This window comes from Ferrovibrio sp., assembly GCF_046297595.1.
Lineage (GTDB): Bacteria > Pseudomonadota > Alphaproteobacteria > Ferrovibrionales > Ferrovibrionaceae > Ferrovibrio.
The window spans coordinates 1-100,609 of sequence record NZ_JBKBHT010000010.1; the positions used below are offsets into that span (position 1 = coordinate 1).

The window sequence follows — 100,609 nt, forward strand, 5'->3', positions numbered from 1 at the left end:
CGTACCGTCGGCGCCGGCGTCGTCGCCAAGATCATCGCGTAAGCGACGCCGTCTAGCTGGGACATAGGACCATGGACAGTCAGAACATCCGCATCCGTCTGAAGGCGTTTGACCATCGCGTGCTCGACCAGAGCACCAGCGAGATCGTCAGCACCGCCAAGCGCACGGGTGCCCGCGTGCGGGGCCCGATCCCGCTGCCGACCCATATCGAGCGGTTCACGGTGAACCGTTCGCCGCACGTCGACAAGAAGTCGCGCGAGCAGTTCGAGATCCGCACTCACAAGCGGTTGCTCGACATCGTCGACCCGACCCCGCAGACGGTGGACGCGCTGATGAAGCTCGACCTCGCCGCCGGCGTGGATGTCGAGATCAAGCTGTAAGGGAAGCGAACCCATGCGGACCGGATTGGTTGCACGCAAGCTGGGGATGACCCGGCTGTTCACGGAGGACGGTACGCATGTGCCCGTCACCGTGCTGAAGGTGGACAACTGCCAGGTGGTGGCGCAGCGCACCGAGGAAAAGGACGGCTACACGGCCCTCCAGCTCGGCGTCGATGCGGCTAAGCCGAAGAATGTCACGAAGGCGCTGCGCGGGCATTTTGCCAAGGCCAACGTCGAGCCGAAGCGCAAGCTCGTTGAGTTTCGCGTTCCGGCCGAGGCCCTGGTCGATGTTGGTGCCGAGCTGTCGGTCGAGCATTTCGTCGTCGGCCAGTTTGTCGATGTGTCGGGTTCGACCATCGGTAAGGGTTTCGCCGGCGTCATGAAGCGCCACAACTTCCGCGGCCTCGAAGCCTCGCACGGCGTTTCGATCAGCCACCGCAGCCACGGTTCGACTGGCCAGCGCCAGGATCCGGGCAAGGTGTTCAAGGGCAAGAAGATGGCCGGCCATATGGGCGACCGTAACCGCACCCAGCAGAACCTGCAGGTGGTGCGCACGGATGCTGCCCGCGGCCTGATCATGCTCAAGGGCAGCGTTCCGGGCTCCGAGGGCCAGTATGTGGTTGTTCGCGATGCGGTGAAGAAGCCGCGCGCGAAGGACCTGCCGATGCCGGCCGCCCTCAAGGCCGCCGAGAAGTAAGGGTATAGGATCATGGCCGATACCATTGAAATCGCGGTGACCACGCTGGAGAACAAGGACTCGGGCAAGCTTGCGCTGTCCAAGGACGTGTTCGGCCTGCCGCCGCGTGCCGACCTGCTGCAGCGTTATGTGATCTGGCAGCTTGCCAAGCGCCAGCAGGGCACCCACAAGACCAAGACCTATGGCGAGGTTGCCGGTTCGACCCGCAAGATCGTCAATCAGAAGGGCAGCGGCGGCGCCCGCCACGGCGGCATCCGCGCTCCGCAGTTCCGCGGCGGCGGCAAGGCGTTCGGCCCCGTGCCGCACAGCCATGCCATCGACCTGCCCAAGAAGGTTCGCAAGCTGGCGCTGAAGACCGCGCTGTCGACCAAGCTGGCCGAAGGCAAGCTGAAGATTGTCGACAATGCCGTTCTGCAGGTCGGCAAGACCAAGGAACTGGCCGGCAAGCTGAAGGGCATGGGTCTGGAGAGCGCCCTGGTCATCGACGGCAAGACGCTGGACGAGAATTTCGCCCGCGCCGTGCGTTCGCTCCGTTACATCGACGTGCTGCCGGAGCAGGGCGCCAATGTGTACGACATCCTGCGCCGCGACACCCTGGTTCTGACCAAGGCCGCGGTCGAGGCTCTGGAGGCTCGCCTGAAATGAGCAATATCAATCACTACGACGTGATCCTCGCGCCGGTGATCACCGAGAAGGCGACCCGTACTTCCGAGTACAACCAGGTCACTTTCAAGGTGCCGCTGACCGCCACCAAGCCGCAGATCAAGGCCGCCGTCGAGGCGCTGTTCAAGGTCAAGGTGAAGGCGGTCAATACCCTGCGCGCGAAGGGCAAGACCAAGATGTTTCGTGGCGAGCCGGGCCAGCGCTCGGACTGGAAGAAGGCGATGGTCACCCTCGCCGACGGCCACAAGATCGACGTGACGACGGGGATCTAAAGCCATGGCGTTGAAGACATACAAGCCGGTTACGCCGTCGACCCGCGGCCTCGTGCTGATCGACCGTTCGCAGCTCCACAAGGGCCGTCCGGTCAAGGAACTGACCGAGGGCCTGAAGAAGACTGGTGGCCGCAACCATTTCGGTCGTATCACCACCCGCCACATCGGCGGCGGCCACAAGCGCCGCTACCGCATGGTCGACTTCAAGCGCCGCAAGTTCGATATCGGCGCCACGGTCGAGCGGATCGAGTATGATCCGAACCGCACTGCGTTCATCGCGCTGATCAAGTACGATGACGGCGAGCTGTCCTACATCCTGGCTCCGCAGCGCCTGAAGGCCGGCGACCGCGTGGTGGCCGGTGAGAAGGCCGACATCAAGCCGGGCAACGCGATGCCAATGAAGTCGATCCCGGTCGGCACCATCATCCACAATGTCGAGCTGAAGCCCGGCAAGGGTGGCCAGATGGCCCGTTCGGCCGGCAGCTTCGTGCAGCTGGTCGGCAAGGATCAGGGCATGGCTCTGGTGCGTCTGGCCTCGGGCGAGCAGCGTCTGGTGCAGGCCGAATGCATGGCCACCATCGGTGCGGTGTCGAACCCGGACAACCAGAACACCAAGCTGGGCAAGGCCGGTCGCAAGCGCTGGATGGGCATCCGTCCGACCGTTCGCGGTGTTGCCATGAACCCGATCGACCACCCGCATGGTGGTGGTGAAGGTCGTACCTCGGGCGGTCGCCATCCGGTGACCCCGTGGGGCAAGAACACCAAGGGCAAGCGCACCCGTAACAACAAGCGGACGCAGAAGATGATCCTGCGCCGCCGCCCGTCGGGCAAGCATAGCTGATCGGGCTAGGAGGTAGATCGTGACACGTTCTGTCTGGAAAGGCCCGTTCGTAGACGGGTATCTGCTGAAGAAGGCCGACAAGGTTGCGTCGTCGGGCCGCAAGGAGGTCATCAAGACCTGGTCGCGGCGTTCGACGATCATGCCGCAGTTTGTCGGCCAGACCTTCGGCGTCCATAACGGCAATAAGTTCATCCCGGTTCTGGTGACCGAGGAAATGGTCGGGCACAAGTTCGGCGAGTTCTCGCCGACCCGCACCTTCCACGGCCACACCGCTGACAAGAAGGCGAAGAAGTAACCATGGGCAAGCAGGCGCGCGAATCCCGCCTCGGCGAGAACGAGGCCATGGCCGTGGGGCGCAACATCCGTGTTAGCCCCCGCAAGCTGGGTGTGGTTGCCGGTCTGATCCGCGGCAAGCGGGTTGAATCGGCTCTCTCCGAGCTGACCTTCTCCAAGCGGCGCATCGCGCAGGACGTCAAGAAGGTCCTGCAGTCGGCGATCGCCAATGCCGAAAACAACCACCAGCTCGATGTCGACCGTCTGGTCGTTGCCGAAGCCAGCGTGGGCAAGGGCCTTGTGATGCGGCGTTTCCACGCCCGCGCGCGTGGCCGCGGCGCCAAGATCCTGAAGCCGTTCAGCCACCTCACCATCGTGGTGCGCGAGCGCGAGGAAGAGAAGAAGGCTCCGGCCAAAGCCAAGTCGACGGAGGCCAAGTCGGCTCCGAAGTCGAAGAAGGCTGAAGCGCAGAGCGGGGAGCAGGCGTAATGGGTCAGAAAGTCAATCCGGTCGGGCTTCGCCTCGGCATCAACCGCACCTGGGATTCCCGCTGGTATGCCAGCGACAAGGAATATGCCGGCCTGCTGCATGAGGATCTGAAGATCCGCAAGTATCTCGAGCAGCGTCTGGCCCAGGCCGGCGTTGCCCGCATCGTGATCGAGCGCCCGGCCAAGAAGGCCCGCATCACCATCCACTCGGCCCGTCCGGGCGTGGTGATCGGCAAGAAGGGTGCCGACATCGAGAAGCTGCGTTCCGATCTGGCCAAGATGACCAAGTCGGAAGTGCACCTGAACATCGTCGAGATCCGCAAGCCGGAACTGGACGCCAAGCTGGTGGCCGAGAATATCGCCCAGCAGCTGGAGCGTCGCGTGGCGTTCCGTCGCGCCATGAAGCGCGCCGTGCAGTCGGCGATGCGTCTGGGCGCCGGCGGCATCCGCATCAACTGCGGCGGCCGTCTGGGCGGCGCGGAAATCGCCCGCGTTGAGTGGTATCGCGAAGGCCGTGTGCCGCTGCATACGCTGCGCGCCGATGTGGATTTCGCCCGTGCCACGGCGAAGACCGCTTACGGTTCGTGCGGTGTGAAGGTTTGGGTGTTCAAGGGCGAAATCATGGCCCATGACCCGATGGCGCAGGACAAGCGCATGGCTGAGCAGGTCCAGGGTCACCAGGGCGGCCACCAGGGCCGTCAGGGCTGAGCCGGGAGTAACGAGAGATGTTGCAACCGAAGCGTACCAAGTTCCGCAAGGCCTTTAAGGGCCGCATCAAGGGCGTCGCCAAGGGCGGTACCGATCTCAATTTCGGTGCTTTCGGCCTGAAGGCGATGGAGCCGGCGCGCGTGACCGCCCGCCAGATCGAAGCCTGCCGCCGTGCGATCACCCGCCACATCAAGCGCCAGGGCCGCATGTGGATCCGCGTGTTCCCGGATGTGCCGGTGTCGAAGAAGCCGGCCGAAGTCCGCATGGGTTCGGGTAAGGGTTCGCCTGAATTGTGGGTCTGCCGGATCAAGCCGGGCCGCGTGATGTTCGAACTCGACGGCATTCCGGCCAATCTGGCCAAGGAAGCCTTCGCGCTGGGCGCCGCCAAGCTGCCGATCCGCACGAAAGTCATCACCCGCCTGGGTGAGGGAGCGTAAGTCATGAAGGCCAACGAACTGGTCGGCAAGACCAAGGACGAGCTGACCACCAAGCTCGCCGATCTGAAGAAAGAGCAGTTCAACCTGCGCTTCCAGAAGGCGACCGGTCAGTTGGAGAACACCGCGCGCGTCACCCAGGTGCGTCGCGACATCGCCCGTGTGCGTACCGCCCTGCACAAGCAGGTCGGCGGCAAGCAGGCGTAAGGAGAGAAAGATGCCGAAGCGCGTATTGCAGGGCGTCGTGGTGAGCAACAAGGGCAACAAGACCATCGTCGTGAAGGTCGAGCGCCGCATCATGGACCCGGTGTACAAGAAGTTCATCCGTCGTTCGAAGAATTACCACGCCCACGACGAGAATAACTCCCGTAAGGAGGGCGAGGTTGTGTGGATTCAGGAGTCGAAACCCATCTCGAAGCTTAAGCGGTGGGTTGTCGTCGAGAACGCCTCCTAAAGCCCACCAAAGATATTTAGCGAGGTACAGGTCCAATGATCCAGGTGGAAACCAATCTCGACGTCGCCGATAATTCGGGCGCACGCCGGGTCCAGTGCATCAAGGTGCTGGGTGGAGCCAAGCGCCGTACGGCACAGGTCGGCGACATCATCGTCGTGTCCGTCAAGGACGCGATTCCGCGCGGTCGCGTGAAGAAGGGTGACGTGCATCGCGCCGTCATCGTCCGCACCGCCAAGGAAATCCGCCGCCCCGATGGCAGCGCGATCCGCTTTGACCGCAACGCCGCGGTCCTCATCAACAAGCAGCAGGAACCGATCGGCACCCGTATTTTCGGCCCGGTGACCCGCGAGCTGCGTGGCAAGGGCCACATGAAGATCATTTCGCTGGCGCCGGAGGTGCTCTGAGCCATGGCCGAGAAGCTGAAGATCAAGAAGGGCGACAAGGTCGTCGTCATCACCGGACGCTCGAAGGGCGTGTCCGGCGAGGTGATGAGCGTGAACCGCGTGACCGACCGCGTCGTCGTTGCCGGCGCCAACAAGGTGACCAAGCATGTCAAGCCGAGCCGCACCGCGGCCGGTGGCATCGAGGAGCGCGAGGCCGGCCTGCATATTTCCAACGTGATGCATGCCGATCCGAAGGACGGCAAGCCGACCCGCGTTGGCGTGAAAACCCTCGATGACGGCCGCCGCGTGCGCTTTGCCAAGCGCTCGGGCGAAGTCATCGATCGCTGATGGAGGCTGAGATGGCCAATCCGCGCATGAAAGACATGTACGAGAACCAGGTTCGCAAGCAGCTGATCGAGAAGTTCGGCTACAAGAACCCGATGGAAGTGCCGAAGATCGACAAGATCGTCGTCAACATGGGTGTCGGCGAAGCCGCCCAGGATTCCAAGAAAGTGCAGGCCGCCGCGACCGAACTGGCCGCGATCACCGGCCAGAAGCCGGTGCTGACCAAGGCCCGCAAGGCGATCGCGAACTTCAAGCTGCGTGAAGGTCAGGCCGTCGGCTGCAAGGTCACGCTGCGCCGCGAGCACATGTACGAGTTCCTGGACCGGCTGATCAACATCGCGCTGCCGCGCGTCCGCGATTTCCGCGGCGTGAACGGCAAGAGCTTCGACGGTCGCGGCAACTATGCGCTCGGCCTGAAAGAACAGCTGATCTTCCCGGAGATCAACTACGACAAGGTCGATGCCACGCGCGGCATGGACATCATCATCTGCACCACGGCGAAGACGGACGAGGAAGCCAAGGCCCTGCTGGCCGGTTTCCGCATGCCGTTCATGAACTGAGCCGAGAAGGGACCGCTGATATGGCAAAGACGAGTTCCGTCGAGAAAAACGAGCGCCGCCGCAGGATGTCGGCGCAGTACGCGGCCAAGCGCGCCAAGCTCAAGGCCACGATCAAGAACAAGAACGTCACCCCGGAAGAGCGCTTCGAGGCCGCCCTCAAGCTGGCCGAACTGCCGCGCAACTCCGCGAAGATCCGCGTGCGTAACCGCTGCGAACTGACAGGCCGCCCGCGCGGCACCTATCGCAAGCTGAAACTGTCGCGCAACATGCTGCGTGAACTGGCCTCGAGCGGCCAGATCCCCGGCATGGTCAAGTCGAGCTGGTAAGGAGAGCAGACACATGGCTCTGACCGATCCCCTGGGCGATCTGCTGGCCCGTATCCGTAACGGCCAGCAGGCGGGCAAGGCGACCATCGCCTCCCCGGCCTCGAAGCTGCGTATGAACGTGCTCGAGGTCCTGAAGAAGGAAGGCTATATCCGCGGCTACGAGCTGCAGGAAGATGGCAACAAGCGCAATCTGCGCATCGAACTGAAGTATTACGAGGGCGAGCCGGTGATCAAGACGATCGACCGCGTCTCGAAGCCTGGCCGCCGCGTCTACTCGGCGATCAAGGACCTCGGCAAGGTTCGTGGCGGTCTCGGGATCTCGATCCTGTCGACCCCGCGCGGTGTGATGTCCGATGTCGAGGCCCGCGCTGCCAATGTTGGCGGCGAAGTCCTCTGCCGCGTGTTCTAAGGAGTCTGAACCATGTCGCGTATCGGCAAGCATCCGGTTCCGGTGCCGCAGGGCGTGCAGGTCCAGTTGGCCGGCCAGACCCTGACCGCCAAGGGCCCGAAGGGTGAGCTTAAGCTCACCATCGTGGAAGATCTCGATGTCGCCCTGGCTGACAACAAGATCACCGTCAAGCCGCGTCAGGCCACCCGTCGCGCCCGCTCCATGTGGGGCATGCAGCGCACGCTGGTGAACAACCTGGTGAAGGGCGTCAAGGACGGTTACAGCCGCGAGCTGGACATCAATGGCGTCGGCCTCCGTGCGGCGATGCAGGGCAAGAACCTGCAGCTGAACATGGGCTTCAGCCACGAAGTGATCTACCCGATCCCGGCGGGCATCGAGATCAAGGTGGAAAAGCCCACCTCGATCAAGATCTCGGGCGCGGACAAGCATCTCGTCGGCCAGGTCGCTGCGGAAATCCGTGCGATCAAGCCGCCTGAGCCATACAAGGGCAAGGGCATCAAGTATTCCGACGAGACCATCCTGCGCAAGGAAGGCAAGAAGAAGTAAGGAATGCCGCTATGAGCATGAAGACTCGCCTGAACGCTCTGAACGAGCGCCGCAAGCAGCGGAACCGCACCAAGATCATCGCCGCGGCCCATGGCCGTCCGCGCCTGAGCGTGCACCGTTCCTCGCGTTACATCTATGCCCAGGTCATCGACGATCTGAAGGGCGTGACCGTGGTCGCGGCCTCGTCGCTGGAACCCGGCCTGCGCGGCTCGCTGAAGACCGGCGCCGACAGCAAGGCGGCTTCGGAAGTCGGCAAGCTGATCGCCGAGCGCGCCAAGGCTGCGGGCATCACCGACGTCACTTTCGACCGCGGTGCCTATTTGTATCACGGGCGCGTCAAGGCGCTCGCCGAGGCGGCTCGCGAAGCTGGCCTGAATTTCTAAGAAAGGTTTGGGTACTATGGCTGTTACTCAACGGGCTGAACGGGGCGAGCGGGAACGCGGCGAGCGCGGTGGTGATCGCGAGCGCGGCGACAACGAACTCGTCGACAAGCTGGTCAGCATCAACCGCGTCGCCAAGGTGGTGAAGGGCGGTCGTCGTTTCGGTTTCGCCGCCCTGGTTGTCATCGGCGACCAGAAGGGCCGCGTCGGCTACGGTTCGGGCAAGGCCCGCGAAGTGCCGGAAGCGATCCGCAAGGCGACCGAGCATGCCAAGCGCAACATGATCCGCGTCAACCTGCGCGAAGGCCGCACCCTGCATCACGACATCGAGGGCCGTCATGGCGCCGGCAAGGTCGTGCTGCGTGCCGCCCCTCCGGGCACCGGTATCATCGCCGGCGGTCCGATGCGCGCCGTGTTCGAGACGCTGGGCGTGGCCGATGTGGTGACCAAGTCGCTCGGCACTTCCAACCCGCATAACATGGTGAAGGCGACCTTCGAGGCGCTGAAGCAGCTGAACGCTCCCCGCCATATCGCGGCGAAGCGCGGCAAGAAGGTGGGCGACATTCTCGGTCGCCGCCCCGAGACTGAGGAGTAAGGGTCATGGCGAAGGCGAAAGCTGCGGCCGCCAGCAAGACCGTGAAGGTCACCTGGATCCGGTCGGCCAACAAGCGCACTGTCGACCAGCAGCAGACCCTGGTCGGCCTTGGCCTGCGTAAGCTGAATCAGACCCGTGAGCTGGAGGATACCCCTTCGGTCCGCGGCATGATTGCCAAGGTTCAGCACCTGCTGCAGGTCGAAGGCTAAGGAACAAGCGGCCGGCATTCATCAGCCGGCCCGAGCGGAAGGGTTAGCAACATGCGTCTCAATCAGATCGCCGACAATCCGGGCGCCCGCAAGGAGCGTATGCGCGTTGGCCGCGGCATCGGCTCCGGCAAGGGCAAGACCTCAGGCCGTGGCGTCAAGGGCCAGAAGGCGCGTACCGGCGTCAGCATCAAGGGCTTCGAAGGTGGTCAGACCCCGATCTACCGCCGCCTGCCGAAGCGCGGTTTCAATCCGCTGAATCCGGTTTCCTACGAGACCGTGAATATCGGCCGCCTGCAGGCTGCGATCGACAAGAAGAAGATCGACGCCTCCAAGCCGCTGGACGAAGCCGCCCTGAAGGCTGCGGGCCTGTGCTCGCGCAAGGCCGGCGGCGTGCGGTTGCTGGGCACCGGCGAGCTGAAGTCGAAGGTGACCATCACCGTTAGCGGCGCCTCGGCGACCGCCAAGGCGGCGGTGGAAAAGGCCGGCGGCAGCATCACCGTGCTGGTCGCGCCGAAGGCTGAAGCCGAGCCGAAGGCCGAGAAGAAGGCCAAGGGCAAGAAGAAGTAAGACCTGCTGGGTCGATTGCGACGGGGCATCAGGCCCCGTCGTTCTTATTGTTAGTTCACGCGGTCGGATTTTAGGGCTCGGACATGGCATCGGCAGCGGAACGCATGGCAGGCAGCCTCAATCTCGGGGCATTTGCCAAAGCGACCGAATTGAAGAAGCGCATATGGTTCACGATCGGCGCGCTGATCGTGTACCGTCTTGGTACCTATATCCCGCTGCCGGGCATCGATCCCATGATCATGGCGGATATTTTCCGCCAGCAGGCCGGCGGCATCCTGGGCATGTTCAACGTGTTTGCCGGCGGTGCGCTCGAGCGCATGACCATCTTCGCGCTGAACATCATGCCGTATATCTCGGCCTCGATCATCGTTCAGCTGCTGACTGCGGTTTCGCCGCAGCTCGAAGCGCTGAAGAAAGAAGGCGAGGCCGGCCGCAAAAAGCTGAACCAGTATACCCGCTACGGCACCGTGTTCCTGGCATTGATCCAGTCCTACGGTATCGCGGTCGGCCTGGAAGGCATGACGGGCAGCACCGGTGGCGCCGTCATCGATCCGGGCATGTTCTTCCGCCTCACCACCGTCATCACGCTGACCGGTGGCACGATGTTCCTGATGTGGCTGGGCGAACAGATTACCCAGCGCGGCATCGGCCAGGGCATCTCGCTGATCATCTTCGCCGGCATCATCGCCGAATTGCCGCGCGCTCTGGCGGCCACCCTGGAACTGGGCCGCACCGGCGCGCTGAGCACCTTCTTCATCCTGTTCCTGCTGGTGCTGATCGTTGCCGTGATCACCTTCATCGTGTTCATGGAGCGCGCCCAGCGCCGCATCCTGGTGCAGTATCCCAAGCGTCAGCAGGGTGCCCGCGTGTTCGGCGGCGAAAGCTCGCATCTGCCGCTCAAACTGAATACCTCCGGCGTGATTCCGCCGATCTTCGCCTCGTCGCTGCTTCTGATGCCTGCCACCGTTGCGCAGTTCAGCGCCGGCTCTGGTGCGCCCGGCTGGGTCACCACGATCACTACGCTGCTCGGCCATGGCCAGCCGCTCTACATGGCGACTTATGTCGCGCTGATCATCTTCTTCTGTTTCTTCTATACCTCGGTCGTGTTCAACCCGAACGACACCGCCGATAACCTGAAGAAGTATGGCGGCTTCGTGCCCGGCATCCGTCCCGGCCAGCGCACCGCCGAGTATTTCGACTATGTCCTGACCCGCCTGACCGTGGTCGGTGCCATCTACATCTCGGCGGTCTGCCTGCTGCCCGAATTGCTGATCTCGCAGTATTCCGTGCCGTTCTATTTCGGCGGCACCTCGCTGCTGATCGTGGTCAGTGTCACCATGGATACGGTGGCGCAGATCCAGTCGCATCTGCTGGCGCATCAATACGAAGGCCTCATCAAGAAGGCCAAGCTGAGGGGAGCGAGGAAATGAGGCTGATCCTGCTTGGACCGCCGGGCGCCGGCAAGGGCACCCAGGCCCAGCGGCTGACCGCCAACCACGGCCTGGTTCAGCTATCGACCGGCGACATGCTGCGTGCTGCGGTCAAGGCCGGCACCGCCATCGGCCTGAAGGCCAAGGCGGTGATGGATAGTGGCGCCCTGGTCTCGGACGAGATCGTGGTCGGCATCATCGCCGATCGGATTGACCAGCCCGACTGCCGCAAGGGCTTCATCCTGGACGGCTTCCCGCGCACCACCAAGCAGGCCGAGGCGCTGGACAAGATGCTCGCCGAGCGCAAGCTCAAGCTGGACGCCGTGATCGAGATGAAGGTCAATGATAGCGTTCTGGTTGAGCGCATTACTGGCAGATTCACCTGCAGCAAGTGCGGCGCGGGATATCACGATAAGTTTCAGCCGACCAGCCAGCCTGGCGTATGCGACCGCTGCGGCTCGACCGACTTCACCCGGCGGGCCGACGACAACGCCGAAACCGTGGTTTCGCGGCTCAAGGCCTATCACGAGCAGACTGCTCCGCTCCTTCCGTATTACAAGGGGCGGGGGATCCTCCGCCAGGTCGACGGGATGGCGGAAATCGACGAGGTTACGCGTCAGATCGAGGGCGTTCTGGCCTCGCTCTGATTGCACTTAAGTAGTTGACTGAGTAGAGAGAGTTTCTATAATCGCGCCCCTTGGGCTAAGGGCGCGAGCAGGAAAAGAGGTAAGGGACCCTGACGTAAGTCTTTGACTTCGTTGGGTTTGTCCCATGCCTTTGGGTCGCCCAAGGTAAACGCTCCGGCCGGCCGGAGCGTGTGATTCGAGGAGAAAAACGTGGCGCGTATCGCTGGCGTGAACATTCCGACCAACAAACGGGTCGTGATCGCACTGACCTACATCTACGGCATCGGCCGGGTGAAGGCGAAAGAAATCTGCGAGAAGGTGGGTCTGCCGCCGGAACGTCGGGTCAACGAACTGACCGATGCCGAGGTTCTGCAGATCCGCGAAACCATCGACCGCGACTACAAGGTCGAAGGCGACCTCCGTCGCGAGATCGCCATGGACATCAAGCGCCTGATGGACCTGGGCTGCTATCGCGGCCTGCGTCATCGTAAGGGCCTGCCGGTCCGCGGCCAGCGCACCCACACCAACGCGCGCACCCGCAAGGGCAAGGCGGTTGCCATCGCCGGTAAGAAAAAGGCGACGCGCTAAACCGTTAGCTTCCGTTTTCGAAGGACTGCAGGATACCCATGGTCAAGGACAAGGCCGCGCGCCCCCGGCGCAAGGAAAAGAAGAACATCACCTCTGCCGTTGCGCATGTGAATGCATCGTTCAACAACACGATGATCACCATCACCGACGCGCAGGGCAATACCATTGCCTGGTCGTCGGCCGGCAGTCAGGGCTTCAAGGGCTCGCGCAAGTCGACCCCGTATGCCGCCCAGGTCGCGGCCGATGTGGCCGGCCGCCGCGCCGCCGAGCATGGCGTGCGCACCCTCGAGGTCGAGGTGAAGGGTCCGGGTTCGGGCCGCGAGTCGGCCCTGCGCGCCTTGCAGGCCGTCGGCTTCGTCATCACCAGCATCCGCGACGTCACGCCGATACCGCATAACGGCTGCCGCCCGCCGAAGCGTCGCCGCATCTGATCTGTCGCGCCGGATGTAAACCGGCGCGCAACGAGAACAACGTGGCCGGCCGCCACCCCCGAACGACATTCAGGGGCGGCCGCTGCCACAACCGAGGTGGTCTAGGCGGAGTGCCCGCACCCGCCGCAACCGAACGAGGTTACAGGTGATCCAGAAGAATTGGACCGATCTGATTAAGCCGAACAAGCTGGTGATCGAGCCGGGCGCCGTGCCGGGCCGTACCGCTACCATTGTTGCCGAACCGCTCGAGCGCGGTTTCGGTCTGACCCTGGGCAATGCGCTGCGCCGCGTGCTGCTGTCGTCGCTGCAGGGTGCCGCTGTCACATCGATCAAGATCGACGGCGTGCTGCACGAATTCTCGTCCATTCCGGGCGTGCGCGAAGACGTTACCGACATCGTTCTGAACATCAAGTCGATGGCTCTGAAGATGCACGGCGAAGGCCCGAAGCGCATGCATCTGAATGCTCAGGGTCCGTGCGAAGTCACGGCAAAGATGATCGAGACCGGCCATGACATCGAGGTGATGGATCCGAGCCACGTGCTGTGCACGCTGGATGCCGGCGCCACCATCCGCATGGAACTGACCGTCGAGACCGGCAAGGGCTATGTGCCGGCTTCGGCCAACCGTCCGGAAGACGCGCCGATCGGCCTGATCCCGGTCGATGCGCTGTACAGCCCGGTCCGCAAGGTCTCCTACAAGGTCGAGAACACCCGCGAGGGCCAGATCCTCGACTACGACAAGCTGACCATGCAGCTCGAGACCAACGGCGCGATCAAGCCGGAAGACGCGGTGGCCTATGCCGCCCGCATCCTGCAGGACCAGCTGCAGCTCTTCATCAACTTCGAAGAACCGAAGGCCGAGACCCGCGAGAAGACCTCGGCCGAGCCGGAATTCAATCCGAATCTGCTGCGCCGCGTCGACGAGCTGGAGCTGTCGGTGCGTTCGGCCAACTGCCTCAAGAACGACAACATCGTCTACATCGGTGATCTGATCCAGAAGACCGAGGCGGAGATGCTGCGCACGCCGAATTTCGGCCGCAAGTCGCTCAACGAGATCAAGGAAGTTCTGGCTCAGATGGGTCTGCATCTCGGCATGCATGTTCCCAACTGGCCGCCGGAGAATATCGAGGAACTGGCGAAGAAGCTGCAGGATCAGTACTGATCCTGCCCGCCTAAAGAAGATCGAGGAGAGTAGTCATGCGTCACCGCAATGCCGGCCGCAAACTCAATAAGACCAGCGCCCACCGCCGCGCCATGTTCGGCAACATGGCTGCGTCGCTGATCAAGCACGAGCAGATTACCACGACGCTGCCGAAGGCCAAGGAGCTGAAGCCGCTGATCGACAAGTTGATCACGCTCGGCAAGCGCGGCGATCTGCATGCCCGTCGCCAGGCTCTGTCCTTCTTGCCGGAGAAGGCCGCGGTCGATAAGCTGTTCTCGACCCTGAACCAGCGCTACGCCAGCCGCAACGGCGGCTACAGTCGCGTGCTGAAGGCCGGTTTCCGTTACGGCGATGCTGCCCCGATGGCCGTGGTCGAGCTGGTTGATCGCGATCCGGCCGCCAAGGGCCTGGACTCGGGTCCGGTCCAGACGGCCGGCGAGGAAGCGGCGGCCTGATCGGCTGACGCATACGCATTCAAAGCGGCGGTCCGGTTTTCCGGGCCGCCGTTTTGCTTTTAAGACTAGGTTTGGTCAGTCGGGATATTCTGTCAGTTCGGCCTTGTCTGTGGGCGAGAAGATCACGCCGACCAGGATCATTTCCACCTTGTCCCGCCCCAGTGGCAGGATCAGGGATTGATGATCCATCGGCTGGTCGCCGACCAGGCCGCGTCGGCGGATCAGGGCCGGCTCGCCATTCTCCATCACGCCCCTGTAGACGTCGCGGACACGGGCGGCGAATTCCGGCCAGGGATGCTGGTCGTTGTATTTCCCGGTCATGTCGAAACCTTGCCGGCGGGCGATCTCGCTGCCGAACAGACGATAGCGGAAACGCAGTGGCTCGGGTTCGATATCGATCAGGATAAGGCTGCCAAGGATGAATTTCAGGTCGAGCGGGTCGATATCCTCCCGCACTGGAAAACGCCTTTCCGCGCGCCTGCCATCCCAGTAGGCGTATAGCTGCAGCAGAAGCGGCTGGTTAAGCTCGGAAAGGCCGGTTGGTCTACCCATCATGCTGTCATTAATCCAGCCGGATGGTGAATGGGGTCTTAAAGCGGCCCCGCCCATTGAAAACCTTTCGGAAACATCCTTATTAAAAAGCATGTCCCGACAGCCTTTCCCCCACCGCATATTCCTGGCCATCGCCAGCATGCTGGCCCTGTTGCTGCCTGCCTTGGCCCCGGCCATGGCTTCGGCGCAGGCGCGCCTGCCAGCCAGCCGCAGCGAAATCCAGCTCAGCTTTGCCCCCCTGGTGCAGCGGGCCGCGCCGGCCGTGGTGAACGTCTACACCCGCCGGGTCGAGAAAGTGCAGCGGCCGCCGCTGTTCGACGATCCGTTCTTCCGGCATTTCTTCGGCAACCAGATGCCGTTCGGCGAGCCGCGCGAACGCATCGCCCAGTCGTTGGGGTCCGGCGTGATCGTCGAGGCCGATGGCGTAATCGTCACCAACAACCATGTGATCGAGGGCGCCACCGAAATCGTGGTGGCACTCGCTGACCGACGGGAATTCGAGGCCCGGGTGATCGCTGCCGATCCGCGCGTCGACCTAGCGGTGCTGCGGATCGATACGCGCGGCGAAAACCTGCCTTTCCTTGAGTTCAGGGATTCCGATGAACTGCAGGTCGGCGATCTCGTGGTCGCGATTGGCAACCCCTTCGGCGTCGGACAGACCGTGACCCAGGGCATAGTCTCGGCTCTTGGCCGCACGGGCATCGGCGATGCCGATGCGCAGTCCTTTATCCAGACTGATGCCGCGATCAATCCGGGCAATTCCGGCGGCGCGCTGGTGACTATGGATGGCAAGCTTGCCGGCGTGAACACCGCGATCTATTCGCGCTCCGGCGGTTCGATCGGCATTGGTTTCGCAATCCCCGCCAACCTGGTTGCCTCCACTGTATCGAGCGCGCTGGCTGGGAAGGGGATCAAGCGGCCGTGGCTTGGCGCCAGTGGCGAACCGGTGACATCGGAAATCGCTGCCGGTCTCGGCATGGCGCGGCCGGATGGTGTGCTGATCGGTGAAGTCTATCGCGGCGGCCCGGCCGACCGTGGCGGATTGCGTACCGGCGACGTGGTACTGGCGGTCGACGGCCGACCCGTGAGTGATCCGCAGGCCCTGAAATTCCGCATCTCCACGCGCAAGCTGGGCGAGGTTGCAACGCTTGATGTACTGCGCCGTGGCCAGCGCGTGGCTTTGCAAATGAACATGGTCGAAGCGCCGGAAACACCGCCGCGCGACATTACCCAGCTTTCGGGCAACCAGCCCTTGGCCGGTGCCACGGTTGCCAACCTCTCGCCGGCGCTGGCCGTTGAACTTGGTTTTGATACGCTGGAGCAAGGCGTCATCGTCATGAATGTGGCCCAGGGTTCCACTGCCTATCGCCTGCGGGTGAGGCCCGGCGATGTGGTGGTCAAGATCAACAACCGTGATATTGCGGATGTGCGTAGTCTACAAAGCCAGTTGCGCGGCACAGATCAGTGGACCGTGGTGCTGAAGCGCGGCAAGCAGCTGCTGACGTTCAGCGTGCGGGCATGAGCGCCGGCGGCGACAATCTTTTCGCAGCCGCCGGCCTGGAAACGGTGCCGGCCGGCCCGCTTGCCGATAGGTTGCGGCCGAAAAGCCTGGATGAGATCATCGGTCAGGATCATCTGCTGAAAGGCGAGGGACCATTGGCCCGCATGGTGCAGGCCAAGAAACTGGCCAGCCTGATCCTCTGGGGGCCGCCGGGCACCGGCAAGACCTCGATTGCCCGCCTGCTGGCTGACGCCACCGGCCTGGTCTTCGCGCCGCTTTCGGCGGTGTTCTCCGGTGTGGCCGACCTGCGCAAGGTGTTCGACGAGGCGCGCAAGCGCCGCGCCACGGGGCAGACGACACTGCTGTTCGTGGATGAAATCCACCGCTTCAACCGGGCGCAACAGGACGGCTTCCTGCCTTATGTCGAGGACGGCACCGTGGTGCTGGTTGGCGCGACCACGGAGAACCCGAGCTTCGCACTGAATTCCGCGCTGCTGTCGCGCGCCTCCGTCGTGGTGTTGCACCGCCTGGACGATGCGGCCCTTGAGGCATTGCTGCAGCGGGCGGAAGCGATCGAGAACCGGGCATTGCCGCTTGATCAGGATGCCCGCGCTGCCCTGCGCGCCATGGCCGATGGCGATGGCCGCTATCTGCTCAACATGGCCGAGCAGATTTACACCCTGCCGGCCGGGACTGTTCCGCTGGATCCCGAGCGGCTGGCCGAGACCCTGCAGAAGCGGGCGCCGCTTTACGACAAGACCCAGGACGAGCATTACAACCTGATCTCCGCCCTGCACAAATCCATGCGCGGATCCGATGTCGATGCCGCGCTGTACTGGATGGCGCGCATGCTGGTCGGCGGGGAAGACCCGTTATACATCTGCCGCCGCATCGTGCGTTTCGCGGCAGAGGATGTGGGGATGGCCGACCCGAATGCCCTGCTGCAGGCGCTGGCGGCCAAGGAGATGTATGATTTCCTCGGTTCGCCGGAAGGTGAACTCGGCCTGGTGCAGGCGGTGATCTACCTGGCGACTGCGCCGAAATCCAATGCCGCCTACAAGGCCGAAAGCAGGGCAAAGCGCGCTGCTCGCGAACATGGCTCGCTGATGCCGCCGATGCATATCCTGAACGCGCCGACCAAGATGATGAAGGAACTTGGCTTCAGCAGCGGTTACGCCTATGACCACGACGCCGAGGGAGGCTTCTCGGGCCAGAACTACTTCCCTGAAGGGATGGAGCGCCAGGCTTTCTACCGTCCGGTCGAACGCGGCTTCGAGCGCGAGATTCTGAAGCGGCTCGATTACTGGCAGAAGCTGCGCGCTAAGCGTCAGGCTGATGATAAATAGGCGGAAATCCGCCAATATAAACGTTAACCAAGCCGCCCCTGCTGTGCCGCCGCGCTAATTCCTATATAATGTAAAAATAATGGCATCTCGACGCGAAAGCTTGGTGGAGCGGTTTTCTGTGCTGCAGCGGTTCAGCATCCTTGGTGGACTGGCTCTCGCCCTTCTGATTGTGGCGGGCCTCTACACCTATATGATCGGACCCGGCCGCGAGAAGCCGTTCTATACGCCAGGCAACATCCCAAGCCGCGAGGATTGCTTCTATCGCAAGCTCGCACAGTTCCAGAATGTCACCCGCCAGATCATCTTCCAGGTGGCGCAGGATTGTGAACTTGAGGTGCAGTCGCTGGAAGGCCACGAGCAGATGCGGCAGGAATGGATCGACCGTCAGGCCCAGAAAGCCCGCGAGCGTGCCGCGCAGCCCCTCGAAGCGGCGCCAGAAGAGCCTAAAGAGCTTGACCGCGTGCGCCGCGTGTGGCGGTAAGTATTTCGTTTCCTGATTTTTCCTCTTTTCGAGTAGCACCATGTCCCAGGTTTCCACCCGCACCGTCAGCGACGGCGAGGCAGATCTTCGCCTCGACCGCTGGTTCAAGCGTCATTATCCATGGCTTGGCCATGCCAAGCTGGAAAAGCTACTGCGCACGGGGCAGGTCAGGGTCGATGGCGGCCGCGCCAAGGCATCCACGCGGCTGGAGGCCGGGCAGGCGATCCGGATTCCGCCGCTGGGCGAACCGCCCAAGGATGACGATAAGCCGCGTGAACCCAGGCCGGCCAAGGCCAGCCCGGAACGCATCGCCGAACTGGAAGCCGCCATCCTGCACCGCGATGATTCCGTGCTTGTGATCAACAAGCCGCCTGGCCTTGCCACCCAGGGCGGCACCGGGCAGAGCGAGCATCTGGACGGCCTGCTGGGATATCTGAAATTCGGCGCGGCCGAGCGTCCGCGCCTGGTGCATCGCCTCGACAAGGACACGTCCGGCGTGTTGCTGCTGGCGCGCACGGCATCGGCGGCGGCGAAACTGGCCAATGCACTCAAGACGCGGGAAGCGCATAAGCTCTACTGGGCGCTGGTGATGGGTGTACCCGAGCATCGCCAGGGCAAAATCCAGCTCGCGCTGTCGAAGCTGCCCGGTGCCGCCGGCGAACGCATGGTGGCTGACGAAGATGACGGCAAGAACGCAGTCACGCTCTATCGCACCGTCGATACAGCCGGCCGACGGGCCGCATGGCTGGCGATGGCGCCTCTGACCGGCCGTACACACCAGCTCCGCGTCCATGCCGCAGCCATGGGTACGCCGATCGTCGGCGATGGCAAATACGGTGGCGCCGAGGCCTATCTGACCGGTGGCGTCAGCCGCAAGCTGCATCTGCATGCGCGCGCCATCCGGCTGCCGCATCCCGATGGCGGCTTCCTGCAGGTGCGTGCGCCGCTGCCGCAGCATATGCAGGCGACCTGGGATTTCCTGGGGCTTGAGATCGACAAAGAGGCGGATGAATGGCTGGAATAGGGCCATTGTTGCCCGAGGGCCTGCGCAACCGGGCCCATCCTCTGCGGCCCGCGCTGGCCGGAGAGGTCCATGCACGGCCGCCACTGCCGCTGGCCGCGCCGGCGCGGGTTCTGCATCTCGGCCTTCTGCTCGATGCCGGCGAGGGGACTGCCGAGCACGAGCAACTGGTCGCGTTGTGCCGGCATGCCGGGCAGGACGAGCCGTCGCGCGGCGCGAAGCATGTGGCAATCCCGCTCAGTGCCGATGCCCACCTGATCTGGGAAAAACGCACCGAGTTCTCGACCTACACCCTTTACCTGCGCCGCCAGGCCGGTGCCGCGCTGGATGACAGGGCTGTGGCCCTGCCGCTGCCGCCGGGCTGGCTGGATACGCTGCCCGGCAAGCTCATGGTCAGCGCCGATGTGACTCTGCTGGCATCTCATGAACCCGAACCGGACGAAGCGCTGCTGCAACGCCTGTTCGATGGCCCGACCCTGGTGGCCAGCCACATTGCCAGCAACCACGCTACGGTCTGGACGGACTTCTTCCTCGGTGCCGACGATACCGTGCGCTTCCTGGTGCATGATCGTGGCCTGAGCGATGCCCAGCGCGGTCGCGCAGTGATGCGCCTGCTGGAAATCGAGACCTATCGCATGATGGCCCTGCTGGCCCTGCCGCTGGCCCAGCAGGTGGCGCCGCGCATCACCCAGCTTGAACATGGCCTGGCCGCCTTGGCCGGACGCATGGTCGACGTCGCCCATGAAAGCGAACAGACGCTGCTGCGCGAGATCGCCGGCCTAGCTGCCGAGGTCGAAACGCTGGCGGTGGAGACACCGTATCGCTTCGGTGCCGCACGAGCCTATCATGCCCTGGTCGAGCGCCGCATCGCCGAGTTGCGCGAGGCCCGCATCGAAGGGTTGCCGACCATCGGTGAGTTCATGGAGCGCCGCCTGTCGCCGGCCATGCGGACCTGCATCACCATGGCCGAACGCATCGAGGGCCTGTCGCGCCGTGCCACCCGCATGGCCAATCTGCTGCGCACCCGTGTCGACGTTTCGTTGGAGCGGCAGAATGTCGAGTTGCTCGATGCGATGAACCGGCGCTCGCACATGCAACTGCGTCTGCAGGAAACCGTTGAGGGGCTGTCGGTTGCCGCGATCACCTATTATTTCGTCGGGCTGGTCGGTTATGGCGCCCAGGCGCTGCATGCCATGGGACTGCCAGTGAACAAGGAAATCTCCATCGGCATCGCCATCCCCATCGTGGCGGGTGTGGTCTGGTGGGGACTGCGGCGCTTTCGCCGATCACTACAGAAAGACGGCCTGCACTAGGCCGGCTGGCGAAGCAGCGCGCGGACCGCAGTGCCCAGGAAATCCGCTACGACCCGCACCCGTGGCGTCTTACGCAGGTCGCGATGCAGCACCAGCCATAATTCGCGCGTTACAGGCGGCCGTCCGGGTTCGGCGGCAAGGTCGGTGAATTGCCGGCCGATGAATTCCGGCAGCAGGATGCCGCAGGCGCCGGCCCGGGCGGCGGACAGCAGCGGCAGCATGCTGTTGCTGCGGATCACCGGGTCTAGGGCCTTCTGTTTCGTCAGCCACTTCGTTTCCGGCAAATCGGCCAGGCTTTCATCGAAGGCGGCAACGGCGGTGCTGTTGGCGGCAAGGGGGTTGCGATATAGCCGGTAAGGCACGCTGCCGAGCCGGCTGGCATATAGCTCGCCGCTCTGTGGTCGTGCCCAGCGGATCGCGATATCGGCCTCGCGCCGGGCGAGGCTGAGCGAGCGGTGCTCGACGGCGATTTCGATCTGCAGATCGGGCCAGCGTTGTCGCAGGATGGCCAGTTGCGGCGCGATGCAATGGCTGGCGATGCCCTCGGTGCAGGTGACGCGCACATTGCCCTCGACCCGTTGCCCGCGCCCCGCATCGACCATGCGGCCCAGGCGCAACAGCGGCGCCTCCACCTGTGCGGCGGCCTGCAGAACGGGCAGGGCTTGGGCCGTGGGGCGGTATCCCCGGGCCCGGCGTTCGAACAGCAGGATACCCAGCTTGGCCTCCAATGCGGCAATACGCCGGGCTACCGTGGCGTGGTTCACCTTCAGCACACGGGCGGTGGCCGACAGGCTGCCATGACGCGCCAATGCCAGGGCGTAGCGCAGGTCGTTCCAGTCGATCTCATCTGTGCGTTTTTGAACAGGCATTGCGCAATCTTACGGAATTCGCACAGAGGCGGCCAGCCGCTAAATCAGGGCATGGCCACGCAGCCGATGCGCGGCCGGTAGCATAAGGACCCAGATCATGACCCGTCCCAAGACTTTGCTGGAGATGGCCGGCGTCGCCGGCCAGCCGATCCTGTGGCAGAACGCGACCCTGCTGCTGATCGACCACCAGGTGGAATACACCGCTACGGGCGGCCTGCCGCTGACCGGCATCGATGCTGCTGTGGCTGAAATCGGCCGCCTGCTGGCTGCGGCCCGGGCTGCCGGGGCTCCCGTGGTGCATGTGCGGCATCATGGCCGTCCGGGCGGAGCATTGTTCAACCCGGAAAGCCCGAAGGCAGATTTCATTTCAGCGATCCGGCCGCTGGAAAACGAGGCGGTAGTGACCAAGGGGCTGCCGAATTCCTTTGCCAATACCGATCTGGACAGCGTGCTGCGTGGTCTGGGCCGCAAGGAACTAATCATCGCCGGCTTCCAGAGCCATATGTGCGTCAGTGCCACGGCGCGCAGCGCGCTGGATCACGGCTATCGTGGGGTCGTGGTGGCCGAAGCCTGCGCTACCCGCGATCTGCCGGATCCGACCGGCAGCGGTGTTGTTTCGGCAACGGAATTGCACCGCGTCAGCATGACGGCGCTGAACGACCGTTTTGCCGTGGTGGTGCGCGACGCCTCGGCTATTTCGGCGCGGGCAGCGGCGTAGCGTTCACACCGCGACGCGGGGCGGCATCGGCGGGCGGCACCGGCTGAACCGGTCCGCCGGTTTCTGAAGGCCGCTGCCGCGTGCGCCGGTCGGCCGGTAGGGTTTCCCAGACCGCATTTGCTTCGGCCAGTGTCAGGTTGCGATCGCCTGGCCGGCAGGTGCGGCTGCGATAGAGCAGGCTGCGGGTGGGAAAGAAGCACCAGGAGGCCTCGGCCAGCTGCGCGCGTTGCAAAAGCTCGGCTTCCTCTGAATTGATCCAGCGGCTGCCGGATGGGCAGGCCGGTGCCTCGAACACGTTGCCCGTACTGTCGTTGTAGCACAGGGCATAGACGCCATCGCCAACGCGGGCCTCATTGCTGCCATAGGGCGTACCGGAATAGGCGCTTGGCCCCGATGGCGGGGTATTGCTCTGCGGCACCGATCCGGCCCTGGCCGGAGCGACGTTGCGCGACGGCGCCGGTGCGATTTCCGGTGCGCCACGTCCAGCAACCGGCGCACGCGATGTGGTGAACTGCCGCTCGGCCTGTTCCATGCCAATGGCGGCATAGCCCGGTGCGCAGCGGCCGGTCTGACTGGTATAAAGCAGGCCGGTTTCACTGTTGAAGCATGGCACACCGCTTGCCGTTGCCGTGACCTCTTCCGCCGAAGTGTTGCGGTTCGGGCGATTGTCGCTGCCGGCCCAGCTGCGATAGAGGCTGCGATTCAGATCGCGCACGCTGTTTTCCATGCCGCTGCAGGCCATCAGGCCCGCCATCAGCATGAGGATCAGCGCGACGCGGGTCATGGATTCAGCCGCGGCCGCGATAGGACGCGACGCCCTGGTCTGGTAGCCAAAGCCCGGCTGGCGGTTTGCCGGTCTGGTAGAACACATCGATGGGCATGCCGCCGCGCGGATACCAGTAGCCGCCGATGCGCAGCCAGCGCGGTTTCATCGCCTGCACCAGGCGCTTGGCGATACTCACGGTGCAATCCTCATGAAAGGCGCCGTGGTTGCGGAAGCTGTTGAGGAAGAGCTTCAGCGATTTGGATTCCACGATGCTGCGGTTCGGCACGTAGTCGATCACCAGATGGGCAAAATCCGGCTGGCCGGTCATCGGGCACAGGCTGGTGAACTCCGGCTGCACGAAACGGATCAGATAGAGCGTGCCGGGCTGGGGATTGGGCACGGTTTCCAGTTTCGCTTCATCCGGGCTGCCGGGTTGATCTGCGGCCTGGCCGAGCTGGGTGAGCTGCGGATAATGACGGGTGGACGAGGGGGGGGTCTTGCGCTTTGCCATGGCCCTGTTTTGCCACAACAATACCTTTATTGCATCCCCGTGCCGCCATGATCGGGCTGCCAGCTCTTGGGGTCCGGAATGCCAAGGAGGCCGATATGACGCTTCGCCAGAAACCGTTCATCACCAACTTTGCTGTCGCCGCTTTTGCCGGCGTCCTGTCACTGGGCGTTGGCGCCGCCCAGGCGCAGCAGTCCCAGGCTCCGGCCCAGCCTGCTGTCCCGGCCCAGCCGGGTGCGAGCGCCACCCCGGCAACTCCCGCTACTCAGGGACAGGCCGGTCAGGCTCGCGCTGACGCGAAGAAGGCTGAAAAGAAGGCCGACGAGAAAAAGGCCGATGCCAGGAAGGCCGAGAAGAAAGCTGACCAGCAGAAGGCTGACGAAAATAAGGCCGACCGGAAAGCCAAGGATAGCCGGAAAACCATCAACTGAGCGCTATGACGGCCTGTGAAAGCCCCTGCGACGAGTGGGGCTTTTTTTGTCGGTTTTTCGGGCTACGTGTGCGGTTGAGGGAATTGCCCGGGCATGCGATTTTTTAACGATGGAAAACCCAACCGCTGATTTTGAACCACCCCGACTGGTGATCTTCGACTGCGATGGCACTCTGGTCGACAGCCAGCACCATATCGTCGCGGCCATGCATTCCGCATTTGGCGCCCATGGTTTGGTTCTGCCCGAGGCCGAACGGGTTCGCCGCACTGTAGGCCTGCCTCTGGCCACGGCCATTGAAAGTCTGCTGCCGGTGGGCGGACCGAGCCTAGCGGCGGTCGTCGAATCCTACAAACAGGCGGCGATTGCCCAGCGCTTGGTGCCCGATCACTGCGAACCCTTGTTTCCAGGCTTGGTCGAGACATTGGATCGCCTCGAGACAGCCGGTTTCCTGCTGGGCATTGCTACCGGCAAGGCACGGCGGGGTCTCGATTTCACCCTGGCAACCCATAACCTCGTCGGTCGTTTTGTTACCCTGCAGACCAACGACGTGGTTGCAGCCGGCAAGCCCGCTCCCGATATGGTTTTGCAGGCTATGGCCGAAACCGGAGCGGTGCCGGTTTCCACCGTGGTGGTGGGAGACACCACCTACGATATCGAAATGGCCCGCAATGCGGGGGTTCCGGCCATCGGCGTGGCATGGGGCTATCATGACGAGGATGTGCTTTGGAAAGCCGGGGCATCACATATAATCAATGGCTTCCATGAGCTTCCTGATCTGGTGAACAAAATGATGGGAGGTGCCATATGCGCGCGTTGAAATGGGGGCTGGGCATCCTGGCCGTTCTGATCGCCGCTGTTGTCATTGCGGTGCTGACCGTCGATGTGAACCGCTTCAAGCCCGAAATTGTGGCTGCCGTGGAAAACGCCACCGACCGCAAGCTGGACATCGCCCAGGACATGAAGCTGAGCCTCTGGCCGCTGGGGGTCAGCGTGAAGCAGGTGAGTTTCTCCAACGCCGCCTGGGGCAGCCGGCCGCAGATGGCCACCGTCGGGGAATTTACCGCCCAGGTCGACCTGTTTGCCCTGATCGGCCAGCAGGTCAAGATCGATAGGCTGGTCCTGGCTGATGTCGATCTGCTGCTGGAGAAGAACCGTCAGGGACAGGCCAACTGGGAGTTCCAGTCGGCACAACCCCCTGCGCCTGCCAGCACCCCGGCGCAATCGGCCAGCGACTCTAAAGTAAATGGTATCAGTGGGCTGCCTGTCATATCGGATGTATCACTCAAGAATGTGAAGCTGGCTTACCGCGATGCCCAGAGCGGCGCCAGCAACGACGTGAATCTCAGCGAACTGTCGGTGAAACAGGCGTCGGGCGGCCTGCTGGCCACGCGGCTGGCCGCCGTGGTCGATTGCAATGAAATCAAGGCCGAGGGCACGCTGGGCAGCCTGGACGACCTGATGACCCAGGCACGGCCCTGGCCCATCAAGATTGCGATCACCGTGCCGGGCGCCAAGGCCAATATCGATGGCAGTATCGCACGGCCGATGGAGGCCAGGGGGCTGGCGCTGAAAATCGCAGCCGATATCCCCGACCTCGCCGCCGTGGCGAGCCGGTTCGGAGCGGCGGCACCGGCCGTACCGGTCAGCCTGCAGGCTGACCTGAAGGACCCCGGGCCGCAGCGCTACAGCCTGTCTGGGATCACGGCCAGGCTGGGCGACAGTGACCTGGCTGGCAGCGGCGAGATCAATCTGGCCGGGGCCCGGCCGTCGGTGAAGTTCGACCTCGCCTCGAAAAGCCTCGATGTGACCAAGCTGATCCCGAATGACGGCGGCGGTGGGTCGGCGGGGCCCGGCGCCAGCAGCGCTTCGCCGTCCCCGGCGACGAAATCCGGCGCCAAGTCCGACGGCCGCCTGTTCAGCAGCGATCCCTTGCCGTTGGATGGTCTGAATGCGGTGGATGCGGTGCTCGCCTATAAGGCGGAGCGGTTCATCGCCCCCAGCCTCGACGTGCAGGGCCTCGCGCTGAATCTGGTGCTCAAGGACGGCGTACTGCAGGCCAAGCCAGCCATCCAGCAGTTGGCCGGCGGCAGCCTCGGCGGCGATGTGACGCTGAATGGCGAGGCCAAGACGCTGGTGGCCAAGCTGGACGGCAAAGGCATCGTGCTCAGCGATTATCTGCAGAAAGCCGATATCACCGATGTGGTGCGACGCGGCGGCGCGACCGATCTGGCCGTGGATGTCACCAGCCAGGGCGCCAGCCTGCGTCAGATCATGGCTGGCCTGAATGGCAAGGTTGTCATCAAGGTGGGCGAGGGCGAGTTGAAAGAGGAATATGTGCGCGCCACGCTGCCGCGACTGGCCGATGCCGTGAGCATCCTCAATCGCGCGACGGCCAAGACCAAGCTGCATTGTGTCGTGACCGGGCTGGATATCAAGAATGGTGTGGTGACGCCCAAAGCATTGCTGGCGGAAACCGGAAGTCTGACGATCACTGGCGACGGAACCGTGAATCTCGGCACGGAACAACTCGACCTGCGCCTCATACCGTCTTCGCGCGACACCGGCCTCGCCGCAGCGCTGCCGCCTGTGCGCGTGCGCGGCATGCTGCTCGATCCCAGTTTCGCGCCCGACCCGGCAGCCCTGGCGAAAAGCGTGATCGGCACTGCCGCGGGCATAGCAGCATTAGGGCCGCTGGCGCTGCTGTCGCCGGCCCTAGGGTCGGGCGGCGACGATGCGCAGACCGCCTGCGCCAAGGCCGTGGCCCTGGCGGAGGGACGCCAGGTGCCGCAATCCTCGACGCAGCCGACCCCCCAGCAGCAGCGGCAGGCGCCGAACCCGCTGGAAGACCTGCGCAAGGGACTGGGTGGATTGCTGGGGCGCTGATGGCCGGCTATAAGCCGGCCCCATGAAGCGGTTCTACAAGCAGGTTACGACGGAAAGGCAGCCCGACGGCTCGGTCATCGTGCTGCTCGATGGCCGCCGGCTGAAAACGCCAGCTAAGGCGGACTTTGTCCTGCCGGGGCTGGCATTGGCCGAGGCGGTAGCGGCGGAATGGGCCGCCCAGGGCAGCGAGATCAAGCCGCACGAGATGCCGCTGACTCGTCTGGCGGCGACCGCTATCGATCGCGTGCAGCAGGCTCCAGGGCATGCGGCAGGCGAGATTGTGCGCTATGGCGACACAGACCTGCTGGCCTATCGTGCCGAGGAGCCGCCGGAACTCGCTGCCCGCCAGGCACAGGAATGGCAGCCGCTGCTGGACTGGTTCCGCGAGCGTTACGACGTGCAGATCGCCGTCACCAGTGGCATCGTCGCCATTCCGCAGCCGGCCGATCTGCGGCCTCGGCTCAACCGCATCTGCGAAGCACTGGATGCTTTCCGGCTGACCGCCCTGCATGCAGCCACCTCGGCCACCGGCTCGGTGGTGCTGGGGCTGGCGCTGCTGGAAGGCGCGATTGATGCGGTCACGGCTTATCGACTCGGGCTGCTCGATGAATTGTTTCAGACGGAACGCTGGGGCGAGGACGAGGAAGCGGCTGCGCGCCGGGCGGCATTACGGGCAGATCTGGACTCAGTTCAGCGTTTTCTCGCTTTACTGAACGCTTGAGGTTGTTTCCACCCTTCATGGATGCAGGGATTCTGCAATTCGCCTGCAACCTCTCCTACCGTACTTATCGTTGATTCGATATAATCCAAACTCGCTGAGGCAATGTCGGCCATCGGGGGGGGGCCGGGGCGTGGCAGGTTCCGATTTATCGCAGCGCCAGCGGCCCAAGGTCGGCTATGGCGAGTTGCTGGCGACCATCGCCGACCATGAGAAATACCGCCAGCGCCTGCCTGGCGGTCGACGGGCGATCTTTCAGTTCCGCGATCTTTCACATCTGACCATGGCTGGCGTCGACCTGGCCGGTGCGGATTTCACCGGCTGCAACCTCCAGTCGGTTAACCTTGCCGACACCAATCTGAGCAATGCCGTACTGTATGGCGCCGATCTGCGCGGTGCCGCGATGCAGGGCGCCCGGCTCGACCGTGCCGATCTGCGCGGCGCTTCGCTGCGCGGTGCGGACCTGACCGGCGCGCGGCTCCAGGATGCCGACATGCGTGATGGCGTGATCGCCGAACGTGACCAGAGCGGCCGCGTGCAGCTGCGCAAACCGGATCACGAGGCGGTCGATCTGGGTGGTGCGCGGCTGGTGGCTGCCGATCTCACCGGTGCCAATCTCACCGGCATCACGGCCGGCCGCACCGACTTCACCGATGCCATCATGGTCAACTGCCAGCTTACCCGCGCGAATCTCGCTGCTGCCCGGCTGGAGGGCGCCAACCTTTCAGGGGCCGACTTATCCGGGGCCAATCTGAAAGACGCGCAGTTGCGTGGTGCCGTGCTGGTCGGCGTCAATCTCGACAATGCCGTCATGGCCGGTGCCGATACCAGCAACGTGCTGGACGACAAGCCGCATGGCCGACCGCTGGCCGAACTGGGTGTGCCGATCGAGGAGGCATTTCGTCTCTACAGGCTCTGGGTCGAGACCGGCGGTTCCAAGGGCCGGCTGTTCGACTTCAGCCGGCTCGATCTGCGCCAGATCGGGCCGCGTCCGGGCATCGTGCTGACCGGCGCCGCACTGGATGGCGCTATCCTGCAGGGCCTGAATCTTGAGCGTGCCTTGCTGCAGGGGGCTAAGCTGCAGGATGCCGACCTGCGCGACTGCAATCTCTCGGGCGCCGATCTTCGCGGTGCCAACCTGACCGGCGCCATGCTGGTGCGGGCCGATCTGCGGGATGCCGACCTGCGTCCGCTGGTGCTGGGCGCGGATCGGTCGTTTCCGGCGAACCTGACCCGCAGCCAGTTGCGCAGCGCCGACCTGCGCGGTGCCAGGCTGCGGCTGGCCTGGCTGGACGAGGCGGATATGAGCCGCGCCCTGCTGGACGGTGCAGACCTTTCGGAAGCGCGCCTGCCGCAACGGCAGAACTGATCTCGGCTGATATATCAGACGCGATAAGATACTCTGATCGCTGATTCTTTTGCAGTGCAGCGCCGGCTATTTTGCCCCGGCCTGCGATATGCTATGCAGCCCGTCGCAATTGTCACAGCCATGTCATGTGCTGGCCGGGCGGGTTCCGTCCCGGAGAATATCTCTTGGGAGGCCCGGTCAACGGGGGAGTTGCATGCAGGACATCATCCGTCAGCTTGAGGAAAAACGCGCGCAGGCCCGCGAGGGCGGCGGCAGTAAGCGTATCGAGGCGCAGCATGCCAAGGGCAAGCTGACCGCGCGCGAGCGGCTGGAACTGCTGCTCGATCCCGGCTCCTTCGAGGAGTGGGACATGTTCGTCGAGCATGACTGCACCGATTTCGGCATGGCCGAACAGAAGGTGGCGGGCGATGGCGTGGTAACCGGCTACGGCACCATCAACGGCCGTCCGGTTTTTGTGTTCAGCCAGGATTTTACTGTGTTCGGTGGATCGCTGTCGGCCAGCCATGCCGGCAAGATCTGCAAGGTCATGGACATGGCAATGAAGGCCGGCGCCCCGGTGATCGGCCTGAACGATTCCGGCGGCGCGCGCATCCAGGAAGGCGTCGACAGCCTTGCCGGTTACGCCGAGGTGTTCCAGCGCAACGTGCTGGCCTCGGGTGTGGTGCCGCAGATTTCCGTCATCATGGGCCCCTGCGCCGGCGGTGCGGTCTACAGCCCGGCGATGACCGACTTCATCTTCATGGTGAAGGACAGCAGCTACATGTTCGTCACCGGCCCTGATGTGGTGAAGACGGTGACTCAGGAAGTGGTGACGCAGGAACAACTCGGCGGCGCCGTCACGCATACCACCAAATCCTCGGTGGCTGACAATGCCTATGAGAATGACGTCGAGGCGCTAGCGCAGACCCGCCGGCTGTTCGATTTCCTGCCACTGAACAACCGCGAGAAATCGCCGGTTCGGGAAAGCTGGGATCCGATCAATCGCCAGGAAGCCTCGCTCGATACCCTGGTGCCGCCGAACCCGAACAAGCCCTACGACATGAAGGAACTGATCGAGAAGGTGGTCGACGAGGGCGACTTCTTCGAGATCCAGCCGAACTACGCCAGGAACATCATCACCGGCATGGCCCGCATCGGCGGCCAGACCGTGGGCATCGTCGCTAACCAGCCGATGGTGCTGGCCGGTTGCCTGGACATCGATTCAAGCCGCAAGGGCGCGCGTTTCGTGCGCTTCTGCGACTGCTACGACATCCCGATCGTCACCTTCGTCGATGTGCCCGGCTTCCTGCCCGGCACCGCGCAGGAATATGGCGGCATCATCAAGCACGGCGCCAAGCTGCTGTTCGCCTATGCCGAGGCCACCACGCCGAAGGTGACCGTGATCACCCGCAAGGCCTATGGTGGTGCTTACGACGTGATGTCGTCCAAGCATCTGCGCGGCGACGTGAACTATGCCTGGCCCTCGGCCGAGATCGCGGTGATGGGCCCGAAGGGCGCGGTGGAGATCATCTTCCGCAGCGAGATCGGCGATGCTGACAAGATCGCCGCCCGCACCGAGGAATATCGCCAGAAATTCGCCAATCCCTTCGTCGCCGGCCACCGCGGCTTCATCGACGATGTGATCATGCCGCATAACACGCGCTACCGGATTGCCCGCTCGCTCGCCATGCTGCGAGACAAGAAGCTGGAGAATCCGTGGAAGAAGCACGACAACATTCCGCTGTAAGGGTGGCGCGTATCATGGCAACCAAGCTGTTCACCAAGATCCTGATCGCCAACCGTGGCGAAATCGCCTGCCGTGTCATCAAGACCTGCCGCAGGCTGGGCATCAAGACCGTGGCGGTCTATTCCGATGCCGACGACGGTGCGCTGCATATGCGCATGGCTGACGAGGCGATCCATATCGGCCCCTCGGCGGCGGCCGAGAGCTACCTGGTGATCGACAAGATCGTCGCCGCCTGCAAGAAGACCGGCGCGCAGGCGGTGCATCCGGGCTATGGCTTCCTGTCCGAGAACCGTGCCTTTGCTGCCGCGCTGAAGGACGCCGGGATCGCCTTCATCGGCCCGAACCCGGACGCGATCTATGCCATGGGCGACAAGATCGAGTCCAAGAAGCTGGCCAAGCAGGCCGGCGTCTCCACCGTGCCGGGTTACCTGGGCGCCATCGCCACCACGGCGGAAGCCGTGAAAATCGCCACCGAGATCGGCTTCCCGGTGATGATCAAGGCCTCGGCCGGCGGTGGTGGCAAGGGCATGCGCATCGCGCGCTCCGCCGACGAGGTGGCACAAGGCTTTTCGTCGGCCACCAATGAGGCGAAGAACTCGTTCGGCGATGACCGCGTATTCATCGAGAAATACATCGAGCAGCCGCGCCATATCGAAATCCAGGTGCTGGGCGACAAGCACGGCAACGTGATTTATCTGGGCGAACGCGAGTGTTCGATCCAGCGCCGGCATCAAAAGGTGATCGAGGAGGCCCCGAGTCCCTTCCTTGACGAGAAGACCCGCAAGGCGATGGGCGAACAGGCCGTCGCCCTGGCCAAGACGGTGAACTACGATAGCGCCGGCACGGTCGAATTCATCGTCGGTCCGGATCGCAGCTTCTATTTCCTTGAGATGAACACTCGCCTGCAGGTGGAGCATCCGGTCACCGAACTGATCACCGGCATCGACCTGGTCGAGCAGATGATCCGCGTCGCAGCAAACGAGAAACTGACCATCGCGCAGTCCGATGTGAAGCTGAACGGCTGGGCCGTCGAGGCCCGCATCTACGCGGAAGATCCGCTGCGCGGCTTTCTGCCCAGCACCGGCCGCCTTGTGCGCTGGCGCACCGCGCCGGAATCCGATGTCATCCGCAACGACACCGGCGTCGTGGAGGGCAGCGAGATCAGCATGTTCTACGATCCGATGATCTCTAAGCTCTGCAGCTTCGGCAAGGATCGCGACACGGCCATCTCCACGCTCTCGGCCGCGCTGGACGAGACCTGGATCGCCGGTATCGGCCATAACGTCAATTTCCTCTCTGCCGTGCTGGATCACCCGCGCTTCCGCGAGGGCCGGCTGTCGACCAATTTCATCGCCGAGGAATGGCCGGCGGGGTATGGCGGCACGGTACTGCCGGAAGGCCGGCAAAGCGCGATGCTGGCGGTTGCGGCTCTGCTGCACATCCGCAACGAATTCCGCGCCCGTCATCTGGGCGGCAAGCTGGGCCTGCCGGAATGGGAACCGGGCGCCGAATGGATCGCGGTACTGAACAAGGTTGAATACCCGCTCCATGTCGCCAATGCCGATGGCGGCATTGACGTGAAAGTTGGGAAGGGCAAGACGCTGAAGGTGCGCAGCGACTGGAAGCCGGGCCAGCCCTTCTTCCGCGGCAGCGTGAACGGCCAGACTGTAGTGGCGCGCGTGTCGGCCCGGCCGGATGGCGTCCGCATCGTGCATGGCGGCGCCGAACTGGATGTCGCCGTGCGCACGCCGCGCGCGGCCGATCTGGCGCGGCTGATGCCCGAGAAACTGCCGCCCGACATGTCGAAATTCCTGCTCTGCCCGATGCCGGGCCTGGTGGTTTCGATCAATGTCGCTGAAGGCGAACCGGTGAAGGCCGGTCAGGCTCTGGCCGTAGTGGAAGCCATGAAGATGGAAAACGTGCTGCGCGCCGAACGCGATGGCACGGTGAAGAAAGTCAATGCCAAGAAGGGCGACAGCCTCGCCGTCGATCAGGTGATCCTGGAATTCGCCTGAACGTTGTATGGCGATAGCGACTGAACAAGGCCCGCCAGAAATGGCGGGCCTTTTCTGTGCATATCTCGACAAATTTTGCAGATGTCACTCGGCTGTCACGTTGCGCCGCTAAGGCTGGCGCAAGCAATAATGACTCCCCGGTTTGTTCATGCGTATTTCCATCGGTCAGCGGATCGGCGCCATTATACTTGGCGCCATTCTGGCGATCATCGTGGCAGTGGCAGCGGGCATATATGAACGGCAGGCCATAGCCGGCGTGGAGCGACAGGTGGCGGCCGCGACCGCAATACAGTTTGCGGCACAGAGCCTGGACAAGCGTTTCATCGTGTTGCAGCAGACGGCTGAACGCCTGATAAGTGGTAACGATGCTGCGCTGGCTGTTAGCTTGCCACAGGATTGGGCTGCTATCGAAGCGGAGCTTGCCACATTACGTCGGGCCAGGCGAGATAGCGAGATCGGACCACTGGTCGAACGGCTGGCGCAACAGGCATCACCGCTCGGTCCGCTGAATACGCGCATGATTGAAAACCGTCGTGCCGTCGGCTTCGATAATGCTTCGGGCCAGCGCGGTGCCATGCTGCAGGCAGGCCATGCCTTCCAGAACAAGCTGGAAGAGGTGCGCGGCAAGGCGATAGGCATGACGTTCGATATCGCCAATCAACTGACCATCACGATGCTGCAGATGCGCGGCTTCGAGGTCGAATATGCCCTGAGCGGCGACCGCGCCAAATTTGAAGCCGAGCTTGCCAAGGCATCGGCGGAATTTCTCGGCATCCTAAAGACGGCGCCTTTTTTCGATACGGTGAAGGAAGAAGTCCGTACCCTGCTGGCGGCCTACATGGATGCCGCGCAGGCTTATGCGGCGGCATATGAGGCCCTGAATGCGAGTGCGGCCGAGTCCGGTCGGATACGCGAGGCGATTGCTCCCTTGCTGGCCGAACTAGTGCGCAATGCTGAGACGGCCGAAGCGACGGCGCGGGCACAGGCCGAGCAGACACGGGATCAGATTGTCATGGTGTCCGCTGGCGTAACCCTGGCCATGGTGCTGCTGATCATTCTGGCCAGTATCGTGGTCGCGCGCGGCATCCTGAATCCGATCCATCGCATGACATCGGCCATGAAGGCATTGGCCGAGGGCAATCTGGACATCGTTAGCCCCGATGCATCGCGCGGTGACGAGATCGGGGCCATGGCGCGGGCCTATGAAGTTTTCCGTGGCCACGAGACCGAACGCCGCCAGATGGCCAGGGCCGAGCAGCAGCGCGAACGGGCCCATGCCGCCGAGCAACAGGCCCAGCGCCAGCGCGAGGCTGCGATGGCCGCTGAAATTGCCGATTTGTCGAAGGCGGTATCCGAAGGTGACCTCGGCCGGCGACTCGACCTGGCCGGCAAGGAGGGCGATTTCCGCGAGGTCAGCCACAGCATCAACCGCTTGACCGACACGTTGGCCGGCGTGATCGGCGAATTGTCCGCCGTGCTGCAGGCCTTGGCCAATGGCGAGGTGGGGCGCAACATGCAGGGCGACTATCGTGGCGTGTTTGCCGACCTGAAGCAGGCGGCAAATGCGTTGTCGTCGCGGATGGGCGAATTCGCCGGCCGGCTCGGCGCCTCGACCCGTGCGGTCCGCGATGCCTCGGCAGAGATCACCGGTGGCGCCGAGGACCTGGCGCAGCGCACCGAACACCAGGCGGCCTCGCTTGAGGAGACGGCGGCGGCCATGCACCAGGTGACGGTCACGGTAAAGCAGAATGCCGAGAATGCCCGTGATGCCGACCGGCTGGCCGACGCGGCGCGCCGCAATGCCGAACGCGGCGGCGCAGTGGTGACGCAGGTGGTGGAAGCGATGGATCGCATCGCCGGTGGCGCGCGCCGGATTTCCGACATCATGGGGCTGATCGACGAGATCGCCTTCCAGACCAACCTGCTGGCCCTGAATGCCGCCGTGGAAGCGGCGCGGGCCGGTGAGGCCGGCAAGGGCTTTGCCGTGGTGGCGCAGGAAGTGCGCGCCCTGGCCCAACGTTCGGCGAATGCGGCTAAGGAGACCCGCGCCTTGATTGCAACATCGAATACCGAAGTGAAGGCCGGCACGGGGCTGGCGCATGAGGCTGGCGCCAGCCTGGGCGACATTGTCAATTCGATCCGCGAGGTATCTGTCATCGTGGCCGAGATCGCCAATGCCAGCGGCGAGCAGGCGCGTGGGTTGGAGCAGATCAATACGGCCATCGCCGGTATGGACGACATGACCCAGCGCAATGCCGCGCTGGTGGAGGAAACCCACGCCGCGTCCCGCACCCTCAGCCGTCAGGCGCAGGAACTGGCCGATCTGGTCGGGTTCTTCCGCCTGCGTGTCGAACACGCCGATCTGGCCGCAGCAGCGGAATAGGCTCGGTCAGCCCGATTGCAGATACTGGATGGCGGCGTCGCGCTCAAAGAGGTATAGCAATTCAAGTAACGCGCGACCGCGTGGGCTGGCCAGTTTTGGATCGCGTTCCAGGATCAGCTTGGCATCGTCGCGGGCCGTGGCCAGCAATTCCGCATGGGCTGCCAGGTCGGCCAGCCTGAATTCGGGCAGGCCGCTTTGTCGTGTGCCCAGCACTTCGCCAGCGCCGCGCAGCTTCAGGTCCTCCTCGGCAATCTGGAAACCGTCGTCCGTCTCGCGGATGGTCTTCAGCCTAGCACGGGCCGTTTCGCCCAGCGGGCCGGAATAGACCAACAGGCAGGCGCCGGGTTTGCCGCCACGGCCCACCCGTCCGCGCAACTGGTGCAATTGTGCCAGACCAAATCGTTCGGCATGTTCGATCACGATCAGTGTGGCCTCGGGCACATCCACACCCACCTCGATCACGGTGGTGGCGACCAGCAGTTTCGAACGGCCACTGGCGAAGGCTTCCATGGCGGCATCCTTCTCGGCAGCGCCCATCTGGCCATGCACCAGCCCGACGCTGCCTTCGCCCAGTTCGGGTTCCAGCGCCAGCTTCAGGGCGGAGTGGCGTTCTGCGGCAGCGGCAAGGTCGCTTTGCTCGCTCTCCTCGACCAGCGGGCACACCCAGTAGACCCGTTCGCCGGATTGAATCTTGCGCTTCACCGCACCCACCACGTCGAGGAAGCGATCGGATGCGATGGTACGGGTATCGACCGGCGCGCGGCCGGGCGGCTTCTCGGTCAGCTTGGAGACGTCCATATCGCCATAGGCGGTCAGCGAGAGCGTACGCGGGATCGGCGTCGCCGTCATCACCAGAACGTCGACGCCACCTTTATCGCGCTGGCCCTTGGCAGCCAGACCGAGCCGCTGGCTCACGCCGAAGCGGTGCTGTTCGTCGATCACCGCCAGTGCCAGGTCCTTGAACACCACGTCGTCCTGGAACAGGGCATGGGTGCCCACAAGAATGTCGATCTCGCCGGCTGCTAGGCGCTGCAGCAGGGCGGCGCGGGCCTTGCCCTTGTCGCGACCGGTCAGCAGCGCGAGGGTCACGCCCAGTTGGCTGCAATAACGTTCCAGCGTCTCGGCATGCTGGCGGGCGAGGATTTCCGTCGGCGCCATCAGCGCGGCCTGCGCACCGGCCTCGACGCAGAGCAGCATGGCATTCAGCGCCACCATGGTCTTGCCGCTGCCCACATCGCCCTGCAGCAGCCGCAGCATGCGTTTGTCGGATGCCATATCGCCGGCGATCTCGCCATTGGCCTGCTTCTGGGCATTGGTCAGCGGCCAGGGCAGAAGTTTCTCCAGAGCATCGCGCAACCGCCCGTCGCCCTGCAGCAGCCGTCCGCTCAGCCGCTTCAGGCGCCGGCGCACCAGCAGCAGGGCCAGCTGGTTGGCCAGCAATTCATCATAGGCCAGACGCTGAAGCGGCAGGCTGTCTTTTTCCAGATCGACCTGGCTGTCGGGGCGGTGTGCGGCGAACAAAGCCTCGCGCCAGTCCGGCCAGTCCTGCCGGCGCTTGTATTCCGGATCGAGCCAGTCGGGCAGGGGCGGTGCCTTGGCCAGGGCGTGGTCGATGATCTTGGCCAGCGTGCGCGGCGCCACGCCGGCGGTGAGCGGATAGACCGGTTCAACGGCGGCCAGCTGCTCGATTTCCTCCGGGGTGCCAAAGCGGTCGGGATGGGTCATCTGGACCTGACCGTCGAACAGTTCGACCAGGCCGCTCACCAGCCGGATTTCGCCTTCCGGCAGACTGCGTTTCAGGAAGTCTTCGCGGCCGTTGAAGAAGACCAGCGTGATCCGGCCGCTGCCGTCATGGGCGGTGATCTTATAGGGTATGCGCGGGTTGCGCGGCGGCAGGTGGCGGTCGATGGTGATTTCCAGCGTGGCGATGCGGCCCGGCTCAGCCTCGGCCACGGCCGGCCGGTAGCGCCGGTCGATCAACCCAGAGGGCAAGTGCCACCACAGGTCCAGCACCCGGCCGCCGCCGACCAGCTTTTCCACCAGCGGGGCGAGCTTGGGCCCGCAGCCTTTCAGGCTGGTGATCGGGGCGAAGGCGGGAAACAGCGATTCCGGGCGCATAAAGGGCTGAAAATTCCGGGGAAACCTTGAGAATCCGTGGCTTGGCGTACTATATCCTGCCTTCACCCCGGAGGCACCCCATGGCAGAGGATACCGAAACCCGGCGCAAGCGCCTGCTGCATCGCAGCCGCTATACCGGCATGAAGGAGACCGACATCCTGCTCGGCAGCTTTGCCGCGCGCCATCTGCCGACCTTCACCGACCGCGAACTCGACCAGTATGAAAGCCTGCTGGAGAATTACGACGATCCCCAGATCTATGCCTGGGCCATCGGCCGCGATCCGGTCCCGCAGCATCTGGATACCGGGGTGATGAAGCTGCTCAGAGCCTACAGGCTGCCCCTCTGATCCCATGAGTTTTGTCCTGCCGGATATCCTGACCCGGCCGGGCCGCTGGGCATTGGCCGGCGCGCCGGAAGGGCAGGACGTGCGCCTGCTGATCGCGCTGGTGCAGCGCCAGCAGGGCGGCAGCGTGCTGCATGTCTGTCGCGACGATGCCCGCATGGCGACCGTCGAGGCGGCGCTGAAATTCTTTGCGCCCGACCTGCCCGTGCTGACCCTGCCGGCCTGGGACTGCCAGCCCTATGACCGCGTCTCGCCCAATGCCGAGATCGCCGCCCGGCGCATGGATACGCTGAACCGGCTGGCGACCAGGCAGGACGGCCAGCCCCTGCTGCTGCTCACCACGGTGAATGCGGCCTTGCAACGCCTGCCGCAGCCGGATTATTTCGGCAATACCGGCTTCCGCGCCGCCAAGGGCGAGCGCGTCGCACCGGAAAAGCTGGTCGAATATCTGTCGCGCAACGGTTATACGCGCGTCTCGACCGTGAACGAGTCCGGCGAATTTGCCGTACGCGGCGGCCTGGTAGACCTGTTCCCGCCGGGCAGCGAGGCGCCGTACCGGCTCGACTTCTTCGGCGATGAGGTGGAAAACATCCGCCGCTTCGATCCCGCCTCCCAGCGTACCATCGGCGCCGCTGACGAACTCTCGCTTACCGCGATGAGCGAGGTGCCGCTGGACGAGGAGGCGATCGGACGCTTCCGCAGTGGCTATCGCGAACTCTTCGGCACCGTCACCAAGGAAGACCCGCTTTACGAAGCGGTTTCTGCCGGCCGGCGCCAGATCGGCATGGAACACTGGCTACCGCTGTTTTTCGACCACCTGGCCACAGTGTTCGACTATCTGCCCCAGGCTGTGGTGACATTGGACCACCTGACCGGGGACGCGGCCGATGAGCGGCTGAAGACGATCGCCGACCATTACGACGCCCGGCGCGCTGCGATGAAGCGCGGGTTGGAAGAGGGCGGGGCGCCCTACAAGCCATTGCCGCCGGATCGTCTGTATCTAACGGCTGGCGAATGGACCTCCCGGCTGGAGAAGCGGGCATTGGGTCTGCTCCATCCCTTCGATGCCGTAGGGGGCGCGGATGTCACCGTGGTCGACCTGGGCGGCAGGCCCGGCCGCGACTTTGCACCAGAACGCACTCAAGCGGCGCAGGCGGCCGAGCACAAGGCCGCCAGCCAGGTCAGCGTCTACGATGCGCTGGGCGGTCATCTGGCCAAACAGGCACAGGCCGGCCGGCGCGTGCTGTTCGCCACCTTCTCGGTGGGTGCGCTGGACCGCCTTGGGCATATCCTGAAGGATCATGGTCTGGATGCGCCGCAGCCGGTGGAAAGCGCTGCCGAGCTGGATGGCTTGCCCAAAAGCGTGGCTGCGATTGCCGTGCTGCCCATCGAGCATGGGTTTGAGGCCGCCGATTTGTGTGTGGTGGCCGAGCAGGACATTCTGGGCGACCGTCTGGTGCGGCCGCGCCAGAAAAAGCGCAGGGCCGAGAATTTCATCGCCGAGGCGAGCGCGCTTCAGCCCGGCGATTACGTGGTGCATATCGACCATGGTATCGGGCAGTACAAGGACCTTGTGACGCTGGACATCGCCGGCGCGCCCCATGACTGCCTGCTGCTGCATTACGATGGCGGCGACCGGCTGTATCTGCCGGTCGAGAATATCGAGATGCTGTCGCGCTACGGTTCGCCGGAAGCCGAGATAACGCTCGACAAGCTTGGCGGCGTGGCCTGGCAGAACCGCAAGGCGCGCATGAAGCAGCGCCTGAAGGACATGGCCGGCGAGCTGATGAAGATCGCCGCCCAGCGCGAATTGCGCCAGGGCGAACGGGTGCTGCCTCCGGATGGCCTGTATGAGGAGTTTTGCGCCCGTTTCCCCTACGATGAAACCGAGGATCAGGGCCGCGCCATCGAGGATACCCTGGACGATCTGGCCAGCGGCAAACCGATGGATCGCCTGATCTGCGGCGATGTGGGTTTCGGCAAGACTGAAGTAGCGCTGCGGGCGGCCTTTGCCGCCGCCATGGCCGGCCAGCAGGTGGCGCTGGTCTGCCCGACCACGCTGCTCTGCCGCCAGCATTTCCGCACCTTCGTGCAGCGCTTCCGCGGCCTGCCGGTGCGGATCGAGCAGCTGTCGCGCATGGTCTCGACCAAAACGGCAACCGAGGCCAAGAAAGGCCTGAAGGACGGCACGGTCGATATCGTGATCGGCACCCATGCCGTGCTGTCGAAGAGCATCGAATTCAAGCGGTTGGGCCTGCTAATCATCGACGAGGAACAGCATTTCGGCGTTAAGCACAAGGAGCGCCTGAAGCAGCTTCGCGCCGAGGTGCATGTGCTGACCATGTCGGCCACGCCGATCCCGCGCACCCTGCAGCTCGCGCTGTCCGGCGTGCGCGAACTCAGCCTGATCGCCACGCCGCCGGTCGACCGTCTGGCCGTGCGCACCTATGTAACGCCATTTGATCCGGTGGTGATCCGCGAAGCGCTGATGCGCGAGCATTTCCGTGGCGGGCAAAGTTTCTTCGTGTGCCCGCGTATCGAATACCTCGACACCGCCATGGCCTTCATCCGCGAGCATGTGCCGGAACTGAAAGCCGTGGTGGCGCATGGCCAGATGGCGGCGACCGACCTCGACGACGTCATGAACGCGTTCTACGACCGGCGCTATGATGTGCTGGTTGCCACCAACATCGTGGAAAGCGGCCTGGATATTCCGTCGGCTAATACGCTGGTCGTCTATCGCGCTGATCTTTTCGGTCTGGCGCAGATGTATCAGCTGCGTGGCCGCGTCGGGCGTTCCAAACTGCGTGCCTATGCCTATTTCACCTACCAGGCCGGGCGTTTGCTGAATGCATCGGCGGACCAGCGTCTGCGCGTTCTGCAGAGCCTGGACAGTCTGGGTGCAGGATTCACCCTGGCATCCCATGACCTCGATTTGCGCGGTGCCGGCAACCTGCTTGGCGAGGAGCAGTCAGGCCATATCCGCGAGGTTGGCTTCGAACTGTATCAGGAGATGCTGCAGGATGCGATTGCCGAAGCTCGGGCCTCGGCGCGCGGAGAGGGCAGCCTGCATGGCGAGAAATGGTCGCCGCAGATTCAGATCGGCACGGCGGTGTTGATTCCGGACAGTTACGTAGCGGACCTGAACCTGCGCATGCAGCTTTACCGTCGTGTCGCCGAGCTGGAAAATCGTGCCGAGATCGATGCTTTCGCCGCCGAGTTGATTGACCGGTTCGGGCCGCTGCCAGCCGAAGTGCAGCATCTTCTGGATATCGTGGCGATCAAGAAGCATTGCCGCGATGCCAATATCCTGAAGATCGAGGCCGGCCCAAAGGGCGCCACGCTTACTTTCCGCGACAATAGTTTTGCCGATCCGGCCGGACTGGTGCTGTTCATCCAGTCGGAACGCGGCAAGGCCAAGCTGCGGCCGGACCACAAGGTGGTATTCATTCACGATTGGCCGGAACCGGAGGATCGCCTGAAGGGCGTGATGCATATCGCCTCGCGGCTCGGCGAAATCGCCCAGAAGGCGAGGAAGGCGGCCTAGCTGGCCGGCTGGCCAGGCGGTCGCTCGGCTTTTCCCGGTGGGAAACTTTGTCCCGCCCCGATATAGGCGACCTCGCCATCCGGGCCGAACAACGGCACGGCCACCACTTCGAGCAGCCAGTCTTCCCCCAGAACCCGCGCCTGGGCATGGCCGTAAACCGGCCGCGCCGCATGAAAAACCATCGTTGCCCCTTTCAGGATGAAGGGGCGGATGGTGGGATCGGGATGCTCGTCGAGCCATTTTCCCGTCAGTTCGTATCCCAGCCGCTGCACGATGTCGGTGCCGATCAGGCGATAGCGGAACCGCAGCGGATCCGGCTGTACCTCAAGCAGCGACAACGAGCCAAGCAGAAAGCGCAGGCGCAGGGGATCGAGGAAGCCCTTATCAGGTAGTGAACCCGAGCCACTTGCATCGAACCACAATTGAAGGAACTGCCGGACGTTGGAATCCTGGATGCGGTGCGCATCGGAGATGAATTCCAGAGAGGGGGCGCCCTGCGACAGGGCCGAGGGGCCGGCCAGCTCCATGGTCAATCCTGATTCGCTTCCGGCGGTTCGGTGGCAATCTTGTCGATCACCTGCAGCAGCACATCCGGCGTCTGCGCGCCCGGCACGCCATAACGGCGTTCAAAAATGAAGAAGGGCACGCCGGTTATGCCAAGTTCACGTGCCATGCGGTCTTCATCCTCGATGACATCGGCGTCGCGGCCTTCATCGAGCAGCGTCTTGACAAGTGCGCCGTCCATGCCTTCGGCGGCAGCGGCATCGGCCAGCACCTGATGGTCGCCGATATCCTGGCCCTCCAGGAAATATAGCCGGAACAGACGCTCCTTCAGGGCATTCTGCACGCCGGCCGAGAGGGCCCAGCGCAGGGTGCTGTGGGCGGCCAGGGTATTGGGTGTACGTTTGATGCCTTCGAAATCGAAGGCAATGTTTTCCTTGGCGCCTTCGGCGGCGACACGGGCATAGATTTCCTTCGCCCGAGCCGGGCCACCGAACTTGGCCTCCAGGTAGCTTTTCCGGTCGGCACCTTCGCGGGGCATGTCCGGATTGAGCTGGAACGGGCGCCAGCCGATCTCGAACTCGATATCGGGGCGCTGGGCCATGGCCTGTTCCAGGCGGCGCTTGCCGATGAAGCACCACGGGCAGATGACGTCGGAAACGATTTCGATGCGCATGCCGTAAGGGTAGCGCAGTCCTCCCGGTCCGGCCAGTCCCTTGACCGAGTGGCGGTGAAAGTCGACCATGATGCGGTAGAAAATCTGGAGGAATCAATGAGCCAGGGCGTGAATCTGAAGGGCAAGGTGGCGGTGGTGACCGGGGCCAGCAGCGGACTGGGCGAACGGTTCGCTGAGATTCTCAGCAATGCCGGAGCGAGCGTTGCGCTGGCCGCGCGCCGGACCGACCGGCTCGCCGACCTGGCCGGCAAGATCACGGCGGCCGGCGGCCGGGCCATTACCGTGAAGTTGGACGTGAACGACCACGCCAACATCCAGGCCGCCTTTGCCGAGATCGAACAGCAGCTCGGCGGTGTGGATATCCTGATCAACAATTCGGGTGTGAACAAACAGGCTCGCATCGTTGACGTGACGCCCGAGGATTTCGATTTCGCCATGAACACCAACGCCAAGGGCGCCTTCTTCGTGGCCCAGGCGGCGGCGAAGGACATGATCGCGAAGAAAAAGGCCGGACGGATAATCAACATCGCCTCGGTTGCGGGCCTGCGCGTGCTGAGCCAACTGTCGGTCTACTGTATGTCGAAAGCGGCAGTCGTGCAGATGACCAAGGCGATGGCCCTGGAATGGGCGCGCTATGGCATCAACACCAATGCGATCTGCCCGGGCTATATCGAAACCGAGATCAATCGCGAATACTGGGGCACACCCGGTGGCCAGAAACTCATTGAGATGCTGCCGCGTCGCCGGGTTGGCGAACCGAAAGACCTTGACGGCCTGCTTCTACTTCTGGCTTCCGATGAAGCACGGTTCATCAACGGCGCCATCATCGCTGCCGATGACGGACTGGCCGTGATGTAACGCTTACGTGAAGGTATGGGGGTGACGGATAGCTTGAAAACGGAGAGGCCAAAAATCCTGGTGCTGTTCGCGCACCCCTATCCTCAGCACTCGCGGATCAACGTGGCGATGGTGAAGGCCATCCGCGATCTTCCGCATGTGACTCTGCATGATCTGTATGAGACATATCCCGACTTTCACATTGACATGAAGCGGGAGCAGGCCCTTCTGGAGGCGCATGACGTGATCGTCATGCAGCACCCGTTATATTGGTATTCCTGTCCATCGCTGTTGAAAGAATGGATGGACAGCGTGCTGGAATATGGCTGGGCCTATGGCACGGGCGGCACCAGGCTGCGCGGCAAGGAATTGGTGCAGGCGGTATCCACCGGCGGCCCCGGCCATGCCTACCAGCCGGACGGCTACAATGGCCTGACCATGGCGGATTTGCTGAAGCCTTTCGAACGTACGGCAATCCTGTGCGGTATGACCTATGGCAGACCTTTCCTGTTTCAGGGGGCGCGCCTGAGATCGGTGGATGATATTGCCGCCCATGCGACAGCCTATCGGGAATGGCTGAACGACTACCCGCATCCCGGTCACGGCGTCGGCTGCGATCAGCCGGCGGTGCCGGCCAGCGACAGGTGAAGGGGTCATGGACGGACTTCTGCTGAATGCCGTGATCTACCTGGCCGCTGCGGTCATCGCGGTACCGATTGCCAAAAGGCTCGGCTTGGGGTCGGTTCTGGGTTACCTGATCGCCGGTATCGTGGTTGGGCCCTGGGGCCTGAAGCTGATCACCGACGTGGATGCAATCCTGCATTTTTCCGAATTCGGCATCGTCCTGCTGCTGTTTGTGATCGGGCTGGAACTGAATCCGCGCCGCCTGTGGCAGATGCGGTGGCCGATCCTGGGCCTGGGCGGCGGGCAGGTTGCCGGGTGTACACTTGCGCTGACCGCGCTGGGGTTGTCGCTGGGCTGGTCGTGGCAGATGGCGCTGGCCGCAGGTCTTGGCCTGTCGCTGTCTTCCACCGCCATCGCCTTACAGCCGCTCACCGAACGCAGCCTGCTGGGCACGCCGGGCGGACGCTCGGCCTTTTCCATCCTGCTGTTCCAGGACATCGCGGTGATCCCGATGCTGGCGCTGCTGCCCCTGCTAGGCGGGGTGACGGCACTGGAGGGAGATGGCGAGGCCGGCTGGGTCGGTGCCCTGAAAGCCGTGGCAGCTGTAGCGATCGTCATCTTCGGCGGCCGTTTCCTGACCCGGCCGGTCTTCCGCCTGATCGCTGCCACAGGTCTGCGCGAAATCTTTACCGCCGTGGCGCTGCTGCTGGTGATGGGCATTGCGCTGCTGATGCAGTTGGCTGGTCTGTCGATGGCGCTGGGGACATTCCTGGCAGGCGTGCTGCTGGCAGAGTCGGAATACCGGCACGAGCTTGAAAGCGATATCGAGCCATTCAAGGGACTCCTGCTCGGGCTGTTCTTCACGGCAGTCGGCATGTCGGTCGATTTCGGACTGCTGTTCAGCGAACCGGGCAAGGTCCTGGGACTCGTTGCGGCGTTGCTGGCGATCAAGGCCGCAATCCTTCTGACCGTGGCCCGCATCGCCCGCCTGCCCGGAAGCCAGATCGCGTTGTTCGCGTTCCTGCTGGCCCAGGGCGGTGAATTCGCCTTCGTTCTGTTCGGCAGCGCGGCAGGCGTCGGCGTGATGGATTCAGAAACCGTGGCGCTGTTGACCGTTGTGGTCGCATTGTCGATGGCGACGGCACCGTTGCTCGTGGTGGTGAATGACCGTCTGATCGAACCGCGTTTCTCTCGTATCGAGACACGAGCGCACGATGTGCCGGAGGACGAAGGCAATCCCGTGATCGTGGCTGGCTTTGGCCGGTTCGGACAGATCGTGGTGCGCCTGCTGTATGCCAACGGGATCGGCGTCACGGTTCTGGATCATGACCCAGAAATCATCGATACACTGCGCCGCTTCGGATTCAAGGTATTCTACGGTGATGCCACCCGGATAGACCTGCTGGAAGCGGCCGGCGCAGCCAAGGCGAGGATTCTAGTGATCGCCGTGGACAGCCAGGAAGCATCGCTGGCCCTGGCCGATCTGGCGCGGCAGCATTTTCCGCACCTCAAGATCATAGCCCGCGCCCGCGACCTGCCGCATGCGGTGGAACTGATGAACCGCGATATCCCGGTGATCGAGCGCGAAACCTTCCATTCGGCATTGCGGCTAGGCGAGGAGACGCTGAAAGCCCTGGGCCAGCCGGCCTATGCCGCACGCAAGAAGACCCTGACTTTCCGGCAGCATAACGAGGAGCTGCTGAAACAGATTCATGCTCATTGGGGCGAGGATATGGACAAGCGCATCACCCTGCAGCAGCAGGCGCGCGCCCGGTTGCAGCAGAATCTGGAAGCCGACGAAAAGGCCCAGCAGGAAGTCCGCGGTCTCGGCTGGGACTGAAGCCTCAGGTATCGGCCAGTTTTTTCCGCTGCACCTTGCCGTTCGCCGTACGCGGCAGGCTGGCGACGAAACGCCATTCGCGCGGGCATTTGTAAGCGGCCAGGCGCTGTTCGGCGAAGGTGGCCATTTCGTCATGGCTGGGCGATTGGCCCTCGCGCAGCACGATGAAGGCTCCGATCACGGAAACGTCGCTGCGCACGCGCAGTTCGGTGACGGCAACCTCTGCCACGGCGGGATGTTCGGCTATGGCCATTTCGACCTCCACCGGAGAGACTCGATAGCCCATGGCATTCATCACGTCGTCGTTGCGGCCATGATGCCAGACATACCCGTCCTCATCGATGCTGGCCAGGTCGCCGCCGCAGAACCATTCGCCGCGATAGACCAGGGCCTCTTCCTCCGGCCGATGCCAGTAACCCAGCATCAGCGAGGGCTCAGAGCGATGCACGGCCAGAAGGCCTGTGGCGCCCTGGGGAAGAACAGCGGAAGTATCGGGATCGAGGATCGCGACGCGACGGCCCGGTTGCGGCCTGCCGGGACTGCCTGGTTTGATCGCCATGCCCGGGCCGGTGGAGATGTAGGTCGAAATCTCCGACATGCCGAGCGCCTCGTAGAGCGGTTTGCCGGTGCGCGTCTGCCATTCGTCCAGCAGCGCCGGCGGCAGGGCTTCGCCGGCGGTGACGCCATGGCGGAAAGCCGACAGGTCATACGCTCCCAGATCGCAGTATTTCAGGATCTGTCGATACAGCGTCGGCACGGCGGCGAACATGGTGGCGCGATGCTTTTCCAGCAGCCGCGGCCAGACCTGGATGTCGCGATGGCCGTTATACAGCACCGTGGTGGCGCCAACGCCCCAGGGATCGACCAAGCCGACACCCAGCGTATATGTCCAGTTGAACGCGCCGGCATGCAGCATCACGTCGCTTTCGCTTAGGCCCAGCCAGCCCTGATGCATCGGGCGGCGACCCCAGGCGGCGCGATGGGCATGCAGCACACCCTTCGGTTTGCCGGTTGTGCCCGAGGTATAGACTAGATAGGCCGGATCGTCGGCGGCCGTATCGGCATATTCGGGCAACGGCGCGAACTGCTTCAAACTCGCCAGCCTGGCCGGATCGAGCAGGACTACGTCGGAGGGCAGTGTCAGGTCGCGAGCCAGTTCGGCGCTGGCAGCCACAACAGAAGCGCCGGAATTCTCCAGCAGGTAGGCGGCCTCGGCAGGCGTGAGCTGGGCGCTGGAGGGCAGGGCGACAAAGCCTGCCGCCATGGTGGCGAAATAGGTCAGCGCGTAATCGGCATCGTTGGCCATGCGGATCATGATGCGGCTGCCGGGTGCCAGCCCCAGGCTCTGCAGGCCGGCGGCCAGCTGGCGCACCGCCACATCGACCTCGCCGAAGGTCATGCGGAATTCACCGCTTTCGCCAACCAGGATCATCGCCGTTTTGTTCGGGCGCAGCCTCGCGTTCTCGGCCAGGCAGTAGCGGGCGATGTTGAAACGGGGGCTGACAGGTTCGGTCATGACAATCAGGCAATCTGGTGGGGTTTGGCGTCCGGTGTGCGCAGATAGAACAGCAGCGCGGTGAGCAGCAGGATAGTCTGTACACCGAACAGGATACGATAATCCAGTTCGCCAGCCTGGCTACCTTTCGGGGCCAGCCAGCCCATGAGGTAGCCGGTCAGGATCTGCTGGAAGGCGCCACCGCCCATTGTGCCTATATTCAGGGTGGTAATGCCGCGCCCGGCCAGTTCCGCCGGAAAAACCGAGCGGGCATGGGCGAAGATCATCACCACGCAGCCATTCATGACCCCCATCACGGTGAACAGGATGGTGATCACGGCGACGCTTAAACCCGGGATGAGAACCAGGACCAGCAGGCACAGGATCTGCGCGCCGAGGCCGACTGCAAGCAGCCATTTGCGCGTGTTAAACACGCGGTCGAGCGGCCCCCAGATGAAATAGCCACCGGCCGCGCCCGCCGCCATGAAGATGAGGACATTGCCGCGCGCCTTGGCATCCATGCCGTGGACGTCATGCAGATAAGGCCCGGCCCAGAGGCCCAGGATGGTGATGAAGGTGGCATAGGCTGTGAAGATGATGATGAAGAGGTGAGGGAATGCCGGATGCTTCATCACCGTCGCCACGCCGCGCAGGGCCTGTCCCAGGGATTCGCCGGCACCCGGACGGGCCTTGGCCGGATTGGGGTGGTCATGGATGGCCCAGAAGGACAGCGCCAGCAGCGCCAGTGTCATTGCCGCAGTGACATAGAATGCCGCGCGCCAGCCGAAAGCCGCAGTGAACCATGCCAGCGGCGCAGTGGAGGCAATCACACCAAGATTACCCACGGCGATCAGGATGCCCGACATCTGGGCGAACTTCTCCGGGCTGAACCAGCGCGAGAACAGCACCATCGGACCGGTCAGCAGAGCGGCGCAGCCGAAACCGAGCACGACACGGGCCAGGCTGAGTTCGGTGAGATTGCGGCCGTGGGCGAAAGCCAGAGCGCCAATGAAAGCGATCACCAGTGTGACGATGATGGTGCGACGCGGTCCCCAGCGGTCGAGGGCGATGCCGACGGGCAGCTGGCTTACCGAGAAGGTGAGGAAAAAGGCGCCGGTCAGGATGCCCAAATCTTCCGGCGTGAGGCTCAATTCGGTCATCAGGTCGGGGCCGATCACCGCATTGGCGGACCGGTAGAACTGACTGATGATGTAAGTCAGGCAGGCGCAGAACAGGATGCGCCAGGCAATCGGCATCATCGCACCACGGCTTTATCTGCCCATCATGGTTTCCGGCAGCCAGGTGGCGATGCCGGGGAACAGGCACAGCAGGATGATGGCCACGACCATGCACATCATGAAGGGCAGGGCGCCTTTCAGGATGGTGGGAAGACGCACATCCGGCGCGATGCTGTTGATCACGAAGAGATTGAGGCCGACAGGCGGCGTGATCAGGCCAAGCTCCATGTTGATGGTCAGGATGACGCCGAACCAGACCGGATCGAAACCGGCATTGGCAATGATTGGCGCCAGGATCGGCGTGGTCATCAGGATGATGGCTGCCGGTGGCAGGAAACAGCCGGCAAACAGCAGCAGGATGTTGATGAACAGCAACAGGATCCAGCGGTTGACATCCAGTTCCGCGATCCATTGCGCGATAGACTGGGTCACGAAAAGGCTGGACATCATATAGCTGAACAAAATCGACGCGCCGATGATCATCAGCAGCATGCCGGATTCGCGCATGCCATCGCGCAGGATTTCCCAGAGCTGGTGCAGGTTCCATACGCGGTAAATCACGACAACCATCAGCAGGCACAGCATGGCGCCGACGCCGGCCGCTTCGGATGGTGTGGCGATGCCGCCATAGAGCGAATAGACGACGCCAACGATGACCAGGACAAAGGGGATCACGCGGGGCAGCAGTTCCACTTTTTCCGCCAGCGAATAGCGCCGACCGAAATCGGCCAGTTTCTCGCCACGGTGCCAGCTCAGGAACAGCGCCCAGGCCATGAACAGGGCCGTAAGCAGCAGGCCCGGCAGAACACCTGCGAGGAACAGCTTGCCGATCGAGGTTTCCGAGGCGATGCCATAAAGGATCATCGTCACGCTGGGTGGAATCAGGATGCCGAGCGTGCCGCCGGCGGCAATCGCACCGGTGGCAAGGTCGGCGGAATAACCGCGCTTGCGCATCTCCGGGATACCCATCTTGCCGATGGCGGCGCAGGTGGCGGGTGAGGAACCGGTGAGGGCGGAAAACAGCGCGCAGGCGCCGATGTTGGAAATGACCAGCGAGCCGGGCACGCGGTTCAGCCAGCGGTTCAGCACCTCGTAAAGGTCGGCGCCAGCCCGGGATGAAGCAACAGCCGCACCCATGATGACGAACATTGGGATGGAGACGAGGGTGAAATCATCCAGCCCGGCGAAGATAGTGTCCGCGAGGAAATCGATGCTGCCCCAGCCTTCCAGGGCGATCAGGAAGACGAGGGAGACGATACCGAGGCCGAAGGCGATGGGAATGCCGGTGGCAAGCACGGCAAGAGCAACGACGCAGATCAACGCGCCGAGATGAAGTTCGTTCACAGGCGGTCCTCAGGCTTGAGGCCGAACGGCATGTCGCGACCGGTGGCGATGGCCCAGATATCGGCGATGTATTGCAGGCAGAGCAGCCCCATGCCAACCGGCAGGGACAGATACGGGATCCATACGCGTGCCCGCCACATGGAACTGGTCAGGCGATTGGTCTCGAAGGCCTCATGCCACCAGAAGATCGAACTCCAGAACAAGACCGCACAGAAAACCAGGGCCAGCGTCGATGCCAGCAGGGCCATGGCGACCCGTGTCCTGTGCCCGGCAATGAGAGGAATGAGGTCGACATTCACATGACCACGGGTCAGCAGAACATAAGGCGCGCCAATGAATGTTGCCGATATGAGTGCGAAAATGACGAACTCGGTCTGCCAGATCGTCGACTGCTGCAGTACGGTGCGCTGGAAGATCATCTGGCAGACGATAATGATGCTGAGCAGGATCAGCAGGATGGCAACCACCCCGCTGATCCGCGACAGCAATCGTACCAAGGATACGAAGCGATCCATCTGTGTCGAGCTCAGCGCACCTGCAGAGCCTTGACGATCAGCGCCTTACCGTTCGGCACTTTTTCCGAGAAGGTCCGGTAGGAGCTGTTATTTGCCACTTCGCGCCATTTGGCAGCCTGCTCCTCGGTCATGGTCACGACCTTGACGTTGGCTTTCTTGAAAGCTTCCACCAGATTGTCGTCAAGTTTCTTCGACTCGGCGGCGAAGTAGTCCTCAGCCTTCTTCGACGCTTCCATGATGGCTTTCTTCTGGGCGTCGTTCAGCTTGTCGAAGCTGCGCTTGGACATCAGCACCGGTTCGTACATGAACCACAAGGCGTTGTCGCCCGGTGCCGTCAGGCAGGAAACCTGCTCGTACAGGCGGAAGGAAACGAAGCTGCCCGACGACGTGTCGGTGGCGTCCGCGACGCCGGTCTGCAGGGCGTTATAGACTTCGTTCGACGGGATGGAAACGATGGAAGCGCCGGCGCCGGCCCACATTTCGGCGAATGTCGCACCGGCTGAGCGGACCTTCAGTCCCTTGGCATCATTTGGCTCAAGGATGCAGTTCTTCTTCGATCCGAAGGCGCCCGCCAGCCACGCATCAGCCAGCACCACGACGCCCGCGTCGTTGATGATCTTTTTGATGTCCTGCATGAAAGGCGACGAATTTATGCGCTTGGCGTGGTCGTGATTCTTCACCAGGCCGGGCATCAGGGTGGCACCGAATTGCGGATGCTGGCCCGAAGCATAGTCCAGCGGGAAGGACGTAATGTCGATCTGGCCTTTGAGCATGGCATTCCACTGCTCGGTGGCTTTCACCAGGCTGGCGCCAGGATAGACCTTGATATCCAGACCGACATTGGCTTTCGCGACATCGCGGGCGATCATCTGCACCATTTCATCGCGTACATCGCCCTTGCCGCCGGGAAACTGGTGCGAAGCTTTCAGTGTGAGGTCAGCGGCATTGGCCGTGCCTGCCGCGAACAATCCGGCGGCCGCCAGCAGGGCGGCACCGGCCAAGCGATGCATCTGTCGAGTCATGGTGTTTCCTCCGTTTTGTTATGTAATTGTTTGATGGTCATACTAATAAAACGGTCCGGACCCAACAAGAAATCTCATGGCCGCTGATTTTTTGCGATGCACCCAGACCGTTTTTCACTTGACTGGTTGGCTTGCCTCGGATGGGCCAACTTGGTCAGGAACGAGGCAGTGCCACCACCGCCTCGCCATGGCGGGCCATGCCGGTGACGGTGTCGAATTGCATCAGATCTTCACCGATCAGAACCGGCCCGTCGTAATCGGCACGGACTTCCGCCAGCAGGCTGGCTGAATCAAAGGCAACCGGAACGAAGTGGTTGAGAATCAGGCAGCGCGCACGGGCTTGCGCGGCCACCTTGCCGACCTCCGTCGATAGCGTGTGATAGCTGGCGACGTTCTCTATTGTTTCCGGCCCGCGCACGCCAGGCAGTGCCAGCATCTCGCGATGGATGAAACATTCATGCACCAGCGCATCGGCATCCTTGGCGGCCAGGATCAACTCGGGGCAGAAAGCGGTGTCACCGCTGAAGGCAACCTTCTGATGTCCATCGGTGAAGACATAGCCATAGGCGGCTTTTACAGGCTGGTGTCGCACCGCTACCGCGATCACGGTCAGTTCACCGTCGCGCAGCACGATGCCCGGTTCAACCTCGTTGATTTCAAGGTCCAACGCCACCGTCGAGGGGCGCTTTTCATGGGCGATGCGCTGTTCCAGCTCCGGACGCCACAAGGCCATCAGCCCATGCAGGTATTGCCGCGTGCCGGGCGGGCCGAAGATGCGCTGCGGGCGGTTCCGGCCCTGATGCCAGCTTGAGATGATCAACTGGAACAGGTCGACGATATGGTCGGAATGCAGATGCGTGAGGAATACGGCGTCAATGGCTTTGCCTGCGCTGCCCGCACCGAGCAGCCGTTGGGTGACGCCAGAACCACAATCGATCAGGAACTGGCGGTCATTCCAGCACAGCAGACTGGAAGGCCCGTAGCGGCGGGTCGAGACCTGGGGACAACCGGTGCCGAGCAGGGTGACGCGCATGGTTTCAGCGCAGCCGCAGGATCGGCACTGGTTGACCGGCTTTCAGCGCGGGTGCCAGCGGGGGGCGCACGATCAGAACATCGGCGTCGCTCAACAGCCGCAGCATGGAGCTGTCCTGCTTGCCGAACGCATCGGCCACCGGCTGGCCGGTGGCATTCAGGCTGAGCCGGGCGCGCAGATAGTCCTCGCGCCTGTCATTTTCCGGCAGATCATGCGCGGCCAGCGCGGTTTCGAACCGCACTTCCCAGTCGAGCCCGAGCATCGCCCGCAATGCCGGCACTAGGAAGTTGTGGCCGCAGACCATGGCGGAAACCGGATTGCCGGGCAGGCCGAGCAGGGCGATCGACTGGCCGTCGCCCAGATCGGCGCGTCCGAACATCAGCGGTTTGCCTGGGCGCATGGCGATGCGCCAGAAATCGATGCCGGTTCCACCGCCACCCAGCACCTTGTGGATCAGGTCATGTTCGCCCACGCTGGCGCCGCCCAGTGTCAGCAGCAGGTCGCAGCCAGCCGCCGCCGTCGCCTTGGCACGCAGGTCGGCTTCGGTGTCGCGGGCGATGCCGAGGTCGACAGCACTGCCGCCATGCATTTCGATCAGCGCGCAGAGGCCGATATTGTTCGAACTGACAATCTGGTTCGGGCCGATAGGCTCGCCGGGACGGGCAAGTTCGTCGCCAGTGGCTAGCACGGCAATGCGCGGTTTGCGTCGCACGGCCAACCATGGCACGTTCATCGCAGCCGCCAGCGCCAGATCGGCGGGGCCAAGCCGACACCCGGCCTGCAGCAACACCTGGCCCTCGCTGAAATCCAGGCCTGCGCGCCGGATCCATTGACCCGGCTTCGGCGCCTCGCGCACGGTCAGCAGGCCATCGTCGCCCAGATCGGCGTCTTCCTGGATCACGATGGCGTCAGTGCCGACCGGTAGTGGTGCTCCAGTGAAGATGCGCACGCATTCGCCCGGGCCGACATAGCCTTCATGGCGGCCGCCGGCGGCAGCATGGCCGACCGGTTTCAGCTTTGCTGGTATCCTGCCCAGATCGGCTTGGCGGCAGGCCCAGCCATCCATCGCGCTGACATCGAAAGGCGGTTGTGTACGCCGCGCGGCGACATCCTCGGCCAGAACCCGGCCGGCGGCCGTAGTCAGGGCGACGGTTTCCGCCGGCATCCGCGGCAGACCGGCAACAATGCGGGCGCGGGCTTCGGCGACCGGGATCATGATGCGTCGAACACGCCGGACTTGCCGCCGGATTTATGCAGCAGCCGCACATCGGTGATCTGCATGCCGCGGTCGACTGCCTTGGCCATGTCGTAGACGGTGAGAGCGGCAACGCTGGCCGCCGTCAGGGCCTCCATCTCCACACCGGTTCGGCCCTTCAGCTTGCAGGTGGCAATGATGTTGATCGCGTTCCCCGCAATATCGGGCGTGAGGTCGACGGTGACCTGACTGAGGGCGAGAGGATGGCAGAGCGGGATCAGGTCCGAGGTGCGCTTGGCGGCCATGATGCCGGCGATGCGCGCCGTGGCCAGCACGTCGCCCTTGGCGGCCTGGCCGGACAGTATCAGTTCCAGCGTGGCTTTCTGCATCAATACGCGCGCCCCGGCCCGGGCCACGCGTTCCGTCTCGGCCTTGGCCGAGACATCGACCATATGCGCTTCGCCGGCGGCATTGAGGTGCGTGAGCTTGTCACTCATGCCGCCATGTCCTTGCCGGTCAGCAGCAGACGGGTGGCGGCTTCCACATCGGGCTGCCGCATCAGGCTCTCACCCACCAGGAAGCAGCGCGCGCCGCATTTGGCCATGCGGTCGAGGTCGGCCTTGGTATGAAGGCCGGATTCCGCCACGAGCATGCGGTCGGCCGGTACACGCGCGGCCAGAGCCTCGGTGGTGGCGAGGTCGACCGCCAGGGTTTTGAGGTTGCGGTTGTTGACGCCCAGCAGCGGCGATTTCAGTTTCAGCGCGCGATCAAGTTCCTCGCCGTCATGCACTTCCACCAGTACATCAAGGCCATATTCGGTCGCGGCGGCTTCCAGTTCTGCGGCCTGCACATCGGAGAGAGCAGCCATGATCAGCAGAATGCAGTCGGCACCCAGCGCACGTGCCTCGACCACCTGATAGGGATCGAGCATGAAATCCTTGCGGATGATCGGCAGGCTGACGGCGGCACGAGCCTGGCGCAGGTATTCGTCCTTGCCCTGGAAATACGGTTCGTCGGTCAGCACCGACAGGCAGGTGGCACCCCCGGCGGCATAGGCACGGGCCAGGGCGGGCGGATTGAAATCGGCGCGGATCAGGCCTTTTGAGGGCGAGGCTTTCTTGATCTCGGCGATCAGGCCGTAACGGCCCGCCGCAACGGCTTCCCTGAGGGCGCGGATGAAACCGCGCGGGGCAATGGCTTCGCGGGCCAGACGATCCAGCTTGGCCTGTGGCATCGTGGCCTTGCAACGGGCGACATGTTCAAGCTTGTCGGCGCAGATCTTGGCGAGTACGTCGCTCATGATGCCTTGTCTTCCTGTGCCGGATCGGCCGGCGGCGGTTCATGGGTGATTTCGATCAGGCGGGCCAGCGCGGCACGGGCCTTGCCTGTATCAATCGATTGTCCCGCCATAGTCGCGCCCTCGCGCAGGTCTTTCGCCTTGCCGGCGATCACAAGTGCTGCGGCAGAATTGAACAGCACGATATCGCGGAAGGCGCCTGGTGCGCCATTCAGCACGGCCCGTAGAGCCACGGCATTGGCTGTCGGCTCGTCGCCTTTCAGCTCTTCAAGTTTGGCGCGCGGCAATCCGGCATCCTCCGGTGTAATCTCGAAATGGCGCAGCTTGCCGGCTTCCATTTCCGATACATACGTCGGTCCGGTGGTGGTGATTTCGTCCAGGCCATCCGAGCCATGCACGACCCAGACTTTTTCGGCTCCCAGTTTGCCCATCACCTCGGCCAGCGGCTGGACCCATTGACGGTCGAACACGCCGATCAACTGACGCTTCACCAGGGCTGGGTTACTCAGCGGGCCAAGCAGGTTGAAGATCGTGCGGGTGCCGAGTTCGACACGGGTCGGGCCGACATGGCGCATCGCACCATGGTGCCGGGGTGCCATCAGAAAGCCGACGCCGGCCTCGGCGATGGCCTTTTCGATCAGGCGGAAATCGCAGTCGATGTTGACACCCAGCGCCGTCAGCACGTCGGCCGCGCCGGTCTTGGACGACACCGCCCTGTTGCCATGTTTGGCTACGGGTACACCGCAGCCAGCCAGAACGAAGGCCGAGCAGGTCGAGACATTCCAGGTGCCCCTGACGTCGCCGCCAGTGCCGACGATGTCGATGGCCCCGGCCGGCGCCGTCACGCCATGCACCTTGGCGCGCATGGTCATGGCGCCGCCGGTGATTTCGTCGACGGTTTCGCCGCGGACCCGCAGAGCCATCAGGAAGGCGCCCATCTGAGATGGTGTGGCATTGCCTGACATCATCACATCGAACGCCGTGCGGGCATCCTCGATGCTCAGGGCCGCGCCCCCGGCCACCTGCGCCAGCAGCCGCTTGAATTCCGTTACATCCGCACTCATGCCGCCTGTCCGCGTACCGCTGTCTCGTTCACAGGAAGGCCGCAATACCGCACGAAATTGGCCAGCATCGCAAGGCCGTGCTCGGAGGCGATGCTTTCCGGATGGAACTGCACGCCATGGATCGGCAGGTCGCGATGGGCCAAGCCCATGATCACGCCGTCTTCCGAACGGGCGGTCACGGTCAGGCTGTTAGGCAGGCTGGCCGGATCGACGGCCAGCGAATGATAGCGGGTGGCCAGGAAATCCTGCGGCAGACCAGTAAACACGCTCTCGCTTGTGTGGTGGATGCGGCTCAGCTTGCCATGCAGCGGCAGCGGCGCCCGCACGACCTTACCGCCGAACGACTGGCCAATCGCCTGATGCCCGAGGCAGACGCCGAACAGGGGCAGGCGGGCTTCGGCCGCCTTGTCGATCATGCTCAGGCAGATGCCGGCTCGGTCGGGGTCGCAGGGACCCGGAGACAGGATGATCCCGGCCGGTTTCAGAGCCAGGATCGCTTCGGGGCTGGTTTCGTCGTTACGGAAAACCCGGACTTCCGCGCCAAGTTGCCCGAAATAGTGGACTAAATTCCACGTGAAACTATCGTAATTATCGATCAATACCAGCATGCCAAGCCCTCACGAACGGCACATTAGCATAATCGGGTCTGAGGACGACACCCGCCGCAATACCCGTATCGCTAGTATATAGAGAACTAAAAAACATCGAAGAATCATAGTATTGCGGCCGGAGGCAAATCACTGAACAATCTGTCCAAGAATGATTCGTAAGGGGGGATTCGCCATGGCTTTGCCTCGGCCGCAAATGAAACTGCGCCTGAACATCCGTACAGGGATCAGGCAGCGCCTGTATGTCGCCGTTGGTGCCATCGCCTCCTTTGCCTTGGTATCGGCCGCGGCCGGCTGGTTCGCCATGTCCCGGCTCGACAACGCCATCGTCACCGTGACCGACGAAGGGGTGGTGGCCGTAACCGCCTCACTCAGTCTTGCCGAACTGGTGGCGAACCTGGCCGGTGTGGCGCCGGATCTGATCTCCGCCCAGACGGAGAAGGAAATCCAGGTGCTGTCTGAGGGGATCAAGCAGAAGCAGGAACGCATCGAGGCAACCTTGGGCGTCGTTGCCGCCACCATGTCCGGCGAGCAGATCGAGGTAGTGAAGAAGGAGACCGCAGCGTTGCTGGGCAGCATTGCCCAGCTTCGCCAGGTGGTGGATGCGCGCATCCGCACCTCGCAATTCCTGGCCGAGGAAACCGCCAAACTCGCCACCGCCCATGCCCGTTTCCTGCAGGTGGCGGCGCCCATGGTCGACGATGCGGTATTCGAACTGACCACGGGCATGACATCCGCCGCTTCATCCGGCGACGCTGCACAGATCAATCAGACTTTGTCCAAGCTGTCGAACGCCGAGTTGCGGATGGTGCAGGGGATCAGCAAGCTGATTGCCGAGGTGAATAATGTGGTTGGGTTGCTGGCGGTCGGGGCGCAGGGTGCCAGTGCCGAAGAGATTGAGAAGATCAGCAACCGGTATGAGTTGTCGGCGCGCAAGGTGGAGGATGGCCTTGCCGATATAGAGAAGGTCAAAAAGGACGCTGAACTCAGCAAGGTTGCGACCGCCATTCTTGATTTCGGCAGTCCTGGCATCGGCCTGATCAGTCTGCGCGAACAGGAAATCTCGGCGATGAGTCAGGCTCGCCGCATGCTGCAATCCAGTCGGGCAGCCGCCGAGCGGCTGGGGGCTGCAACGGCTCTGGCCGTCAGCTCCGCCAATCAGGGAATGGACGCTGCTACGGCCGAAGCAAAGAAAACCAGTGAGGGCGGCAAATTGATTCTGGTTCTGGTCGCGGCCTCCAGTCTGATCGCGGCTTTTTTGGTCGGTTGGCTTTACATCGGCCGTCGCATCGCATCGCCGCTCACCTTGCTGACGAATAGTATGGGGCGGCTTGCCAATCGGGAATGGCATACCGAAGTGCCGGACCGCACGCGTCAGGATGAAATCGGCGACATGGCCAGGGCGGTACAGATATTCAAGGAAAATGGACTGCAGAACGAGCAACTGCAGCAAGACGTCGAGAAAAACCGCCAGGCATCGGAAGAGCAGCGTCGACAGCAGGAGCAATTGCTGGATCGTGCTGTGGGCGAGGTGGTCGGGGCTGCGGCTGACGGCGATCTGTCGGTGCGCATCGATACAGCCAACCTGGATGGCATGACGGCACGTCTGGGCGAAAGGATGAACGGTCTGCTGAAGACTGTGGACGATGTGTTCGCCAATCTGGGCCAGGCTCTGGCGGCAATGGCGCGAGGCGATTTCACCCATCGGATTGATGCCGATTATGCTGGGATATTCGAGCGCCTGAAGCAGGATGCCAACAGTACCGCGCAGCAGCTGTCGCAGATCGTGGGGCAGGTGGCGTCGGCTGCCGCAACCGTGCGCGATGCTGCAGCCGAGATTTCGACCGGCAGCAACGATCTTGCCCAGCGCACCGAGCAGCAGGCGGCGAGCCTGGAGCAGACCGCGGCATCGATGCATGAAATCACCACAACGGTTAAGCAGAATGCCGACAATGCCGAGGCGGCAAACCAGTTGGCTGCGGCTGCACGATCGGGCGCCGAGAAGGGCGGCAGCGTGGTGCAGGATGCCGTGCAGGCGGTGACGCAGATCGAAGACAGTGCACGCCGGATATCCGAGATTGTCGGTCTGATCGACGAGATCGCCTTCCAGACCAACCTGCTGGCGCTGAATGCCAGCGTGGAAGCCGCGCGCGCCGGTGAGGCTGGCAAGGGCTTTGCCGTGGTGGCGCAGGAAGTGCGCGCGCTCGCCCAGCGTTCGGCCGACGCCTCAAAGGACATCAAGGCGCTGATCCAGGAATCGAATACCCAGGTGAAGACCGGGGCCAATCTGGTCAACCAGACCGGCGCAAGCCTGACCGAGATCGTCAATGCCGTGAAAAAGGTGGCCGACATCGTGAGCGAAATCACCTCGGCCAGCAGGGAGCAGGCCGTCGGCCTCGACGAGGTCAATACGGCGGTGGCCAACATGGACGAGATGACCCAACGCAACGGCGCCCTTGTGGAACAGACCACGGCCTCGGCCCAGGCGATGGCGCGCCAGGCCCAGGAACTGGCGGATTTGGTGGGACAATTCCGTATCTGAGGGTGACAATTTAGCGTTTGACCCGCCCGCCCGGCGCGTTATACCCATCCGGCATCGTTTTTCAGGAGGTCGGTTATGGCCACGGACGCCATCAGGGTCGCGATTTTGGGTGCCAGCGGTTACACGGGTGCGGAGTTGCTCCGCGTCCTGCTGCGTCATCCGCGCGTCCGTGTGGTCGCCCTCACCGCCGACCGGAAAGCCGGCGAGGGAATCGACACGGTTTTCCCGCAATTCCTGGGCATGGGCCTGCCCAAGCTGGTTACCATCCAGGAAGTGGACTGGAACGGCGTGGATGCCGTGTTCTGTGCCCTGCCGCACGGCACCACCCAGGAGGTAATCGCCGGCCTGCCGACACATCTGAAGATCGTCGACCTGTCGGCCGACTTCCGGCTGCGGGATTTGGCCGAATACGCCAAATGGTATGGCCATGAGCACCGGGCGCCGAAGCTGCAGGAAGAGGCGGTCTATGGCCTGACCGAGATGTACCGGTCCAAGGTTGCCAAAGCCCGGCTGGTGGCCAATCCCGGCTGCTATCCCACCTCGGCCCAGTTGCCGCTGATGCCGCTGCTGGCTGCCGGCCAGATCGATCCTGACGACATCGTGATCGATGCCAAATCGGGCGTCTCGGGTGCGGGCCGGGCGCTCAAGGAAGGCTCGCTGTATTGCGAGGCAGCGGAAGGCACCCATGCCTATGGCATCGGTTCGCATCGGCATGGCCCCGAGATAGAGCAGATTCTGTCCGAAACTGTCGGTCGGCAGATCGTGGTGAACTTCACGCCGCATCTGATGCCGATGAATCGGGGCATGCTGTCGAGCATCTACGTGAAGCTGAAGCCGGGCGTCAGCGCCGACGATTTGCGGGCGACGCTGTTACAGCGTTATGCTGACGAGCCTTTCGTGCAGATCACGTCTCAGGGTGTGGCGCCGCAGACGCGGCATGTGCGCGGCACCAATGCCTGCCATATCGGCGTGTTCGCCGACCGGGTGAAGGGCCGCGCCATGCTGTTCTCGGTGATCGACAACCTGATGAAGGGCGCCAGCGGTCAGGCCGTGCAGAATTTCAACGTGATGTACGGCCTGCCGGAAACCACCGGCCTGGATCAGATCGCCCTGTTCCCGTGAGTCTGGTGTTGCCTTTCGGCGACAAGCATCCGGTCATCGCGCCGGATGCCTTCGTTGCGCCAAACGCCACCGTGATCGGGGATACCGAGATCGGCGACCGCAGCTCGATCTGGTTCGGCTGCATCCTGCGTGGCGACGTGAACACCATCCGGGTCGGCTCCGATACCAATATCCAGGATGGCACTGTGGTGCATGTCACGCGGGCCAAGTTCGGCACCGTGATCGGCTCCGGCGTCACCATCGGCCACCTCGCGCTGGTTCATGGCTGCACCCTGGAAGACCATAGCTTTGTCGGCATGCAGGCGACTGTGATGGATGGCTGTGTGATCGAGAGCGAGGGCATGCTGGCGGCCGGCGCCTTGCTGACACCCGGCAAGCGTATAGCCAAGGGCGAACTCTGGGCCGGCAGGCCGGCCAAGCTGATGCGTCGTCTCGATACGGACGAATTGCACAACATCCACGAAACGGCAGCCCATTATGCCCGTTTGGCAGCATCCTACAGGGCTCAGCTGGCAACGACTCGTTAAGACTTTCTTGAATTCCGCCCGTTAGCCTCTCACATTCACTGCAAGGATGAATGTGGTCGCGGCATTTGCCGGACCGTGCGGCGGATGGAGACATGAACAGCGGCGCCACTCACGCCCCTTGGCCGGACGATCTCTACGATCAGATCAAGGCCCATGGCGAGTTCCTGTCCGGTAAACTGGGCAAGCTGACGCGCGGCAAGCAACTCACTCTCGTTGGCGCCGATCTCACCGGCATCAAACTGGTCGGCATGAACCTGCAGCGTACCGTGTTCCGCAGCTGTCGTTTCTATTGTGCCGATCTGCGCAATTCAGATTTCAGCCAGGCCGTGCTGACTGGATGCGATTTCTCCGGCGCGGATTTGACCAACTCGCGTTTCATCTGGGCCAATCTGCGTGGCGCGGATTTGTCCAGGGCAATTCTGAAAGGCACGCGTTTCGAGAATGCGGACATGCGGCCGATGACCGATCCGCCGGTACCGCCGCATGGCAAGGGCGGCGTGGTATCTCTGAAAGACACCACGCTGCACAACACCAACCTGACCCAGGCCAAGCTGCTTGGCGCGTCCTTTGTCGGCGCTATTCTGGACGGTGCCATCCTCGACAACGCCGATCTTGAGGGTGCGGATTTCTCATATTCCACGCTGAGCAAGGTGCAGTTCAAGAACGCCAAGCTGCATGATGCCAATTTCAATCTGGCCGATTTCCCGCCCGAGATGCTGCGTGAACTGCATGGCACGGGCGCAAAATTACCCAAGGAGGTTGCGCCGGAAGTGATCGAGCAGGTGCTGCGCGATCACCAGAACTGGATCGAGTCCGAAGGCCATACCGGCCGGCGTGCGATTATGGCAGGCTGGTATCTGTCCCGCGCGCACCTGGCGCAGGCGAACCTGAATGGCGCCGATCTGCGCGCTGCCAATCTCTCAAATGCGAATCTGCATGGTGCTAAGCTGATCTGTTCCGATCTGCGCGATGCCAATCTGATGTACACCAACATGACGGATGCGGATTTTCGCGGCGCGTTGATCGAAGGATCACGCGGTCTGCCCGTGGTGCTGAACGACAAGAAGAATTAGGTCAGCGGCGCCGCTGCGTCAGGTTTGAACCGCCGGTTTTCCCGCCATTGGCATTCAGGCCTTTCACGGCCCGCAGAATACGCCGCCAGACCAGTGTGCCGGCGAAATCGCCACCCAGCGTCATTTCTGCGAGCACCTTGGTCGCATGGGTCTCCGCATGGCGGGGGCCGTGGTCGGCGATGAGGTCGCGCGCGGCGCGCCAGATTTCGGCATCGGAGTTCATGGATCGCAGACTGCCGGCAAAAGGTTAGCGAAAGGTAATAAAACAGGCCAGCGAGGGCTGGATCAGGCCATGTCTTTAACCTTGTCCACCGCGACCCGCAGGTTTTCCAGCAGGTCTTTTTCCATCTTTGCCGGCGGTTTGTTGATGCCCTGGGCCAGTACCACATACATGGCGTCGATGTGGATGCTGATCACTTCCAGCTGGGCCTCGTTCGGGATGCCGAGCTTGCCGATGAAATCCTTCAGCGATTTGGCCAACTGGCTGAGCAGGGGGTAGCCGAAGGTGCCGCCCATGCCTTTGATATCGAAAGCCAGTTCCGAAATAGTTTCCATGATGAAGATGCGCGACAGCGGATCGTCTTCCGCCGCCTTCACCTGAACCCGCATTTCGCGCAGGTTGTTCAGGATTTCAGTGGAGAATTCGTCGGCGGCATCTGCGATCACGGACTCGATCCTGGCACGCACCTCGTCGGTCAGCGTCAGATCCAGGCCAGCAGTGAAATTGACTGCCTTCTGACGCAGGTCCTGCGGCGCCTTGATGAAGCGCGGTTTGTTGAGTCCCTTGGCCATTGCCCCACGACCTGACCGTCTTTTGACCGACTAAGTATTCCCGCTCGGCGGGCAGTAGTGGTTATATCGGTCCGGAGCATAACTGTATATGGCCCCTGGCCGGCTTGGTCGGCCAGGCCAGGGGCTGGCTTTTACGTCAGGCGCCGATCAGGCCGCCATCCTTCTTGGTGATCACCACGACGGATGGGCGAGGGGGCATGTCGGGCTGGAAGTCGGGCCAGCGGGTCGCGGGATCCTCGAACGTCGAACCTTTCCCGCTTTTCGTGAATTTTTCACCGCCGTCGGTTGCAGGGTGCTGCACCGCAACAAACAGGGTCTTGCCGTCTGGTGTGAAGCACGGGCCGCACATTTCGGCGCCAACCGGCACGCGGAAGAACATCTTCGACAGGCCACGGTTCGGACCTTCGGTCTCCACGGCCCAGACGCCATCGGCCGTGCCGCTGGCCTTCTGCCACGCTTCGCCCTGATCGGTGGTGATCCAGAGGCGGCCTTGAGGATCGATGGCGGCATTGTCCGGGCAGGCAAACCAGCCGTCCTTGCTGGTGGCAGCATGGAATTTGCCGCCGACCTTCGGATCCGCCGGGTTGCCGGCCTGCAGCAGAAGCGACCATTGGCATTTGGCCGCGGCATGGTCGCCGTTGCTCACCACCATCTCGACGACCTGGCCCCATTCGTTCGAGGCGCGCGGGTTCGCAGCATCGACCTGGTCGGCCTTGCGACGGCTGTTGTTGGTGAGCATCACATAAACCCGGCCGTTGCTGGGATGCGCCTCGATATCTTCCGGGCGATCCATCTTGGTGGCGCCCAACAGATCGGCTGCGCGACGGGTTTCGATCAGAATATCGGCCTGACTGTTGAAGCCATTGGCGGCCGTCAGTGGGCCCTGGCCATGCACCAGAGGCATCCAGTCAACCGAGCCGTCGGCATTGTAGCGGGCGACATACAGCGTGCCCTCGTCGAGCAGGTTGAAATTCGCCTTGCGGTCATTCGGATTGAACCGCTTGGCGGTCACGAACTTGTAGACATATTCAAACCTTTCGTCGTCGCCGGAATACAGCACGACGCGGCCATCGCTGTTCAGCACGACGGCAGCCCCCTCATGCTTGAAGCGGCCCAAGGCGGTACGTTTTTTCGGCGCCGATTTCGGGTCATAGGGATCGACTTCGACCATCCAGCCGAAACGGTTGGCTTCGTTCGGTTCTTTTGTCACATCGAAACGGTCGAAATACTGGCCCCAGTTATACCAGTTGCCGGGCACCTCATAGCGCTTGTAGTTGCGCTCCTCCGGATGGCCGGCTTCCAGTTTACCGCCAAAATAACCGTGAAAGTTTTCTTCCGCCGTAAGAACGGTCCCCCAGGGGGTCAGGCCGCCAGCGCAGTTATTGAGCATGCCGATCACGCGGCGGCCGGTGGAATCGGCTTTGGTCTTCATGCGGGCATGGCCAGCCGCAGGTCCGGTGATTTCACAAATCGTGCTGAGGCCATCAATGCGACGGGCATAGGGACTGCCGCCGACCAAACTCCATTTGCCATCTGGATTCTTTTGCACCTCGATCACGCTGGCGCCATGGGCTGCCATCTCGATTTCGACCAGATTGCGCGTCATGTCCTTGAACAGCTTATCCTTGCTGTCCTGCCGGCCGATGCCGGGAAACATGACTTCCTCGCTGGTATATTCATGATTGACGAAGAGCAAGCCGCGCTCGGAATTGCGGCTGCCCAGCGGCAGCGGTAAATAGCCGATGAAATCGTTGTTGTAGCCAAACTGCTTGGCCTGGGCCGCAGCGCTTTGGGCTCGCACATTGAAGGCGGGGGCATCGGCCATGACCGGATCGCCCCAGCGTATCAGCACTTCGGCGTCATAGCCTGGGGCGACATGATGACGTTCGTCGGCGCCGTGGGCGATTTCGGTGAAGGTGAAACGCGGGGCAGCCTGGGCCGATGCTGGGGCGCCCAGGGGTAGCCCGGCGCTCAGGGCGGCGACAGCGCTGCCGGCAAGCAGCCCCTTCAGCACATCGCGGCGGCCATAGCGCTGCTGCACCACCTCTTCGATGGTCGGGTTGGGGCTGTGGTTGATGCCAATATTCTGGGAGTCTTCAAAAGCTTCGCTGCGGCTGCGGCCGTCGAAGGTGGGGCTGGTCATCGTGGTCTCCTGGCTTCGGATCTGATTCGTCCGATGCAGGATGGGTAGCGCCGCTATATGACGGGATGATGAAGCATATTCCGCAACTTGTGGTACATTCCGCGGGGGAGCTTTCGACTAAAGTCTTGGGGAATGACATAGAAAGTTGAAAACCCTCCCTTCCACAAGGCGGTACGGTTTGCGTTAATCTCCTGAAAGCGCGGTAGGATCGAAAAGCCTCATAAACAAATCGCGCAGAGTACGGATGATGTGGGGTAGCCCACCTGGGGAGGAAGTATGCGGGTTCTGACCAATCTGCCACTTGGGTTGCGGCTTGGATTGGCGATGGTGTCGCTGCTCGTCGCTGCAGCCGGTTGGGTTTGGAGTTCCAGTCAGGCCGGCGCGGCCGGCTCGACCTACGCGATGGTGGCGGGTTTCGTAACGCTGGTGATCGGTGCAATTTTCATGGCATCGCTGACGGCCGGGCAATCGCGCCTTCATGCCGCGTTACAAAACTGGCCGAAATCCGCGCCGACGGACGAAGATAGTGAACCTCTGCAGCGGCTGGCCCAGGTTTGGCGCGAGAACGAAGCGCGCCAGCAGGCCCTTCAGGGTCGGATCGACGCTCTGGAGGCCGAACTCGAGCGGATGCGCCGTGCCGATAGTGCCGTGCTGGATGAAATGGCCGAGCTATGCGGCTCGATCGGCAGCGGCATCCTGAATCAACGTGTTTCCGATCATGATGGCGAGGAGGCCGCGCATCGCCTGGCCGAGCATTTCAACAACATGGCCGAAACTCTTGATTCGGTGGTTGGCGATCTGAAGGACTTGTTCGCCCGCATGGCGGAAGGCGATCTTTCCGACGGCATCCCGAACAGTCGTGGCGGTGACTTCGCGGTGATGCGCGAGGGCGTGCAGCAGGCCATTGATCGCCTGGGCAACGTGATCGGTACCATCGTACAAGCTGCGAATACGATTTCCGCAGCCACTGTGCAGCTGACGCGTGAGGCGAAGGGCTTGGCGGAAAGCGCGGAAGCCCAGTCCGATAGTCTTGACCGCACGGCAGCCGATGCGGCCTCTCTGAGCGAGGCGGCGCGCGCCAACGAGGCGGCAGCCAAGCGCGCCAACCAGCGCGCGGACGAGGCGCGAGCTGCCGCGCAGAATGGCGTAGTGGTGGTTCGCCGTTCGATCGATGCGATGAATGAAATGGCCGACATGTCGCATCGGATTTCCGAGATCACCTCGCTGATCAACGAAATCGCTTTCCAGACCAATCTGCTGGCCCTGAATGCCTCGGTCGAGGCGGCGCGTGCCGGCGAAGCAGGCAAGGGGTTTGCCGTGGTGGCGCAGGAAGTGCGCGCTCTGGCCCAGCGTTCGGCCAATGCTTCGAAAGACATCGGCGCGATCATCAAACAATCCGATGACAAGGTGAAATCCGGCGTTAGCCTGGTGAGCGAAACCGGCACCGTGCTGAACCGCATCGTCGAGGCGATTGATTCGATGGGCCAGCAACTCGGCGAGATCGAGCAGGCCAGCACTGACCAGTCAAATCGCGTGAATGGCGTGACCCATGCAATCACCGACATGAATGCGGCGACGCGCGGTTATCTTTCGGTGGTCCAGCGGACCGGCGCGGCAATCCAGGATATTGACCAGCAGGTTGCCAATCTGGCGACCCAGATCGGTTTCGTCACCACCACGGCCGACAGGCCATTCCTGGTCGCGGCAAAACGCGCAGCTGCCGAAATCAGTGCCCTGTTCGAGGATGCGATCCGCCGTGGCGAAATGAGCATCGAGGATTTCTTCGATGAAAACTACGCGCCGATCAAGGGCACGAATCCGCAGCAATTCATGACGCGGTTCGTGAAATTCACCGACACGCATCTGCCGAATATCCAGGAGCCGCTGCTGGAATCCAATTCGGCTATCGCCTTCTGCGCAGCCATCGACCGCAACGGATTCCTGCCCACGCATAACCTTAAATACTCCCAACCCCAGGGCAGCGATCCGGTCTGGAATGCCGCCAATTCACGTAATCGGCGCATGTTCAATGATCCGGTTGGCCTGGCCTGCGGCCGGAACGAAAAGCATTATCTGCTGCAATGCTACCGCCGCGACATGGGCGGCGGCGTATTCGTTCTAATGAAGGACATGTCGGCTCCGGTCATCATCCAGGGGCGGCACTGGGGCGGTTTCCGCATCGGCTACAAGATTTGAGGTAAAAAAAGAGCGGGCCAAAAGCCCGCTCTTCGCTTTTCGGGGGTTGAGCGGATCAGACCCGCTCGATCACCATGGCAATACCCTGGCCGACGCCAATACACATCGTGCAGAGGCCATAGCGACCGCCAGTCCGCTCAAGATGATTTAGCGCCGTGGTGATCAGTCGCGCACCGCTCATGCCCAGGGGGTGGCCGATGGCGATCGCGCCGCCATTCGGGTTCACATAGGTGGCATCATCTGGCACCTTCAGTTCGCGCAGAACGGCCAGCGCCTGGGCCGCAAATGCCTCATTGAGTTCGATCACATCCATGTCGCGAATGCTCAGGCCGGCCTTCGCCAGCACCTTCTCGGTGGCCGGCACCGGGCCGATGCCCATGATGCGTGGCGGCACGCCGGCCGCAGCGGTGGCGATGATGCGGCCACGCGGAGTCAGGCCATGTTTCTTGGCGGCGGCTTCCGAAGCGATGATCAGGGCTGCGGCGCCGTCATTCACACCCGAGGCGTTACCAGCCGTCACCGTGCCACCCTGGCGGAACGGAGTTGGGAGCTTGGCGAGGGCCTCAATCGACGTATCGCGCGGATGTTCGTCGCGATCCACGACCACCGGATCGCCCTTGCGGCTCGGGATGGTCACTGGCGTGATCTCTGCCTCGAACAGGCCCAGTTTGATGGCGTTCAGTGCGCGCTGCTGGCTGCGCAGGGCAAAGGCATCCTGGTCGGCGCGGCTGATGTGGAATTGTTCGGCCACATTCTCGGCCGTTTCCGGCATGGAATCGACGCCGTACTTCTGCTTCATCAGCTTATTCACGAAACGCCAGCCGATGGTGGTGTCGTGGATTTCCACGGTGCGCGAAAAGGCGTTTTCCGCCTTTGCCATCACGAAGGGTGCGCGACTCATGCTCTCTACGCCGCCGGCAATGGCCAGTTCCAGTTCGCCGGTCTTGATGCCGCGTGCCGCGCTGCCGGCGGCTTCCAGGCCTGAGCCACACAGGCGATTCACAGTGGCACCGGGAACCTTTTCCGGCAGACCCGCCAGCAGCAGGGCCATACGGGCGACGTTGCGATTGTCTTCGCCCGCCTGGTTGGCGCAGCCGAAGATCACGTCGTCGACGGCGTCCCAGTCGATGGATGGATTACGCTGCATCAGGGCCTTGATCGGTACCGCGCCCAGATCGTCGGCACGTACGCTCGACAAAGCGCCGCCATAGCGGCCAACGGGCGTACGGATAGCGTCGCAGATGAATGCCTCGGTCATTTGTCTCTCCCTAGGGTCTCTCGGCCGAGTTGAACGATACCGCCGGTCCTTGGTCTGCTCAGACCGGCGGGGTGCGGCTGATGATGGCGGAGTAGAGCGACGAGTCAATATTTCCGCCTGATGCCACCGCAACCACCGTGCGGTTAGCGCACGGGACCTTGCCGTTCAGTACACTTGCCAATGCCGCCGCACCGCCGGGCTCGACCACCAGCTTGAAATAATGGAAAGCGGTCGCGATGGCGGTCTCCACTTCGGCGTCGGTGGCGGAAACGGCGCCTTTCAGGTTCGCACTCATCACGCCGAACGTGATGTCACCCGGATGCGGCGCCATCAGGGCATCGCAGAAGGTATTGCCCTTGCCGGCATGGCTGACGATCTTGCCGGCCTTGAGCGAGAGGTCGATATCATCGAACTGGTCGGGTTCCGCGCAATAGACTTCGGTGCCCGGCAGACGGTCCTTGATCGCCAATGCGATGCCGGAAATCAGTCCACCGCCTGAGGCCGGTGCCAGCACGGCATCGGGCATGATATCGCGCTCGGCGCACTGCGCCGCGATTTCCAGCCCGATGGTGCCCTGACCCGAGATGATGAAGGGGTCGTTGAACGGCGGCACGAGAGTCATGCCCCGTTCTTCGCAATAGCGCCGGCCGATGGCTTCTCGGTCTTCCTTGTAACGATCGTACAGCACGACCTCCGCGCCATAGGCGCGCGTATTGGCGATCTTGATCGCCGGGGCGTCGCTGGGCATCACGATCACCGCAGGCGTGCCGCACAGCCGTGCTGCCCAGGCCGCGGCCTGGGCATGGTTTCCCGAGGAAAACGCGACGATGCCGCGCTTGCGTTCTTCGGCATCCAGCCGGCTGATCCGGTTATAGGCGCCGCGAAACTTGAACGAACCCGTCACCTGCAGCGGTTCGGCCTTGATCAGCAGCCGCCCGCCCAGTCTTTCGTTCAGGAAACGGTTTTCCAACAGCGGGGTTTGCACGGCGATGCCGCGCAGGCATTTGGCGGCATTCTCCACATCGGCTACCGTTGGCAGCGACGGCAGTTTGGCGGGGGCGTTCATGTCGGAAATCTCCAGATAAGCGTGGCCGCGATTTATAGCATGAAGCCGCAAGGGCTCGACAGTCCGGCCCTACCGTGCGGCCAGGAAGGCATCGATGGCCGTTGTTGCCTCGGGTTCGTCCAGTTGCGGCACATGACCAACATCCGGCACGGTCACCGTGATCATGCGCGCATGTTCGCGCTTCATGCGGACCAGGGTTTCGGCGGTCAGGATATCCGACAACGCGCCGCGCAAGGCCAACACGGGCAGATGGCGAAGGCCGCGGAAGAGCGGCCAGAGATCGGGCAGGGGGTATTTTGCCTGCTCCCGCAGGGCAACGGCGATGTTCAGATCGTAAGCCAGTCGCAGCCCCCCGCGCGCGGTATCCTCGGTGAAGGTGGCTCGCGTAATCCGCATCCAGCCATCGCGCCCTAGGTTCGGATAAGCCGGGCCGTAGGTTTTCTGCAGGATAGCCATGGCGGCATCGTAATCGGGCGTATAAACCGGATTCCCGATATAGCCCGCAATGCGTTGTCGGCCGGCCTCACTGACATCCGGCCCGACATCGTTGAGGATCACGCCGGCCAGTGCGGTCGGCATTGCGGCAGACATGGCCATGGCCATGAGTCCGCCCATCGAGGTCCCCAGCACGATCACCTGATGCAGGTGAGTTACAGCCAGCAGATGCTGCAGATCGCTCAGATAGACGGATGGCTGGTAGTTCGATGGTTCCGGATCATAAGCCGAGCGGCCGCGACCACGAAAATCGAAACAGATCACACGCCGGTCGGCGCTCTGCCGGAGGGCAAAATCGTGGAAGTCCCTGGCATTGCGGGTCAGGCCGGGCAGGCAGAGCAGGGGTGTTCGAGCCGAATGGCGGTTCCCATAATCACGGTAATACAGGCGCAGATCGTCCTGCGCGTGGAAGTAATGCTCGGTGAAGCCCTCAGTGATCATACGGCCCCAAGAATGGATGGCACATCGCTCAGACTGTTGAGAACCACATCAGGCGGATTGGGCAGCCGCTCGGCGGGCTGACCGGAGCGGTTGATCCAGATGGCGTAGAAACCGGCGCGTTTTCCGGCATGGATATCCCAGCCGTTGCTGCTGTGAAAGGCGATGGCGGCGGCTGGCAGATGCAGGCGGTCGGTGACCAGGCGATAGATGCGGGGGTCGGGCTTGTAGATCCCGACGTCTTCCACCGATATGCAATGGTCGATTAGGTCGGCAATGCCCGAGGACTGGCAGGCCGCCTGCAGCATCGCCGGGGCGCCGTTCGAAAGGATACCGGTGATCAGGCCTGCCTGCTTCAGGCGCCGCAGCATGTCCGGGACTTCGGGAAAACAGGTCAGATTGTAATAGAGATCGAGCAGGCGCTGGCGCAGGTCAGGCCGGTTCAGTTTGCGCTCATCCAGGGCGAAATCGAGCGCATCGGCCGTCACCTGCCAGAAATCGACATGGGCTCCGCCCATCAGGCTGCGCAGCCAGGAATAATTCAACTGCTTGGCGCGCCAGGTTTCGGCCAGGGGTTGCCAGTCAGCCCCGAGTTCGTCAGCGAGGGCGCGGGCGGCGGCGTTCACGTCGAAGAGTGTGCCATAGGCGTCGAAGATGCAGGCTTTGATGGCGCCGGGCGGGAGCATGGTTTCAGCAATCGCCATTGTTGCAGGCCTGTCTGGGCATGCCGCGCATGTCGACATACAGGCGGTTCAGCTGTGTGGGCTGGCTGCCCAGCAGGGCGCGGTAGATCTGCACGCCTTCCAGCACCCGCTGCACATAGTTGCGGGTTTCCGAAAATGGGATCAGTTCGATCCAGTCGATCACATCGACATGCGGTTGCCTCGGATCGCCCCAATCGCGGATCCAGCGCCGCACGCGACCCTCGCCAGCGTTATAGGCTGCCAGCGCCAGAACGTAGTTGTTGCTCCAGTTCTGCAGCAGGCCGTTCAGGTAATGCGTTCCCAGCCGAACATTGTAACTGGCATCATTGGTCAGGCTGGCTGGCTGGTATCCGGTCTTGATGTCCTTCGCCACACCTTTTGCTGTGGCAGGCATGAGTTGCATCAGGCCGCGGGCACCGGCGGGCGATATGGCGAACTGGTTGAATTCGCTTTCCTGCCGCGAGAGCGCCAGCACCAGTGCCGCTTCCGGTTCGCGCACATGCAGCATGGGTTCGACCAGCGGGAAGCTTTCGCGCACCAGAATGATGTTCTGCCGGGCTGAGCGTTTGCTGGCCATCACGGCAAGGTCGACGCGACGCAGGCTGCGCGCCAGCTGTGCCACCAGTTTGTGCTCTTCCGGCGTATCCGCCGCATGCACCAGTCGCAGGATGAACGGGCGCAGACGGTCTTCCTGATCCAACTCGACCAGTATGCGGGCGGCACGAACCACTTCGCGGCGCTCGAAATGCCGTGAGGCCTCGTTGCCAGGCTGGGTCGTATCCGGCAGGTCCAGCGGCGCGTTCGGATCAAGGGCGTGGGCGGCAAGCTGGCCGTAGAAAGTGGTGCTGTGCTGGGCGGCGTCGGCATAGGCGCGCCGCGCCCGGTCAGCATCCCCGAGCGCCTCATGGGTGCGACCCAGCCAATAGCCGGCTCGCGACAGACTGACCGGGTAACGCACGCTGTCCTGCAGCTTGGTGAAATGTTTCAGGGCCGCCTGGGGTTCCTGCAGCAGGCGCAGGGCGATCCAACCCGCCAGCCATTCCGCTTCGGCCAGGGAACTGCCGCTCTTCAGGCCATGGCCGGCAGCCAGCCTGTAGGCTTCCGAGATGCGGCCCTCTGCCATCGCCTTGCGGGCCCGCAGATGCCGTTCGACCCACCATTTTTCGGCCCGGCCCAGATCGTCGGGCGCATTGTAGAGCAGGGCCTCCACGCCGTCGTCCATGCCGCGTTTGCGCTGCCAGCGCAGGCGGTCGTAATTCAGGCCGCCATCGTCGCGCAGATGGGCTGGCAGGCCGGCGACTAGCTTTTCGGCACCGGCCACGTTGTTGGCCAGCGCGATGCGGGTTTCCGCCAGTCGGCGGGTATCTGGGTCCAGCCTTGACAGCATGCGCCGCGCCGCCTCGATATTGCCGTCCCACAACAGGCGATCGACACGGGCGGCATTGTCGGCATTCGAGAAACGCGGGCCGAATTCGGCCCACAGGGCTTTTTCGTCGCGCAGGGCAAGGTTGCCATCCACCCAGGCCCGACGCATCACCGGGAAGGCTTCGGCTTCGCGGCCCAGTCGCAGCAGGGCCTCGCCCAGCCGCAGCAGCCCGAGCCCGGTTTCCGGCGGGTGGGCATCGAACCAGGCAATGATGCGGCCATCGCCGGTCGAGCCGTTCATGGCTTCCTCGGCGCGGCGCAGCAAAGCCTCGCGAGCCGGCCAGTCCGGTTTGCTGTCGATGAAACTGGCGATCTCCTCGAAGGATGCACCGCTGTTGGTGTTCTGCAGCCACAGCCAGCGCACCAGCTGCGGGATCAGCGGGTCGCGGGCCGCGGTGGCGATGCGGCGGGCGGCATCGAAGCGGCCGGCCTTGGCTTCGTCCATGGCCTTGCGGCCGATTTCGCGGTCGGCGGCGCTCAGCAATGTCTGCTGTGCCGGCAGGTATGTCTGTTCGGGCTTGGCCGGCGGCGTGCCCCGGCGCGGCTTGCTGGTCGGCAGCGGGGCGGTGGCGGATGCCGAGGCCAGTTCTACGGATGGCTTGTTTTGAGGCTCAGGCTGGCGGGCGGTGGCCGGAAGGGTCGTCCAGCCGAGCACAAGACTGCCCAGCAGGGCCAGGCCGAGCGGCCGGCGCCAGCGACGGGAGGGACAATCGATACAATGCTGCGGCACGGCGAATCTTTCGCAAATCCAAGCAGATGATAGCAGGCTGCCGGGTCTGGCAAAAGCGCGGCTTGCCCTTGATGGAGCCTGCCGGCGCGGGTAAGGTCGCGACTTATCCGTTTCGTAACGCGCAAAGGTAAGGGAACCACCATGTTCAAGGGCTCGTTCGTCGCACTGATCACCCCGTTCAGGAAGGGGAAGGTGGACGAGAAAGCGTTCGGCGATTTCGTCGAATGGCAGATTGCCCAGGGCACCCATGGCCTGGTGCCGGTCGGCACCACGGGCGAGTCGCCCACGCTGAGCCATGACGAGCACAAGCGCGTGGTGGAGATCTGCATCGAGGCGGCCCATGGCCGCGTGCCGGTTATGGCCGGCACCGGCTCGAACTCGACCGACGAGGCGATCGAGCTGACCAGGCATGCCCAGGAGGCCGGGGCCGATGCCGCCCTGGTGGTGACGCCGTATTACAACAAGCCGACCCAGGCCGGCCTGTACGCCCATTACAAGGCGATCCACGACGCGACCAAGATTCCAATCTTCATCTACAACATCCCGCCACGCTGCGTGATCGACATGTCGGTCGAGACCATGGCGGCCTTGTCCAAGCTGCCGCGCATCCGTGGCGTCAAGGATGCCACCGGCAACATCGAGCGCCCGCTGCTGCAGCGTATCGCCTCAGGCCCAAAATTCTGCCAGCTCGACGGCGACGATACGACCGCGATTGCCTTCAACGCGCATGGCGGCACCGGCTGCATTTCCGTCACCGGCAACATCGCGCCCAAGCTGGTTTCGCAGATGCAGGAGGCCAGCCTGTCGGGCGATCATGCCAAGGCGCTGGCGATCCAGGAAAAGCTGATGCCGTTGCACAAGGCATTGTTTGCCGAGACCAGCCCCGGCCCGGTGAAATATGCCGCCGAGCTGCTGGGCATCTGCACGGCCGAACTTCGCCTGCCGATGGTGCCGTCCAGCAAGGCGACCACCGATCGCGTCAAGGCGCTGGTCAAGCAGCTCGGCCTGGTTGGTCCGAAGCAGAAATCCTCGGGCAAATCCGCCGCGAAGAAAAAGAAGAAGTAAGCTTTCATGGCCCAGCAACCGCGCACGGTGGCCGATAACCGCCGTGCGCGTTTTGATTATCATCTGGACGAAACCTTCGACGCCGGCATTGTGTTGGTCGGTTCCGAGGTGAAGGGTCTGCGCGGCGGTCGCGCCAGCATCCAGGATGCCTATGCGGCCGAGCAGGGCGGCGAAATCTGGCTGGTGAATTCGCATATCCCGGAATATGCCGGTGCGAACCGATTCAACCACGAGCCGCGCCGACCACGCAAATTGCTGCTCAAGCAGAAGGAAATCGACAAGTTGATCGGCGCGTTGAAACGCGGCGGCGTGACTTTGGTCCCCTTAAACATATATTTCAACGAGCGCGGTCGGGCCAAGGTCAAGATCGCGCTAGCCCGCGGCAAGAAGCTGCATGACAAGCGCGAGACTGAAAAGAGCCGCGACTGGAATCGCGAGAAGCAGCGGCTGATGCGCAACAAAGGCCGGGAATAATCGCGTAACCCTTCGGGAGGCAGCGATGAGCGATGATTACAAGCCGGGCCTGATCGGCCAGATCAAGGACAAGTTGATCGCCTCGAAGCAGCAATGGGCCAAGGATGGCCGTCTGCTGACCGGGGAAACCTCAGCGCCGAACCAGCGGCGTCTGCCGCCGGGTCAACGCCTGGTGCGCGACTGGCCGGTGCTCGACCTCGGCGTGCAACCGAATATCCTGCTTGATCGCTGGCTGCTCAGCGTCGGCGGGCTGGTGCAGAAGCCGCTGAAGTTGACCTGGAACGATTTCCTCGACCTGCCGCAGACCGATACCGTCTCGGATATCCACTGCGTCACCGCCTGGTCGCGTTACGACAACCGCTGGAGCGGCGTGCTGGCGACGGATTTCCTTAAGCTGGTGAAACCGCATGCCGATGCGCGCCATGTCGTTTTTCAGTCCTACGATGGCTACGCCACCAATGTGACGCTGGATATGTTTTCTGCTTCCGATGTGCTGCTGGCGCATTCCTGGGAGGGATCGCCGCTGACCCGCGAGCATGGTGGGCCGGTGCGCATCGTGATGCCGAAATTCTATTTCTGGAAGTCGGCGAAATGGATCAAGCATATCGCCTTCCTCGACCGCGACGCGCCTGGCTACTGGGAGGTGCGCGGTTATCACAACACCGGCGATCCCTGGAAGGAAGAGCGTTACGGTTGATCCGACAATTGTCTGATCAGCGGATGCGCCAGGCCGGCCGCGACGATGTCGTGCGGATGAACCCTGCCGAAATAGGCATTCGGCCACCAGCAATCCTCTTCCGGATCGTAGTCGAACCATGGCGCCAACCCGATCACCAGATGGCAGCGCGATTGCGGGCTGACGTGCCGCGTGAAAACGCGGTGCGGTTTGTTGGTGTCCCAGGAATAAGCCTTGCCACAGGCGAGATGATACTGCCGGATCGTTGTCGAAGTGGGATCGGGTCGGTCACGCTCGGTCTCGATTTCCAGAAGATGGTCCGGCGTGGTCCAGATCGGGATGTTGATGCGCAGGTTGTGAAACACCGTCTCGTCCCGATGCCAGCCGAAAGAAAACTGGCTGGCCTCGGTGCGGTTGGCCTGGATCACGCTGAGGCGCGACCGCACTACCGGCAGACGGAACCCGCGCAATAACTCACCCAAGGCGCCGGAATTGCCGGCGGGCGTGAGCCGTCGGAAGCCATAGGTGTCGTAGTAATCGCCTTTTTGCACCGGCATCTGCTCGCGGCTTTGCGGCGTGGCGTAGAAATACTGCCCCTGCCTCAAATGGGCCGACCCCAGCGTTGAGGAATGGGGATCGCCGTCGCGATCCGGATTGCAGGTGAGCGATAGCGAGCCATAGGCGGGGGTGTCGCTGTCATCGTCAGTGTTGCGGAAACCACGCAATCCGTAACGCGCGATCACGGCCCGGCAGGCTGCTGCGAGAGCCGGCAGGTCACAGTGGATTGCGTATTGCTGCAGCAGTCCGGTCCGTGACGCAAAGCGGGCGGCGGCAGATTGCAGGCCATGCTGCCGACTCAGGTGATCAAAGACCGTATCATCGGGTTTGATCGCAGAAGTATTTGTTTTTTCAGTAAAAATGACTTTTTTCATAATGGCCTGCCCCTTGATATAGGAAATAATTCTATATCAGCAGGCAAATATTGCCAATATGTTCTTATCAACCTCCTCAAGGAGGAGACCATTGCATCTCCGGGTCCAGCGGGTAGATCGGCCGAGGTACCTGCCGCCAGGGCACATTCTGCAACACCGGCGTGGTCAGGCCGGGCACATCCACCTCGATGATACGGTCATCGGGGAAGAATTCATCGAAGGCAGCGCGGAAATGGCCGCGCGACTTCACCACAAGGCTGCGCAGCCCGGCAATATCGATGCCGAAATTCTCAAAATACATTGGATCCAGAGCCTGATGCCGGATGGTCGTCACCACAACCTGAATGCCATCAACGGCGATCACGGCCGAAGGACCGATATCGAGCGTGCGGCCTGCTGCCATGCCGCGTCGTCCGACGAAGATGCCGTTGCTGAGCGCGACGACCTTGCCCGGCGCGGTGAAAGGCTCGGAGAAGGTGGTGGCTTCGCTGCGGTTGAAGCGCGCTTCGAATGTCGCACCCAGACCCAGGCGATGCGCTTCGGCCGCCAGTTCCGGATCGAAGACCGGGCCTATGGCGCAGCCCTGAACGCAGGCCTTGTGGAAAGCAGCAAGGATGTATGAGGTGTTGCCGCGACCGCCGCCGCCGGGATTATCTGCCACGTCTGCGAACAGTAAGGCAGGGCGGTTGGAATCCTTGCCGCAGGCTATGGCCATTTCAGTGGCTTCGTTCAAAGGCGTAAGACGGGCGATGAAACGCTGTCGTTGCGACCAGGCGAAAGCCGCGACGTCGCGCGCCACGGCTTTTGCTCTGGCAGGATCGGTGGCGGTGGCGATCACCGACATGCCGTTCTTCGGCGTGTCGCCCAGCGTGAATCCTGAAGATACCGAAACATCGATCACGCCGTCTTTGACCTGGGATTGTCCATAGGCAATCACATCGGCATAGGGGCCGGACTTGGTGTTCTGGCTGGTCGAGGGTGGGATGAAAGGCAGTTTGACGAAAGCGGCATGGGGCTTCATGCCGGCCAGCATGGCGCGCAGATGGCGGGCGCAGTCCGCGCCGCGATCCGGCATGTCGGTATGCGGGTTGCAGCGATAGGCAACCAGCACATCGGCCGCATCCACCATGGCCTGGCTGACATTGGCATGCAGATCCAGTGTGGCGACAATCGGCACATCGGGCCCGACGATCTCGCGCACCGCGCGAAAGACGGTGCCATCGGGGTCGATATCGCCTGTGGCGGTTGCAGCGCCATGCTGCGAGAGGAATACCCCATCCAGCGGGCCGGCATTGCGCAGATGCAGGCGCAGGCGTTCGATCACCCATTCGAAAAAAGGCTGGTCGACCGGGCCGGATGCGCCCACGGCAGCCATGATCAGCGGCACGCAATCCCATGGACCGCTGGCGCTCATGGCGGCCGTGAAGCCGGTCAGCGTCGTCGGGCTGCGCGGATTGGCACCGGCCAGGTCGGCGAGCAGGGCTTCGCCTTCCAGCAGCACATTGGCGGCGAACTCCTCGCGGGTCGAAACCGGCGCATGGCCATTGCTTTCCAGCATGAAGCCGCCGACCGCGATGCGCGGCGCTCTTGGGGATGTATTACCGGACGTTATGGTTTCAGACCGCATCATGTGTTGACACCCGACTCCTTGCGACACTCAATAATGACCACAGTAAAATCATAAAGGAAGGATGCAGGGAATGACTATCGTATCGCGGCGCCTGTTCATGGGCGGCACCTTCGCGGTGCTGGCTGCCGGCAGTTTGACTTCACACGGTTTCGCGCAGACCACAGCCCATCTGCGCATCGGCACCAAGCTCGAACTGAACACGCTCGACCCGCATTTCTTCAACGGTTTTCCCCAGGCCTCGTCGCATTCCCTGATTTTCGACGCCCTTCTGTCGCTCAATGACGAACTCAATCCTGTGCCCGGGCTGGCCACTGCGTGGCGCAATATCGACCCACTGACCTGGGAATTCGAGTTGCGGCAGAACGTGAAGTTTCATGACGGGTCGGCCTTTACGGCCGATGACGTGCTGGCCACGCTGGACCGTGTGCCGAAGGTGCCCAACAGTCCCAACCCCTTCACGCAGTTCACGCGTTCCATCGTCAAGTCAGAGAAGCTGGGCGATCATCGCATCCGCTTCACCACGGCGACGCCGAATCCGACGCTTGCCACCGACTTGGCGCGCGTTTTCATCATCTCGAAGAAATACGCCGAAGCCAGTACCGCCGATTTCAATGCCGGCACGGCGGCGGTGGGCACCGGTCCATACAAGCTGGTGGAATGGGTGAACAGCCAGCATCTCGTTATCGAGCGCAACGATGGCTATTGGGGGCAGAAGCAGCCCTGGGCGAAGGTGACCGAACGGGTGATCAAAGGTGATGCCGGACGCATCGCGGCGCTGCTGGCCGGCGATGTCGATGCCATCGACGAAGTCCCCACACTGGATGTGCCCCGCATTCGCGATGACAAGCGTTTTGCCATCGCCACCGGTCCATCGTCCACGGTGCAGTATATCGCGATGGATGCTGTGCGCGATCAAAGTCCGTTCATATCGGCCAAGGACGGTCAGCCGCCGCTGAAAGACAATCCTCTGAAGGACCGGCGCGTGCGCAAGGCGCTGTCGCTGGCGATCAACCGGCAGCTGATCGTTGACCGCCTGCTCGATGGTTCCGGTACGCCGGCGTCGCAATTCCTGCCGTCTCGCTTCGAGGGCACCAGCCAGAAACTCAAGGTCGATCCTTTCGATCTGAACAAGGCCAAGGCCCTGTTGAAGGAAGCCGGCTATGAAAACGGCTTCAAGATCACCCTGCATGCCACGGGCGACCGGTATCCGAAGGATCGCGACATCGCCCAGGCGGTGGGACAGGGCTGGACACGGCTGGGCCTGCAGGTGAATGTGGAGGCCATGCCCGGCACGGTGTTCTTCAGCCAGGCCACCAAACAGGAATATTCGGTCTTCATGGCCCAGTACGGCACCGAGGAAGCCTCGATCGGTCCGCGTGCGCTGGTTCACACACCGGGCGGCATCTATGGTACCGGCAACCGGACGAAATTCTCGAATGCCAGGCTCGATGCCTTGATCGAGAAGGCCCAGGGCGAGATGGATCCGGTGAAGCGCAAGCAGTATGTGCAGGAATCCATCGAGGCCTGCATGGAAGAACAGGCCATCATTCCGGTTTTCCACCCGAACTGGGTGCTGGCCGGGAAGAAGGAAATCGTGATCACGCCACGCCCGGAGCGCCGTTTCAATGCGGCGATGATGAAGCCAAAAGCCTGATGCCGGCTTTGCCGTCGCCGTCGATCAGACGGCGGCGGCAATCCTGTCGAACACCGAATGGAACATCGCCTCGGTCAGGCGACCGGTATTGGTGTTGTAACGCGAGCAGTGATAGCTGGAGAACAGCGTCGTGCCATTCGGCATCCTGTGTTCCGAGCCATGGCCGAATGGGGCCGAAGCGCGTTTCACCTTCAGCGTATCGAGCACGGCGATATGGGCGATCTGTCCCAATGCCAGGATGGCCTTCAGGTTCTTCAACGCCGCAATCTCATGCACCAGGAAGCTGCTGCGGCAGATTTTGGTTTCCGCTGGTGTCGGCTTGTTTTCCGGCGGCACGCATTTCACCGCGTTGGTGATGCGGCAGCGCACGAGCTGCAGCCCGTCATTCGGATCGGCGCGGAACACGCCCTTGGCAAAACCGTATTTGATCAGCGTGCTGTAGAGCAGATCGCCGGCATAGTCGCCGGTAAAGGGCCGCCCCGTGCGGTTGGCGCCTTTCAGCCCCGGTGCCAGCCCGACCACCAGCAATGCCGGATTGTTGTCGCCCCAGGGCGGCACCGGGCCGTTGAAGAAATCCGGATAGGCCTGGCGGTTCGCGTCGCGGAACTGGGCAAGGCGCGGGCAGAGCGGGCAGTCATGGCCCGGCTGGGCGACGGCGGTCATTGGGGCGAAAGGCAGGCTGGTCAGCGCAGATGCTTGCGCGGATCGGCCGTGTCGATCTCATCGAAATCATCCATCGCCTGGGCCGGGCTGGATGGCGCGACATTGCCCTGGCCGGTCCGCAGCGTCGCATGCACGCCGGCACTGCGCGACTGATCGCGGCCGGCCTGATCGCGCATGATCTTCGGCATCAGGTCCTGCAACTCGATGAAGGTATCGGCCTGGCGTCGCAGTTCATCGGCCACCATCGGCGGCTGGGTCTTGGTGGAACTGACGACGCTTACACGCACGCCCTTGCGCTGCACGGCCTCGACCAGGCGGCGGAAATCGCCATCGCCCGAAAACAGCACGACATGGTCGACATGGGGCGCCATTTCCATCACATCGATGGCCAGCTCGATATCCATGTTGCCCTTCACCTTACGGCGGCCCATGGCATCGGTGTATTCCTTGGCCGGCTTGGTCACCATGGTGAAGCCGTTATAGTCCAGCCAGTCGATCAGCGGCCGCAGCGGCGAATATTCCTGATCTTCGACCAGCGCAGTGTAGTAAAAGGCGCGGACCAGGTGCGATTCCTTGCGGAAGCTTTCGAGCAGGCGGCGATAATCAATTTCGAAGCCGAGGCTGCGGGCGGCGGAATAAAGGTTGGCACCGTCGATGAAGAGCGCCACGCGCTCCTGCGTATAGAACTTCATGATCTATTCCTTGCTGTATAGACTTGGGTTCAATGACCGTAACGTCTTATGTAATCCTTTGTGCGGCGGCGACAGGCCTAAGGCAAGAATAAAATCATGGCAACAGAGCGGTCCGGCATCTTTGTCGCCCTGGGAGCAAATCTCCCGAGCGTTGAGCATGGTGCGCCTCGCGCAACGCTTGAGGCGGCCCTACAGTTTCTCACCCGCGAGGGTGTTCGGATTCTGAAACGCTCCTCATGGTGGCAGGCTGCCGCACAGCCGGTCTCGGATCAGCCGGATTTCATCAACGGCGTCGTGGAACTCGATACGGCGCTGGGGGCGGATCAGTTGCTGGCACTGCTGCATCGGATCGAGGCATCGGTTGGCCGGGTACGCCAGGCCCGCTGGGAAGCCCGGGTGCTGGACCTCGACCTGATCGACTACCGCGGCCTGGAACTGCGGGGCGAGGGCGGTGGCCCGATCCTGCCGCATCCCCGGATGCAGGAGCGGCTGTTCGTCCTGCTGCCCCTGCAGGAAATTGCCCCGGATTGGCGGCACCCGGTTTCGGGGGCCGGGATCGAGGCCTTGATCGCTCAGGCAAATCATATGAAAATCAATAGGTTATAATGATTTTCTTGGGTTTCGGGGGCGTTTTCTGCTTGTATAGGCACTTGCATCCGTCGGGAATCGCCCTTAATAAGCGCGCTCCCGCTTTCCGCTGCCGATTTTACCGAGGGTAAACCATGGCCCGCGTCACCGTCGAAGATTGCGTCATCAAGATCCCGAACCGCTTCGAGCTGGTTCTGCTGGCCGCCCAGCGCGCCCGCGCCATCTCGTCGGGCGCTTCCCTGACGCTGGATCGCGACAACGACAAGAACCCGGTCGTTGCCCTGCGTGAAATCGCCGACGAAACCGTGGATATCGAGGGCCTGCGCCAGCGCATGATCGGCGGCATGCAGAAGCATGTCGAGGTCGACGAGCCGGAAGAGGACAACATGGCTGCCCTGATGCAGTCCGGCGAATGGGCCGGCGTGCAACAGGACAACGAAGACCTCGCCGAGGGCATGTCGATCGACGAGGCCGATGGCGACGAGGGTCCGGAAGCCGCCGACGAGGCCGAAGAGGCCTGATCCGGGCATCCGGCGTCACAGCCGGGCCGATTTCCCCGAATTCTGCTGCCGGCGGGCTTGTCCCCGCCGGTTTTTCGATCAAAATAACTCTTTATGTACAACCGTTTGCCGGAGGCGGAGAACGGGGCAGGAATGATGCGTCCGCGTGTCATGCGCCAGGTTGAGCTATTGGAAAAAGTCCTCGCCTACGATCCCGCGGCGGACGAGGACCTGCTTAACCGTGCCTATGTGTTCTCCATGAAAGCCCACGGGGCGCAGAAACGCGCCTCGGGCGACCCGTATTTTTCGCACCCCGTCGAGGTGGCTGGCATCCTGGCCGGCATGAAGCTGGACAGCACCGCCATCGCCACCGGCCTGCTGCACGACACGCTGGAAGATACCGTCGCCACGCCCGACGAGATCGAGAAGAATTTCGGCAGCGACGTGCTACGCCTGGTCGACGGCGTCACCAAGCTGTCGCGCATCGAACTGCAATCCGACCGCACGCGGCAGGCCGAGAATTTCCGCAAGCTGCTGCTGGCGATGTCGAACGACATCCGCGTACTGCTGGTCAAGCTGGCCGACCGGCTGCACAACATGCGCACGCTGCATTTCATCAAGACGCCCGAGAAGCGCCGGCGCATCGCCAAGGAGACCATGGAAATCTTCGTTCCGCTCGCCGACCGCATCGGCATGCAGGATTTGAAGGAGGAACTGGAAGACCTGGCTTTTGCCGAGTTGAACGGCGATGCGCGCGCCTCGATCATCGCCCGCCTGGACCAGCTGCGCAGCGAAGGCGGCAGCATGGTCGACCGCATCTCCGACCGGCTGAAACGGACGCTGGCGGAAAACGGCATCGAGGCCTGGGTGTCGGGGCGCGAGAAACGGCCTTTCTCGATCTGGGAGAAGATGCAGCGCAAGAACATCGCGTTCGAGCAGCTCTCCGACATCATGGCCTTCCGCATCGTGGTGCGCGATCTGGCCGCCTGCTACCACGCCCTGGGCGTGGTGCATCAGACCTGGCCATCGGTGCCGGGCCGCTTCAAGGACTATATCTCCACGCCGAAGCAGAACGGCTATCGCAGCCTGCACAGCACGGTGATCGGCCCCGAGAACAAGCGTATCGAAATCCAGATCCGCACCCAGGAAATGCACGACATCGCCGATCTCGGCGTCGCCGCGCACTGGCAATACAAGCATAACGGCCAGGCCGCACCTGAAGCCGAAGCGCGGCAGTATCGCTGGCTGCGCGAATTGCTGGAAATCCTGGAGCAGACCTCCGATCCGGAGGAATTCCTGGAGCATACCAAGCTCAACATGTTCCAGGATCAGGTGTTCTGCTTCACGCCCAAGGGCGACCTGATCGCCCTGCCGCGCGACGCCACCGTTGTTGATTTTGCCTATGCGGTGCATTCCGATGTAGGCGACACGGCTGTTGGCGCCAAGGTGAATGGCCGCGTCGTGCCGCTGCGCACCGTGCTGCGCAATGGCGACCAGGTGGAAATCCTGCGTTCGAAAGTACCGGCGCCGAACCCGACCTGGCTGAACTTCGTCAAATCGGGCCGCGCCAAGTCCTGCATCAACCGCTTCATCCGCCAGCAGCAGCGCGGCCAGTATCACGAACTGGGCAAGGCCATCCTGGTGAAGGCCTTCCGCGAGCATGATGCCACCGCTTCGGAAAAGGCGCTGGAGCCGGCGGTGAAGGTGCTGAAGTTGCGCTCGGCCGATGATGTCTTCGTCGGCGTGGGCGAGGGCAACATCACCGCGCGGCAGGTGCTGAACATCGTCTTCCCGGGCCAGAAGCAGGACGAAGCCGACAAGGCGCCGCCGCTGCCCCGGCTGCACAAGTCCGAACATGGCAAGGGCGGCGGCATCCCGATCCGCGGCCTGATTCCCGGCATGGCGATGCATTTCGCCGGCTGCTGCCACCCGCTGCCGGGCGACCGCATCGTCGGCATCGTCACCACCGGCAAGGGCGTGACGATCCACACCATCGACTGCGACGCGCTGGAGCAATTCGCCGAACAGCCGGAACGCTGGCTCGACCTGGCCTGGGATGCGCCGTCGGACAGCGACAAGGCCCATGGCCATGTCGGCCGCGTCAGTCTGGTGATCAACAACGAGACCGGCGCGCTCAGCGCTGTCACCACCGTGATCGCCAAGCACAAGGGCAACATCACCAACCTGAAGATCACCAACCGCAGCCCCGAATTCTTCGAGATGTTCGTCGATATCGAGGTGCGCGACGTGAAGCATCTGACCAATATCATCGCGGCCCTGCGCGCCACGCCGAGCATCAGCTCGGTGGAACGCGCCAAGGGCTGACCAGTACGGAGAAACGGGGGATCATGAATCGCGAGGACGTGTTACGGCATTACCGGGAATCCGGCGCGCTGCTGGAAGGCCATTTCCTGCTCACCTCAGGCCTGCACAGCCCGGTCTACATGCAGTCGGCCCGCGTGCTGATGCACCCCGAACGCGCCGAAGCCCTCTGCAAAGCGCTGGCCGACGCGATCCGCGCCAAGCTGGGGCCGAAGCCGGTCGATCTGGTCTGTTCGCCGGCCATGGGCGGCGTGGTGGTGGGTTACGAACTGGCGCGCCAGCTCGGCGTGCCGTCGATCTTCACCGAGCGGGTGGATGGCAAATTCACTCTGCGGCGCGGCTTCGATATCCCCAAGGGCGCGCGCGTGCTGATGGCGGAAGATGTCGTCACCACCGGCAAGTCCAGTCGCGAATGCATCGATTGCATCGCGGCCCATGGCGGCGTCACGATTGCAGCCTCCTGCATCGTCGACCGCTCCGACGGCGAGGTCGAACTGGGTGTACCGCTGTTTTCGCTCTGCGGCTTCAAGGTGCCGGCCTATCGCGAGGATGAGCTGCCACCCGAACTGCAGAAGCTGCCGGCGATCAAGCCCGGCTCACGCAATCTGGCATAGCTGGGGAAGGAGAGGCGGCGATGACTTCGCGGATCCTGCGTCTGGGCGTTAACATCGATCACGTTGCCACCATCCGCAACGCGCGCGGCGGGCGCCATCCCGATCCCGTGCGCGCCGCCAAGCAGGCCGCCGCCGCCGGTGCCGACGGCATCACGGCGCATCTGCGCGAAGACCGCCGCCATATCTCGGACAACGATATCGACCGGCTGATGGCCGAGATCGACCTGCCGCTGAATCTGGAAATGGCGGCCACCGATGAAATGCTGGCCATCGCCTTGCGCCACCGGCCGCATGCCAGCTGCATCGTGCCAGAGCGGCGCGAGGAGCGTACGACCGAAGGCGGCCTCGATGCCGCCGGTCAGTACGACCACCTGGCGCCAATGGTCGAGAGGCTGTCTGCCGCCGGTATCCGCGTGTCGCTGTTCATCGAACCTTCCGAGCGCCAGCTCGACGCCGCGAAGAAACTGGGCGCTCCGGTCGTGGAGTTGCATACCGGCCGCTACTGCGAAACCGAAGGCGAGGCACAGACGGTCGAATTGCGGCGCATCGAAAAAGCCGCCGCCCATGCCCAGGCCATCGGCCTGGAATGCCACGCCGGCCACGGCCTGAGTTTCGACACCGTGGCGCCGGTGGCAGCGATCCCCACTATCGTGGAACTCAATATCGGCCATTTCCTGATCGGTGAGGCGATCTTCAGTGGGCTGGACAGCGCGATCCGTCGCATGCGCGCCCTGATGAACGATGCCCGTGGCGTCACTAGCCGCACGGCCTGAGCGATGATGCGATGATCATCGGCCTGGGCTCCGACCTGATCGACATCCGCCGCATCGAGCAGACCATTGCCCGGTTCGGCGACCGCTTCCTCGACCGTGTTTTCACGCCGGTCGAGAAGGCGCGTTCCGAGCGCCGCCAGCGCACCCGGATTGAATCCTATGCCAAGCGCTTCGCCGCCAAGGAGGCCTGCTCCAAGGCGCTGGGCACCGGCTTCCGCAGGGGGGTGTTCTGGCGCGACATGGGGGTGGTCAACCTGCGCAGCGGCAAGCCCTCCATGGCGCTGACCGGCGGGGCCCTGGCCCAGCTTCAGAGCCTGCTGCCGCCCGGCCACGAGGCCCAGATCGACGTCTCGCTGACCGACGAGCCGCCGCTGGCCCAGGCCATTGTCATCATCACGGCAAGGCCGATATTACCCCCCGGATTACCGACCGGACCGGGTGCTTGACTTTGCCGGCCGGTTGCCGGCTTGATGCAGCCCCGGCTGGGGCAAAAACGGCCGTAAGGGATTGATTTATATGGATCGGGAGCAGGTGGTGGCGAAGCCGAAAACGCGTGGCGGGGAACTCTGGGACAGCCTCCGCACCCTCGTTTATGCCGTGCTGATCGCCGTCGGCATCCGTACGGTCGCCTACGAACCCTTCCACATCCCGTCGGAATCCATGCTGCCGACCTTGCTGGTCGGCGACTATGTCTTCGTCTCCAAATACGCCTATGGCTACAGCAAGTATTCCCTGCTGTTCAGCCCGCCATTGTTCCAGGGCCGCATCCTGGCATCCGAGCCCAAGCGGGGCGATGTCGTGGTGTTCCGTTGGCCGCATGACCCCTCGGTGGACTACATCAAGCGCCTGGTCGGCCTGCCGGGCGACCGCATCCAGATGCGCGAGGGTGTGTTGTACCTGAATGGCGAGGCGGTGAAGCGCCGCCGCGTCGAGGATTTCGAGCGCCGTGACCGTTTCGGCAATCTGGTCGAACGCAATCAGCAATGGGAAGAGACCCTTCCGGGCGACGGCAAAAATCCGGCCGTGACCTACCGCACGCTGGATCTCTACGCCTACAGCGCCAGCGACAATACCGGCGTCTATACCGTGCCGCCCGGCCATTACTTCATGATGGGCGATAACCGCGACAATTCGCAGGACAGCCGCGTGCCGCTTGAGGTTGGCGGCGTGGGTTACGTGCCGTCGGATCACCTGATCGGTCGCGCCGATGTTCGGTGGATTTCGATTGAGCCCTCGGCAACTCTGTTGAAGCCGTGGACGTGGTTCAGTGCCCTGCGCTGGGACCGGATGTTCACGGGTATCGACTGAGGCGGGCGTGACGGCAGATACCCGGAAATCCCCGCTCGAGGTATTGCAGCAGACGCTCGGCCACAAATTCGCCGATCCCAGGCTGCTGGAAGAAGCCCTCGTGCATCCTTCGGCCAATCCGCGCCGCAGCCGGGCCAAGTCGGCGCGGCAGAAGGCGGCTGACGCTCCGCCGGCGATGCGCGATTACAACCGGCTGGAATTCATCGGCGACCGCGTTCTGGGTCTTGTGGTGGCCACCCTGCTGGCCGAGCGTTTCCCGCAGGCCGAAGCCGGCGAACTGGCCCTGCGCTATAATGCGCTGGTCAAACAGGACAGCCTGGCGCGGTTCGCGCAGTCGCTGGGGCTGGGCGATTTCATCCAGCTTTCGCGCTCCGAGCGCGATTCAGGCGGCGCCGGCAAACCGGCGATCCTGGCCGATGCCTGCGAGGCCGTGGTGGCGGCCCTGTATCTGGATGGCGGCATGCGTGTGGCCGAGAAATTCGTGCGCCGTTACATGATCCCGATGCTGGACGAGGTCACCGGCGGCGCCGCGAAGGATCCGAAGACGGCCTTGCAGGAATGGGCTGCGGCGCGCGGCATGGCGGCGCCGAAATACGATGTGGTCAATCAGGAAGGCCCCCCGCACGAACCGCGCTTCACCGTGGCGGTGCGGTTGGGCACCGGCGAGCCGGAACGCGGGCAGGGCGGTTCGAAACGCGCCGCCGAACAGGAAGCGGCCGGTCGCCTTTTGGGCCGGCTTGAAAACGGAAAGAAATGAGCGAAGCAGACACCAGTAGCCCGGCGACGCCGCATTGCGGCTACGTCGCCATCATCGGCGCGCCGAATGCCGGCAAGTCCACCTTGCTGAACCGTCTGGTCGGCGCGAAGGTCTCGATCGTCTCCAAGAAGGTGCAGACCACGCGCGCGCGCATCACCGCGATTGCCGTGCAGGGCGATGCGCAGGTGATCTTCCTCGACACGCCGGGCATCTTCACGCCGAAACGCCGCCTCGACCGCGCCATGGTGAATGCCGCCTGGAGCGGCGTTGACGATGCCGATGCGGTGCTGCTGCTGGTCGATGCCGAACGCGGCTTAGACGACGAAAGCCGCGCCATCGTGGATGCATTGCAGGGACGCAAGCGCGGGCATGTGCTGCTGGCGCTGAACAAGGTTGATGCCGTGCCGCGCGAAAAACTGCTCGGCCTGGCCAAGGCCTTGAGCGAGGCCTATCCCTTCGAACGCATATTCATGATCTCAGCCCAGAAGGGCACCGGCGTCGACGACGTGCTGCGCGACCTGGCCGGCCGCATGCCGCCGGGGCCATGGCTTTATCCGGAAGACCAGTTGGCCGATGTGCCGATGCGGTTCCTGGCCGCCGAGATCACCCGCGAGCAGGTCTATCACAGCCTGCATGACGAACTTCCTTACGCGATCACGGTCGAGACCGAGAACTGGAAGGACCAGAAGGACGGTTCCGCCCGCATCGACCAGGTGATCTATGTCGAGCGCGAGGGCCAGAAGAAGATCGTGCTGGGCGAGGGCGGCCAGATGATCAAGCGCATTGGCGCCTTCGCCCGCAAGATCATGGAAGAGCAGTTCGAGTGCCGCGTGCACCTGTTCCTGTTCGTGAAGGTGCGCGAGGACTGGGGCGACGATCCGGAACGCTATGAGGCCATGGGCCTCGACTTCCCGAAGAAGTAAGCGGCTACACGCCCGCCATCAGCATGAACAGCGGCACGGTCACGAAGGCCAGGATGGTGCTGGCCGTGACGATGGCGGCTGCCATCGGCGCATCGCCGCCCATCTGGCGGGCGAGGATATAGCTGGCGCTGGCCGTCGGCATGGCGCCCCACAGCACCAGCACCTTGGTCTCCAGCGGACCGAGGCCCCACAGCCGGCTGAGGCCGAACAGCACCAGCGGATAGACCAGCAGCTTCAGCGCGCAGGCGATGCCCACGGCACGGCCGGCATTCTTCGCCGCCTCCCATTGCAGGCCGGCGCCGACAGTCAGCAGGCCCATCGGCGCGGCCATGCTGCCCAGCATCTTGAACACCGGCTCGATCCCGCGCGGCAGGGCAAGGTCGAACACGTTCATCAGGATGCCGGTCACACAGGCGATGATCAGCGGGTTCTTGACCAGGAACATCACCTGGCCTTTGAAACTGGTGCTCTGGCCGTGATCGCCGTAGCGCGCCAGCGTCAGAACGCACATCACGTTGATGGTGGGGATGGCCAGTGCGATGGTGACGGCGAACAGCGTGATGCCGGCACCGCCTTCCAGCGCCGCCACCGCGCCAAGGCCGACGAAGGTGTTGAACCGCACGGCGCCCTGGAACACCGAGGTGAAGCCGGGCCCGTTCACCTTCGCCAGTGGACGCAGGGCATAGACCAGTCCGGCCTGCAGCAGCAGCGCCGCGAACAGCGCGCCCAGCATGCCGCTGGGGTCGAAGTCGCCTAGCTTGGCATTGCTCAGGTTGTCGACCAGCAGGGCCGGAAAGAAGATGAAGTAGGTGACCTTGTCGGCCAGGGGCCAGAAGGCGTCGCCCGGGAAGTTGCCGCGCTTCATTGCCCCGCCGATGGCGATCAGCAGGAAGATGGGCACGATGGCGAGAACGACGGAGAGCATGCGGGGACTCGGGCGAGGCTGATTTTGCCCGGACTCTAGCGGAAGCGGGGGAAGGCCGAAACTAGCGCGCGGCCAGCAGGATCAGCAGTTCCATCGCGCGATTGGCAAAACCGAAGCCCAGATACAGCGCCATCGCGCGCAGCGCGGCATCGTACCAGCCGATCTGGCCGCCGGCGGCGGCAGCCGTTGCGCGGATGTAGCGTATCGGTGTTTCCGCCAGCTCGACCGGCAGTGCGGGAACAGTGATGGGATCCGGGCTGGGCCGCTCGGGGATCAGATACTCGGCAACCTTGGTGCGGGCCGGGCCGTAGATGCGGCGCCAGCGGAAGGCTTCGGCTTCGGCGCTGTCGGCATTGCTGAGGGATGCACGCGGAATCCAGCTATCTGCCATCCTGGTCAGGACGACATAGCGGGGGACGACGATCTCAGCCTGCATGCCCATGTTTCTATCCTTGTCAAAACATCATTAAGAAACATTAAAGAGCGGTTAATTTTTCATCCTTAACGAGCATTGCGTCGATCGGGTCGGCGCGGCGAAGATGTTTACCATGTTCCGCAACTGGGCCGTCTTCGCAGGCAGGGTGCTGTATGGCGCCGGCCGCGCCATGATCAACAGCCTGTCTTTCGAGCTGGCCGGCCATATCGCCTATACCGGGCTGCTGGCGATTTTTCCCTTCCTGATTTTCCTCGCCGCCCTGGCCGGGTTCCTCGCCGGTTTCCTGGGCGAATACGGCGGCAGCCTCGCTTCGGTGCAGGCGATGCTCGACCTGCTGCCCGAGGATGTCGGCGCCACGCTGGGCCCGGTGATCAACGAAGTGCTGGCGCGGCGCGACGGCGGCCTGCTCACGCTGGGCCTGATCGGCGCGCTGTGGGTGGCCTCCAGCGGCATCAACGCGCTGCGCATCGCACTGAACGCTTCGTACGGTTTCAGTGAGCCGCGGCCCTGGTGGCTGATCCGCCTGGGCAACCTGGGCGCCATCCTGCTGGGCGGCTTCGTCTTCATCCTGCTGTCGGTGGCGATCGTGCTGGGACCGCTGATCTGGCAGGGGCTGCTCTGGCTGTTTCCCTTGAGCAATGCGGAACGCTGGGCCTTCAGCCTGTTTCGTTATGGCATTGCCGCCCTGGTGCTGACCGCCGGTCTGCTGGCGCTGCATCGCTGGCTGCCCGGCCGGCATCTGGCATGGCGCCATCTGCTGCCCGGCGTGCTGGCGACCACGGTGCTGTGGCTGATACTGGCCGGGCTGTTCTCGCTCTATGTGGCGCGGCTGGGCAATTACAGCGCCACCTATGGCAGCCTGGGCGGGGTGATCGTCACCCTGGTCTTCTTCTACGCCTCGGCCGTGCTGTTCATTTTCGGCGCCGAGGTGAATGCCGCCCTGCTGCGACGCAAACAGGTCAAAAAACCCGCCGACGCCACCACCTAGCCTCTGGTCCGCCGCCAGCCCGCTGGCTATGCTCCGTGTCCGGTTTTTAGTTTGCCAAGGGACAGGACCAGCCAATGACCAAAAAGACCAAGAAGGCCCCGGCGAAAAAGCACAAGGGCGCCGTGATGAAGGGCGGGAAATTCGACAAGTCCAACCTGCCGAGCCGGCATGTGACGGAAGGCCCCGAGCGCGCCCCGCACCGCAGCTATTACTACGCCATGGGCCTGACCGAGGCCGAGATCAACCAGCCCTTCGTCGGCGTGGTCACCACCTGGAACGAGGCCGCGCCCTGCAACATCACGCTGGGCCGCCAGGCGCAGGCGGTGAAGAAGGGCGTGAAGGCCGCCGGCGGCACGCCACGCGAATTCACCACCATCACCGTCACCGACGGCATCGCCATGGGCCACCAGGGCATGAAGTCGTCGCTGGTCAGCCGCGAGGCGATTGCGGATTCCACCGAGCTGACCGTGCGCGGCCATTGCTACGACGCGCTGGTGGGCCTGGCCGGCTGCGACAAGTCGCTGCCCGGTCTGATGATGGCCATGGTGCGCCTGAACGTGCCATCCATCTTCATGTATGGCGGCTCGATCCTGCCCGGCCGGTTCCGCGGCAAGGATGTGACCGTGGTCGACGTGTTCGAGGCCGTGGGCCAGCATGCCGCCGGCAAGATGAACGCCAAGGACCTGCATGAGCTGGAATGCGTGGCCTGTCCCTCGGCCGGGTCCTGCGGCGGCCAGTTCACCGCCAACACCATGGCCTGCGTGTCGGAAGCCATCGGCCTGGCCATTCCGGGTTCGGCCGGCGCCCCGGCGCCGTATGAAACCCGCGACCAGTATGCCGAGGCCTCGGGCCGGCAGATCATGGAGCTGATCAAGCTGGGGATCCGGCCGCGCGACATCGTCACGCGCAAGTCGCTGGAGAATGCCGCCCGCGTGGTGGCCGCCACCGGCGGTTCGACCAACGGCGCGCTGCATCTGCCGGCGATTGCCCATGAGGCCGGCATCAAGTTCGACCTCGATGACGTGGCCAAGATCTTCAAGTCCACGCCCTACATCGCCGACCTCAAGCCCGGCGGGCGTTACGTCGCCAAGGACATGTACGAGATCGGCGGCGTGCAGGTGGTGCTGAACGAGCTGATGAAGGGCGGCTATATCCACGGCGACTGCCTGACCGTGACCGGCAAGACCATCGAGCAGAACCTGAAGGGCGTGAAGTTCCCCAAGGACCAGGACGTGGTGCGCCCGATCACCAACCCGATCACGCCGACCGGCGGCGTGGTTGGCCTGAAGGGCAACCTCGCGCCGCGCGGCGCCATCGTGAAGGTGGCGGGCATGGCGCGGCTGAAGCATGTGGGTCCGGCCCGCGTGTTCGACAGCGAAGAGGCCGCGTTCGAGGCCGTGCAGGCGAAGAAGTACAAGGAAGGCGACGTGATCGTCATCCGCTACGAAGGCCCGAAGGGCGGCCCGGGCATGCGCGAGATGCTCTCCACCACCTCGGCGATCTACGGCCAGGGCATGGGCGAGAAGGTGGCGCTGATCACCGACGGGCGTTTCTCGGGCGGCACGCGCGGCTTCTGCGTTGGCCATGTGGGGCCGGAAGCAGCGGTCGGCGGGCCGATCGGCCTGATCAAGACCGGCGACATCATCACCATCGACGCGGTGAAGGGTGTGCTCAGCGTCGACGTCTCGGCCAAGGAGATGGCGGCGCGGAAGAAGAAGTGGAAGCCGCGCAAGACCGACTACCAGTCGGGTGCGCTGTGGAAATACGCCCAGACCGTGGGCGATGCCCATGACGGCGCCGTGACCCATCCCGGCGGCAAGGCGGAAACGCACGAATACGCGGACATCTGAACACGACTACCCGAAGGGCGCCCAACGCGGCGCCCTTCTTCGTTCCCCCATAAAAAACCAAGCGAGCCCCCCATGACCTATACGATTGCCATTGCCGGCTTCCAGCACGAGACCAATACCTTCGCGCCGCAGAAGGCGACGCTGGACAAGTTCATTCAGGGCGAGGGCTGGCCGCCGCTGACCGAGGGCAAGGCGATCTTCGAGGTGTTCGAGCCGATGAACATTCCCATCGGCGGCTTCATCACGTCGGCCAAGGCCAAGGGCTGGGCGCTGGAACCCATCGTCTGGGCGGCGGCGCAGCCGTGTTCTTACGTCACCGACGAGGCCTTCGACTTCGTGGCCAAGAAAATCACCGACGGCCTGGCCAGACTGAAGGGCAAGATCGACGCCGTCTATCTGGACCTGCATGGCGCGATGGTGACCGAAAGCCATGAGGACGGCGAGGGCGAGCTGCTGCGCCGCGTGCGCGCCACGGTCGGCCCCGACCTGCCGGTGATGGTGAGCCTGGACCTGCATGCCAATGTGACCGAGGCCATGGTGCGGCACAGCGACCTGCTGATCGCCTATCGCACCTATCCGCATCTGGACATGGCGGTGACCGGCGGCCGGGTGGCGCGGCAGCTGGAAAAGCGCCTGACCGGCGAACGGCCCAGACAGGCGAAGGCCCTGCGCCGCATTCCCTTCCTCATCCCGCTCACCGCGCAATGCACCTTCCTGGAGCCGTGCAAAAGCATCTACGAAAACTTAAGCAATATGGAACACGGCGCGGTGAGTTCACTCTCGTTCTCGCCCGGCTTCCACCCGGCCGACATCAATGAATGCGGCCCGACCATCGTGGCCTATGCCGACAGCCAGGACGCCGCCGACAAGGCCGCCGACGATCTGGCCCGCCACATCACCGAGCGCGAGGCCGAGTTCAAACTGAACCTGCTCTCGCCCGTGGATGCCATCGAGCAGGCGCGCCGGATGATCCAGGGCGGCGCGCGCAAGTCGGTGGTGCTGGCCGACGTGCAGGACAATGCCGGCACCGGCGCGACCTCGGACACCACCGGGCTGCTCGCCGCGCTGATCGAGCAGGGCGTGCCCGATGCCACGCTGGGCCTGCTGTTCGACCCCGAAGCCGCCCGCATCGCGCACCAGGCCGGGCAGGGCGCCGAGATCGAGCTGCAGGTCGGCGGGCGTTACTTCGACGGCGCCAAGCCCTATCGCAACCGCTTCACCGTCTCAGCGCTGAACGACGGCCGGTTCCTCTGCACCGGGCCGTTCTACAAGGGCACGCGCATGGCGCTTGGCCCCATGGCGCGGCTGACCTGCAGGACGCCGGGGGGAAGCGTGGATTTGGTGCTCAACTCCGTGCGCGTGCAGGCGGCCGACAAGGAGATGTTCCGGCATCTGGGGATCGAGCCGGGCGAGCGGCAGATCGTGGGCCTGAAAAGCACCGTGCATTTCCGCGGCGACTTCACCGACATCGCCCACGAGATCCTGAACGTGGAAAGCCCCGGCGCCTTCGTGGAGCGCGCCGAGACCCTGCCATACCGCCGCCTGCGCAAGGGCATCCGGCTCAGTCCGCTGGGGCGGGCGAACGCGTAAGCCGCGCTGCTTAGTCGTCGTGGCGGCGGAGCGGGACCGGCGCGTGCGCTGTTGCGGTTTCGCTGCGCGGTTTCGGATGCGGTTTGAATCGTTTTGCGATGGTTTTGCATAGGTAAGTCATTGATTCTGTGTAAATGGCGTTTTCCATAACGTGGGAAGCCGGTGCCGCGCCGTTTGTCAGAACATGTAGGGAACGAGAGGTCGGAATCAAGGGGGCGGCCATCATACCACCCACCAATCGTCATGCTCGGGCTTGGCCCGAGCATCCACGTTTTCCCTTTTTTAAAAAAGAACTCGTGGATGGCCGGGCCAAGCCCGGCCATGACGACTGAGGGGTGGTGGGGCCTGGGCCAAGCCCGAGCATGACGGTTATGGGTGGGTGAGAGCGGCGGAGGCCCGCATACACCCGTCCTCATTCCTCCACTTCGTCATGCCCGGCCTTGTGCCGGGCATCCACGTCTTAAAAACAGAACTCGTGGATGCTCGGGCCAAGCCCGAGCATGACGGGCCGGGGGTGTCGCGTTACACTCCGCCCAAAGACTCTAGAACACGAGGGAGCGGGGCGTGGGCGAGGGTGCGCCGGAAGCAGGCAATACAGTCAAAGCCACCGACATTTTCACCGCCGATGAAATCCGGCGCTTAAGCGCGCGCTCCGATCTGATGGGCGCCTGGCTGGTGCTCTGTGCCTGGGGGCTGATCGGCCTGGCCATGGCAATGTTTGCCGCCTGGCCCAACCCGGCGACGTTTGTCGTTGCCGTGATGGTGATCGGCGGGCGGCAGCTGGGGCTGGCCATCCTGATGCACGATGCCGCCCATGGCCTGCTGTTCAAAACCCGGCGCTTCAACGAACTGGCCGGGCAGTGGCTCTGCGCGTATCCGGTGATCACCGACCTGCATCTGTATCGCCCCTATCACCTGAAGCATCATCGCTTCACCCAGCAGGCCGACGACCCCGACCTGGTGCTCTCCGCGCCATTCCCGATCACGCGGCAAAGCCTGCGCCGCAAGATTCAACGCGACCTCAGCGGCCGCACGGCGCTCACCCGCCGGCGCGAGCAGGTGATGCTCACCTGGGGCGAGGCGGGCTTAAGCTGGGGCCAGAGATGGGAACGGCTTGCCAAGGGCGGGCTGGTGGGCGCGGCGCTTACCAACCTGACGCTGCTCGGCCTGCTCACCGCGATTGGGTACTGGTGGCTCTATCCGGCTTTATGGCTGCTGCCGCTCGCCACCTGGTATCAGCTCGTCAGCCGCATCCGCAATATCGCCGAACATGCCGTGGTGCCCGACAACGACGATGCCTTGCGCAACACGCGCACGACCTATGCCGGGCCGCTCACGCGCCTGCTGCTCGCGCCATTCTGGGTGAACTACCATCTCGAACATCACCTGCTGCTGTTTGTGCCCTGCTGGCGCTTACGCCAGGCGCACCGCATGATGCTGGCGAAGGGTTATGCTGAGAGGATGGAACTGCGCGGCAGTTACGCCGAGGTGCTGCGGCGGGCGGCGAGTGCGGTGAGCGACAGCGGCGGCGGCTCAGGCGGGGCGAAGGTGGGCTATATATAAAGCGATACTTCCTATTGATAGAATTTCAACATCGTGCTTTATAAAAGCCGCCTTACAGGCAGATTTTGTTATCGTGCTTCGCGATATAAGACTCAATGTCTGAGATGCTGCTATCTCGACACCTAAGTAATGCCACGGTTGCTATATTATACTCCGTGGCCAGCGCATAAGAGTGCCTGTAAGGCTTTCATATAGGGCGACAAGAAGTGTCGGTATTAAAAAAACTCCAAGAGGTAGAAACGCTTGAGGCTTTTGCAGATTTACTTGGATATACGCCAAGTGGGTTAGCATATATCCTTTATAAAATTCCTTCGCGAGCGAAATACAATAAATTCTCAATTCCCAAGAAGAACGGCGGCGTTAGGGAGATAAACGCGCCTACTGATAAGCTTAAACAACTGCAAGCTCGACTAGCGAATATATTGTATGCATGTAGATATGAAATTGAGGCGAACAACCCGAAGCTCAAGCCGCTTTCTCATGCATACAGAGCCGGCCTCTCTATTGTTACCAACGCAAAACCACATAAAAATCGCCGTTACGTATTGAATATTGATCTGGAGAATTTCTTTCCTAGTATTAATTTTGGTCGGGTAAGGGGATTCTTTATAAAGGACAAGGACTTTTCCTTGAGTGCAGCGGCCGCGACAATTATTGCGCAGATCGCTTGTTATGAGAACGAGTTGCCGCAGGGAAGTCCTTGTTCACCAATCATATCCGATCTTTTGGCTCGTGTGCTTGATCGGCGGTTGGCGAGGTTGGCCAGAAAAAATCGAATAGCATATTCTCGTTATGCTGACGATCTTACCTTCTCAACAAATGAAAAAGACTTTCCTTCGGCATTGGCTGCTACCGATGCGACGGGAGCATGGGTTCTTGGTGCTGATTTACGAGGTCAGATCGTACGATCTGGTTTCTCAATAAATGAAAAAAAGACAAGAATGCAGCTCGGCTCATCTCGTCAAACCGTAACTGGCTTAACCGTCAATAGGAATGTCAACGTTCCATCTAACTATTATAAAAATGCGAGGGCGATGACGGAGACATTGTTTCGGACGGGCGAGTTTCATATCGATGGCACTAAAAGTGATAGCTTAGATCGACTGCATGGGATTCTCAATTACAATTACTATGTGAAGCATGTATGCAGAGTGCAGAGGAAAAATGAAACTGAAAATGTGAAGTCAAAAGACTTGAGGGGCATTCGGTCGGTATATTCAAAATTTTTGCGCTATAAGTATTTTGTCGCTCTTAAGCGCCCGTTGATTATTTGTGAAGGGAAAACTGATAATTCGCATTTGCGATATGCAATTCGGAATCTAAAGAAGTTTCATCCTGCATTGGGGGAGATTAGTGCTATCGGTCATTTCAGTTTGAATATTTCTCTATTCTCATTCGACAAAATCCATAATGACTTATTTAATCTAAACGGGGGCAGTGCGCCTTTAAAAGATTTTATAGTCAACTATGAGAGAGATTTAAAACCATATACACATCGACCTTTTGCGGCGCCGGTTATCATTCTTATTGATAACGATAGTGGAGCGAAGGAAATCTTTGGCGTCATTAACTCAAAATTCAAAAAAAACAATTTCTTTGGCTACGACTGATGACTTTTATCGTCTCTGCGAAAATCTGTACTTAGTAAAAACACCTTCAGTGCGAACGCGGGCAACTGGGGAGTCTTGTATCGAAGATTTCTTTCCGGCCTCAGTGCTTTCTGAAAAGGTAGATGGGAAAGTTTTTAATCCGGCAAAAACTATCGATCCAAGTAAAGAATATGGGAAAGCAATATTTGCGGATAAGGTGGTGCGACCTAAGGCGAGGACAATCGATTTCTCCGGATTTGTTCCGTTGTTAGATAGAATCGTCGCGGTCATAGATAGTTACGGCTCCTAAATTGAGTTGTTGTCTCAATAGCTCAATGAGTCTGCGATTTGGATCGCACTTTCGGTTTGTCGTGACTGGCTCTCCAATTGGCAAGCGCGGTCCCCCTCGTGGCTAATCCTCCGCTGCCTGCCCGCCAGCCCATACTGATCATCGTGGTGGCCGAGTTTCTCGGCACCACGCTCTGGTTTTCCTCCAATGCCGCCGCCTTCGAATTGCAGGCTCTGCTGTCGCTGTCGGCGCGCGATATCGGCTGGCTCACCAATGCCGTGCAGGCCGGCTTCATCGCCGGCACGCTGGCCATGGCGCTGAGCGGCCTGGCCGACCGCTTTGCCGCCAGCCGCATCGTGTTTGCCTGCTGTGTGCTGGGCGCCATCGCCAATGCCGCCTTCCTGCTGGTGTGGCAGAGTTATGCCGCCGCCCTGGCCCTGCGCTTCATCGTCGGTCTGGCTCTGGCCGGCATCTATCCGCTGGGCATGAAGCTGGTGATCGGCTGGACCAAAGGGGCGGCCGGCGGCACGCTGGCCTTGCTGGTGGGCATGCTCACGCTCGGCACGGCTTTGCCGCATGGCATACGCGGTTTGGGGGCAGGGGTACCCTGGCAGGCGGCGATGCTGGTCGCGAGCGGTCTGGCTTTGCTCGGCGGCCTTATCGTGCTGCGGCTGGGCGACGGGCCGCATCTGGCGCGGCCGGCCAGTACACATTCAATGGGGGCGCGCCGCTTAAGCCCCGGCGCGGTCTTGAGCGCCTTCCGCATCCCCGATTTCCGCTCGGCCGCGTTGGGCTATTTCGGCCATATGTGGGAGCTCTATGCCTTCTGGACGCTCACGCCCTTCCTGATCCTGCTGGCCGCGCCGGATTTTTCGCCGGCGGATGTCTCGCGGCTCAGTTTTGCCGTGATCGGCGCCGGCACGCTGGGCTGCATCCTCGGCGGTGTGGTCAGCGTCCGCTGGGGCAGCGCGCGGGTGGCGGCTGTGGCGCTGGCGACATCGGGCGCGCTGTGTGTGGTCTATCCGGTTCTGGCGGCGAGTGCGGCACCGGCTGTGTTGCTGGTATTGCTGGTGGTCTGGGGCGTGGCGGTGGTGGCGGACTCGCCGCAATTCTCCGCGCTCTCGGGCCGCGCCTGTCCGCCGGAAGCCGTGGGCAGCGCGCTGGCGATCCAGAATGCCATCGGCTTTACCATCACGCTGGCCGCCATCGCGCTTGCCACGCATCTGCTGCCCGCCATGGGCGCGTCGGTCGTGTGGCTGCTGGCGCCGGGGCCGGTGCTGGGGCTGATCGGCCTGTGGCGGCTGGTGAAAAAAGGTTTATGAAAAAATCCCCGGCGGCCTGGCGGCCGCCGGGGAGGGTGGTTCAGGCCTTAAGTTACTGCAGGTCGAAGCGGTCGGCGTTCATCACCTTGGTCCAGGCGGCGACGAAGTCGGACACGAACTTCTCCTTCGCGTCGTCCTGGGCATAGACTTCCGCATAGGCGCGCAGGATGGAGTTCGAGCCGAACACCAGGTCCACGCGCGTCGCGGTCCATTTCACCTGGCCGGTTTTGCGGTCGCGGATCTCGTAGAGATTTTTGCCCGCGGGCTTCCAGGTGTTGGCCATGTCGGTCAGGTTGACGAAGAAATCGTTCGTCAGCGCGCCGACGCGGTCGGTGAACACGCCGTGTTTGCTGCCGCCATGGTTGGCGCCCAGCACACGCAGGCCGCCGACCAGCACGGTCATCTCCGGCGCGGTCAGCCCCATGAGCTGGGTGCGGTCGAGCATCAGCTCTTCCGGGCTGACGGCGTAGTCCTCTTTCAGCCAGTTGCGGTAGCCGTCATGGATCGGCTCCAGCACCGCGAAAGACTCCGCGTCGGTCATGGCGTCGGTCGCGTCGCCGCGGCCGGGCGCAAACGGCACGTCGATCTGGATGCCGGCGGCCTTTGCTGCCTGCTCGATGCCGACATTGCCGGCCAGCACGATCACGTCGGCGATGCTGGCGCCGCTGTCGCGCGCGATGCCCTCCAGCACACCCAGCACTTTGGCCAGACGCTTCGGCTCGTTGCCGGCCCAGTCCTTCTGCGGGGCCAGCCGGATGCGGGCGCCATTGGCGCCGCCGCGCATGTCGGAACCGCGGAAGGTGCGCGCGCTGTCCCAGGCGGTGGTCACCAGCTCAGCGACACTCAGCCCGCTGGCGGCGATCTGCGCCTTCACATGGCCGATGTCGTACTGCGTGCTGCCGGCGGGGATCGGGTCCTGCCAGATCAGGTCTTCCTTCGGCACGTCGGGGCCGAGGTAACGCACCTTCGGGCCCATGTCGCGGTGGGTCAGCTTGAACCAGGCGCGGGCGAAGACCTCCGAGAAATAGGCCTGGTCCTTGGCGAAGCGCTCGGAGATTTTCCGGTAGGCCGGGTCCATCTTCATGGCCATGTCGGCATCGGTCATGATCGGCATGCGGCGGATGCTCGGATCCTCCACATCCACCGGCATGTCTTCTTCCTTGATGCCGATGGGCTGCCACTGCCAGGCGCCGGCCGGGCTTTTCTTCAGCTCCCATTCATAACCGAGCAGCAGCTTGAAATAGCCGTTGTCCCAGCGCGTGGGATTGGTGGTCCAGGCGCCCTCGATGCCGCTGGTCACGGTGTCGCGGCCGATGCCACGGCCGGATTTGTTCAGCCAGCCCAGGCCCTGGTCTTCCACCGGGCCGTCTTCCGGGCTGGGGCCCAGCTTGGCCGCATCGCCATTGCCATGGGCCTTGCCCACGGTATGGCCGCCGGCGGTCAGCGCTACGGTCTCCTCGTCGTTCATCGCCATGCGGGCGAAGGTGAGGCGCACGTCATGGGCTGTGCGCAGCGGATCGGGCTTGCCGTTGACGCCTTCGGGATTGACGTAGATCAGGCCCATCTGCACGGCGGCCAGCGGGTTGGCCAGCGACTGGCGGTCGTCGCCGTCATAACGTTCCGAGCCGAGCCATTCCTTCTCGGCGCCCCAGTAGACGTCCTTCTCGGGATGCCAGATATCGGCGCGGCCGAAGCCGAAGCCGAAGGTCTTCAGGCCCATGGATTCATAGGCGATGGTGCCGGCCAGGATGATCAGGTCGGCCCAGCTGATGCGGTTGCCGTATTTCTTCTTGATCGGCCAGAGCAGGCGGCGCGCCTTGTCGAGATTGGCGTTGTCGGGCCAGGAATTCAGCGG

The 100,609-nt window shown here is 63.0% G+C and carries 102 protein-coding genes and 1 pseudogene; 70 read left to right on the plus strand and 33 right to left on the minus strand.

Features of this window, described 5'->3' with window-relative positions:
• Positions 1 to 71 precede the first annotated feature (71 nt).
• The 27 genes and pseudogenes from rpsJ (at position 72) to rplQ (ending at position 14,222) form a co-directional block, all read left to right on the plus strand.
• The gene (rpsJ, locus tag ACK4FJ_RS19100) at positions 72 to 380 is read left to right on the plus strand and encodes a 30S ribosomal protein S10 (RefSeq protein ID WP_144257943.1); all 309 of its coding nucleotides are present in this window, start codon (positions 72 to 74) and stop codon (positions 378 to 380) included.
• Positions 381 to 393: 13 nt separating this feature from the next.
• Entirely contained in the window at positions 394 to 1,077 is a 684-nt protein-coding gene (rplC, locus tag ACK4FJ_RS19105) for a 50S ribosomal protein L3 (protein ID WP_409768332.1), read from the plus strand.
• 24 nt (positions 1,078 to 1,101) lie between these two features.
• Positions 1,102 to 1,722 carry a 50S ribosomal protein L4 gene (gene rplD / locus ACK4FJ_RS19110; RefSeq protein ID WP_409768469.1) on the plus strand — a complete coding sequence of 207 codons (621 nt, stop codon included), beginning with the start codon at positions 1,102 to 1,104 and terminating at the stop codon, positions 1,720 to 1,722.
• Entirely contained in the window at positions 1,719 to 2,012 is a 294-nt protein-coding gene (locus ACK4FJ_RS19115; protein ID WP_409768333.1) for a 50S ribosomal protein L23, read from the plus strand. Before rplD ends, ACK4FJ_RS19115 begins: the two co-directional genes overlap by 4 nt.
• Before the next feature lie 4 nt (positions 2,013 to 2,016).
• Positions 2,017 to 2,853, plus strand: a complete 837-nt coding sequence (gene rplB / locus ACK4FJ_RS19120; protein WP_374304707.1) for a 50S ribosomal protein L2 — start codon at positions 2,017 to 2,019, stop codon at positions 2,851 to 2,853.
• A 19-nt stretch (positions 2,854 to 2,872) separates the two neighbouring features.
• Complete coding sequence (rpsS, locus tag ACK4FJ_RS19125) at positions 2,873 to 3,148, plus strand: 30S ribosomal protein S19 (RefSeq protein WP_300296551.1); 276 nt, start codon at positions 2,873 to 2,875, stop codon at positions 3,146 to 3,148.
• Between the two features lie 2 nt (positions 3,149 to 3,150).
• Positions 3,151 to 3,522: pseudogene (gene rplV / locus ACK4FJ_RS19130) on the plus strand (50S ribosomal protein L22); the annotation flags it as partial.
• A gap of 92 nt (positions 3,523 to 3,614) precedes the next feature.
• Positions 3,615 to 4,322, plus strand: a complete 708-nt coding sequence (rpsC, locus tag ACK4FJ_RS19135) for a 30S ribosomal protein S3 (protein ID WP_300296557.1) — start codon at positions 3,615 to 3,617, stop codon at positions 4,320 to 4,322.
• Positions 4,323 to 4,339: 17 nt separating this feature from the next.
• Positions 4,340 to 4,759 carry a 50S ribosomal protein L16 gene (gene rplP, locus ACK4FJ_RS19140; RefSeq protein WP_409768334.1) on the plus strand — a complete coding sequence of 140 codons (420 nt, stop codon included), beginning with the start codon at positions 4,340 to 4,342 and terminating at the stop codon, positions 4,757 to 4,759.
• Positions 4,760 to 4,762: 3 nt separating this feature from the next.
• Entirely contained in the window at positions 4,763 to 4,963 is a 201-nt protein-coding gene (gene rpmC, locus ACK4FJ_RS19145) for a 50S ribosomal protein L29 (protein WP_409768335.1), read from the plus strand.
• A gap of 10 nt (positions 4,964 to 4,973) precedes the next feature.
• The gene (gene rpsQ, locus ACK4FJ_RS19150) at positions 4,974 to 5,210 is read left to right on the plus strand and encodes a 30S ribosomal protein S17 (protein WP_409768336.1); all 237 of its coding nucleotides are present in this window, start codon (positions 4,974 to 4,976) and stop codon (positions 5,208 to 5,210) included.
• A 35-nt stretch (positions 5,211 to 5,245) separates the two neighbouring features.
• Entirely contained in the window at positions 5,246 to 5,614 is a 369-nt protein-coding gene (gene rplN / locus ACK4FJ_RS19155; protein ID WP_374304712.1) for a 50S ribosomal protein L14, read from the plus strand.
• A 3-nt stretch (positions 5,615 to 5,617) separates the two neighbouring features.
• Complete coding sequence (gene rplX / locus ACK4FJ_RS19160; RefSeq protein WP_409768337.1) at positions 5,618 to 5,941, plus strand: 50S ribosomal protein L24; 324 nt, start codon at positions 5,618 to 5,620, stop codon at positions 5,939 to 5,941.
• A gap of 26 nt (positions 5,942 to 5,967) precedes the next feature.
• Positions 5,968 to 6,498: a 50S ribosomal protein L5 gene (gene rplE / locus ACK4FJ_RS19165; RefSeq protein ID WP_409768472.1), complete on the plus strand. Its 531-nt coding sequence runs from the start codon at positions 5,968 to 5,970 to the stop codon at positions 6,496 to 6,498.
• A gap of 20 nt (positions 6,499 to 6,518) precedes the next feature.
• Positions 6,519 to 6,824: a 30S ribosomal protein S14 gene (gene rpsN / locus ACK4FJ_RS19170; RefSeq protein ID WP_300296572.1), complete on the plus strand. Its 306-nt coding sequence runs from the start codon at positions 6,519 to 6,521 to the stop codon at positions 6,822 to 6,824.
• 13 nt (positions 6,825 to 6,837) lie between these two features.
• Complete coding sequence (gene rpsH / locus ACK4FJ_RS19175; protein ID WP_374304715.1) at positions 6,838 to 7,233, plus strand: 30S ribosomal protein S8; 396 nt, start codon at positions 6,838 to 6,840, stop codon at positions 7,231 to 7,233.
• A gap of 12 nt (positions 7,234 to 7,245) precedes the next feature.
• Positions 7,246 to 7,779, plus strand: a complete 534-nt coding sequence (rplF, locus tag ACK4FJ_RS19180; protein ID WP_374304716.1) for a 50S ribosomal protein L6 — start codon at positions 7,246 to 7,248, stop codon at positions 7,777 to 7,779.
• Positions 7,780 to 7,796: 17 nt separating this feature from the next.
• Positions 7,797 to 8,162, plus strand: a complete 366-nt coding sequence (rplR, locus tag ACK4FJ_RS19185) for a 50S ribosomal protein L18 (protein WP_374305428.1) — start codon at positions 7,797 to 7,799, stop codon at positions 8,160 to 8,162.
• A gap of 16 nt (positions 8,163 to 8,178) precedes the next feature.
• On the plus strand, positions 8,179 to 8,754 hold the full coding sequence (gene rpsE, locus ACK4FJ_RS19190) for a 30S ribosomal protein S5 (RefSeq protein ID WP_374304717.1): 576 nt from the start codon (positions 8,179 to 8,181) through the stop codon (positions 8,752 to 8,754).
• 5 nt (positions 8,755 to 8,759) lie between these two features.
• The gene (gene rpmD / locus ACK4FJ_RS19195; RefSeq protein ID WP_409768338.1) at positions 8,760 to 8,963 is read left to right on the plus strand and encodes a 50S ribosomal protein L30; all 204 of its coding nucleotides are present in this window, start codon (positions 8,760 to 8,762) and stop codon (positions 8,961 to 8,963) included.
• 51 nt (positions 8,964 to 9,014) lie between these two features.
• Positions 9,015 to 9,530, plus strand: coding sequence for a 50S ribosomal protein L15 (gene rplO, locus ACK4FJ_RS19200; protein WP_409768339.1), 516 nt, complete (start codon positions 9,015 to 9,017; stop codon positions 9,528 to 9,530).
• An 83-nt stretch (positions 9,531 to 9,613) separates the two neighbouring features.
• Complete coding sequence (secY, locus tag ACK4FJ_RS19205) at positions 9,614 to 10,960, plus strand: preprotein translocase subunit SecY (RefSeq protein ID WP_409768340.1); 1,347 nt, start codon at positions 9,614 to 9,616, stop codon at positions 10,958 to 10,960.
• Positions 10,957 to 11,607, plus strand: a complete 651-nt coding sequence (locus tag ACK4FJ_RS19210; RefSeq protein WP_409768341.1) for an adenylate kinase — start codon at positions 10,957 to 10,959, stop codon at positions 11,605 to 11,607. The genes secY and ACK4FJ_RS19210 overlap by 4 nt, the downstream gene beginning before the upstream one ends.
• Positions 11,608 to 11,796: 189 nt before the next feature.
• Positions 11,797 to 12,174 (plus strand): 30S ribosomal protein S13, encoded by a 378-nt coding sequence (rpsM, locus tag ACK4FJ_RS19215; RefSeq protein ID WP_300296592.1) that lies wholly within the window; start codon positions 11,797 to 11,799, stop codon positions 12,172 to 12,174.
• 38 nt (positions 12,175 to 12,212) lie between these two features.
• Positions 12,213 to 12,605: a 30S ribosomal protein S11 gene (gene rpsK / locus ACK4FJ_RS19220; protein WP_298727782.1), complete on the plus strand. Its 393-nt coding sequence runs from the start codon at positions 12,213 to 12,215 to the stop codon at positions 12,603 to 12,605.
• A 145-nt stretch (positions 12,606 to 12,750) separates the two neighbouring features.
• Entirely contained in the window at positions 12,751 to 13,767 is a 1,017-nt protein-coding gene (locus tag ACK4FJ_RS19225; RefSeq protein ID WP_409768342.1) for a DNA-directed RNA polymerase subunit alpha, read from the plus strand.
• A 35-nt stretch (positions 13,768 to 13,802) separates the two neighbouring features.
• Positions 13,803 to 14,222 carry a 50S ribosomal protein L17 gene (gene rplQ, locus ACK4FJ_RS19230; RefSeq protein WP_374304722.1) on the plus strand — a complete coding sequence of 140 codons (420 nt, stop codon included), beginning with the start codon at positions 13,803 to 13,805 and terminating at the stop codon, positions 14,220 to 14,222.
• Between the two features lie 75 nt (positions 14,223 to 14,297).
• On the opposite strand, the gene ACK4FJ_RS19235 is transcribed toward rplQ, so the two are convergent.
• The gene (locus ACK4FJ_RS19235; protein ID WP_409768343.1) at positions 14,298 to 14,951 is read right to left on the minus strand and encodes a PAS domain-containing protein; all 654 of its coding nucleotides are present in this window, start codon (positions 14,949 to 14,951) and stop codon (positions 14,298 to 14,300) included.
• On the opposite strand from ACK4FJ_RS19235, the gene ACK4FJ_RS19240 reads away from it, so the two are divergent.
• The 5 genes from ACK4FJ_RS19240 (at position 14,866) to ACK4FJ_RS19260 (ending at position 20,436) form a co-directional block, all read left to right on the plus strand.
• Positions 14,866 to 16,296, plus strand: coding sequence for a DegQ family serine endoprotease (locus tag ACK4FJ_RS19240; RefSeq protein ID WP_409768344.1), 1,431 nt, complete (start codon positions 14,866 to 14,868; stop codon positions 16,294 to 16,296). The two genes, ACK4FJ_RS19235 and ACK4FJ_RS19240, sit on opposite strands and share 86 nt — an antisense overlap.
• Positions 16,293 to 17,621 carry a replication-associated recombination protein A gene (locus ACK4FJ_RS19245; RefSeq protein WP_409768345.1) on the plus strand — a complete coding sequence of 443 codons (1,329 nt, stop codon included), beginning with the start codon at positions 16,293 to 16,295 and terminating at the stop codon, positions 17,619 to 17,621. The genes ACK4FJ_RS19240 and ACK4FJ_RS19245 overlap by 4 nt, the downstream gene beginning before the upstream one ends.
• A 79-nt stretch (positions 17,622 to 17,700) precedes the next feature.
• Positions 17,701 to 18,102 (plus strand): hypothetical protein, encoded by a 402-nt coding sequence (locus ACK4FJ_RS19250; RefSeq protein WP_409768346.1) that lies wholly within the window; start codon positions 17,701 to 17,703, stop codon positions 18,100 to 18,102.
• A gap of 40 nt (positions 18,103 to 18,142) precedes the next feature.
• Positions 18,143 to 19,126 (plus strand): RluA family pseudouridine synthase, encoded by a 984-nt coding sequence (locus ACK4FJ_RS19255; RefSeq protein ID WP_409768347.1) that lies wholly within the window; start codon positions 18,143 to 18,145, stop codon positions 19,124 to 19,126.
• Entirely contained in the window at positions 19,114 to 20,436 is a 1,323-nt protein-coding gene (locus ACK4FJ_RS19260) for a DUF3422 family protein (protein ID WP_409768348.1), read from the plus strand. The genes ACK4FJ_RS19255 and ACK4FJ_RS19260 overlap by 13 nt, the downstream gene beginning before the upstream one ends.
• On the opposite strand, the gene ACK4FJ_RS19265 is transcribed toward ACK4FJ_RS19260, so the two are convergent.
• Positions 20,433 to 21,305: a LysR family transcriptional regulator gene (locus tag ACK4FJ_RS19265; RefSeq protein WP_409768349.1), complete on the minus strand. Its 873-nt coding sequence runs from the start codon at positions 21,303 to 21,305 to the stop codon at positions 20,433 to 20,435. The two genes, ACK4FJ_RS19260 and ACK4FJ_RS19265, sit on opposite strands and share 4 nt — an antisense overlap.
• A gap of 97 nt (positions 21,306 to 21,402) precedes the next feature.
• Here ACK4FJ_RS19265 and ACK4FJ_RS19270 point away from each other — a divergent pair, with 97 nt between their 5' ends.
• Positions 21,403 to 22,023 (plus strand): cysteine hydrolase family protein, encoded by a 621-nt coding sequence (locus tag ACK4FJ_RS19270; RefSeq protein WP_409768350.1) that lies wholly within the window; start codon positions 21,403 to 21,405, stop codon positions 22,021 to 22,023.
• Here ACK4FJ_RS19270 and ACK4FJ_RS19275 read toward each other — a convergent pair.
• Both ACK4FJ_RS19275 and queF read right to left on the minus strand, forming a co-directional pair.
• A complete protein-coding gene (locus tag ACK4FJ_RS19275) occupies positions 21,998 to 22,807 on the minus strand; it encodes a hypothetical protein (protein WP_409768351.1) in 810 nt (269 codons plus the stop codon). The genes ACK4FJ_RS19270 and ACK4FJ_RS19275 overlap by 26 nt on opposite strands.
• 4 nt (positions 22,808 to 22,811) lie before the next feature.
• A complete protein-coding gene (gene queF, locus ACK4FJ_RS19280; RefSeq protein ID WP_409768352.1) occupies positions 22,812 to 23,300 on the minus strand; it encodes a preQ(1) synthase in 489 nt (162 codons plus the stop codon).
• A 95-nt stretch (positions 23,301 to 23,395) separates the two neighbouring features.
• On the opposite strand from queF, the gene ACK4FJ_RS19285 reads away from it, so the two are divergent.
• The 8 genes from ACK4FJ_RS19285 (at position 23,396) to ACK4FJ_RS19320 (ending at position 34,822) form a co-directional block, all read left to right on the plus strand.
• Positions 23,396 to 23,728: a hypothetical protein gene (locus tag ACK4FJ_RS19285; protein WP_409768353.1), complete on the plus strand. Its 333-nt coding sequence runs from the start codon at positions 23,396 to 23,398 to the stop codon at positions 23,726 to 23,728.
• A 109-nt stretch (positions 23,729 to 23,837) separates the two neighbouring features.
• Positions 23,838 to 24,545, plus strand: coding sequence for an HAD-IA family hydrolase (locus ACK4FJ_RS19290; RefSeq protein WP_409768354.1), 708 nt, complete (start codon positions 23,838 to 23,840; stop codon positions 24,543 to 24,545).
• Complete coding sequence (locus ACK4FJ_RS19295; RefSeq protein WP_409768355.1) at positions 24,533 to 26,611, plus strand: AsmA family protein; 2,079 nt, start codon at positions 24,533 to 24,535, stop codon at positions 26,609 to 26,611. Before ACK4FJ_RS19290 ends, ACK4FJ_RS19295 begins: the two co-directional genes overlap by 13 nt.
• A 22-nt stretch (positions 26,612 to 26,633) precedes the next feature.
• Positions 26,634 to 27,332 (plus strand): ATP12 family chaperone protein, encoded by a 699-nt coding sequence (locus ACK4FJ_RS19300; RefSeq protein ID WP_409768356.1) that lies wholly within the window; start codon positions 26,634 to 26,636, stop codon positions 27,330 to 27,332.
• A gap of 130 nt (positions 27,333 to 27,462) precedes the next feature.
• Complete coding sequence (locus ACK4FJ_RS19305) at positions 27,463 to 28,698, plus strand: pentapeptide repeat-containing protein (RefSeq protein ID WP_409768357.1); 1,236 nt, start codon at positions 27,463 to 27,465, stop codon at positions 28,696 to 28,698.
• A gap of 193 nt (positions 28,699 to 28,891) precedes the next feature.
• Entirely contained in the window at positions 28,892 to 30,424 is a 1,533-nt protein-coding gene (locus ACK4FJ_RS19310; protein ID WP_409768358.1) for an acyl-CoA carboxylase subunit beta, read from the plus strand.
• Between the two features lie 14 nt (positions 30,425 to 30,438).
• Positions 30,439 to 32,439, plus strand: a complete 2,001-nt coding sequence (locus ACK4FJ_RS19315) for an acetyl-CoA carboxylase biotin carboxylase subunit (protein WP_409768359.1) — start codon at positions 30,439 to 30,441, stop codon at positions 32,437 to 32,439.
• 148 nt (positions 32,440 to 32,587) lie between these two features.
• Entirely contained in the window at positions 32,588 to 34,822 is a 2,235-nt protein-coding gene (locus tag ACK4FJ_RS19320) for a methyl-accepting chemotaxis protein (protein ID WP_409768360.1), read from the plus strand.
• 6 nt (positions 34,823 to 34,828) lie between these two features.
• Here ACK4FJ_RS19320 and recG read toward each other — a convergent pair whose 3' ends face one another.
• Entirely contained in the window at positions 34,829 to 36,940 is a 2,112-nt protein-coding gene (gene recG / locus ACK4FJ_RS19325) for an ATP-dependent DNA helicase RecG (protein ID WP_409768361.1), read from the minus strand.
• 80 nt (positions 36,941 to 37,020) lie between these two features.
• Between recG and ACK4FJ_RS19330 the strand changes: the two genes are divergently transcribed.
• Both ACK4FJ_RS19330 and mfd read left to right on the plus strand, forming a co-directional pair.
• Positions 37,021 to 37,287, plus strand: coding sequence for a succinate dehydrogenase assembly factor 2 (locus ACK4FJ_RS19330; protein WP_409768362.1), 267 nt, complete (start codon positions 37,021 to 37,023; stop codon positions 37,285 to 37,287).
• 4 nt (positions 37,288 to 37,291) lie between these two features.
• Positions 37,292 to 40,831 carry a transcription-repair coupling factor gene (gene mfd / locus ACK4FJ_RS19335; RefSeq protein ID WP_409768363.1) on the plus strand — a complete coding sequence of 1,180 codons (3,540 nt, stop codon included), beginning with the start codon at positions 37,292 to 37,294 and terminating at the stop codon, positions 40,829 to 40,831.
• Here mfd and ACK4FJ_RS19340 read toward each other — a convergent pair.
• Both ACK4FJ_RS19340 and ACK4FJ_RS19345 read right to left on the minus strand, forming a co-directional pair.
• Positions 40,828 to 41,358 carry a PAS domain-containing protein gene (locus tag ACK4FJ_RS19340; RefSeq protein ID WP_409768364.1) on the minus strand — a complete coding sequence of 177 codons (531 nt, stop codon included), beginning with the start codon at positions 41,356 to 41,358 and terminating at the stop codon, positions 40,828 to 40,830. The genes mfd and ACK4FJ_RS19340 overlap by 4 nt on opposite strands.
• A gap of 2 nt (positions 41,359 to 41,360) precedes the next feature.
• On the minus strand, positions 41,361 to 42,077 hold the full coding sequence (locus ACK4FJ_RS19345; RefSeq protein ID WP_409768365.1) for a DsbA family oxidoreductase: 717 nt from the start codon (positions 42,075 to 42,077) through the stop codon (positions 41,361 to 41,363).
• 27 nt (positions 42,078 to 42,104) lie between these two features.
• Here ACK4FJ_RS19345 and ACK4FJ_RS19350 point away from each other — a divergent pair, with 27 nt between their 5' ends.
• The 3 genes from ACK4FJ_RS19350 to kefC are packed head-to-tail and all read left to right on the plus strand — an operon-like array spanning position 42,105 to position 45,309.
• On the plus strand, positions 42,105 to 42,866 hold the full coding sequence (locus tag ACK4FJ_RS19350; protein WP_409768366.1) for an SDR family oxidoreductase: 762 nt from the start codon (positions 42,105 to 42,107) through the stop codon (positions 42,864 to 42,866).
• Positions 42,867 to 42,881: 15 nt separating this feature from the next.
• Positions 42,882 to 43,493, plus strand: coding sequence for an NAD(P)H-dependent oxidoreductase (locus tag ACK4FJ_RS19355; RefSeq protein WP_409768367.1), 612 nt, complete (start codon positions 42,882 to 42,884; stop codon positions 43,491 to 43,493).
• Between the two features lie 7 nt (positions 43,494 to 43,500).
• Positions 43,501 to 45,309, plus strand: a complete 1,809-nt coding sequence (gene kefC, locus ACK4FJ_RS19360) for a glutathione-regulated potassium-efflux system protein KefC (RefSeq protein ID WP_409768368.1) — start codon at positions 43,501 to 43,503, stop codon at positions 45,307 to 45,309.
• Positions 45,310 to 45,313: 4 nt separating this feature from the next.
• On the opposite strand, the gene ACK4FJ_RS19365 is transcribed toward kefC, so the two are convergent.
• The 11 genes from ACK4FJ_RS19365 to ACK4FJ_RS19415 form a co-directional block, all read right to left on the minus strand.
• Positions 45,314 to 46,825, minus strand: coding sequence for an acyl-CoA synthetase (locus ACK4FJ_RS19365; protein ID WP_409768369.1), 1,512 nt, complete (start codon positions 46,823 to 46,825; stop codon positions 45,314 to 45,316).
• A 5-nt stretch (positions 46,826 to 46,830) separates the two neighbouring features.
• Positions 46,831 to 48,063 carry an MFS transporter gene (locus ACK4FJ_RS19370; protein WP_409768370.1) on the minus strand — a complete coding sequence of 411 codons (1,233 nt, stop codon included), beginning with the start codon at positions 48,061 to 48,063 and terminating at the stop codon, positions 46,831 to 46,833.
• A 12-nt stretch (positions 48,064 to 48,075) separates the two neighbouring features.
• The gene (locus tag ACK4FJ_RS19375) at positions 48,076 to 49,386 is read right to left on the minus strand and encodes a TRAP transporter large permease (RefSeq protein ID WP_409768371.1); all 1,311 of its coding nucleotides are present in this window, start codon (positions 49,384 to 49,386) and stop codon (positions 48,076 to 48,078) included.
• Positions 49,383 to 49,901 (minus strand): TRAP transporter small permease, encoded by a 519-nt coding sequence (locus ACK4FJ_RS19380; RefSeq protein ID WP_409768372.1) that lies wholly within the window; start codon positions 49,899 to 49,901, stop codon positions 49,383 to 49,385. Before ACK4FJ_RS19380 ends, ACK4FJ_RS19375 begins: the two co-directional genes overlap by 4 nt.
• A gap of 11 nt (positions 49,902 to 49,912) precedes the next feature.
• Positions 49,913 to 50,923 carry a TRAP transporter substrate-binding protein DctP gene (dctP, locus tag ACK4FJ_RS19385; protein WP_409768373.1) on the minus strand — a complete coding sequence of 337 codons (1,011 nt, stop codon included), beginning with the start codon at positions 50,921 to 50,923 and terminating at the stop codon, positions 49,913 to 49,915.
• 154 nt (positions 50,924 to 51,077) lie between these two features.
• Complete coding sequence (locus ACK4FJ_RS19390; protein WP_409768374.1) at positions 51,078 to 51,956, minus strand: MBL fold metallo-hydrolase; 879 nt, start codon at positions 51,954 to 51,956, stop codon at positions 51,078 to 51,080.
• A gap of 4 nt (positions 51,957 to 51,960) precedes the next feature.
• Positions 51,961 to 53,172: a gephyrin-like molybdotransferase Glp gene (gene glp / locus ACK4FJ_RS19395; protein ID WP_409768375.1), complete on the minus strand. Its 1,212-nt coding sequence runs from the start codon at positions 53,170 to 53,172 to the stop codon at positions 51,961 to 51,963.
• Entirely contained in the window at positions 53,169 to 53,648 is a 480-nt protein-coding gene (gene moaC, locus ACK4FJ_RS19400) for a cyclic pyranopterin monophosphate synthase MoaC (RefSeq protein WP_409768376.1), read from the minus strand. Before moaC ends, glp begins: the two co-directional genes overlap by 4 nt.
• Positions 53,645 to 54,451 carry an indole-3-glycerol phosphate synthase TrpC gene (gene trpC, locus ACK4FJ_RS19405; RefSeq protein ID WP_409768377.1) on the minus strand — a complete coding sequence of 269 codons (807 nt, stop codon included), beginning with the start codon at positions 54,449 to 54,451 and terminating at the stop codon, positions 53,645 to 53,647. The genes moaC and trpC overlap by 4 nt, the downstream gene beginning before the upstream one ends.
• A complete protein-coding gene (trpD, locus tag ACK4FJ_RS19410) occupies positions 54,448 to 55,512 on the minus strand; it encodes an anthranilate phosphoribosyltransferase (RefSeq protein WP_409768378.1) in 1,065 nt (354 codons plus the stop codon). The genes trpC and trpD overlap by 4 nt, the downstream gene beginning before the upstream one ends.
• Entirely contained in the window at positions 55,509 to 56,120 is a 612-nt protein-coding gene (locus ACK4FJ_RS19415) for an anthranilate synthase component II (RefSeq protein WP_409768379.1), read from the minus strand. The genes trpD and ACK4FJ_RS19415 overlap by 4 nt, the downstream gene beginning before the upstream one ends.
• A 196-nt stretch (positions 56,121 to 56,316) precedes the next feature.
• Between ACK4FJ_RS19415 and ACK4FJ_RS19420 the strand changes: the two genes are divergently transcribed.
• The 4 genes from ACK4FJ_RS19420 (at position 56,317) to ACK4FJ_RS19435 (ending at position 61,384) form a co-directional block, all read left to right on the plus strand.
• Positions 56,317 to 58,662 carry a methyl-accepting chemotaxis protein gene (locus ACK4FJ_RS19420; RefSeq protein ID WP_409768380.1) on the plus strand — a complete coding sequence of 782 codons (2,346 nt, stop codon included), beginning with the start codon at positions 56,317 to 56,319 and terminating at the stop codon, positions 58,660 to 58,662.
• 75 nt (positions 58,663 to 58,737) lie between these two features.
• A complete protein-coding gene (gene argC / locus ACK4FJ_RS19425) occupies positions 58,738 to 59,784 on the plus strand; it encodes an N-acetyl-gamma-glutamyl-phosphate reductase (protein WP_409768382.1) in 1,047 nt (348 codons plus the stop codon).
• Positions 59,781 to 60,311: a gamma carbonic anhydrase family protein gene (locus ACK4FJ_RS19430; protein ID WP_409768384.1), complete on the plus strand. Its 531-nt coding sequence runs from the start codon at positions 59,781 to 59,783 to the stop codon at positions 60,309 to 60,311. The genes argC and ACK4FJ_RS19430 overlap by 4 nt, the downstream gene beginning before the upstream one ends.
• 92 nt (positions 60,312 to 60,403) lie before the next feature.
• Positions 60,404 to 61,384: a pentapeptide repeat-containing protein gene (locus ACK4FJ_RS19435; protein WP_409768386.1), complete on the plus strand. Its 981-nt coding sequence runs from the start codon at positions 60,404 to 60,406 to the stop codon at positions 61,382 to 61,384.
• Position 61,385: 1 nt separating this feature from the next.
• Here ACK4FJ_RS19435 and ACK4FJ_RS19440 read toward each other — a convergent pair whose 3' ends face one another.
• The 3 genes from ACK4FJ_RS19440 to ACK4FJ_RS19450 form a co-directional block, all read right to left on the minus strand.
• On the minus strand, positions 61,386 to 61,607 hold the full coding sequence (locus ACK4FJ_RS19440; RefSeq protein WP_409768388.1) for a hypothetical protein: 222 nt from the start codon (positions 61,605 to 61,607) through the stop codon (positions 61,386 to 61,388).
• 62 nt (positions 61,608 to 61,669) lie between these two features.
• Positions 61,670 to 62,176: a hypothetical protein gene (locus tag ACK4FJ_RS19445; RefSeq protein ID WP_409768390.1), complete on the minus strand. Its 507-nt coding sequence runs from the start codon at positions 62,174 to 62,176 to the stop codon at positions 61,670 to 61,672.
• Positions 62,177 to 62,312: 136 nt separating this feature from the next.
• Positions 62,313 to 64,319: a PhoX family protein gene (locus ACK4FJ_RS19450; protein ID WP_409768392.1), complete on the minus strand. Its 2,007-nt coding sequence runs from the start codon at positions 64,317 to 64,319 to the stop codon at positions 62,313 to 62,315.
• A 276-nt stretch (positions 64,320 to 64,595) separates the two neighbouring features.
• Here ACK4FJ_RS19450 and ACK4FJ_RS19455 point away from each other — a divergent pair, with 276 nt between their 5' ends.
• Positions 64,596 to 66,515: a methyl-accepting chemotaxis protein gene (locus ACK4FJ_RS19455; RefSeq protein ID WP_409768394.1), complete on the plus strand. Its 1,920-nt coding sequence runs from the start codon at positions 64,596 to 64,598 to the stop codon at positions 66,513 to 66,515.
• Positions 66,516 to 66,570: 55 nt separating this feature from the next.
• Here ACK4FJ_RS19455 and pcaF read toward each other — a convergent pair whose 3' ends face one another.
• From pcaF to ACK4FJ_RS19480, 5 genes are all read right to left on the minus strand, one after another.
• Positions 66,571 to 67,773, minus strand: coding sequence for a 3-oxoadipyl-CoA thiolase (pcaF, locus tag ACK4FJ_RS19460; protein ID WP_409768395.1), 1,203 nt, complete (start codon positions 67,771 to 67,773; stop codon positions 66,571 to 66,573).
• 58 nt (positions 67,774 to 67,831) lie between these two features.
• A complete protein-coding gene (locus tag ACK4FJ_RS19465) occupies positions 67,832 to 68,839 on the minus strand; it encodes a threonine/serine dehydratase (protein ID WP_409768397.1) in 1,008 nt (335 codons plus the stop codon).
• A 69-nt stretch (positions 68,840 to 68,908) separates the two neighbouring features.
• Entirely contained in the window at positions 68,909 to 69,775 is an 867-nt protein-coding gene (locus ACK4FJ_RS19470) for an alpha/beta fold hydrolase (RefSeq protein ID WP_409768400.1), read from the minus strand.
• On the minus strand, positions 69,772 to 70,476 hold the full coding sequence (locus tag ACK4FJ_RS19475; RefSeq protein ID WP_409768402.1) for a haloacid dehalogenase type II: 705 nt from the start codon (positions 70,474 to 70,476) through the stop codon (positions 69,772 to 69,774). The genes ACK4FJ_RS19470 and ACK4FJ_RS19475 overlap by 4 nt, the downstream gene beginning before the upstream one ends.
• On the minus strand, positions 70,463 to 72,631 hold the full coding sequence (locus tag ACK4FJ_RS19480) for a lytic transglycosylase domain-containing protein (RefSeq protein WP_409768404.1): 2,169 nt from the start codon (positions 72,629 to 72,631) through the stop codon (positions 70,463 to 70,465). Before ACK4FJ_RS19480 ends, ACK4FJ_RS19475 begins: the two co-directional genes overlap by 14 nt.
• A 141-nt stretch (positions 72,632 to 72,772) precedes the next feature.
• Here ACK4FJ_RS19480 and dapA point away from each other — a divergent pair, with 141 nt between their 5' ends.
• From dapA to ACK4FJ_RS19495, 3 genes are read left to right on the plus strand one after another with little or no spacing between them, the layout of a single operon-like run.
• Positions 72,773 to 73,696, plus strand: coding sequence for a 4-hydroxy-tetrahydrodipicolinate synthase (gene dapA / locus ACK4FJ_RS19485; protein WP_409768406.1), 924 nt, complete (start codon positions 72,773 to 72,775; stop codon positions 73,694 to 73,696).
• Positions 73,697 to 73,702: 6 nt separating this feature from the next.
• A complete protein-coding gene (gene smpB / locus ACK4FJ_RS19490) occupies positions 73,703 to 74,170 on the plus strand; it encodes an SsrA-binding protein SmpB (protein WP_409768408.1) in 468 nt (155 codons plus the stop codon).
• A gap of 25 nt (positions 74,171 to 74,195) precedes the next feature.
• Positions 74,196 to 74,867, plus strand: coding sequence for a sulfite oxidase-like oxidoreductase (locus ACK4FJ_RS19495; RefSeq protein ID WP_409768410.1), 672 nt, complete (start codon positions 74,196 to 74,198; stop codon positions 74,865 to 74,867).
• Here ACK4FJ_RS19495 and ACK4FJ_RS19500 read toward each other — a convergent pair.
• Together ACK4FJ_RS19500 and ACK4FJ_RS19505 are read right to left on the minus strand one after the other, a co-directional pair.
• On the minus strand, positions 74,858 to 75,589 hold the full coding sequence (locus ACK4FJ_RS19500; protein WP_409768412.1) for a hypothetical protein: 732 nt from the start codon (positions 75,587 to 75,589) through the stop codon (positions 74,858 to 74,860). The two genes, ACK4FJ_RS19495 and ACK4FJ_RS19500, sit on opposite strands and share 10 nt — an antisense overlap.
• A gap of 265 nt (positions 75,590 to 75,854) precedes the next feature.
• Positions 75,855 to 77,408 carry a M81 family metallopeptidase gene (locus ACK4FJ_RS19505; protein WP_409768414.1) on the minus strand — a complete coding sequence of 518 codons (1,554 nt, stop codon included), beginning with the start codon at positions 77,406 to 77,408 and terminating at the stop codon, positions 75,855 to 75,857.
• A gap of 70 nt (positions 77,409 to 77,478) precedes the next feature.
• On the opposite strand from ACK4FJ_RS19505, the gene ACK4FJ_RS19510 reads away from it, so the two are divergent.
• Positions 77,479 to 79,062, plus strand: coding sequence for an ABC transporter substrate-binding protein (locus ACK4FJ_RS19510; protein WP_409768416.1), 1,584 nt, complete (start codon positions 77,479 to 77,481; stop codon positions 79,060 to 79,062).
• Positions 79,063 to 79,086: 24 nt separating this feature from the next.
• On the opposite strand, the gene ACK4FJ_RS19515 is transcribed toward ACK4FJ_RS19510, so the two are convergent.
• Both ACK4FJ_RS19515 and ACK4FJ_RS19520 read right to left on the minus strand, forming a co-directional pair.
• Entirely contained in the window at positions 79,087 to 79,725 is a 639-nt protein-coding gene (locus ACK4FJ_RS19515; protein ID WP_409768418.1) for a uracil-DNA glycosylase, read from the minus strand.
• 20 nt (positions 79,726 to 79,745) lie between these two features.
• Positions 79,746 to 80,417 (minus strand): NYN domain-containing protein, encoded by a 672-nt coding sequence (locus ACK4FJ_RS19520; protein WP_409768420.1) that lies wholly within the window; start codon positions 80,415 to 80,417, stop codon positions 79,746 to 79,748.
• Between the two features lie 96 nt (positions 80,418 to 80,513).
• Here ACK4FJ_RS19520 and folK point away from each other — a divergent pair, with 96 nt between their 5' ends.
• The 9 genes from folK to era all read left to right on the plus strand — a co-directional run bounded on the left by folK (position 80,514) and on the right by era (position 88,202).
• Positions 80,514 to 81,023, plus strand: a complete 510-nt coding sequence (folK, locus tag ACK4FJ_RS19525) for a 2-amino-4-hydroxy-6-hydroxymethyldihydropteridine diphosphokinase (RefSeq protein ID WP_409768422.1) — start codon at positions 80,514 to 80,516, stop codon at positions 81,021 to 81,023.
• 116 nt (positions 81,024 to 81,139) lie between these two features.
• Positions 81,140 to 81,526 (plus strand): DNA-directed RNA polymerase subunit omega, encoded by a 387-nt coding sequence (rpoZ, locus tag ACK4FJ_RS19530; protein ID WP_409768424.1) that lies wholly within the window; start codon positions 81,140 to 81,142, stop codon positions 81,524 to 81,526.
• 132 nt (positions 81,527 to 81,658) lie between these two features.
• Positions 81,659 to 83,830, plus strand: a complete 2,172-nt coding sequence (locus ACK4FJ_RS19535; RefSeq protein WP_409768426.1) for a RelA/SpoT family protein — start codon at positions 81,659 to 81,661, stop codon at positions 83,828 to 83,830.
• A gap of 23 nt (positions 83,831 to 83,853) precedes the next feature.
• Positions 83,854 to 84,441 carry an orotate phosphoribosyltransferase gene (gene pyrE, locus ACK4FJ_RS19540; protein ID WP_409768428.1) on the plus strand — a complete coding sequence of 196 codons (588 nt, stop codon included), beginning with the start codon at positions 83,854 to 83,856 and terminating at the stop codon, positions 84,439 to 84,441.
• Between the two features lie 20 nt (positions 84,442 to 84,461).
• The gene (locus ACK4FJ_RS19545; protein ID WP_409768431.1) at positions 84,462 to 85,214 is read left to right on the plus strand and encodes a pyridoxine 5'-phosphate synthase; all 753 of its coding nucleotides are present in this window, start codon (positions 84,462 to 84,464) and stop codon (positions 85,212 to 85,214) included.
• An 11-nt stretch (positions 85,215 to 85,225) separates the two neighbouring features.
• On the plus strand, positions 85,226 to 85,660 hold the full coding sequence (gene acpS, locus ACK4FJ_RS19550) for a holo-ACP synthase (RefSeq protein WP_409768434.1): 435 nt from the start codon (positions 85,226 to 85,228) through the stop codon (positions 85,658 to 85,660).
• Between the two features lie 70 nt (positions 85,661 to 85,730).
• Positions 85,731 to 86,522: a signal peptidase I gene (gene lepB, locus ACK4FJ_RS19555; protein WP_409768437.1), complete on the plus strand. Its 792-nt coding sequence runs from the start codon at positions 85,731 to 85,733 to the stop codon at positions 86,520 to 86,522.
• 7 nt (positions 86,523 to 86,529) lie between these two features.
• Complete coding sequence (gene rnc / locus ACK4FJ_RS19560) at positions 86,530 to 87,279, plus strand: ribonuclease III (protein ID WP_409768440.1); 750 nt, start codon at positions 86,530 to 86,532, stop codon at positions 87,277 to 87,279.
• The gene (gene era, locus ACK4FJ_RS19565) at positions 87,276 to 88,202 is read left to right on the plus strand and encodes a GTPase Era (RefSeq protein ID WP_409768443.1); all 927 of its coding nucleotides are present in this window, start codon (positions 87,276 to 87,278) and stop codon (positions 88,200 to 88,202) included. Before rnc ends, era begins: the two co-directional genes overlap by 4 nt.
• 4 nt (positions 88,203 to 88,206) lie before the next feature.
• On the opposite strand, the gene ACK4FJ_RS19570 is transcribed toward era, so the two are convergent.
• Together ACK4FJ_RS19570 and ACK4FJ_RS19575 are read right to left on the minus strand one after the other, a co-directional pair.
• On the minus strand, positions 88,207 to 89,127 hold the full coding sequence (locus ACK4FJ_RS19570; protein ID WP_409768446.1) for an AEC family transporter: 921 nt from the start codon (positions 89,125 to 89,127) through the stop codon (positions 88,207 to 88,209).
• Between the two features lie 61 nt (positions 89,128 to 89,188).
• Positions 89,189 to 89,569 (minus strand): hypothetical protein, encoded by a 381-nt coding sequence (locus ACK4FJ_RS19575; RefSeq protein ID WP_409768449.1) that lies wholly within the window; start codon positions 89,567 to 89,569, stop codon positions 89,189 to 89,191.
• A gap of 106 nt (positions 89,570 to 89,675) precedes the next feature.
• Between ACK4FJ_RS19575 and ACK4FJ_RS19580 the strand changes: the two genes are divergently transcribed.
• The 6 genes from ACK4FJ_RS19580 to ACK4FJ_RS19605 all read left to right on the plus strand — a co-directional run bounded on the left by ACK4FJ_RS19580 (position 89,676) and on the right by ACK4FJ_RS19605 (position 98,754).
• Entirely contained in the window at positions 89,676 to 90,551 is an 876-nt protein-coding gene (locus tag ACK4FJ_RS19580; RefSeq protein ID WP_409768452.1) for a YihY/virulence factor BrkB family protein, read from the plus strand.
• 125 nt (positions 90,552 to 90,676) lie between these two features.
• Positions 90,677 to 92,401 (plus strand): dihydroxy-acid dehydratase, encoded by a 1,725-nt coding sequence (gene ilvD, locus ACK4FJ_RS19585; RefSeq protein ID WP_409768475.1) that lies wholly within the window; start codon positions 90,677 to 90,679, stop codon positions 92,399 to 92,401.
• Between the two features lie 72 nt (positions 92,402 to 92,473).
• Positions 92,474 to 93,991, plus strand: a complete 1,518-nt coding sequence (locus ACK4FJ_RS19590) for a M81 family metallopeptidase (protein ID WP_409768455.1) — start codon at positions 92,474 to 92,476, stop codon at positions 93,989 to 93,991.
• Between the two features lie 564 nt (positions 93,992 to 94,555).
• Positions 94,556 to 95,554, plus strand: coding sequence for a fatty acid desaturase family protein (locus ACK4FJ_RS19595; RefSeq protein WP_409768458.1), 999 nt, complete (start codon positions 94,556 to 94,558; stop codon positions 95,552 to 95,554).
• Positions 95,555 to 95,760: 206 nt separating this feature from the next.
• Complete coding sequence (locus tag ACK4FJ_RS19600) at positions 95,761 to 97,164, plus strand: retron Ec67 family RNA-directed DNA polymerase/endonuclease (protein WP_409768461.1); 1,404 nt, start codon at positions 95,761 to 95,763, stop codon at positions 97,162 to 97,164.
• A 387-nt stretch (positions 97,165 to 97,551) separates the two neighbouring features.
• Positions 97,552 to 98,754 (plus strand): MFS transporter, encoded by a 1,203-nt coding sequence (locus ACK4FJ_RS19605; RefSeq protein WP_409768463.1) that lies wholly within the window; start codon positions 97,552 to 97,554, stop codon positions 98,752 to 98,754.
• 52 nt (positions 98,755 to 98,806) lie between these two features.
• On the opposite strand, the gene katG is transcribed toward ACK4FJ_RS19605, so the two are convergent.
• The coding region (katG, locus tag ACK4FJ_RS19610; protein WP_409768466.1) for a catalase/peroxidase HPI at positions 98,807 to 100,609 on the minus strand (1,803 nt) is incomplete at its 5' end.

What these genes read in the sequence shown, in the direction of transcription:
- rpsJ (WP_144257943.1), top strand. Translation starts at nt 72, where the DNA reads ATGGACAGTCAGAACATCCGCATCCGTCTGAAGGCGTTTGACCATCGC.
- rplC (WP_409768332.1), top strand. Translation starts at nt 394, where the DNA reads ATGCGGACCGGATTGGTTGCACGCAAGCTGGGGATGACCCGGCTGTTC.
- ACK4FJ_RS19115 (WP_409768333.1), top strand. Translation starts at nt 1,719, where the DNA reads ATGAGCAATATCAATCACTACGACGTGATCCTCGCGCCGGTGATCACC.
- rplB (WP_374304707.1), top strand. Translation starts at nt 2,017, where the DNA reads ATGGCGTTGAAGACATACAAGCCGGTTACGCCGTCGACCCGCGGCCTC.
- rpsC (WP_300296557.1), top strand. Translation starts at nt 3,615, where the DNA reads ATGGGTCAGAAAGTCAATCCGGTCGGGCTTCGCCTCGGCATCAACCGC.
- rplP (WP_409768334.1), top strand. Translation starts at nt 4,340, where the DNA reads ATGTTGCAACCGAAGCGTACCAAGTTCCGCAAGGCCTTTAAGGGCCGC.
- rpmC (WP_409768335.1), top strand. Translation starts at nt 4,763, where the DNA reads ATGAAGGCCAACGAACTGGTCGGCAAGACCAAGGACGAGCTGACCACC.
- rpsQ (WP_409768336.1), top strand. Translation starts at nt 4,974, where the DNA reads ATGCCGAAGCGCGTATTGCAGGGCGTCGTGGTGAGCAACAAGGGCAAC.
- rplN (WP_374304712.1), top strand. Translation starts at nt 5,246, where the DNA reads ATGATCCAGGTGGAAACCAATCTCGACGTCGCCGATAATTCGGGCGCA.
- rplX (WP_409768337.1), top strand. Translation starts at nt 5,618, where the DNA reads ATGGCCGAGAAGCTGAAGATCAAGAAGGGCGACAAGGTCGTCGTCATC.
- rplE (WP_409768472.1), top strand. Translation starts at nt 5,968, where the DNA reads ATGAAAGACATGTACGAGAACCAGGTTCGCAAGCAGCTGATCGAGAAG.
- rpsN (WP_300296572.1), top strand. Translation starts at nt 6,519, where the DNA reads ATGGCAAAGACGAGTTCCGTCGAGAAAAACGAGCGCCGCCGCAGGATG.
- rpsH (WP_374304715.1), top strand. Translation starts at nt 6,838, where the DNA reads ATGGCTCTGACCGATCCCCTGGGCGATCTGCTGGCCCGTATCCGTAAC.
- rplF (WP_374304716.1), top strand. Translation starts at nt 7,246, where the DNA reads ATGTCGCGTATCGGCAAGCATCCGGTTCCGGTGCCGCAGGGCGTGCAG.
- rplR (WP_374305428.1), top strand. Translation starts at nt 7,797, where the DNA reads ATGAAGACTCGCCTGAACGCTCTGAACGAGCGCCGCAAGCAGCGGAAC.
- rpsE (WP_374304717.1), top strand. Translation starts at nt 8,179, where the DNA reads ATGGCTGTTACTCAACGGGCTGAACGGGGCGAGCGGGAACGCGGCGAG.
- rpmD (WP_409768338.1), top strand. Translation starts at nt 8,760, where the DNA reads ATGGCGAAGGCGAAAGCTGCGGCCGCCAGCAAGACCGTGAAGGTCACC.
- rplO (WP_409768339.1), top strand. Translation starts at nt 9,015, where the DNA reads ATGCGTCTCAATCAGATCGCCGACAATCCGGGCGCCCGCAAGGAGCGT.
- secY (WP_409768340.1), top strand. Translation starts at nt 9,614, where the DNA reads ATGGCATCGGCAGCGGAACGCATGGCAGGCAGCCTCAATCTCGGGGCA.
- ACK4FJ_RS19210 (WP_409768341.1), top strand. Translation starts at nt 10,957, where the DNA reads ATGAGGCTGATCCTGCTTGGACCGCCGGGCGCCGGCAAGGGCACCCAG.
- rpsK (WP_298727782.1), top strand. Translation starts at nt 12,213, where the DNA reads ATGGTCAAGGACAAGGCCGCGCGCCCCCGGCGCAAGGAAAAGAAGAAC.
- rplQ (WP_374304722.1), top strand. Translation starts at nt 13,803, where the DNA reads ATGCGTCACCGCAATGCCGGCCGCAAACTCAATAAGACCAGCGCCCAC.
- ACK4FJ_RS19240 (WP_409768344.1), top strand. Translation starts at nt 14,866, where the DNA reads ATGTCCCGACAGCCTTTCCCCCACCGCATATTCCTGGCCATCGCCAGC.
- ACK4FJ_RS19235 (WP_409768343.1), bottom strand. Translation starts at nt 14,951, where the DNA reads ATGGCCGGGGCCAAGGCAGGCAGCAACAGGGCCAGCATGCTGGCGATG.
- ACK4FJ_RS19245 (WP_409768345.1), top strand. Translation starts at nt 16,293, where the DNA reads ATGAGCGCCGGCGGCGACAATCTTTTCGCAGCCGCCGGCCTGGAAACG.
- ACK4FJ_RS19250 (WP_409768346.1), top strand. Translation starts at nt 17,701, where the DNA reads ATGGCATCTCGACGCGAAAGCTTGGTGGAGCGGTTTTCTGTGCTGCAG.
- ACK4FJ_RS19255 (WP_409768347.1), top strand. Translation starts at nt 18,143, where the DNA reads ATGTCCCAGGTTTCCACCCGCACCGTCAGCGACGGCGAGGCAGATCTT.
- ACK4FJ_RS19260 (WP_409768348.1), top strand. Translation starts at nt 19,114, where the DNA reads ATGGCTGGAATAGGGCCATTGTTGCCCGAGGGCCTGCGCAACCGGGCC.
- ACK4FJ_RS19265 (WP_409768349.1), bottom strand. Translation starts at nt 21,305, where the DNA reads ATGCCTGTTCAAAAACGCACAGATGAGATCGACTGGAACGACCTGCGC.
- ACK4FJ_RS19270 (WP_409768350.1), top strand. Translation starts at nt 21,403, where the DNA reads ATGACCCGTCCCAAGACTTTGCTGGAGATGGCCGGCGTCGCCGGCCAG.
- ACK4FJ_RS19275 (WP_409768351.1), bottom strand. Translation starts at nt 22,807, where the DNA reads ATGACCCGCGTCGCGCTGATCCTCATGCTGATGGCGGGCCTGATGGCC.
- queF (WP_409768352.1), bottom strand. Translation starts at nt 23,300, where the DNA reads ATGGCAAAGCGCAAGACCCCCCCCTCGTCCACCCGTCATTATCCGCAG.
- ACK4FJ_RS19285 (WP_409768353.1), top strand. Translation starts at nt 23,396, where the DNA reads ATGACGCTTCGCCAGAAACCGTTCATCACCAACTTTGCTGTCGCCGCT.
- ACK4FJ_RS19290 (WP_409768354.1), top strand. Translation starts at nt 23,838, where the DNA reads ATGGAAAACCCAACCGCTGATTTTGAACCACCCCGACTGGTGATCTTC.
- ACK4FJ_RS19295 (WP_409768355.1), top strand. Translation starts at nt 24,533, where the DNA reads ATGCGCGCGTTGAAATGGGGGCTGGGCATCCTGGCCGTTCTGATCGCC.
- ACK4FJ_RS19300 (WP_409768356.1), top strand. Translation starts at nt 26,634, where the DNA reads ATGAAGCGGTTCTACAAGCAGGTTACGACGGAAAGGCAGCCCGACGGC.
- ACK4FJ_RS19310 (WP_409768358.1), top strand. Translation starts at nt 28,892, where the DNA reads ATGCAGGACATCATCCGTCAGCTTGAGGAAAAACGCGCGCAGGCCCGC.
- ACK4FJ_RS19315 (WP_409768359.1), top strand. Translation starts at nt 30,439, where the DNA reads ATGGCAACCAAGCTGTTCACCAAGATCCTGATCGCCAACCGTGGCGAA.
- ACK4FJ_RS19320 (WP_409768360.1), top strand. Translation starts at nt 32,588, where the DNA reads ATGCGTATTTCCATCGGTCAGCGGATCGGCGCCATTATACTTGGCGCC.
- recG (WP_409768361.1), bottom strand. Translation starts at nt 36,940, where the DNA reads ATGCGCCCGGAATCGCTGTTTCCCGCCTTCGCCCCGATCACCAGCCTG.
- ACK4FJ_RS19330 (WP_409768362.1), top strand. Translation starts at nt 37,021, where the DNA reads ATGGCAGAGGATACCGAAACCCGGCGCAAGCGCCTGCTGCATCGCAGC.
- mfd (WP_409768363.1), top strand. Translation starts at nt 37,292, where the DNA reads ATGAGTTTTGTCCTGCCGGATATCCTGACCCGGCCGGGCCGCTGGGCA.
- ACK4FJ_RS19340 (WP_409768364.1), bottom strand. Translation starts at nt 41,358, where the DNA reads ATGGAGCTGGCCGGCCCCTCGGCCCTGTCGCAGGGCGCCCCCTCTCTG.
- ACK4FJ_RS19345 (WP_409768365.1), bottom strand. Translation starts at nt 42,077, where the DNA reads ATGGTCGACTTTCACCGCCACTCGGTCAAGGGACTGGCCGGACCGGGA.
- ACK4FJ_RS19350 (WP_409768366.1), top strand. Translation starts at nt 42,105, where the DNA reads ATGAGCCAGGGCGTGAATCTGAAGGGCAAGGTGGCGGTGGTGACCGGG.
- ACK4FJ_RS19355 (WP_409768367.1), top strand. Translation starts at nt 42,882, where the DNA reads ATGGGGGTGACGGATAGCTTGAAAACGGAGAGGCCAAAAATCCTGGTG.
- kefC (WP_409768368.1), top strand. Translation starts at nt 43,501, where the DNA reads ATGGACGGACTTCTGCTGAATGCCGTGATCTACCTGGCCGCTGCGGTC.
- ACK4FJ_RS19365 (WP_409768369.1), bottom strand. Translation starts at nt 46,825, where the DNA reads ATGACCGAACCTGTCAGCCCCCGTTTCAACATCGCCCGCTACTGCCTG.
- ACK4FJ_RS19370 (WP_409768370.1), bottom strand. Translation starts at nt 48,063, where the DNA reads ATGATGCCGATTGCCTGGCGCATCCTGTTCTGCGCCTGCCTGACTTAC.
- ACK4FJ_RS19380 (WP_409768372.1), bottom strand. Translation starts at nt 49,901, where the DNA reads ATGGATCGCTTCGTATCCTTGGTACGATTGCTGTCGCGGATCAGCGGG.
- dctP (WP_409768373.1), bottom strand. Translation starts at nt 50,923, where the DNA reads ATGACTCGACAGATGCATCGCTTGGCCGGTGCCGCCCTGCTGGCGGCC.
- ACK4FJ_RS19390 (WP_409768374.1), bottom strand. Translation starts at nt 51,956, where the DNA reads ATGCGCGTCACCCTGCTCGGCACCGGTTGTCCCCAGGTCTCGACCCGC.
- glp (WP_409768375.1), bottom strand. Translation starts at nt 53,172, where the DNA reads ATGATCCCGGTCGCCGAAGCCCGCGCCCGCATTGTTGCCGGTCTGCCG.
- moaC (WP_409768376.1), bottom strand. Translation starts at nt 53,648, where the DNA reads ATGAGTGACAAGCTCACGCACCTCAATGCCGCCGGCGAAGCGCATATG.
- trpC (WP_409768377.1), bottom strand. Translation starts at nt 54,451, where the DNA reads ATGAGCGACGTACTCGCCAAGATCTGCGCCGACAAGCTTGAACATGTC.
- trpD (WP_409768378.1), bottom strand. Translation starts at nt 55,512, where the DNA reads ATGAGTGCGGATGTAACGGAATTCAAGCGGCTGCTGGCGCAGGTGGCC.
- ACK4FJ_RS19415 (WP_409768379.1), bottom strand. Translation starts at nt 56,120, where the DNA reads ATGCTGGTATTGATCGATAATTACGATAGTTTCACGTGGAATTTAGTC.
- ACK4FJ_RS19420 (WP_409768380.1), top strand. Translation starts at nt 56,317, where the DNA reads ATGAAACTGCGCCTGAACATCCGTACAGGGATCAGGCAGCGCCTGTAT.
- argC (WP_409768382.1), top strand. Translation starts at nt 58,738, where the DNA reads ATGGCCACGGACGCCATCAGGGTCGCGATTTTGGGTGCCAGCGGTTAC.
- ACK4FJ_RS19435 (WP_409768386.1), top strand. Translation starts at nt 60,404, where the DNA reads ATGAACAGCGGCGCCACTCACGCCCCTTGGCCGGACGATCTCTACGAT.
- ACK4FJ_RS19440 (WP_409768388.1), bottom strand. Translation starts at nt 61,607, where the DNA reads ATGAACTCCGATGCCGAAATCTGGCGCGCCGCGCGCGACCTCATCGCC.
- ACK4FJ_RS19445 (WP_409768390.1), bottom strand. Translation starts at nt 62,176, where the DNA reads ATGGCCAAGGGACTCAACAAACCGCGCTTCATCAAGGCGCCGCAGGAC.
- ACK4FJ_RS19450 (WP_409768392.1), bottom strand. Translation starts at nt 64,319, where the DNA reads ATGACCAGCCCCACCTTCGACGGCCGCAGCCGCAGCGAAGCTTTTGAA.
- ACK4FJ_RS19455 (WP_409768394.1), top strand. Translation starts at nt 64,596, where the DNA reads ATGCGGGTTCTGACCAATCTGCCACTTGGGTTGCGGCTTGGATTGGCG.
- pcaF (WP_409768395.1), bottom strand. Translation starts at nt 67,773, where the DNA reads ATGACCGAGGCATTCATCTGCGACGCTATCCGTACGCCCGTTGGCCGC.
- ACK4FJ_RS19465 (WP_409768397.1), bottom strand. Translation starts at nt 68,839, where the DNA reads ATGAACGCCCCCGCCAAACTGCCGTCGCTGCCAACGGTAGCCGATGTG.
- ACK4FJ_RS19470 (WP_409768400.1), bottom strand. Translation starts at nt 69,775, where the DNA reads ATGATCACTGAGGGCTTCACCGAGCATTACTTCCACGCGCAGGACGAT.
- ACK4FJ_RS19475 (WP_409768402.1), bottom strand. Translation starts at nt 70,476, where the DNA reads ATGGCGATTGCTGAAACCATGCTCCCGCCCGGCGCCATCAAAGCCTGC.
- dapA (WP_409768406.1), top strand. Translation starts at nt 72,773, where the DNA reads ATGTTCAAGGGCTCGTTCGTCGCACTGATCACCCCGTTCAGGAAGGGG.
- smpB (WP_409768408.1), top strand. Translation starts at nt 73,703, where the DNA reads ATGGCCCAGCAACCGCGCACGGTGGCCGATAACCGCCGTGCGCGTTTT.
- ACK4FJ_RS19495 (WP_409768410.1), top strand. Translation starts at nt 74,196, where the DNA reads ATGAGCGATGATTACAAGCCGGGCCTGATCGGCCAGATCAAGGACAAG.
- ACK4FJ_RS19505 (WP_409768414.1), bottom strand. Translation starts at nt 77,408, where the DNA reads ATGATGCGGTCTGAAACCATAACGTCCGGTAATACATCCCCAAGAGCG.
- ACK4FJ_RS19510 (WP_409768416.1), top strand. Translation starts at nt 77,479, where the DNA reads ATGACTATCGTATCGCGGCGCCTGTTCATGGGCGGCACCTTCGCGGTG.
- ACK4FJ_RS19515 (WP_409768418.1), bottom strand. Translation starts at nt 79,725, where the DNA reads ATGACCGCCGTCGCCCAGCCGGGCCATGACTGCCCGCTCTGCCCGCGC.
- ACK4FJ_RS19520 (WP_409768420.1), bottom strand. Translation starts at nt 80,417, where the DNA reads ATGAAGTTCTATACGCAGGAGCGCGTGGCGCTCTTCATCGACGGTGCC.
- folK (WP_409768422.1), top strand. Translation starts at nt 80,514, where the DNA reads ATGGCAACAGAGCGGTCCGGCATCTTTGTCGCCCTGGGAGCAAATCTC.
- rpoZ (WP_409768424.1), top strand. Translation starts at nt 81,140, where the DNA reads ATGGCCCGCGTCACCGTCGAAGATTGCGTCATCAAGATCCCGAACCGC.
- ACK4FJ_RS19535 (WP_409768426.1), top strand. Translation starts at nt 81,659, where the DNA reads ATGATGCGTCCGCGTGTCATGCGCCAGGTTGAGCTATTGGAAAAAGTC.
- pyrE (WP_409768428.1), top strand. Translation starts at nt 83,854, where the DNA reads ATGAATCGCGAGGACGTGTTACGGCATTACCGGGAATCCGGCGCGCTG.
- ACK4FJ_RS19545 (WP_409768431.1), top strand. Translation starts at nt 84,462, where the DNA reads ATGACTTCGCGGATCCTGCGTCTGGGCGTTAACATCGATCACGTTGCC.
- acpS (WP_409768434.1), top strand. Translation starts at nt 85,226, where the DNA reads ATGATCATCGGCCTGGGCTCCGACCTGATCGACATCCGCCGCATCGAG.
- lepB (WP_409768437.1), top strand. Translation starts at nt 85,731, where the DNA reads ATGGATCGGGAGCAGGTGGTGGCGAAGCCGAAAACGCGTGGCGGGGAA.
- era (WP_409768443.1), top strand. Translation starts at nt 87,276, where the DNA reads ATGAGCGAAGCAGACACCAGTAGCCCGGCGACGCCGCATTGCGGCTAC.
- ACK4FJ_RS19570 (WP_409768446.1), bottom strand. Translation starts at nt 89,127, where the DNA reads ATGCTCTCCGTCGTTCTCGCCATCGTGCCCATCTTCCTGCTGATCGCC.
- ACK4FJ_RS19575 (WP_409768449.1), bottom strand. Translation starts at nt 89,569, where the DNA reads ATGGGCATGCAGGCTGAGATCGTCGTCCCCCGCTATGTCGTCCTGACC.
- ACK4FJ_RS19580 (WP_409768452.1), top strand. Translation starts at nt 89,676, where the DNA reads ATGTTCCGCAACTGGGCCGTCTTCGCAGGCAGGGTGCTGTATGGCGCC.
- ilvD (WP_409768475.1), top strand. Translation starts at nt 90,677, where the DNA reads ATGAAGGGCGGGAAATTCGACAAGTCCAACCTGCCGAGCCGGCATGTG.
- ACK4FJ_RS19590 (WP_409768455.1), top strand. Translation starts at nt 92,474, where the DNA reads ATGACCTATACGATTGCCATTGCCGGCTTCCAGCACGAGACCAATACC.